Annotated in this window: 71 protein-coding genes and 2 tRNA genes; 47 read left to right on the top strand and 26 right to left on the bottom strand. The window is 48.7% G+C overall.

Going from position 1 to position 91,287, the window contains the following annotated elements; genetic code table 11:
- Nucleotides 1-1,359: sodium/proton-translocating pyrophosphatase (locus tag BGO59_RS18155; RefSeq protein ID WP_293685327.1), on the bottom strand; the 1,359-nt coding region annotated here is incomplete at its 3' end.
- 537 nt (nucleotides 1,360-1,896) lie between these two features.
- Here BGO59_RS18155 and BGO59_RS18150 point away from each other — a divergent pair.
- The 3 genes from BGO59_RS18150 (at nucleotide 1,897) to BGO59_RS18140 (ending at nucleotide 9,392) form a co-directional block, all read left to right on the top strand.
- Nucleotides 1,897-5,184 carry a SusC/RagA family TonB-linked outer membrane protein gene (locus BGO59_RS18150; RefSeq protein ID WP_293685326.1) on the top strand — a complete coding sequence of 1,096 codons (3,288 nt, stop codon included), beginning with the start codon at nucleotides 1,897-1,899 and terminating at the stop codon, nucleotides 5,182-5,184.
- 117 nt (nucleotides 5,185-5,301) lie between these two features.
- Nucleotides 5,302-6,732 carry a SusD/RagB family nutrient-binding outer membrane lipoprotein gene (locus BGO59_RS18145; RefSeq protein ID WP_293685325.1) on the top strand — a complete coding sequence of 477 codons (1,431 nt, stop codon included), beginning with the start codon at nucleotides 5,302-5,304 and terminating at the stop codon, nucleotides 6,730-6,732.
- A 110-nt stretch (nucleotides 6,733-6,842) separates the two neighbouring features.
- Nucleotides 6,843-9,392, top strand: coding sequence for a PIG-L family deacetylase (locus BGO59_RS18140; RefSeq protein WP_293685378.1), 2,550 nt, complete (start codon nucleotides 6,843-6,845; stop codon nucleotides 9,390-9,392).
- A 299-nt stretch (nucleotides 9,393-9,691) separates the two neighbouring features.
- Here the strand turns inward: BGO59_RS18140 and nudK are convergent, their stop codons facing one another.
- Nucleotides 9,692-10,279, bottom strand: coding sequence for a GDP-mannose pyrophosphatase NudK (gene nudK / locus BGO59_RS18135; RefSeq protein WP_293685323.1), 588 nt, complete (start codon nucleotides 10,277-10,279; stop codon nucleotides 9,692-9,694).
- A gap of 54 nt (nucleotides 10,280-10,333) precedes the next feature.
- Here nudK and BGO59_RS18130 point away from each other — a divergent pair, with 54 nt between their 5' ends.
- The 4 genes from BGO59_RS18130 (at nucleotide 10,334) to BGO59_RS18115 (ending at nucleotide 17,262) form a co-directional block, all read left to right on the top strand.
- On the top strand, nucleotides 10,334-11,086 hold the full coding sequence (locus BGO59_RS18130) for a DeoR/GlpR family DNA-binding transcription regulator (RefSeq protein ID WP_293685321.1): 753 nt from the start codon (nucleotides 10,334-10,336) through the stop codon (nucleotides 11,084-11,086).
- Nucleotides 11,087-11,262: 176 nt separating this feature from the next.
- Nucleotides 11,263-15,105: a hydantoinase B/oxoprolinase family protein gene (locus BGO59_RS18125; RefSeq protein ID WP_293685319.1), complete on the top strand. Its 3,843-nt coding sequence runs from the start codon at nucleotides 11,263-11,265 to the stop codon at nucleotides 15,103-15,105.
- A gap of 2 nt (nucleotides 15,106-15,107) precedes the next feature.
- Entirely contained in the window at nucleotides 15,108-15,851 is a 744-nt protein-coding gene (locus tag BGO59_RS18120; RefSeq protein WP_293685318.1) for a class I SAM-dependent methyltransferase, read from the top strand.
- A 178-nt stretch (nucleotides 15,852-16,029) separates the two neighbouring features.
- Nucleotides 16,030-17,262 carry an ROK family protein gene (locus tag BGO59_RS18115; RefSeq protein ID WP_293685316.1) on the top strand — a complete coding sequence of 411 codons (1,233 nt, stop codon included), beginning with the start codon at nucleotides 16,030-16,032 and terminating at the stop codon, nucleotides 17,260-17,262.
- A 69-nt stretch (nucleotides 17,263-17,331) separates the two neighbouring features.
- Here the strand turns inward: BGO59_RS18115 and BGO59_RS18110 are convergent, their stop codons facing one another.
- Entirely contained in the window at nucleotides 17,332-18,897 is a 1,566-nt protein-coding gene (locus BGO59_RS18110) for a bifunctional response regulator/alkaline phosphatase family protein (RefSeq protein ID WP_293685314.1), read from the bottom strand.
- 903 nt (nucleotides 18,898-19,800) lie between these two features.
- On the opposite strand from BGO59_RS18110, the gene BGO59_RS18105 reads away from it, so the two are divergent.
- The 5 genes from BGO59_RS18105 to BGO59_RS18085 all read left to right on the top strand — a co-directional run bounded on the left by BGO59_RS18105 (nucleotide 19,801) and on the right by BGO59_RS18085 (nucleotide 24,454).
- Nucleotides 19,801-20,862, top strand: a complete 1,062-nt coding sequence (locus BGO59_RS18105; protein WP_293685312.1) for a ScyD/ScyE family protein — start codon at nucleotides 19,801-19,803, stop codon at nucleotides 20,860-20,862.
- A gap of 249 nt (nucleotides 20,863-21,111) precedes the next feature.
- Nucleotides 21,112-22,275, top strand: a complete 1,164-nt coding sequence (locus BGO59_RS18100) for a LysM peptidoglycan-binding domain-containing protein (protein ID WP_293685310.1) — start codon at nucleotides 21,112-21,114, stop codon at nucleotides 22,273-22,275.
- A 3-nt stretch (nucleotides 22,276-22,278) separates the two neighbouring features.
- Nucleotides 22,279-22,491, top strand: coding sequence for a hypothetical protein (locus BGO59_RS18095; protein WP_293685308.1), 213 nt, complete (start codon nucleotides 22,279-22,281; stop codon nucleotides 22,489-22,491).
- Nucleotides 22,488-23,282, top strand: a complete 795-nt coding sequence (locus BGO59_RS18090; RefSeq protein WP_293685307.1) for a TIGR02757 family protein — start codon at nucleotides 22,488-22,490, stop codon at nucleotides 23,280-23,282. Before BGO59_RS18095 ends, BGO59_RS18090 begins: the two co-directional genes overlap by 4 nt.
- Before the next feature lie 122 nt (nucleotides 23,283-23,404).
- Nucleotides 23,405-24,454, top strand: a complete 1,050-nt coding sequence (locus BGO59_RS18085; protein ID WP_293685305.1) for an aldose 1-epimerase — start codon at nucleotides 23,405-23,407, stop codon at nucleotides 24,452-24,454.
- A gap of 126 nt (nucleotides 24,455-24,580) precedes the next feature.
- Here the strand turns inward: BGO59_RS18085 and BGO59_RS18080 are convergent, their stop codons facing one another.
- Complete coding sequence (locus BGO59_RS18080) at nucleotides 24,581-24,925, bottom strand: carboxymuconolactone decarboxylase family protein (protein ID WP_293685303.1); 345 nt, start codon at nucleotides 24,923-24,925, stop codon at nucleotides 24,581-24,583.
- 237 nt (nucleotides 24,926-25,162) lie between these two features.
- Between BGO59_RS18080 and deoC the strand changes: the two genes are divergently transcribed.
- From deoC to BGO59_RS18055, 5 genes are all read left to right on the top strand, one after another.
- A complete protein-coding gene (deoC, locus tag BGO59_RS18075) occupies nucleotides 25,163-25,930 on the top strand; it encodes a deoxyribose-phosphate aldolase (protein WP_293685302.1) in 768 nt (255 codons plus the stop codon).
- Between the two features lie 83 nt (nucleotides 25,931-26,013).
- Nucleotides 26,014-26,928: a sugar phosphate isomerase/epimerase gene (locus BGO59_RS18070; protein ID WP_293685300.1), complete on the top strand. Its 915-nt coding sequence runs from the start codon at nucleotides 26,014-26,016 to the stop codon at nucleotides 26,926-26,928.
- A 105-nt stretch (nucleotides 26,929-27,033) separates the two neighbouring features.
- On the top strand, nucleotides 27,034-27,699 hold the full coding sequence (locus BGO59_RS18065; RefSeq protein ID WP_293685298.1) for a Uma2 family endonuclease: 666 nt from the start codon (nucleotides 27,034-27,036) through the stop codon (nucleotides 27,697-27,699).
- Nucleotides 27,683-28,267, top strand: coding sequence for a phosphatase PAP2 family protein (locus BGO59_RS18060; RefSeq protein ID WP_293685296.1), 585 nt, complete (start codon nucleotides 27,683-27,685; stop codon nucleotides 28,265-28,267). Before BGO59_RS18065 ends, BGO59_RS18060 begins: the two co-directional genes overlap by 17 nt.
- 77 nt (nucleotides 28,268-28,344) lie before the next feature.
- Complete coding sequence (locus BGO59_RS18055; RefSeq protein WP_293685295.1) at nucleotides 28,345-29,334, top strand: helix-hairpin-helix domain-containing protein; 990 nt, start codon at nucleotides 28,345-28,347, stop codon at nucleotides 29,332-29,334.
- Nucleotides 29,335-29,593: 259 nt separating this feature from the next.
- Here BGO59_RS18055 and rlmD read toward each other — a convergent pair whose 3' ends face one another.
- On the bottom strand, nucleotides 29,594-31,039 hold the full coding sequence (rlmD, locus tag BGO59_RS18050; RefSeq protein ID WP_293685293.1) for a 23S rRNA (uracil(1939)-C(5))-methyltransferase RlmD: 1,446 nt from the start codon (nucleotides 31,037-31,039) through the stop codon (nucleotides 29,594-29,596).
- A gap of 69 nt (nucleotides 31,040-31,108) precedes the next feature.
- On the opposite strand from rlmD, the gene BGO59_RS18045 reads away from it, so the two are divergent.
- Both BGO59_RS18045 and BGO59_RS18040 read left to right on the top strand, forming a co-directional pair.
- Nucleotides 31,109-33,352 carry a gliding motility-associated C-terminal domain-containing protein gene (locus BGO59_RS18045; protein WP_293685291.1) on the top strand — a complete coding sequence of 748 codons (2,244 nt, stop codon included), beginning with the start codon at nucleotides 31,109-31,111 and terminating at the stop codon, nucleotides 33,350-33,352.
- 77 nt (nucleotides 33,353-33,429) lie between these two features.
- On the top strand, nucleotides 33,430-34,239 hold the full coding sequence (locus tag BGO59_RS18040; RefSeq protein WP_293685289.1) for an SDR family oxidoreductase: 810 nt from the start codon (nucleotides 33,430-33,432) through the stop codon (nucleotides 34,237-34,239).
- 72 nt (nucleotides 34,240-34,311) lie between these two features.
- Here BGO59_RS18040 and BGO59_RS18035 read toward each other — a convergent pair whose 3' ends face one another.
- Nucleotides 34,312-35,055, bottom strand: coding sequence for a hypothetical protein (locus BGO59_RS18035; RefSeq protein ID WP_080055574.1), 744 nt, complete (start codon nucleotides 35,053-35,055; stop codon nucleotides 34,312-34,314).
- 56 nt (nucleotides 35,056-35,111) lie between these two features.
- On the opposite strand from BGO59_RS18035, the gene BGO59_RS18030 reads away from it, so the two are divergent.
- Nucleotides 35,112-35,184 (top strand) — tRNA-Lys (locus BGO59_RS18030).
- A gap of 87 nt (nucleotides 35,185-35,271) precedes the next feature.
- Here BGO59_RS18030 and BGO59_RS18025 read toward each other — a convergent pair.
- A complete protein-coding gene (locus tag BGO59_RS18025; protein ID WP_293685286.1) occupies nucleotides 35,272-35,685 on the bottom strand; it encodes a DUF3127 domain-containing protein in 414 nt (137 codons plus the stop codon).
- A 152-nt stretch (nucleotides 35,686-35,837) separates the two neighbouring features.
- On the opposite strand from BGO59_RS18025, the gene BGO59_RS18020 reads away from it, so the two are divergent.
- The 3 genes from BGO59_RS18020 to BGO59_RS18010 all read left to right on the top strand — a co-directional run bounded on the left by BGO59_RS18020 (nucleotide 35,838) and on the right by BGO59_RS18010 (nucleotide 38,636).
- A tRNA-Leu gene (locus BGO59_RS18020) sits at nucleotides 35,838-35,919 on the top strand.
- Nucleotides 35,920-36,144: 225 nt separating this feature from the next.
- Complete coding sequence (locus tag BGO59_RS18015; RefSeq protein WP_293685284.1) at nucleotides 36,145-37,434, top strand: PKD domain-containing protein; 1,290 nt, start codon at nucleotides 36,145-36,147, stop codon at nucleotides 37,432-37,434.
- Between the two features lie 224 nt (nucleotides 37,435-37,658).
- Entirely contained in the window at nucleotides 37,659-38,636 is a 978-nt protein-coding gene (locus tag BGO59_RS18010) for a ThuA domain-containing protein (protein ID WP_293685282.1), read from the top strand.
- A 409-nt stretch (nucleotides 38,637-39,045) separates the two neighbouring features.
- On the opposite strand, the gene BGO59_RS18005 is transcribed toward BGO59_RS18010, so the two are convergent.
- The 3 genes from BGO59_RS18005 to BGO59_RS17995 all read right to left on the bottom strand — a co-directional run bounded on the left by BGO59_RS18005 (nucleotide 39,046) and on the right by BGO59_RS17995 (nucleotide 40,778).
- Nucleotides 39,046-39,393, bottom strand: coding sequence for a LytTR family DNA-binding domain-containing protein (locus BGO59_RS18005; RefSeq protein WP_293685281.1), 348 nt, complete (start codon nucleotides 39,391-39,393; stop codon nucleotides 39,046-39,048).
- Nucleotides 39,394-39,615: 222 nt separating this feature from the next.
- Nucleotides 39,616-39,885, bottom strand: a complete 270-nt coding sequence (locus tag BGO59_RS18000; protein WP_293685279.1) for a hypothetical protein — start codon at nucleotides 39,883-39,885, stop codon at nucleotides 39,616-39,618.
- A gap of 395 nt (nucleotides 39,886-40,280) precedes the next feature.
- Nucleotides 40,281-40,778 carry a LytTR family DNA-binding domain-containing protein gene (locus tag BGO59_RS17995; protein WP_293685277.1) on the bottom strand — a complete coding sequence of 166 codons (498 nt, stop codon included), beginning with the start codon at nucleotides 40,776-40,778 and terminating at the stop codon, nucleotides 40,281-40,283.
- A gap of 543 nt (nucleotides 40,779-41,321) precedes the next feature.
- Here BGO59_RS17995 and BGO59_RS17990 point away from each other — a divergent pair.
- Nucleotides 41,322-41,489: a hypothetical protein gene (locus BGO59_RS17990; RefSeq protein WP_293685275.1), complete on the top strand. Its 168-nt coding sequence runs from the start codon at nucleotides 41,322-41,324 to the stop codon at nucleotides 41,487-41,489.
- Between the two features lie 261 nt (nucleotides 41,490-41,750).
- Here BGO59_RS17990 and BGO59_RS17985 read toward each other — a convergent pair whose 3' ends face one another.
- Nucleotides 41,751-42,392, bottom strand: a complete 642-nt coding sequence (locus BGO59_RS17985) for a deoxynucleoside kinase (RefSeq protein WP_293685273.1) — start codon at nucleotides 42,390-42,392, stop codon at nucleotides 41,751-41,753.
- Nucleotides 42,393-42,551: 159 nt separating this feature from the next.
- Here BGO59_RS17985 and BGO59_RS17980 point away from each other — a divergent pair, with 159 nt between their 5' ends.
- The gene (locus BGO59_RS17980) at nucleotides 42,552-43,523 is read left to right on the top strand and encodes a rhodanese-related sulfurtransferase (RefSeq protein ID WP_293685271.1); all 972 of its coding nucleotides are present in this window, start codon (nucleotides 42,552-42,554) and stop codon (nucleotides 43,521-43,523) included.
- 68 nt (nucleotides 43,524-43,591) lie between these two features.
- On the opposite strand, the gene BGO59_RS17975 is transcribed toward BGO59_RS17980, so the two are convergent.
- Together BGO59_RS17975 and BGO59_RS17970 are read right to left on the bottom strand one after the other, a co-directional pair.
- Complete coding sequence (locus tag BGO59_RS17975; RefSeq protein ID WP_293685269.1) at nucleotides 43,592-44,791, bottom strand: threonine synthase; 1,200 nt, start codon at nucleotides 44,789-44,791, stop codon at nucleotides 43,592-43,594.
- 64 nt (nucleotides 44,792-44,855) lie between these two features.
- Nucleotides 44,856-45,761 (bottom strand): LysR substrate-binding domain-containing protein, encoded by a 906-nt coding sequence (locus BGO59_RS17970; protein WP_293685267.1) that lies wholly within the window; start codon nucleotides 45,759-45,761, stop codon nucleotides 44,856-44,858.
- A gap of 210 nt (nucleotides 45,762-45,971) precedes the next feature.
- Between BGO59_RS17970 and surE the strand changes: the two genes are divergently transcribed.
- A complete protein-coding gene (gene surE, locus BGO59_RS17965) occupies nucleotides 45,972-46,748 on the top strand; it encodes a 5'/3'-nucleotidase SurE (protein ID WP_293685265.1) in 777 nt (258 codons plus the stop codon).
- 71 nt (nucleotides 46,749-46,819) lie between these two features.
- Complete coding sequence (locus BGO59_RS17960; RefSeq protein WP_293685263.1) at nucleotides 46,820-48,367, top strand: GH3 auxin-responsive promoter family protein; 1,548 nt, start codon at nucleotides 46,820-46,822, stop codon at nucleotides 48,365-48,367.
- A 76-nt stretch (nucleotides 48,368-48,443) separates the two neighbouring features.
- Here the strand turns inward: BGO59_RS17960 and BGO59_RS17955 are convergent, their stop codons facing one another.
- Together BGO59_RS17955 and BGO59_RS17950 are read right to left on the bottom strand one after the other, a co-directional pair.
- Nucleotides 48,444-49,082, bottom strand: a complete 639-nt coding sequence (locus BGO59_RS17955; protein WP_293685261.1) for a LysE family transporter — start codon at nucleotides 49,080-49,082, stop codon at nucleotides 48,444-48,446.
- Between the two features lie 116 nt (nucleotides 49,083-49,198).
- The gene (locus BGO59_RS17950) at nucleotides 49,199-49,747 is read right to left on the bottom strand and encodes an NUDIX hydrolase (RefSeq protein WP_293685376.1); all 549 of its coding nucleotides are present in this window, start codon (nucleotides 49,745-49,747) and stop codon (nucleotides 49,199-49,201) included.
- 294 nt (nucleotides 49,748-50,041) lie between these two features.
- Here BGO59_RS17950 and BGO59_RS17945 point away from each other — a divergent pair, with 294 nt between their 5' ends.
- Together BGO59_RS17945 and BGO59_RS17940 are read left to right on the top strand one after the other, a co-directional pair.
- Entirely contained in the window at nucleotides 50,042-51,604 is a 1,563-nt protein-coding gene (locus BGO59_RS17945) for a M20/M25/M40 family metallo-hydrolase (protein WP_293685259.1), read from the top strand.
- Nucleotides 51,605-51,718: 114 nt separating this feature from the next.
- On the top strand, nucleotides 51,719-53,533 hold the full coding sequence (locus BGO59_RS17940) for a M61 family metallopeptidase (RefSeq protein ID WP_293685257.1): 1,815 nt from the start codon (nucleotides 51,719-51,721) through the stop codon (nucleotides 53,531-53,533).
- A 102-nt stretch (nucleotides 53,534-53,635) separates the two neighbouring features.
- Here the strand turns inward: BGO59_RS17940 and BGO59_RS17935 are convergent, their stop codons facing one another.
- Entirely contained in the window at nucleotides 53,636-54,628 is a 993-nt protein-coding gene (locus tag BGO59_RS17935) for an amidohydrolase family protein (RefSeq protein ID WP_293685255.1), read from the bottom strand.
- A gap of 230 nt (nucleotides 54,629-54,858) precedes the next feature.
- On the opposite strand from BGO59_RS17935, the gene BGO59_RS17930 reads away from it, so the two are divergent.
- Complete coding sequence (locus tag BGO59_RS17930) at nucleotides 54,859-57,009, top strand: TIM-barrel domain-containing protein (RefSeq protein ID WP_293685253.1); 2,151 nt, start codon at nucleotides 54,859-54,861, stop codon at nucleotides 57,007-57,009.
- A 107-nt stretch (nucleotides 57,010-57,116) separates the two neighbouring features.
- On the top strand, nucleotides 57,117-58,139 hold the full coding sequence (locus BGO59_RS17925; protein WP_293685251.1) for a cation diffusion facilitator family transporter: 1,023 nt from the start codon (nucleotides 57,117-57,119) through the stop codon (nucleotides 58,137-58,139).
- 23 nt (nucleotides 58,140-58,162) lie between these two features.
- Here the strand turns inward: BGO59_RS17925 and BGO59_RS17920 are convergent, their stop codons facing one another.
- The 4 genes from BGO59_RS17920 to BGO59_RS17905 all read right to left on the bottom strand — a co-directional run bounded on the left by BGO59_RS17920 (nucleotide 58,163) and on the right by BGO59_RS17905 (nucleotide 63,639).
- On the bottom strand, nucleotides 58,163-58,825 hold the full coding sequence (locus BGO59_RS17920; RefSeq protein ID WP_293685249.1) for a Uma2 family endonuclease: 663 nt from the start codon (nucleotides 58,823-58,825) through the stop codon (nucleotides 58,163-58,165).
- Between the two features lie 65 nt (nucleotides 58,826-58,890).
- A complete protein-coding gene (locus tag BGO59_RS17915) occupies nucleotides 58,891-61,272 on the bottom strand; it encodes a TonB-dependent receptor (protein WP_293685247.1) in 2,382 nt (793 codons plus the stop codon).
- Complete coding sequence (locus tag BGO59_RS17910) at nucleotides 61,266-62,306, bottom strand: DUF4249 domain-containing protein (RefSeq protein WP_293685245.1); 1,041 nt, start codon at nucleotides 62,304-62,306, stop codon at nucleotides 61,266-61,268. The genes BGO59_RS17915 and BGO59_RS17910 overlap by 7 nt, the downstream gene beginning before the upstream one ends.
- Nucleotides 62,307-62,358: 52 nt before the next feature.
- A complete protein-coding gene (locus BGO59_RS17905) occupies nucleotides 62,359-63,639 on the bottom strand; it encodes a hypothetical protein (protein WP_293685243.1) in 1,281 nt (426 codons plus the stop codon).
- A gap of 423 nt (nucleotides 63,640-64,062) precedes the next feature.
- Here BGO59_RS17905 and BGO59_RS17900 point away from each other — a divergent pair, with 423 nt between their 5' ends.
- From BGO59_RS17900 to BGO59_RS17875, 6 genes are all read left to right on the top strand, one after another.
- Complete coding sequence (locus BGO59_RS17900; RefSeq protein ID WP_293685241.1) at nucleotides 64,063-65,094, top strand: alpha/beta fold hydrolase; 1,032 nt, start codon at nucleotides 64,063-64,065, stop codon at nucleotides 65,092-65,094.
- 7 nt (nucleotides 65,095-65,101) lie between these two features.
- Nucleotides 65,102-65,392 (top strand): nucleotidyltransferase family protein, encoded by a 291-nt coding sequence (locus BGO59_RS17895; protein WP_293685239.1) that lies wholly within the window; start codon nucleotides 65,102-65,104, stop codon nucleotides 65,390-65,392.
- Complete coding sequence (locus tag BGO59_RS17890) at nucleotides 65,373-65,732, top strand: HepT-like ribonuclease domain-containing protein (RefSeq protein WP_293685237.1); 360 nt, start codon at nucleotides 65,373-65,375, stop codon at nucleotides 65,730-65,732. The genes BGO59_RS17895 and BGO59_RS17890 overlap by 20 nt, the downstream gene beginning before the upstream one ends.
- A 12-nt stretch (nucleotides 65,733-65,744) precedes the next feature.
- A complete protein-coding gene (serA, locus tag BGO59_RS17885) occupies nucleotides 65,745-67,649 on the top strand; it encodes a phosphoglycerate dehydrogenase (RefSeq protein ID WP_293685235.1) in 1,905 nt (634 codons plus the stop codon).
- Between the two features lie 91 nt (nucleotides 67,650-67,740).
- The gene (locus BGO59_RS17880) at nucleotides 67,741-69,672 is read left to right on the top strand and encodes a hypothetical protein (RefSeq protein WP_293685233.1); all 1,932 of its coding nucleotides are present in this window, start codon (nucleotides 67,741-67,743) and stop codon (nucleotides 69,670-69,672) included.
- A gap of 10 nt (nucleotides 69,673-69,682) precedes the next feature.
- Nucleotides 69,683-70,759: an aminotransferase class V-fold PLP-dependent enzyme gene (locus BGO59_RS17875; protein WP_293685232.1), complete on the top strand. Its 1,077-nt coding sequence runs from the start codon at nucleotides 69,683-69,685 to the stop codon at nucleotides 70,757-70,759.
- Between the two features lie 70 nt (nucleotides 70,760-70,829).
- Here the strand turns inward: BGO59_RS17875 and BGO59_RS17870 are convergent, their stop codons facing one another.
- Entirely contained in the window at nucleotides 70,830-71,330 is a 501-nt protein-coding gene (locus BGO59_RS17870; RefSeq protein ID WP_293685230.1) for a DinB family protein, read from the bottom strand.
- Between the two features lie 206 nt (nucleotides 71,331-71,536).
- Between BGO59_RS17870 and BGO59_RS17865 the strand changes: the two genes are divergently transcribed.
- The 4 genes from BGO59_RS17865 (at nucleotide 71,537) to BGO59_RS17850 (ending at nucleotide 74,277) form a co-directional block, all read left to right on the top strand.
- Nucleotides 71,537-71,986, top strand: a complete 450-nt coding sequence (locus BGO59_RS17865) for a DUF4920 domain-containing protein (protein WP_293685228.1) — start codon at nucleotides 71,537-71,539, stop codon at nucleotides 71,984-71,986.
- Nucleotides 71,987-72,043: 57 nt separating this feature from the next.
- Nucleotides 72,044-72,472 (top strand): hypothetical protein, encoded by a 429-nt coding sequence (locus tag BGO59_RS17860; protein ID WP_293685226.1) that lies wholly within the window; start codon nucleotides 72,044-72,046, stop codon nucleotides 72,470-72,472.
- A 40-nt stretch (nucleotides 72,473-72,512) separates the two neighbouring features.
- Nucleotides 72,513-72,920: a hypothetical protein gene (locus BGO59_RS17855; protein ID WP_293685224.1), complete on the top strand. Its 408-nt coding sequence runs from the start codon at nucleotides 72,513-72,515 to the stop codon at nucleotides 72,918-72,920.
- A 79-nt stretch (nucleotides 72,921-72,999) separates the two neighbouring features.
- Nucleotides 73,000-74,277 carry an amidohydrolase family protein gene (locus tag BGO59_RS17850; protein ID WP_293685222.1) on the top strand — a complete coding sequence of 426 codons (1,278 nt, stop codon included), beginning with the start codon at nucleotides 73,000-73,002 and terminating at the stop codon, nucleotides 74,275-74,277.
- 105 nt (nucleotides 74,278-74,382) lie between these two features.
- On the opposite strand, the gene BGO59_RS17845 is transcribed toward BGO59_RS17850, so the two are convergent.
- On the bottom strand, nucleotides 74,383-75,018 hold the full coding sequence (locus BGO59_RS17845) for a Uma2 family endonuclease (protein ID WP_293685220.1): 636 nt from the start codon (nucleotides 75,016-75,018) through the stop codon (nucleotides 74,383-74,385).
- A gap of 88 nt (nucleotides 75,019-75,106) precedes the next feature.
- On the bottom strand, nucleotides 75,107-76,285 hold the full coding sequence (gene uxuA / locus BGO59_RS17840; protein ID WP_293685218.1) for a mannonate dehydratase: 1,179 nt from the start codon (nucleotides 76,283-76,285) through the stop codon (nucleotides 75,107-75,109).
- Between the two features lie 205 nt (nucleotides 76,286-76,490).
- Here uxuA and BGO59_RS17835 point away from each other — a divergent pair, with 205 nt between their 5' ends.
- The 4 genes from BGO59_RS17835 to BGO59_RS17820 all read left to right on the top strand — a co-directional run bounded on the left by BGO59_RS17835 (nucleotide 76,491) and on the right by BGO59_RS17820 (nucleotide 81,448).
- Nucleotides 76,491-77,852 carry an MFS transporter gene (locus tag BGO59_RS17835; protein WP_293685216.1) on the top strand — a complete coding sequence of 454 codons (1,362 nt, stop codon included), beginning with the start codon at nucleotides 76,491-76,493 and terminating at the stop codon, nucleotides 77,850-77,852.
- Nucleotides 77,853-77,858: 6 nt separating this feature from the next.
- The gene (locus BGO59_RS17830; RefSeq protein WP_293685214.1) at nucleotides 77,859-78,851 is read left to right on the top strand and encodes a sugar kinase; all 993 of its coding nucleotides are present in this window, start codon (nucleotides 77,859-77,861) and stop codon (nucleotides 78,849-78,851) included.
- Between the two features lie 171 nt (nucleotides 78,852-79,022).
- Nucleotides 79,023-80,561 (top strand): tagaturonate reductase, encoded by a 1,539-nt coding sequence (locus BGO59_RS17825; protein ID WP_293685212.1) that lies wholly within the window; start codon nucleotides 79,023-79,025, stop codon nucleotides 80,559-80,561.
- 134 nt (nucleotides 80,562-80,695) lie between these two features.
- The gene (locus tag BGO59_RS17820; RefSeq protein ID WP_293685210.1) at nucleotides 80,696-81,448 is read left to right on the top strand and encodes a hypothetical protein; all 753 of its coding nucleotides are present in this window, start codon (nucleotides 80,696-80,698) and stop codon (nucleotides 81,446-81,448) included.
- An 87-nt stretch (nucleotides 81,449-81,535) separates the two neighbouring features.
- Here BGO59_RS17820 and BGO59_RS17815 read toward each other — a convergent pair whose 3' ends face one another.
- The 3 genes from BGO59_RS17815 to greA all read right to left on the bottom strand — a co-directional run bounded on the left by BGO59_RS17815 (nucleotide 81,536) and on the right by greA (nucleotide 86,359).
- Entirely contained in the window at nucleotides 81,536-85,240 is a 3,705-nt protein-coding gene (locus BGO59_RS17815) for a M12 family metallo-peptidase (protein WP_293685208.1), read from the bottom strand.
- Nucleotides 85,241-85,386: 146 nt separating this feature from the next.
- Nucleotides 85,387-85,776 carry an HIT family protein gene (locus BGO59_RS17810; RefSeq protein WP_293685206.1) on the bottom strand — a complete coding sequence of 130 codons (390 nt, stop codon included), beginning with the start codon at nucleotides 85,774-85,776 and terminating at the stop codon, nucleotides 85,387-85,389.
- A gap of 109 nt (nucleotides 85,777-85,885) precedes the next feature.
- Entirely contained in the window at nucleotides 85,886-86,359 is a 474-nt protein-coding gene (gene greA / locus BGO59_RS17805; RefSeq protein ID WP_020598809.1) for a transcription elongation factor GreA, read from the bottom strand.
- A 386-nt stretch (nucleotides 86,360-86,745) separates the two neighbouring features.
- Between greA and fmt the strand changes: the two genes are divergently transcribed.
- Nucleotides 86,746-87,669, top strand: coding sequence for a methionyl-tRNA formyltransferase (gene fmt, locus BGO59_RS17800; protein WP_293685203.1), 924 nt, complete (start codon nucleotides 86,746-86,748; stop codon nucleotides 87,667-87,669).
- 1,001 nt (nucleotides 87,670-88,670) lie between these two features.
- On the top strand, nucleotides 88,671-91,287 hold a 2,617-nt coding region (locus BGO59_RS17795; protein ID WP_293685201.1), incomplete at its 3' end, for an SdrD B-like domain-containing protein.

The following is a 91,287-nucleotide window of genomic DNA, read 5'->3' as shown; positions in this document are numbered from 1 at the left end:
ATCGGCGATTGGCCCAAAGGCATCGATTGCCAACTGCATTGCTGTTGTTGCCATCATACCAGCCGCAGAAATGGCCACACCATACAGGCCAGCAAAATGATAGGATGTATAAATACCAGCCGCCAATACCAGAATCGGCAACACCGTTGATTCCATACCAACTGACAATCCACCGATGATATTGGTCGCTGCCCCCGTCGCCGACTGGCGAATAATGGACAATACGGGGCGACGCCCCATGGCTGTATAATATTCGGTAATTGACGACATCAAAGCGCCGACAATCAAACCCGTTATAATCGCATAGAATACATCCATCCGGGAGAATTCTACACCGCGAATCTCCATCGTCACATCCGGCAGATAATTCGTGACCAGAAAATAGGACGCAATAATCGTGATAATAATCGAGGCCCAGTTACCCATATTTAAGGCTCCCTGAACACTACCATTGTCATTGCTGATCTTCACAAAATAGGTAGCGATAATCGAGAAGATCAGACCTAGCCCCGCAATCATCATCGGTAGTACAATGGGAGCGTGACCTACAATATTCATATCAGCCGGAATCTTGATTTCACGACCCAGTACCATTGTCGCCAGAATCGTTGCCACGTATGAGCCGAAGAGGTCAGCGCCCATACCAGCTACATCACCCACATTATCGCCTACGTTATCGGCAATGGTGGCCGGGTTACGTGGATCGTCTTCAGGAATACCCGCTTCTACTTTACCAACAAGGTCTGCACCTACATCGGCCGCTTTGGTATAAATACCACCACCTACCCGAGCAAACAAAGCGATCGACTCTGCTCCCAGCGAGAAACCAGCCAATACCTCAAGGGCCCGTTCCATCGGCAATCCGTTCATATCGCCCGTTGAGGCAACGTAGGTATTATATAGTACGAGAAAAAGACTACCAAGTCCTAATACGGCCAGACCTGCCACACCAATACCCATCACTGAACCACCCGTAAATGATACATCTAACGCGCGGGCCAGACTGGTACGGGCAGCATGAGCCGTCCGTACATTGGCTTTCGTAGCAATGTTCATCCCTATGTATCCCGCCAGAGCTGATAAAAAAGCACCCAGGATGAAGGAGAGGCCAATAACGGGGCTGGAATTTTCAACCAAGGTACCTGAATAAGCCAGCAGAAGGGCTACAACGATACCGAAATAGGTAAGAACTCGCCATTCCGCCTTCAAAAAAGCGATGGCACCATCGGCAATATACGACGAGATTTCCTGCATCCGGTCGTCGCCGGCTTCCTGTTTAGACACCCACAGGAATTTGGTGTACATAATCACCAACCCGACAAGACCCAATACGGGAACCAGATAAACACTGTAATTCATGCGAATAAGTATAGGTTTTAGAAATAAACTGCCCCAAAGATAGCTTTTGAGGGAAATAACCCAACGTCAAAAAAGTCGTTTTTTGACTTTTTTCGAGGTTAATTACGTTTTTTTTAGGAGCAAAAATCGCAAAAACATGTATTTAGACGGTCTTTTCTCCTGAAAAGCCAGCAATTATCCTCACTTCCCCTAACTACTTACCTATAATCCTGCAATAAACTATAGCTCCTAAGTAGTATCACGTAACTATAAGCTTGCGTTTATAGGTCTTGTGCTCATTATCACTGATTCTGTAACGACTATATATCCGCATAAATACTTATTTATTTCATCAGCATGGCATACTTACTCTCTGCTTATTGAGGCCCAAAAATTAAATCTTCATTAAATTATAATTTATATTATAAAAAATTTAAATAACAGAATATAATTCTAAAAATATTTTTATTATTAAAATATAATTTTCTTATAATTGACAAAACTTACCGAGTTAGTAAGCCCATTTTACACTTTCTTAACTTAACTAAGCTGATTGTCATGAAGAAGTATTTACTACTGAGTCTACTCATTATAGGCTTTAATTGCTCGTTGGCATGGGCACAGAGTCGCAAGATAAGCGGCACCGTTACTGCCGAAGAGGGCGTTGGTGGATTTGCGGGGGCTACTGTTGTTGTGAAAGGTACCACCATCGGTACAGTAACAGATGTGAAGGGAGAATACACGATAAACGTACCCACTTCTGGAGTTATTCTTGTGTTTTCAGCCGTAGGTATGCAAACCATCGAAGAAGCAATCGGAGGCCGAAGTCAGATTAACGTTACCCTGAAAACGGATACCAAACAACTAAATGAAGTCATCATCACAGCGCTTGGTATTAAAGAAGAGCGCGACAAATTTGCCTCTTCGGTCTCGACTGTAGACGGAAAAAACATTGCCAAGTCGGGCGAAACCAGTCTCCTGACCGGCTTAAGCGGAAAAGCATCCGGGGTATTAATTACCCGAAACGGGGGCGATCCAGGAGCGGGGGCTTATATCCAGATTCGGGGTCAGAATACCATCAACGGTAACGCCCAACCCCTGTTTATCGTGGACGGAATTCCGGTAAGCAACTCCAGTGATAATACAGGGTCAGCGGCTGGCAACTCCATCGTTCAGCAATCGCGTGTCAACGACATCAATCCCGAAGATATCGAAAGCATGGAGGTACTGAAAGGCGCTTCGGCGGCCGCTTTGTGGGGGACTCGTGCAGCCAATGGGGTCGTTATTATTACCACAAAAAAGGGAAAAGACTCTAAAGGAAAAGTCAATATTACGTTTAAATCGACCGTTTCCTTCGACAAGGTCAATAAGATGCACGAGTTGCAGCGAACCTACGGACAAGGTACTGGTGGGCGCTTTGTACAGGGAAACAAGACCAGTTTCGGTGACCTGATTGCCGACCGTACCGGCGGCCCGGACACATACATCACCGATCCTACGGCTGCGGGCTACCAGGGTTTTGTTACCTTTCCAGATGGCACGAAGCGCTACGCCATAGCGTCAGGAACCACGGCTAGTCCACATGGAGGGAAAAACGCAAAAGATACCTACGATCATACGAATGATGTATTCCAGACAGGGCATTTCACCGATAATAGCCTGAATATCAGCGGTGGCAATGCCCGATCAAACTTCATGATCAGCTATTCGAATCTGAACCAGGAAGGGGTGATCAAGGCGTATAGCAATTACCAGCGCAACACGGCCCGAGTCAATGTAGCCAGTCAGTTTACCGAATGGTTCCGGGCATCGGCTAACGTAGGGTACAGCAAGGTATATTCGTCTCGTACGCAACAGGGTGATAACCTGGATGGTATTCTGCTGGGCGGAACCCGTACTCCACCAGATTTCGACAATTCATACTATACCGGCACCTATACAAACGCGACAGGGCAGGTCTTCAACGACGTACACGTATCGTACCGGAACCCGCTTGGGATCGATCAGAACTCCATTTATTCAAACCCGGTCTGGAACATCAATAATAACAAAAACAGTACCGACGTCGACCGAATCACGGGGAATGTAGAGCTGAATATTACCCCAAAATCATGGCTGACCATTACAGGCCGTACCGGTATCGACAACTTTACCGATGCCCGTCTGGAACGTTTTGCCCGCAATTCATCGACTTATCTGGGAGGCTATCTGTCGAAAAACTGGATTACTGAAAAGCAGTTCAATACGGATATCTTTATCAATGCGACCAAAACCTTCAACAATGATTTTAACGGTTCGGTCCTGGTAGGGGTCAACTACAACAGTCGGCGAAAAGCGATCCTATCCGACGCCATCACCAATTTTATTGTCCCCACGGCTCCAGATATTCTGACGAATGCGTTGAATTCCAACCTGTCGGCCAGCAACTACAACTCGCTGATTCGTACCTACGCCTATTATGCTCAGGCAGAAGTACAGGCGTATAATATGGTGTTCCTGACGCTGACGGGCCGCAATGAGAGTGCCTCGACCTTTGGATCAAAAACGAACAGCAGTTTCTTTTTCCCTTCGGCTGCGCTGGCCTGGCAGTTTAGCAAGTTGAAAGGGCTGGAATCCAGTTCTGTGATTAGTTTCGGTAAACTCCGGGCTACCTGGGGTCAGGTAGGGATTCAGCCCCAACCCTATCAAAACTTTACCACCTTTTCGCCAGCCTCCTATGGCGATTCGTTTGCGGGTGGGTTGACCTCAGCCAGTTCGTTATACGGTGGGGGGTATGTTCGAAGTACAACGGCTGGGAATGACTTCCTGCGCCCTGAACGGAAAACCGAAACCGAATTGGGTGTCGATCTGCGATTTCTCAACAACCGCTTTACCTTCTCGGGAACAGCGTACAGCAATACAACGAAAGATGTAATTCTGTCGTTAAACGTACCTTACGAAACGGGCTATACCGTTCGGAATATCAACGCAGCGGAATTATCGAACAAGGGACTCGAATTTGAAGCCAGTGCCGACATGCTTCCGCAAAGCGATTTCAAATGGAACCTCTCGGCTAATTTCTCCCTGAACCGCAACAAAGTGATCTCGCTGGCTGGCTCCTCGGTCTATATCCTGCCCGACAGCTACCAGGAAAACTCCTCCCTGATTCCGGGGCAGCCATTCGGTGTCTTTTATTCAACCGACTTTCTAAAAGACGAATCGGGCAAGTATAAGCTGGATGCCAATGGGTTTCCGCAAGGTGGCACCGACAACGAAATCATTGGCAACCCAAATCCAAAATGGCGGGGTGGACTCGGTAGTACCTTCTCCTACAAAGGGGTATCGCTGTATGTTTTGTTTGATCGGGTGTCGGGCAATGACTTTTACAACGGTACACGCGGTGCGCTTTATAACATAGGTACGCATGCCGACCAGGGACACACAGCCGTTGCTCCGGCTGGTGGAATTAAAGATGTAAACGGAAACCTGATTGCAGCAGGCACAAAGTTCCAGGGCGAAATCAAAGACTTTGGCGCTGGCCCCGTAGCGCTCAATCAGGCCTGGTATCAGGGACGTGGTACGGCATTCAACTCCGCTTCATACAAGCAATTCATCGAAGACGGGAGTTCATCACGACTACGCGAAGTGACGCTGACGTATAGCCTGCGGAGCCCTAAATTCCGCCAGTTTACTCACCTGTCGTCTGTTGATTTTGCCCTTACCGGCCGAAACCTCGTCCTGTGGACTAAATACACCGGCACCGACCCCGAAGTAAATATTACCGGAGCTGGCTTATCGCGCGGGCAGGACTGGTTCACTAACCCGAATACCAAGTCCATTCTGTTCTCGGTAAAAATCAACTACTAACCTGTTTCCGGCATCCGGTTTACGGCAGGCCATTGGCTTAGTCAGTTGACACACGACCTGTTAACGCGGCCTTACCTCTATTACTGGCTCGTCGTAATCCCCAAACTTCTTCAAACCATGAAAAAATTAGTTTCGCATAAAATCTCCGTCGCTTTGGTATTGATTACCCTGCTCAGCAGTTGTAGCGATTTATTTAATGAGCCTAACATTAAAAGCAATCCGAACGCAGTTACCGATGTCGATGTAGCCACCTTACTATCAGGAACGCTGCTGGGAGTAGCCATGATCCATGAAGATACCGACGTACGAATTGGTGCCATCTGGGCTGGTCAGTTGAATGGTCTGGCTCGCCAGCATCAGGGCTATGCCGACTATATTGTGTCATCGCAGAACTTTAGCTGGAGTCCTTTATATCCTGCGGCCAGTCAGGCTCGTCTTATCCAGACCAAAGCCGATGCCGTTGGCGATAAGTGGACAAAAGGGATAGGTCAGGTATTGGAAGCGCTATTAATTGCCAAAGCCACTGATTTCTATGGTGATATCCCTTATAGCCAGGCCTTCGATGATGTAAAGTATCCGACACCCACATTCGACAAGCAGGCTGATGTATATGCAGCCCTTCAGACCACGTTAGACAATGCCATTCAAAATCTGTCGGCACCAGCAGGTTTGGCAATTGCTACTCAGGATTTCATTTATGGCGGCAATGTGGCGAAATGGAAAGCAGCAGCTTATACCCTGAAAGCACGACTGTATCTTCATGCTGGTGACTATGCCAAAGCCGTTACCAATGCCACATCGGGTATCAGCAGTACCGCCGGAGATGCGCTGATTCCACACGGTACCAGCCAAGGGGTCGATTATAATCAGAACTATGATTTTTTCCGGGTAAACCGGGCAGGCGATACAGGTTTCGATGGGGCTTATCTTCCCGTGTTGATGCAGTCACGCATTAAATCGGCCAATACAAAAACAGACGAAACATCGCTCTACAATCATTACTTCAAAGTCGGCATAACCGCAACGGGCAGTCTGGACCCGAATACGACCGATGGCGCTTTTACAGCCTCTTCTCCGCATCCGATCATTACGTATTATGAAAATCAGTTGATTCTTGCCGAAGCGCAGGCCCGTCTGGGTGTCACCGATAAAGCCCTTGATGCCCTTAACTCAGTTCGGAAAGGGCTGGCTAGTGGGTATATCAACGGGAAAACAATTTCAGCTACCGGCCTTAAATACGATGCCTATACGCTGAGTGACTTTGCACCCACTGGTCTGGCGAATCCAACAAAGCTAGCAACGGTACAAACGGCCCTGCTGTATGAAATCATCAGCCAACGGTATATTTTCCTGCTAATGCAATACGAGGCTTTTAACGATGTCCGTCGACTCGAAAAAGCGACACCTGTAGTCCAGTTGCCTATCCCCTTATACACAGGCACCAAAAAGCCTGAACGGTTTATTTACCCTCAGAATGAAGTAAATACCAATCCGAATGTGCCCAAGCCCCTGCCAGACCAGTTTACGAAAATTCCGATCTTTCAATAAATACGTTTAGTTGTTAGGTAATGCGGGTTAAAAGGCTATCCTTTTGGGATAGCCTTTTCTATGCTTTCGTTGTAAATTTGTCCATTCCATCTTAACTGCTTCCGACTGTGTTGCTTCAAAAACGCCTACCCATTCTGCTATCTGGTTTATTACTCTGCTTATCCTTATCCGCTCAGGTGCCTTACGGCCCAATTAAACTGGCTCCGGCTGGTGAAATTATATCGAATCTTAACAAGCTCAACGTCCTGGGAACGGTACTCTACGTAGCCGCTCACCCCGACGACGAAAACACCCTGTTTCTGGCCTATATGGCAAAAGGGCGGCTTGTCAGAACGGGTTATCTGGCCTTAACGCGGGGCGACGGCGGGCAAAACCTGATCGGAGCCGAACAGGGCGAAAACATTGGGGTAATTCGTACTCAGGAATTGCTGGCCGCCCGGCGCGTCGATGGGCCTGATCAGTTTTTCAGCCGGGCCTACGATTTTGGCTTTTCCAAATCGACCAACGAAGCCGTACGAACCTGGGGTCAGGACAAAGTACTGGCCGATGTGGTCTGGATCATCCGCAAGTACCAGCCTGATGTAATCATCACCCGCTTTCCACCCGACGCCCGCGCCGGACATGGGCACCACAGCGCATCGGGCTACCTGGGCGAAGAAGCGTTCAAAATCTCGAACGACCCGACCAAATTTCCGGAACAACTAGCCTATGTAAAACCCTGGCAGGCGAAGCGCATCCTCTGGAACGTTTTCATTCCGGGTGCTTTCATGAGCAATAAAAAACCCGACGAAGCTGGCAACCTGATCGGTATCGAAACGGGGCTCTATAATCCGCTACTGGGCAAATCGTACGGCGAAATAGCCTCTGAAAGCCGGAGCCAGCACAAGAGCCAGGGCTTTGGTGTAGCGCCTAACCGAAATGCCCGTATCGATTATCTGCTGTTGAAAGGCGGTGATCCAGTGGAAAAAGACCCATTCGACGGCATTGATGTAAGCTGGAAACGGATTAAAAATAGTGATGCTGTTCAGACACAGGTTACACAACTCATTTCGTCGTTCAAGCCCGACCAGCCTTCGGCTTCAGTTCCGGCGCTGGTGCAGCTATACGGGTCGCTCGGCAAGCTGGACACCACCAATAACTACGTAAAAATCAAGCGTCAGGAGGTGCAAACACTTATTCAGCAATGCCTGGGCCTATGGATCGAAACCAACCCAACCGATTTTGCCGCTACACCGGGTGAGACGGTCAAAGTGTCTACGAACGTGGTAAGTCGGGAAGACTTTCCCGTTAAACTGGTCAGTATTCACTACTCGACCGGAAAAGATACCACCCTCAACCTGGCCTTAAAACCTAACGAAGTCGTTCAATACCCGACCTCGCTCGCGATTCCCAAAACGCAGAAGATTTCGCAACCCTACTGGCTCGAAAAACCGATTGATAAAGGGCTGTTTCAGGTCGATAATCAGCAACTGATCGGTTTGCCCGAAAACCCAGCAGCCGTAGCTGCCAGCTACACAGTCGAAATCAATGGTCAACGCTTTATCTATACCCGACCCGTCGTTTATAAATCAACCGACCCAGTCGATGGCGAGATTTACCGGCCCTTTATCATCCAGCCTGACGTAACAGCCAACCTGACCGAGCGAGTGTTCACCTTCAGCGATAACACGCCAAAAAGCGCCGATCTGGTCCTGAAAGCGGGTCGTGCTAATGTATCGGGAACCCTCATCCTAACCGCCCCAACTGGCTGGCGTATTGAACCGGCATCGGTCCCATTCTCACTGACCTACAAAGGCGATGAGCAACGGGTTACGTTTACCGTAGTGCCAACGAATCAGGCTAAAGATGGCAAGTTACAAGCCAGCATGACAACGTCCAGTGGCACCTTCACGACCGGCCTGCGACAGATTGCCTACAAACATATTCCAACGCAAACGCTTTTCCCACCCGCCGAAGCCAAACTGGTAAAGCTGGACATCAAAGTGACAGCTAAGAACATCGGTTACATTGTGGGTGCGGGCGATGAAGTTCCAGCGGCCCTTCAGCAAATGGGTTGTAAAGTCACGATTCTTGGGCCTGCCGAACTCAACGGCAATCTATCAGGCTATGATGCGATTGTAGTGGGGGTTCGGGCATATAACACCAACCAGTGGCTGGCTCGCTACCAGCCAAAACTCCTGGATTATGTAAAAAATGGCGGTAACATGATCGTCCAGTACGTAACCCCCGGAAGTTCGTTTCTGCGTAATGACCCATCGTTGCCACAGCTTGGCCCCTACCCTTTCTCCGTTGGCGCTGAGCGGGTTACCGAAGAAGACGCCAAAATGACGTTCATCAATCCACAGCACCCGCTGCTTAACTACCCGAACAAAATTACCGATGCCGACTTCAACGGCTGGATTCAGGAACGCGGCATTTATTTCGCTAAAGAATGGGACAAAGCTTACGAGCCCATTTTCTCGGCCAACGATCAGAATGAAGCGCCTAAACAGGGAAGTTTACTCTACGCTACCTACGGCAAGGGTCATTTTATGTACACAGGGCTAGTCTTCTTCCGCGAGCTACCTGCCGGTGTACCGGGTGCCTACCGCCTGTTTGCCAATATGATTTCCGCAGCAAGTAGCCCAGCCGCATCGGTATCAGGCTCACAGCGTAAGTAGCTATCTTATTGTAACATAGGCTTTTTTGTGGCGTGTTAATATGGCATTTAATGTGGTATCAGGTTCTTCAACCTGACACCACAAGAAGGTATCAGCCTAAGTATTCTCTTATTGTAGGGTGTTGGTGTGGCGTCGGGTTCTTCAACCCGACGTGTGAGGTTTCTCAAAACCGAACGAATCATACACTCGGTTTTGAGAAACCTCGCGCAGTCAGGTTGAAGAACCTGACTGCACGAGACAAACAACTTACTGAACGTCTTCCAGATTTCTGGACAGGCTTTTATTCAATAACGGTTCGATCAGTTCAGCGAGTTAGTCAATTGTTGTAGGCGCAAGTATTGCAATAGCATGATGGTTTTACCATCCATTATTTCGCCCCGCATCACCATGTCTATTGCCTCACTGACAGGCAATTCCAGAATGTCGATTTCTTCTTCGTCAATACCGCCACCGGCTACCCGCTCGGTATCGGCTGTATAGTGAGCCAAATAAAAAAACAGTTTTTCTGTCACCGAGCCGGGGCTCATATAGGCTTCCATCACCTTTTGTACCGACTGAATCCGGTAGCCCGTTTCTTCTTCTGTTTCGCGTCGGATGGCATCGTCTGGGTGTTCATCATCCAGCAATCCAGCGCAGGCTTCAATGAGCATCCCGCCTGGGTTCCCATTGACGAAGGTTGGCAGCCGAAACTGACGTGTCAGAATAACCGTGTCGGCCTGAGAGTTATAGAGCAGAATGGTAGCCCCATTGCCTCGATCATATGCTTCCCGTTGCTGCGTTGTCCACTTACCGTTTTTACCAAGATAATTAAATGTAAATCGTTTCAGAATGTACCAATTATCTGAAAGCAGTTTCTCCTCCGTTATTTGTACGCGATCCGCATGCATTTGTTCAATTTTGTTATATTTTGTTTATTTTTGTTCAAATCAAATCAATTGCGAATGAATTTCCAAGAACGGAAAAGCCGAATTGTACAAACGGTCGAAGAACGGGGCTCGGTCGATGTGCGAGATCTGGCTGAATTACTGCAAACTTCCGAAATGACTGTTCGACGGGATTTGACCCAACTGGCCGCTTCAGGTCTAATTTATCGGACGCATGGTGGGGCTATGAAAGTAAGTCTGGCTACGGATAAGCACCGTTTTGCCAATAAAACGGCCGTCAATGCTGAGCGCAAAGACTACATCTGCCAGTTGGCCGCCAACGAAATTCAGGAGGGGGACGTTATTTTTATGGATTGTGGAAGTACAGTTTTCCGGCTCTGCCCATTTATTCGGAACAAACGAATTACCGTCATTACCAACTCCCTGCCCGTTATAGCCGAACTAATGAGTTCGGAAGTAACGGTTAACCTGATTGGGGGTGAGGTCGATAAGGAACGACAAGCGGTTCATGGACTGATTGCTGAAGAACACATGGCCCGATATCGGGCCAATCGGGCTTTTATTGGCGTCGATGGTATTTCGCTGGCAAATGGCCTGAGTGCCAATAGTGAAAAGGAAGCCAGTACGGCCGTAGCGATGGCCCGACAATCGGAACGGGTCTATTTGCTTTGCGATTCGTCAAAACTGGAAACGACCAAATATCTTCAGTTTGCTCCGTTGACTCTGTTCGATGTATTGGTTACCGACAACGAAGCATCATCCGACCTCTTGGCTGCTTACCATCAAGCTGGAGTCAAGTTGCTACATTGATGTAGGGCGACAACTAGTCAATGAGGTCGTTAGCATTATCTGCTTCACAGATACAAAGTTATTTTTCGTAAAAAAGCCCTGATTATTCAGGCTGGCTGGTTTACTTCGCCACAGTACAGTCTTAGTTTTGTCTTTTGACCTTCTTACGCGCTCCGCACAGAGGGCGTTAACGATATATGTACCAGATCTGGATCGACACGGGCGGCACGTTCACCGATGGTCTTGCGCTTGATCCCAACGGCGCCCTACACCGCACCAAAGTACTCAGCAGTAGCCGTTTACGTGGACAATTAATTCATGGCAAATTGGTTGCTCCCTGGCTGACAGCGGCTATTTTCAACGGGTATCAGCTCCGCATACTCGAAACTGATGAGGTATCTACCATTGACTCACTGGGCGTTGATGGAGCGTTAATACTAAGAAACGTAGTGCAGCATTCCGACATCTTGTCGGCGTTACATACAGTTGAGCTGTACACCGGTGAAGAGGCTCCCGTTTTAGCAGCCCGGCTCCTGACACAAACCCCTCTCAACCAGCCTTTTCCTGCATTGGAGATGCGACTTGGCACGACAAAAGGTACGAATGCACTGCTAGAGCGAAAAGGAGGACGGGTAGCCCTGCTGGTGACCAAAGGCTTTAAAGACCTACTTAAAATCGGAACCCAGCAACGACCTAACTTATTCCAGTTAGCGATTCCACCCGCCGAAGTTCTGTATGATACCGTTCTGGAAGTCGACGAACGGATAGCTGCCGATGGCCAGACGCTATTACCGCTAACGGAGCCGATTTGCACCAGTCTGATTAACGAACTTCAACAACTAAAACCTGATGCAATTGCCGTATCGCTTCTGAATGCGTACCGAAACCCAACCCATGAGCATCAACTCCAGAAGGCACTAACCCAAGCTGGTTTCAGGTACATAACGCTATCGACCGATACGTCTGTAACGCCCCAATATGTGTCACGTACGCAAACAGCCATTGTCGATGCCTACCTAACCCCTGTTATGCGGTCGTATCTGGATAATGTGCAGCAGCAACTGGGCGGTAATCCCGTACGCATCATGACAAGTTCGGGCGGGCTGGTTCGAGCCGACCTGTTTCAGCCGAAAGATAGTCTGCTGAGTGGACCGGCAGGGGGCGTTATTGGTGCTGCTGATATAGGCGACCAACTCCACACTACCCGATCAACCGTAGGAATGCTTACGCTCGACATGGGTGGTACAAGCACCGACGTCGCCCGTATCCAAAACGGATTAGACTATCGTTTTTCGACCAAAATCGGCCCGTTCGATTTGCAGCTTCCCGCACTGGCTATCGAAACGGTAGCGGCTGGAGGTGGGTCAATCTGCTGGTTCGAAAGTCACGGTGCTACATCGGGCCAGTTACGCGTTGGGCCTCACAGTGCCGGTGCCAACCCTGGCCCAGCCTGCTATGGCGCTGGTGGCCCACTGACCATTACCGACGTTAATCTGTTACTGGGCAAACTCCATCCGAAGCAATTTGGCATTCCGGTTTTCCCTGAAAAAGCGCAGGCTGCTCTGGAAGTGGTTTTGCACCAAGTGGAGCAAAAAACAGGAAGCCAGACAGACTCATTCAACTTACTGCGTGGTTTCGAACAAATCGCCAATGAAACAATGGCCGGGGCCATTCGGAAGATTTCGGTATCGCGCGGATTCGATCCAAAAGACTATAGTTTGCTGGTATTCGGTGGTGCTGGCGGACTACACGGTTGTGCGATTGCGCGGTTGCTGGGGATAGAGCAGCTCATTTTACCCTTCGACGGCGGCTTACTCAGTGCCTACGGGATTGGTCAGGCTCAAATTGAACGGTTGGCATCACGCTCTGTCTTACAACCACTTGCAACCGTGGAGCACGAGCTGCCAGCCATCGTTAGTAGTCTGACCGATACTGCTACCGAAACGCTACGGCAGGATGTCGGTCAGCAGGTAGCCGTCGAAACCAAAGCGATTACAGTATTTCTGCGTCTGCTAGGCCAGGAAGCCACCGTCGATGTTCCATTGAGTGACCATCTGGAAGCTGATTTTCGGGACAAATACCAGCATCTTTATGGCCACTTCCCCCAAAACCGATCCATTGAGGTAGAGAGTGTCCGCGTGATGGTCAGCACAACTTCTCCCCATCAGGTTATACATAGTGCCCTGGTTAGCCATCGGCATGCAGTGCCTACCTTTGCGACCGATGCGTATCCAGCCTACGACTGGACAAAGTTACAGGAGGGCGATACCTTCCGGGGCCCTGCCTTATTGCTCAATACTACCTCCTCGTCCTTCATCGAACCCGGCTGGCGAGTCATTGTTCAGGCTAATAAAAATGCCCTTGTCGATTATATCGCAGACTACGAAGAAGACATTTCGACTAATTTTCAGGAGCAAACCAATGTAGATTCGAAACAGGAGAAAGGTAAGCATGCCAGTGAAGTCATTCAGCTTGAGTTATTTACGCAGCGCTTCCGGGCTATCGCCGAAGAAATGGGCGCTCAATTGCAGCGAACAGCGTTTTCGGTAAATGTCAAAGAACGGCTTGATTTCTCCTGTGCGTTGCTCAACGAAAAAGCTGAACTGGTTGCCAACGCCCCACACATTCCGGTCCACCTGGGTAGTCTGGGTATCTGTGCCCGACTGGTTCTGAATGCCCTGCCTCCGCTCGAACCTGGCGATGTCGTGATCACGAATCATCCCAAGTATGGTGGCTCTCATCTGCCCGACTTAACGCTTCTGAGTGGCGTATTTACCGATGATCACCAACTGATCGGGTATGTAATCAACCGGGCTCACCATGCTGAAATTGGTGGAAAAGTACCGGGATCGATGCCCCCCGATGCCGTATCGCTGGTTGAAGAAGGCGTAGTGCTGGAGCCTACATACGTGGTGAAAAACGGTCAGTTTTTGTGGGATTCAGCACTAGCCGCCCGGTTTACCAACTGCCCCTACCCCACTCGTTCGCTAGCCGAAAACAAAGCCGACATCGAAGCGGCCCTGGCCTCGCTCCGAGCCGGTGAACAGGCGTTACAAACCCTTGTCCGACAACACGGATTGCCCACCATCCATCAGTACATGAGCCGTCTTCAGCAATCGGCAGCCGACGCGATTACGGCTGTTTTAAAACCACTAATTGGGCAAGTTTTCGAGGCCACCGAATCGCTGGACGACGGGCATCAGATTCGGTTAAAAATCACCATTTCGACCAGCAATGAAGCTGATCCGAATCTGGGACAATCGCGTATTTGCTTCGACTTTACGGGAACCTCTGACGTTCATCCGAACAACCTCAATGCTAATATATCGATTCTGTACAGTGCCGTTTTGTATGTACTACGGCTATGGTGCGGACGCGACATTCCCCTGAATGAAGGGCTAATGGCTCCCGTTGACCTCGTTCTGCCAGAATCCTCGTTTCTGAATCCCGTTTTTCCCGACAACCGTAAAGACGAATGTCCGGCTGTTGTTGGAGGCAATACCGAAGTCAGCCAGCGCCTGGTCGATACGTTACTGAAAGCGCTGGGGTTGGCAGCCTGTAGCCAGGGAACCATGAATAATTTCCTCTTTGGCAATGCCAATTTTGGTTATTACGAAACCATTGGCGGGGGTACCGGGGCTATCGATGGCGCTGATGGGCGCTCGGCCGTCCATCAGCATATGACCAATACCAAACTTACCGATCCGGAAGAACTGGAACGACGCTACCCCGTCCGATTGCATCAATTCAGCATTCGTACTGGCTCCGGTGGCGATGGTCAATGGCGAGGTGGCGATGGTATCATTCGCGAGATCGAATTTCTAGCACCTGTTCAGGCTACGCTCCTGAGTCAGCACCGCGTGGAAGCTCCGTATGGCCTCCATGGGGGCGATGCAGGGCAAACCGGCCGCCAGTGGGTGAGGTTGTTGAATGGTGACGAAGAAGCGCTACCGGGCATATTCACCCGAGCCATGCAACCCAGCGAACGCATCCGAATCGAAACACCGGGTGGCGGTGGTATTGGTAAACGAGGAAACTGAATATGGCCTTTCAAAAACCCACAGATACTCAATCAATTTACGAGCCTGAGTTTGTTGAGCAACTCTTCAACGAGATGAGCCTTACCTACGAGCGTATGAATACGATTACTTCGTTTGGCTTTTCGAATCGATGGCGTCGGCAATGCGTGGCTGAACTGGCCATTCAGCCGGGGCAGGTTGTGATTGACCTCATGACGGGTATGGGCGAAACCTGGGACTACATCTGTCAGCGAATAGGACCTGGTGGCACGTTGATCGGTGTTGATTTTTCGGAAGGGATGCTCCAGTACGCGGATCAGAAACGACAACGAAAACGATTTACTCAGCATACGATTCACCTCTACAAACAAAACGTATTGGCGGGAACGTTACCAGACCAATCGGCTGATCATGTGATCGTATCATTTGGATTAAAAACCTTCAATAGCGACCAGATCAGCCAGTTAGCCCAGGAAATAAACCGGATTCTTAAACCAGGCGGTCAGTTTTCATGCATCGAAGTGTCTGTCCCCAGGTCTACGCTGCTTCGGGCACTCTATCTCTTCTATCTGCGCCGGGTTATCCCTGTTCTCGGTGCCACATTTCTGGGTAATCCGGAAACGTATCGCATGCTGGGAATTTATTGTACCCAGTTTAAAGATACACAGCAGGCTCAGCAACTCTTTCAGAAAGCCGGTCTAACCTGCCACACCACACGTTATTTCTTCGGGTGCGCTTCAGGAATTGTAGGCAATAAGCCAGTTTAGTCAACTTCTTATTGCAATGAATGCGCTTTCTGAAAGAACTGATTTAAAACTTTACTATCTTTAGTGCCTTTGCTACCCACCAACCCGTTATCTGATTAAGCAACTCAACCCATTGATGGGTCCCAAGCGACGTATGGATTACTCTCTTATAGTCAAACGTCTCATCTGTCTGTAGTCAATGAATGCTGTCGTTATGTCCGACGATGACTCTCTGGGTCAACAGTCGGTGGTTGATTATAAAAAAAAACAAAAACAGCGTAAAGCCCTTGCGTATCTATATTCCGAAGGTAACAGCACACTGGCCCAACTCACAAAAATGTTGCATGGCAGCGTTCCTTCTGTAACAGGTCTGATCGAAGAACTTATTGACGATCAATGGGTATCGCCAATCGGCATAGCGATCGGCAGCAATGGTCGCCGTCCGGTGCTGTTTGGGCTGAACACCAAGCGGAATTATATCGCCATACTGGATGTGAGTACGCACGACACCAAAGTTCTGCTGATGGATGCCCGTCGGAATTTGGTTTTTCGCGAAGACTATGCCTTTCGAATCGTCGACAACCCAACCTTTTTGCCGTCGCTGGTCCAGTGTTTTACGAACGCCCTGGTTACCTCTGAACTCAGCAACAATGACATATTGGCCATTGGAATCTCTATGCCGGGGCTGATTGATGCACACCGAGGCTTAAATCTTACTTATAAAAGTCTTAACCCAGCCGATTCGTCATTAACCAACTGGTTTTCTAAACAGACTGGCAAGCCTGTTTATCTGATCAACGATACCAAAGCTACGGTGCTGGGAGAGAGCCGTTTTGGCCGGGCTAAAGGCAAGAAGCAAGTGCTCGCTATTAATATAGACTGGGGGGTCGGGTTGGGTATTGTTGTCAATGGCGAGGTTTTCCAGGGGGCCAGTGGCTTTGCGGGCGAGCTAGGTCATATTCAGGTTGATCCGGCTGGGGAGCTTTGCCATTGTGGGAAAATCGGCTGTCTGAACACCGTCACATCGGCTTCCGCGCTGGTTAGCCGGGCTAAACGCGATATTCTGGCCGGACACCCCTCCAAACTGGCAACTTTTCGTGAGCGAGTCGATGAGCTCGATATTGATGAACTGATTCTTGCGGCCCAACAGGATGATATGTATGCTATTCAGATCCTGAATGAAGCAGGCTTCCAACTAGGAAAAGGACTGTCGATAGCCATCAGCCTGCTCAACCCCGAAATGATTGTTGTGGATGGCCTATTAGCTAAAGCATCAACTTTCATCCTGACTTCTATCGAGCAGGCCATCCGGCAGTACTGCCTGGGTGATTTCCAGAATGACCTACGCATTGAAGTTACTCAACTCGACGGTGCTGCCAACTGGTTGGGCACCCATGCGTATGTTATGGAGAATATATTCGCTACCTTCTAATGACGTAAGTTGGAGTGAGTAATTCGCTATCGAAACGGACGCACTCACTCCACCAATCATTTACGTCTATTACTTAGCCCGTAAGTAGGCAAACGGAATAATCATTTCCTCCAGGGATACCCCACCGTGCTGGAACGTATTCCGGTAGTGATTCACGTAGTAATTATAATTGTTCGGATAGGCGAAGAAGTAATCTTCCAGGGTGAAAACATATGCCGTTGATACATGAGGCTTGGGTAGGAATAACCGTTCGGGTTTACGACCAACAAAGAGGTGATCTTCATCGAATCCGAGGTTTTTGCCCTGTTTGTAGCGCAAATTGGTATTTGTTTCGCGATAGCCCACAATTTTGGCCGGTTTCTGCACCCGAATCATACCGTGATCCGTTGTCACAATGAGTCGCCCTCCTTTGGCCGCAATCTTCTGAACAAACTCCAGCAGAGGAGAATGCAGGAACCACGAACGGGTGATCGACCGATAAGCCGACTCATCAGGAGCCAGTTCTTTAATCATGGCCATATCGGTGCGGGCATGCGACAACATATCCACAAAGTTGTAAACCACTACGTTCAACTGGTTCTGAAACAGGTTGTTGAAATTATCAACCAGCGCTTTCCCCTGATTTACGTTCAAAATCTTGTTATACGACATCTTTACGTTCAGGCGGCTCTGATCGAGCTGGCGTCGCAGAAACTCCTCTTCGTGGTTATTTAGCCCCTCGTCTTCACTATCATCGTTCACCCAAAGGTCGGGGTGTTTCCGTTCCATCTCGCTGGGCATCATGCCGGAGAAAATAGCATTTCGGGCAAAGCCGGTCGTTGTCGGCAGAATAGAGTAGTAGGAGGTTTCTTCTTCCACCGTAAAGTATTCGGCCAGGATCGGCTCAATAACTTTCCACTGATCGTAGCGTAGATTATCGATCAGGATAAAGAACAGCGGAGCCTGAGTGCCGCCCTGATTCAGTAAGGGAAACACCTTTTTTCGCATCAGTTGATGCGACATGATCGGGCTGCTCATTTTCGGATCGTTGAGCCAGTCTTCATAATTGTCGATCACGAACTTGCAGAATTCGGCATTGGCCTCACTTTTTTGCATGTTCATCACTTCCGACATACTCCGATCCTGCGATCCGTCTAGTTCCAACTCCCAATAAATCAGCTTTTTATAGACATCTGCCCACTCGTCAAAATCCATTCGGTCGTTGTACTGCATGGATATATTCCGAAAATCCTGCTGATACCCGATATTGGTTCGCTCGGTAACGAGCCGCTTATTGTCAAGAATCTTTTTGACCGACAGCAGAATCTGATTGGGATTCAGGGGTTTTATTAAATAATCGGCAATTTTCGAACCGATAGCTTCTTCCATAATATGCTCCTCTTCACTCTTCGTAATCATTACGACGGGTAAGTTTGGACGCATTTGCTTGATTTGGGAAAGCGTTTCCAGACCAGTCATCCCCGGCATCATCTCATCGAGGAAAACGACATCATAATTGCTGTTCTCTACTTCATCCAACGCATCAGCCCCGCTGTTTACAGACGTAACGTCGTACCCCTTATTTTTCAAAAACAGGATATGGGGTTTTAGCAGATCTATTTCGTCATCGGCCCAGAGTATCGAGTAATTTTGCATATGTTCAGTTGGTGGTTTATTCGTCGGGATTTCGTTCGACTTATATGGCAATACGAACGAAACTGTATCATTTAGTTTAACTGGAAACGTCCGGTTGTGTTTTAGCAGTTCATAATTAAGGTTTTTTAAGATATAAGCGTACTAAAGTCTGCTGAACAGACCAAATCTTATTTTAACCTTATGAATCGTAGCTTTTAAAATTGATTTGAGCATCCATTACCTTTCGTACAATTCAGCATCTAATTATTGCGATTGTCTTACTGTGAATCAAGTAAGCACAGTTACGGTGGATATTCAAACGCCCGATCAGTTGAATCGGGTGTTTTTTTTATGTATAAGTAGAACGAGTAGGATTATCGTTTTAATCTGTTTTTAATGCAACTACAGAAGGTTTTTGGAAAGCACTTAGGTTGAGAATAAAATGCCTGACTTCGTTTGAGGTCAGGCATTTTTCATAAATAGCTTCTTACGCTCAGCGTTATTCGTTTGAATTAAATTCTGATTATAATGATGTGTGGGCCAGAACATTTCCGTCAACAGCACGTACTTATTCAAGAGAAATAGTTTCGTGTGAATAATAGCGATGACTCGTAAGCTCGGATTCGCCATTGAAGTCCGGGCTTATTTTATTCCTTACATAAAATAGCTATGTCTTACTACTCGCCTTATCAGAGAGTAGCAGATTCAAATGCCAAGTTCAAGTCCCCTACCTGGTCGGTTGATTTACTCGTACTGGATCGGTTACGCCTGACGACCGTTCACTCAAAATCTGTTCGCTAAAGGCCCGTATAATCAACTCTTTAGCTAGATTTCCATATCCAAATCACATTCCTATTTACTTTGTATACTTTCCACAAAGTACTTATTGACCACTAATCTCAATCACTTTATTTTAACGTTGCTATGTTCCCGAAACGCTACTATTTCCCTTCCATGCTGACCCTTTTGGTTGTTAGCATTATTGTATTTGGCGTAGCCAGTTGCGTGATACAGGACCACCGAATTCCCAGTCCCGAAGGCCTGACAGCCGTTCAAGGGCCACCTTTTGCATCTGGACTGAAATCACCTATTGGCCTTACCGATGATCCTAAAGGCAATTTGTGGGTTACCGAAGCCGGTAGTGGTACAGTCAACAATGGTCAGGTAACAGTTATTACACCAGCTGGAGCCAAGTATCCCGCAATTACTGGCTTTGTCTCGGCTATTAGCCCCGAAAATTCGCCGGAGGGACTTAACCACCTTGCTTACAGAGATGGTAAACTATATATCCTGCACGGTGTCGAAGAAAAACTTTACATTGTCGATATTTCAAGCTTCGTACCCGGCGTTAGTGCACCTATTTCAGCCAGCACCCTCACAGGTTTTGATATAGGCACCTTTGTGCGTAAGGCTCATACGAACGCGCCTGATCCGGAAGACTCCAACCCGTATAACCTTACCTTTGGCCCCAACGGCGATCTATTCATAACTGATGCAGGTGGTAACGCCATTATCCGTCGGGATAAAACAACAGGAAATTTAAGTGTATATTCCATTTTACCTGATACCCCAAACCCAGGCTTCCCATCGGCTCCAGGCCCTCCAACGCTCGACCCTGTACCGACGGGCATTGTTTTTGATGGCTCAAATTTCTTCGTCACTTCGCTGGTTGGATTTCCGTTCCCGGCAGGACAGTCAAAAATCTACCAGGTGGCTGGTGCAGGCACGCCCCCGCTTTCACCATCAGTCTATAAATCAGGCTTTTCAGGCTTGACCGACTTAACGTTCACTTCGGGAGGTAAACTGCTGGTTACAGAGTTTGGCTTTTCGACCACGGCTCGGGTAGCCAGCGGTGACGATCCGAATAAGACACTCTTTACACCAGCCATCACCCCGGTCGATATTCTGTTAAGCTCGGCAGGTACAGATACGTATTATGTCCTGTATTATGGTCCTGGAATTATTGTGAAGCTGACGGCCAACTAAGATCGGCGTAGTTTCTCTTATACTCGTGCCCGCTACCTTAACCGTAGCGGGCATTTTTTATACTACATACTGATTTACAACAGTTTAATCTATTTTAAAAAAAATCTATAAATCCCTGCTTGATCGAATAACTACATGTACTGCACATTTCTGGCAATTTCAGGTGTACATTTACCTATATTTCACTAAATAAACCGTTTATATAGCTGACTACCGACTTGCCGGATAAGTCTGGCTGCGTATAAACCCATGAAAATAATTCCCCTCTATTCCACTCTGTTGTTTTTAAGTGGATTTATTTGCCTGAGTCTTCCTTCAGCACGGGCAACCACTGTAAACATCGTTCACATCGTTAGCACTGATTCCCTTCGTATTGAGAAAAAAGACGGAAAGCGGTTTATCGTACACCGGGTCGATGAAGGGCAAACACTTTACGCTATTTCCCGAAAATACAAGCGATCGGTAGCAGAGATTAAGGCCGCTAATCCCGATATGAAAGACGCTGTTCGCTATGACCAGCTTGTTCTGATTCCGGTTCCAGATGGCCTGCTAACGCGAAAAGAGGAAAAAGCCATTGATAAAGCAATAAAGAAGCAGGCAAAAGAAGCCAAACGAGAAGCCCGGGAGCGAGAGAAGGAAACGGAGAAAATTGCGGAAACCAAACCCGCTCCTAAAGCCGAAAAAGCCCCAGAAAAAGAAGTAAAGAAGTCAGACGATCCGGCTCAGTCGGGCATCCACGTGGTCGAAGCCGGTCAAACCCTTTACAGCCTCGCGAATCGGTATGGCGTATCGCAGGCCGATATTCGTAAATGGAACAACCTGCCCGGCAACAACGTACTGATCGGCCAGCCATTGATTGTTTCGGAAAGAGCGTATCTGGACCGTACCCCGTCCAATTCGATAGCCAGCACCAAATCGGCCGATGCACCGAGCCGACCAGCGCCCGCTCATACGGTCGATACAAATACCAGTGAACCACGCCCTCACGAGACCCGGCCAACTCCCCACACCGAACCCAAATCTGATCACCGGAACGAGGCAGACACCCCTACCCGTCCGTCGGCCTCTGGGACGAAACCTGCCGAACCGGAACCAGAACCACCCCGTCCAGGCAACGACGCCCCCATGCCAACCCAGGGACGCCGTATTTCGTCAAGTGGTGTTGCCGAAATGATTGAAGGAACTGATGGCTCAGGCAAATATTTGGCACTACACCGCACGGCCCCCATTGGAACGCTGGTACAGGTCCGAAATGAGTTCAATAATCAGAGCTTATGGGTAAAAGTTATTGGTCGGTTACCCAATACAGGCATCAACGACAAGATTCTGATTAAGCTATCAAGTCAGGCTTTCTCGAAACTTTCACCCGAGGATCGGCGTTTTCGGGCAGAGGTAAGTTATATTGTGCGATAAGTTATGGAAACCAAAGAAGAACGGATTGCCCGAAGACACCGGGAGCGTGATGAGGAAATGAAATCGTCGCCTGGTTACATTACCTTCAGTATAATGTTTACCCTGGCCTATCCGTTCATTGCCGTTTTTACCTTTATTATGTCTACCCTGCTGGCCATCTTCTCGGGCATTTCACGTGCTTTAGCCTGGATTGTTAGTGGAGGAAAAAGTAAATGAAACCCGTCGATTTTTCGTCCATAAAGAATTTTTTAGATGCGAAGGCCGATCAATACAATCGGCCTTCGTTCATTGAACGCGACCCGATCAGCATACCGCATCGATTCAGCCAGAAGCAGGATATTGAAATCATGGGATTCTGGGCAGCCGTGCTGGCCTGGGGGCAACGCCCTGTAATTCTGAAAAAATCGGCTGAGCTTGTCGACCTCATGGATGGCACCCCCTACGATTTCATTCGGAATCACCAGGAAAGTGATTTGAAGCGTTTTCTATCGTTCAAACACCGTACGTTCAACGCAACCGACGCCCTTTATTTCCTTCATTTTTTTCGCCAGTATTATCAGCATCATAATTCGCTGGAAGATGCTTTTTTGCCGGATAGCGCCGTTCGATCAGATACAACCCAAACCGTCGAGGCAGGTCTGATTGCCTTTCACGACCACTTTTGTGGCCTCACCGACTTTTTCCCCGAACGTACCCGAAAGCATATTGCCACGCCAGCCCGCAACTCATCCTGCAAGCGACTACTTATGTTTCTTCGCTGGATGGTTCGTCGCGATGATCGGGGAGTCGATTTTGGGTTATGGACCCGCATCCGGCCCGAGCAGCTAATAATTCCTATTGATGTACACGTCAACCGGGTAGCCCGGCAGTTAGCGTTACTTACCCGGCCACAAACCGACTGGAAAGCCGCTTTGGAACTGACTGAAACACTTCGCCTATTCGACCCATCAGACCCTGTTCGCTACGATTTTGCCCTATTTGGGCTCGGCGTTGAAGGCGAAATGTAAACCTCATACCCAATCTGTCTACCTTATCCTGATTCTCATTTTTTTATTGAGATTAACAAAGGTTAATAAACAAACATTGGCCAAAACGGATTACCCAAATACGAACTTGTCAAACGAACAGGATGCCATTTCAGATCACTACCCAACCATTTGGCCCTCTACCAACGGGCAGCGCTCCACTTACCGAATACGTGCTCGAACACACCGAAACGGGTGAATTCATTACGGTGATACCAGAATTTGGAGCAATTCTTCGTCGATTGGTCCTTCGAAAAGGGCGTCATCTGTTTGCGCTGATTCAGGCTCCTGAATCCCCCCAGGCACTACTGGCCGATGAGAGTTATGCCAGCGCATTCCTGTACCCATTTGTCAGCCGGATTCGGCATGGAGTGTACCAGTTTGACGGGACAGACTATGCCGTAAAAATGAACGAGGTTTACCGCGACAATGCCATACACGGTTTTGTTCATGGGCGCCCTTTCACAGTGGTCAATCAGGAAGTTACCTCAACGCATGCACAACTCGTACTCCGTTACTCATATGAAGGGGATACGTTCGGCTACCCATTCCCCTTCGTTCTGACTGTTACCTACCAACTGACCCAGGCAAATCGGCTCATGCACGGTAGCAACCCGGCTGACGACCGAATGTGTGCGCTGAAAATCAGCTATACAGCCCAGAATACGGGAACAACGCGGGCTCCCGCTGCTTTTGGATGGCACCCTTACTTTACGTTTACTGAAGACGCTGCACGAACGGCTGAGTTTGTTGACGGAATGACGTTGGCCTTGCCAGGCCGAACTGCTATTGTACTCGACGATCACATGATTCCTGTCAGTAAGTACCCGTTTCAACCTGCCGAAATCATTGAACTCCACAAACGACAGTTAGACACACCTTTTCTGGTCACACCAACCAGCCTACCAACCGACAATGAGTCTTTCGCCGAAACCATTCTGACATCAGGAGAAACGGGGGCACGCCTGATCGTTGGCCAGCAAACCGGCGAAGGGAAACTGAATTACCTGGTATGCTACACTCCACCCCGACGCGACAGCATCGCCATTGAGCCCCAAACTGCCAATGTAAATGCCTTCAACAATGGTGAAGGCTTAGCCATTTTAGCACCCGGCGATTCACTCTCCGGCATCATCTGGGTGCGACTGGATTAGCTTACAAGTTGAGTACTCCTATTACTCCACTCAACTTGTTACCAGAAATTTAACTGTTCCGATACCCGTGTCTCTATCCCGAAGGCAATGTGTCGATCAATACTAACCATTAAAAAGCATTGATTTTTAAACGGTTGGCGTGGTTGCCTCTTCGAAAATACGCATAGCCATTAAACCGGTGCCAACAGCACCACCAGCACGCAGCGCAGCCGCGATAAAAACGGTTTCAGCAATTTCTTCCCGAGTAGCACCTGCCTGGACTGCATTATTGATGTGGGATTCAATGCAGTAAGCGCATTGAGTGGTTAGCGCCACGGCTACGGACATCAGTTCACGATATTTGATCGGTATAACACCATCTTTGCGTTCGGCCGTATGCTTAAGGTTCAGGAATGCCGCAGCTTCTTTGGGAGCTGACTTGATAAGTGTATCGGTATACGCCCGGTCTTTAGGTGTTTGATATTCGGTCATGGCTTTAATGAGTAAAATAAATCGGTTGCTACTTAATCTGACTTCCTGTTAAGAAGCCTTGATTTGACAAAATATAACCGAAGCCATGATCTTTGTGCTTTGCTGTTTCCGTACCACAACGGCACGTGCTCTCTAAGCACTCGCTATTCGAGTCAAAAACAGCTTATGCAATCGCTCGTTTTCCCATTACTTTTCCAGTCAATCCCGTAACTTAGCCGACCATTTTCCGATACGGTTATGAACCCTACCCTAATCCGCGAGCTGGCCAAAATGATCGATCACTCGCTCCTCCACCCTACCCTGACTGATGCCGAACTCCGTGAGGGCTGCGAACTGGCTCTCAACTACGATGTTGCTTCCGTTTGCATAAAACCCTATGCCGTACGCATGGCGGCTGAATTACTCGCTGGTTCTGATGTGCTGGTGGGCACAGTCATCGGCTTTCCTCATGGGAATAGTGCCACAAGCATTAAGGTTGCCGAAACCGAACAGGCCTGCCAGGATGGAGCCGTGGAGATTGATATGGTCGTTAATATCGGTAAAGTGCTGGGCGAGGACTGGCAGTATGTAAGCGACGAGATCTGGGTTGTTCATAAGGCCTGTCAGGCACATGGCGCTATTCTGAAGGTCATTTTTGAAAACGATTACCTGCCCGACGACTCGTACAAAATCAAGCTCTGCGAAATCTGTACAGAAGTCGGCGCTGAATTTGTCAAGACATCAACCGGATACGGGTTTGTGAAGGGTGCCGATGGTAAGTACAGTTACCAAGGTGCTACTGAACACGACCTGCAACTCATGCTCGACCATGTTGGCCCCGATGTGCGAGTCAAAGCGGCTGGTGGCGTTCGCACGCTCGATGGGCTGTTGAAAGTCAAAGAGATGGGAGTTTCCCGGCTGGGCGCTTCGGCCACAGCAGCCATTATGGAAGAAGCTTACCGTCGCTTTGGTGCCGTTTCGGCCGATACGCCGACAGGCCCAATAGCTGAGTCGAAAGGATATTAGTAAAACGGGTGGGAACCCGTTACTCACGCTTCATACTTGCGGGTTTCCACCCGCTTTACTCCATCTAATCTGTAAACCCGTCTATGCTTCATCTTGGTTTTGTCTCGGCTATTATGGCCGATTATGATCTGAATAGTGTATTAAAATTTGCGTCGGAGCATCAGTTTTCCTGCGTTGAAGTCATGTGCTGGCCTACCAGTAATGCCGATACACGCCGATATGCCGGGGTAACGCATATTGATGTCGACAATCTGGATATTGATCAGATTCGGACGCTGACACGGCTCTATAAGGTTTCGATTTCGGGGCTGGGTTATTATCCAAATCCACTCGACCCAAACCCTGAACAGGCTGACTATTACCGGGAACATATTAAAAAAATAATCCGGGCGGCTGCCAAACTCGGCATCCCAGTCGTAAATACATTTATTGGTCGAAACCCTTCGTTGACCATCACCGAAAACCTGAAACTCTATGCCGAGCACTGGCCTGCCATTGTGAAAGAGGCCGAAGCCTGTAACGTAAAGATTGGCATAGAAAATTGCCCCATGTGGTTCACTGATGACGAATGGCCGGGCGGTAAGAACCTGGCAACAACGCCCGCCATCTGGGATCGTATGTTCGAGATTATTCCTTCGCGGGCGCTGGGTCTGAATTACGACCCTAGCCACCTGATCTGGCAAATGATGGACGAGATCCGACCAATCTATGACTATAAAGATCGGTTGCACCACATTCACCTGAAAGATGTGAAGCTGTATCCCGACAAGTTGAATCGTGTGGGTATCATGGCCAATCCACTCGAATACCATTCACCTAAATTACCGGGGCTGGGCGATGTACGCTGGCGTCATTTCTTTGCCGCACTCACCGACGTTCGCTACCGGGGCCCTGTTTGTATTGAAGTCGAAGACAAAGCCTTTGAAGGCAGCCCCGAAGATGTAAAAACCGCCATACTGACCGCCCGGAATTATTTGAAGCAATTTTTGGTGCTATAGCGTATCGTTGCCCTTGTTTACAGTAGGCTAACGCATCAGCGTATTTTGCATAAGCCTACTGTAAACTACAAATCGAAAATCGTATCTTTATCAAAAACTACGCCTATGGTTGCCACGGCCTCACTTGTAACGCAAATCACCGAGCGACTCAAACAGGAGCCAGAAGTTTTCATTTCGGCCACACTGGATGAGTATTGGGCCTTGCTGGATGAGTTGCGCGACGAATCGTTTCCTCTTGACTATGACATCGAATACATTAACGGACAGATCAGAGCACGAATCGGCATGGCCAGTGACAGACACGAAACGATTGTTTTAAATATTGGGGCAGCGTTACGAACAATTTATTATGACAAGCCCGATATACGGGTGATGGGTAGCAATAAACTGGTTTTTGTTTCAGCCTGTGAATTGGCTGTGAAACCCGATGTGCTGGTCATGAAAGGCGAAAGTCAGCTTATACTTCGGCAAGGGCAGGAAGCAGGCATCACTAATCCCTATCTGCTGGTCGAAGTACATTCCGATTCAACCTACCGCCAGGACTTATCGACCAAGTTACGTTGTTATAAGCAGCTCGAGTCGGTGCAGCATATTGTCTACATCGATCAGGCAGTACATTTCGTGTCGGTGTACACCAAACAACAGGATAGTCGTCACTGGCTTAACGAGGATTATGATTCTCTTGATATGGCTATCCAACTTGGCGATTTTACTATTCCGATGCAGGATATTTACCACAAAGTGGCCATTGACAGTGCTCCAAACGCTTAATCAACTCGATACTGATCTTTTTCTGTGGCTCAACGGCCATTATGCTTCCTGGCTCGATCCGATCATGATTTGGGTAACGGAGCGAAATAGCTGGTTTCCACTGTATGCCCTCCTGATAGGCTGGCTCATATACCGCTATCGAAAACAGGCCATTGGTCTATTAATTACCCTCATTGCCGCTGTAGCGATCAGCGACCAGACGGCTTCGTCGGTGTTAAAACCGCTCACCCATCGGTTACGTCCCTGCCATGTCTTTACACTCCAGAAACTGATTCACCCCGTTATGGAATGTGGAGGGCCGTATGGCTTTGCATCATCCCATGCTGCCAATACGTTCGCGCTGGCCACCTGTCTCTGGTTGTTGTTTGGAAAGCAGTATCCCTGGCTGATTTTAGGCTATGTATGGGCTATCGTTGTGTCGTACAGTCGGATTTATGTGGCCGCTCATTATCCGCTGGATGTACTGACAGGGGCTGGTATTGGGGTACTGGCGGCATGGCTCTGTGTATATGTATATCGTAAATGGCAGGCCCGTCGTCCTCAACACAACAGGCATTTAGTCAACTAAAACCCTCAAAAAGTTGCGTAGCATAATAATACGATTTAGTTTGCGGCAGTTACATAACACCGCAACAAATCGTTTTCATGCTGAATCGTTTTCAGGCGCTTATCCGCGACTATTTTGGCCTATCACATAAAGAAGCCCGAGGTTTTCTTGTTCTGCTTTTCCTATCCGTATTGCTTCTCCTGATTCCGTTCGTATATCGTTTTTTTGCGGATCGGAAACCCATCGACTCGTCACCAGCCGATCAACGAAAACTGGACAGTCTGGTAGCAATCATGCAGGCGGAAGAAGCAAAACAACCCCGGTATGGCAGTCGTTCCGAAAAAGAAAAAACCACTAGTGAACACTTCAGTGAACCTAAACTGTTTCCGTTCGATCCAAATACAGCAACCGTAGCTCAGTGGCAGCAACTCGGTTTACCCCGCTGGCTGGCCGAACGAATCGAGAAATTTCGGAGCAAAGGTGGGCAGTTTCGAAAGAAAGACGATTTGCTACGTATTTATGACTTCCCGCCGGAGCTTTACGATCAACTTGAGCCGTATATTACCCTGAAAGAAGCTCCGTCCAAGCAATCGTTTGGCTCTAAACCCTACTCTACAGAAGCGCCCACATCTACAGAGCGCCCAGCTTTGTCAAATCGGTCTAATGCCTTCGAACGCCCTGCCAAACCCGTACTGCAACCTTTTGATATTAACACGGCTGATACCTCGCAGTTGATAGCTCTGAAAGGCATTGGTGGCACACTAGCTGGTCGTATTGTCAAATTTCGGGATGCCCTCGGTGGTTTCGTTTCAACCGAGCAATACCGTGACATTTACGGGCTCGACTCGCTGGCTCTGGAGGAGTTGCTGAAATTCGGTAAAGTCCAGTCGGGCGTCCGTAAGATTCCCATTAATACAGCTACTGCCGACGAATTGGACCGTCACCCGTTTTTATCCCGTCGTCAGGCCCAGATTATTGTCAATTACCGCGAACAGCACGGTGCCTACACGTCTGCCGAATCGTTAAAACCCATTCGCGTTCTGGACGCCAAAACCATCGAAAAACTAGCGCCCTATCTGGAATTCTAACGTAATGGATAATGGATAATGTCTAATGAATAATGGGGAATAGCCAGGCTTTGCATTGTAAGCAATCTCGCAGGATTAAATTGAATGAAATTTTGTGTGACCCCGATGGGACGGTCGGCCGTTGCCGTCAAATGTTTATAGAAAGGCGCTATCTACTATAAACATCTGACGGCAACGGCCGACCGTCCCATCGGGGTCATACAGAAAAAGGTAATTCTGCGTGATTGCTTACATTATTCATTATTCATTATCCATTCGTTTACCGCTTCACCAAAAGCGCAATGTTCTCGACGTGGTGCGTATGCGGAAACATATCTACGGGCTGCACATCGGCCACGCGATAGCTTTCATCTAGAATACCTAAATCGCGGGCCTGGGTAGCGGTGTTGCAGCTTACATATACAATCCGTTCGGGAGCCGCTTTCAGCAGCTGCCGCGTCACGGCTTCGTCCATACCTGCACGAGGAGGGTCGGTAATAACCACTTCCGGCCGACCATGCTGATCGAAAAAGCCATCCGTCAGAATATCCCGCATATCACCGGCTACAAATGTGGTATTGGTAATGTTATTAACCTGGGCATTAATTCGCGCATCAGCTACCGAAGCCTCAACATATTCCACCCCAATTACCTGCTTTGCCCGACGGGCCACAAACAAGGCAATGGTGCCCGTTCCGGTATAGAGATCATACACACGCTCGCGCCCGGTAAGGCCAGCCCATTCACGCGTGATCTTATACAAATTATGCGCTTGCTGGGCGTTGGTCTGGTAAAAGGATTTAGGACCAATCCGAAACGTCAGTGGTGGCCCGTCGGCTTCATCCATTTGCTCCTCAATGTAGGGTTTGCCCGCCCAGTTGATTACCTCCTGATCCTGATAGCTATCGTTTTTCTTCGTGTTCAGGATATAATTCAATGATGTAATCTGAGGAAACTGCGTCTGAAGGTAACTAAGTAACTCATTGAGCATCTCGGGATTATCCTGGGCTACCTGCAACGTTACCATGACCTGCTGCGTAGTGGCAGCAGTACGGATGATCAGTGTCCGCAGAAAACCCGTGTGTGCTTTCAGGTTATACAACGTCAGGCCATGTGCAAATACGTAGTCATTCACCGCCTGTCGAATCGCATTGGACGGATCGGGCTGAAGGTAACAATGATGAATGGGAAGCACTTTATCGAACCGGCCCGGAACGTGAAAGCCAACCGCTCGCTGATCGATCAACTGATCGGTATTGACCTCACGCGTGGTCAGCCAACGCCCTTCGGCACAGGTAAATTCCAGTTTGTTCCGGTAGTATTGAGTGGGATGAGCAGGCAGGATAGGCCGTATTTCGGGCAGGGCCACCTTCCCGATGCGAGTCAGATGATCGATCACCTGCTGGTGTTTAAAGCCCAGTTGTTCACTGTATTGAATATGCTGCCACTTGCAGCCGCCACAGGTACCAAAATGCTCACAAAACGGCTCAGCACGCACCGGCGACCATTCATGAATGTGTTCGGCTACCGCTTCACGATACTGTTTTTTTCGATTTGTAATGCGCAGATCGACCAGATCACCCGGAGCCACACCAGGCCCTCCGGTTGGATTATCTACGAAAATTACGCCCTCGTCGGTACGTACAATACACTTTCCTTCGGCAGCCACCGCATCGATTCGGACGCTTGCCAACCGTTCGGGTGTTTTATGAATCCTTCTACGCATAAGTCCTAAAAAGTCGCTAATTTAAGCATCCATTTTCGGACACTCTCCATTCCGAACAATTTCTACCCTATGCTCAACTTGTACCGTCTGATAAGGCTGCCTTTTTTACTGACATCCTTCCTTCTGGTTATCAGCCACTTCAGCTCAGCAACGCACATCGTCGGGGGAGAACTTGAACTGCGGTACCTGGGTACTCAGTCAACTTATACCCACCGGGTCAACCTGAATCTGTACTTCGACCTTGTTAATGGCAGTCAGGGTGCTAGAGATGGGGTGATCCGGGTGGGTATTTTTTCCAAACGGACTAACCAGTTTATGGGTGCGCTCGCTCTTTCTTACGTTAGTGAACAACCTGTTGTATATACCAGACCTGCCTGTGCCACATCGAGTCTGAGTACGTTATTGATCAAATACAGTAACGACGTAACGTTCGACCCCAATATCTTCAACGATCCGGGCGGCTATTACATTTCGTGGGATCGTTGTTGTCGAAATGGAGTCATCAATAATATTGTCAATCCCAGCGGGGCAGGCTCGACCTTCTACCTGGAATTTCCAGCTTTATCGACCAAAAACTCGTCACCAAATTTTACAATTCCTAAAGGCGATTATGCCTGTATTGGGCAACCCTTCACACTTGATTTCAGCGCCAAAGATACCGATGGTGATAGTCTGAGCTATACGCTGGTTACTCCTTACAATGGCTTCAGCACGGCAGCAATACCCATTCCCAGTAATCCCAGCAATCCCTTTGATCAACCCGTCTTTTACTCAGGCCCGTATCCGACTATTCAATGGAATACCGGCATCTCTGTTGCGAATGAAATTCCGGGTTCGGCGCCCCTTCGCGTCAATGCCCGTACCGGTTTACTGAGCGTCACGCCCGACCGGGCAGGCTTATTCGTTTTTTCAGTCGAAGTAGCCGAATTTCGGGCGGGTAAACGGATCGGGGTAGTTCGGCGTGATTTTCAGGTGCTAGTGATCGACTGTCCCCGCAACAACGCTCCCCAACTCCTTTTCAGGCCCGACGGTCAGAAAACCTTTTATAAAGAAGGAACCGTGCTCACCATTGCCGAAAAGGACACGAACTGTTTAAGTCTGTATGTTACCGACATTGACCCGAACCAGCACATTACCATTATCAATATGAGTGGGTCACTGCCTGGCCTGACCATTGCCCCCGGCGATTTGTTCACGCGAAGCAGCAAGGATACGTTACAGGCGAAATTCTGCTTTGGCCGATGCGTTGGTGCCGATGGCAAACCCGTTACGCTTATGATTCGAGCCACCGACGATGGTTGTCCGCAAGGGCTTAGCGATACCATCAGCATCCAGCTATCAATAACTCCATCCCTAAACCATAAGCCAACAGCCAGTACCAACCTGCTGAACAATCTGGCCAAAATCAATGTAGGAACCTCGCTGACATTCACAGCTTTCGGCAATGATATTGACAACGACAATATTACCATTCAGGCTGTGGGGCGAGGCTTTGCGCTGACCCAGGCAGGTATGACTTTTGGATCAGCTTCGGGAGTGGGAAAGGTCTCCCAGCTCTTTACCTGGAAACCAACCTGTACGCAGGCAACCCAACCCAACTACATAGTCGACTTTATTGTTACGGATACCCGCTGTAATCAGAACCTGCGCGATACGGTTACGGTCAATCTGTCGGCAGTGGGCAAACCCAGTCAGCCACCTAGTGTTCAAACGACACTCCCCCAACCTGTGGTTGAACTTACCGTTAGCCCAAACGATTCGACAGGGCACACCGCTTTCGATGTGCTGGGCAATGACCCCGACCGGGATACGATTCAACTTTCGGGAACAGGACGTGGTTTCGATGTAAAAGATCTGGGAATGAACTTCACAAATAAATCAGGTTTGCCTACGCTCCGATCGGCTTTTGACTGGAAACCCACCTGCGAACTAATGGCAGGGAAAACCGAAGCAACGTTTGTGGTGGATTTTGTGGTCGATGATCGATCCTGCCAGCCCAATCATACCGCTACTACGACCGTCACCTTCCATGTTACCAACCCAACATTCGCGGCCGACATTAAAGTGCCAAATGTATTTACCCCCAATGGCGACGGGATCAACGACTATTTTGCCGTCAAAGACTTACCTGAAAACTCCTGTAGCGAGCAGTTCAGACGTGTTGACATTACTAATCGCTGGGGAGCTACCATTTTTTCGTCCACTGACCCTAAATTCCGATGGTACGGCACCAACTCCCCTACCGGCACCTATTACTACCTACTCCTTACCACCCAACGAACCCTAAAAGGAACGGTTACCTTGATTCGTTAATCGCCGTTGGCAGGCAGTGAGTCGATTCAATTCACCCCTGCTTACTATCGACGAATTGCTCTATCTTTGTTCCCTCTATGAAAAATAAAGTTGTATTGATTACCGGTGCTTCGTCGGGTATCGGCCGGGCGCTGGCTTTTGCGTTTGGGCGCGAAGGAGCTCATATTGTCATCTGCGGACGCAAGGCCGACGCGCTACAAGCCGTAACCAGTGAACTACAGCAGGCCAGTATAGATGTATTTTCCATAACAGCCGATGTCAGTGTGGAAGCCGATGTCAAACGGCTTATCGAACAGACTATCGCTCAATACGGCCGCCTGGATGTTCTGATCAATAACGCGGGGATTTCCATGCGTTCCATGCTGATTGATACCGATCCGTCGGTGATTCAGAAAGTAATGGACATCAACTTTATGGGAACCGTTTACGCTACCCGATACGCCCTACCCTACCTTATCGAATCAAAAGGCTCTATCGTCGGTATCTCCTCGATAGCTGGATATAGGGGACTTCCTGTACGGTCAGGCTATTCGGCCTCCAAGTTTGCGATGAACGGGTTTCTGGAAGCTGTTCGCACCGAACTATTGCATACGGGCGTTCACGTATTGACGGCCTGCCCTGGATTTACAGCCTCAAATATTCGTTACTCCGCTCTGGATGCCCACGGTAATGCCAAAGGTGAAACCATGCGCGACGAAAGCAATATGATGAGCGCCGAAGAATGCTCCGATCATATTCTAAAAGCGGTAAAATCCCGTAAGCGTGAACTTATTCTAACCACCCAGGGGAAGCTGACCGTATTCATCAATAAGTGGCTACCCAGCCTTGCCGACAAACTCGTCTACAACACGCTGGCCAAAGAAAAAGACTCGCCACTTAAGAAATGATCGAAAGAGTGAAAGAGTGAAGAATAGTTTGCGTCAGCATTTCGCTCTTTCACTCATTCACTCTTTCGCTCATTAAATTATCCAAACGTTGTCACGTCGGATGAAGTAGAGTTCATTATGCCAGAGGATACGCAGGTAGATATCTTTTTTGCCCAGGATATTGAGCTTGTGTCCACGACCAATCACCTCTACTACGGGTGCAGCCGCAGAAGGGTCGGTGCGAAGCAGCACCCGATCATGGCTGGTAATACCCGACTGAACCCCCTCAGGCAAATTGGTAAAGATGAGTAACAGGAACAGATACAGAAAGACAATCCACTTCTGGCGGGTTGGGATCTCTTCTTTGCGGATCACCTTCAGGATAAGAACACTAAAGACATAGCCTGCCGGAATTAGCAAAAAGAGGAGAAAATAAATTCCGTATTTTCGATAAAACAGGTAGAAATAATTCAGGTCATCGGTCTCATAGCCGCTGAGATTATTGGCTCGAGCGATTTCATTCATTCGGCGCAGCACAGCATCGTCCGGGTGTCTATCAAAATAGACATCCAGATAATAAAGCAGTCGGGGAATGTCATTTTGCTGCTCATAAATGCTGGCAAGTTTTAACAATATCGGGTCAGTAGCGGTATGCCCTTCAGCCAAAGCCATCTCAAATAAATAGGCAGCATGCGCGTAATTTCCTCTGGCAAATAGCGAGTCTGCTCGATGAAGAGAATCTGTTAAGGCCGTCTGTGCCAGCGCAGTAACTGACAGCAAACAAAAAAATAGGCTTATTTTAAGACGAATAGCTTGCAATGAACGAAATAAGGCCATAATTTTGCACCGCGATTAGGAACAAAGACGCTCTCAAAAGCGAAATCTGTTCAACTGATTCGGTAGCTCAGCTGGTAGAGCAATACACTTTTAATGTATGGGTCCTGGGTTCGAATCCCAGCCGAATCACAAAAAGAATCTTAAACGAAGAAGGGTAAGAACACGAGAAAATGGTATATCCATTCTCTTGTTCTTACCCTTCTTCGTTTGCTGTTGTTAAAATGGAAGATCGTTGCTTTCCTCGTCAAAGGCTGCGTTGAACGACATAGCCGACGATTGAGCTGGCTGCGTTGAACGCGCTTGTGGTTGTTGCATCGTAGCAGGTCTTGCCGGTGCGGCCGGGGCACTATCGCCATCGGTCAGTTCGATTCGAAACGCACGCAGTTCCGTATACCAACGATCGTTATACTCGCGAGACTCGGCGCTAAAGGTGGCTTTCAGCGTATCACCTTCGGCAAACTGCTTCAGATCATTCGCTTTTTCACCCCAGGCGGTCATGCAAACTTTCTTAGGATATTGACTATCCAGTGTTTCAATAACAAATTCCTGTTTATTCCAGGCTCCATTCCGACCCTGCCCCGTAACTTCGGGTAATACTTTTATGAGCTTTCCGACTAATTCAAGTGCCATACTATATGGGCTTTAATCTTTTAATTTAGAAAGATAAAAGTACGAAATTTTCGTCGGTTTCCCCCCTGGCGCAGGGAAAAAAGCAAAAGATTTACGGGCGTCTTTTGCAGAAAAAAGCTAAAACGCTATATTTGCACCTCGATAACCGAATCGGCCACGTGGTGAAACTGGTAGACACGCCATCTTGAGGGGGTGGTGCTTCACGGCATGGGAGTTCGAGTCTCCCCGTGGTCACATAACAAACTAAAAAACAAGCACTTACACTTACTAGTAAGTGCTTGTTTGTTTTTCGGTTTGTATAAATAGTAGATCAAGGCCAAAAGAGGTGGAACATTCTAGGTTTACAGAGTAATCAACCTACTAATTTTTGATGAGCTTCTTACCCATCAGTTGATTCCTATTGGCGGAGCTTACCTGGCAAATTTTTGCCTCACACTCAACTGTTAAATACAAACGTCGATGAAATCGATAATCCACAACATCGCGCCTATTGGAAAATGGCTCCCCATCTGCCTGGTGGCTATGAGTTCTCTGTTAATTTTTTGTTCAAGAGAGCTGCCCCCAGATAGCCCGGAAACAGCGCTTTTTACTGTTCACATAGTTCCCCAGCAGGATGGACTAGTTGTTTTTAAGGCGGATTCAAGTCAGCAGGGAGCCACCTATCGCTGGAATTTTGGCGATAGCACTGCGCAGGTGAGTACCCAGTCACCTCGAATTACCCATCAATTTACCCGTAACGCTACCTATCAGGTAAAACTGACTATCGACCGAAATACCCGACAGATCTTCGGCATTCAATCGGTAATAGTGGGTACCAGGCTAGCCCGCACGTTTGCAGACTTACCATCCAATAAGCGGGATACCATTCGATTACTTTACATACTCACTGATCCATCTTTCGTCAGCGCGTTTCCTACAATCAATGGTAATCATTACGATCCATATCAGAATCGAGTTTTTGTCGATTTTCTAAACCGTGCCCAACCAGAACATCCGCAGGAATTGAATAAACTCGTCTTTCAGCATATCATCTACCCATTGTCGGCCGATGAAATGGCTCGTTTCAAGGATAGTGGAGATCCGGAAGGCTTGATGAATAAACTATTTGCGGATTCAACCGATCCACTCACCCAGAAGCTGGTAGCCCTCAAACAAGCTAAAGCAGCTACCCGGATTGTCTTTTTCATGAAAGACCCAACCCTCCCAACGGGTTATCCCAAATACCCCTATGCAGGTTACTCCACCTATGAAGGTCCATTCCTGGTTTGCTTGAATGCCAATGCTGAATTGGCCGCTCATGAGTTAGGCCATTCCTTTGGACTAGCACACGATACACTCCGTGATTGTCAGACATTTCCACTTATGGTTGGTGGTGACCCTTTGAAGGTTCTTGGTACCTGCGGTAGCTATTGGAATCAGTATCGCGAGTTTCAGGTCAAAGGCTACGTGAATCAACTAGTTAGGTTGGAAGCTCAGCCCGCTCGGGGATATCAGTATGTCGTTCCCGAATACTGGCGCGATCAATTTCCACAGGATATACTGATCAGCCAGTTCAGCTATGTATCGCCAGCTACTACTCCCTATTACCGGCCGGGTGTCAGCATGATGCAGACACTTTCCGATGCACTGGTTATGCAGTACAATTACGAACTAGCACCCCGACTGATTACACGATTAAATTATAACCAGATACTGCCATCCGGTCGGCAAGCCGCTTCACCTGTTGGCCAACCCGTTTATTGTCCCTGATCTGTTAAGTTTGATCTTGACCATTTAGCAATAAGTCAATTGCCACGCCTACGATACGGTAGTTAGTTCAGTTCAGCTCAATGACTGGAGATCAGCCAAACATTACTGATAGTCGCTCACAAGAGTTTCCCAAACTGCTCAAGTAGATTCAATCCATTTCGCGTTTTTGCATCCAGCTACTACATTTTCCGAGTCCGTAAATCTATTATGGCCAAACAGTTCTTATGAAACCCCTATACACTCTGTTTCTGCTGCTTGTCATTACCAGCGCGGGATTAGCACAATCGCCCAATAAGACTAAAACGAAAGTCATTCGGACACTAATCGTTGATGGGCAGAACAACCATGATCAGTGGCCCAAAATCACGTTTATGATCAAGCGTTACCTGGAAGAGACAGGCAAATTTTCGGTCGACGTAAAACGAACGTATTATACCTGGAACGGAGCAGATTTAATTGACAAATACAAAATTCCGGGTGTTCAGACAACGAAAGCACTGCCAAAATCCCGAGCAGATTCCAGCTTTCACCCCGATTTTTCGAACTATGATCTTGTTGTCTGTAATTTTGGCTGGAATGCCGCTCCCTGGTCCGATGAAACGCAGACTGACTTCGAAAGCTTCATAAAAAAAGGGGGTGGCCTGGTTGTGGTCCATGCGGCTGATAATTCGTTTCCGTTGTGGCCTGCCTATAACAAAATGATTGGTTTGGGAGGCTGGGGTGATCGAACCGAGAAAGATGGTCCTTACGTATATTATGATAACGAAGGAAAGTTGATTAGAGACCAGCAACCTGGTCGGGCCGGATCGCATGGTGCACAACAGGAGTTTTTGATTACCGTACGCGACACGAATCATCCTATCACGAAAGGAATGCCCTTAACCTGGATGCATACGAAAGATGAGATGTACGATCGGTTGCGCGGACCAGCCGAGAATATGGCCGTATTGGCAACCGCCTTTTCGTCTACGGAGAACAAGGGTACGGGTCGCAATGAACCTATGCTGATGACCATCAACTACGGAAAGGGGCGGATTTTCCATACGCCCTTAGGCCACGTCGACTACTCTGTCGAATGTGTAGGCTTCATTACTTCGCTACAGCGAGGGGCCCAGTGGGCAGCTACCGGTAAAGTTGATATTCCCATTCCCCCTGATTTTCCAACACCAAATTCGACTAGTAAACGAAGTTTTACGGAATAAGGTCAGGTCCCATACAGTACACATAACTTGGGCGCTGCTATTACCTCTACAGAATAGTTACGTAAATACACGTAAGATTAACTTTTTATTTACCAGTCACCCAGATTAAACTCTATTCAATAGAATACTAATTATGAAAGCCTTTAGTTTGTCTAATTTATTTAAAAAGTAATTAAACAAACTAAAATAGTTTTGTTTTGTATAGACTATGGTATTAATATTGTTTACCAATAAGTAAGTAGTATAGCTGGCGGTTTACATATATGGTATTTAACTGTCTTTAAATGTCTACTTTACACCTTGCAATTAGACAGGCCATGCTAGTTAGCATGGCCTGTTTCTTTAAATCTAAAGTACGCTTAAACTAGATGATAAGAAAACCTAAAACTGCACAGGCCTGATTTGATTATCAGGATTTAGCAGTAACCGTTGAGAAAGCGGCCAGGGTTGGTCTTAACCTTCGAATCTGCCGACGTGATACGGTTAGCTGCCGTTCGCGCGAGAGTTCAACAAATGGATTCGATTCGTACCGAATTCGGTAAGTAACAATATGAGCAGGGTTTACCAGCATCCCTTTATGAATCCGCAGGAAGGAGGGCAATCGTTCTTCGAATCGTTTCAGCGTGATCGCTACAAGCATCGGTTTTTGTCCCATCAAATGAACCATCGTGTAATTACCCATGGCTTCCAGGTATTCGATGGTTTGTATAGGAATAGAGCGTTTCGATGTAAAGTGAGGCAGAAGCAATGTGTCCATTAGCAAGGGGGTGTTTAAGTCTTGTGTCGTTGTTTCGCAGACAAAAGTAAACGCCCCCTATGCCAGCCAAATACTCAGATGGATGAACTGGTAAAAACAGCTGCTGAACCGTAAAAAAGACCTAATTATTGCACATGCTCATCCTCTGCGGCTCTCTTTATATTCATTGGTAAACCGAATATTCATGAGCCCTGACGTGGCAAAACTCTTGGCACCGAACGATCAGCCGCCTATATGAGCCCCACGCAATTTATACAAACCTCCTCCGATCAGACCGTTCGCCAGATCGATCCCTTTGTAAAGACCAGTACTTTTGACGAATCCATTGCCAATAAACCCATCCGCCAAGCCGTTTCGACCAACACCGGACTCGGGTGCTGACGTTTTATGGGTTTTACTACGTTTGTTACTGATCAATTTATAAATCCCAAAACCAGCCAGCAACGATGCTCCTAATGCCAGTCCAACCAGAGTGGTTACTTTTTTGTCCATGATTATATAGGTTGTTTATGGAAATAACCGCTCTAGCGTTGAATAGTTTCAGTCGATTCCAGATATAATTGAGCCAGTGGATTAAACTTTTTTACCTTTTTTTAGTTGGGCACCAATCCACCTTTTACGATCTGACGTATGTAGAGGATAAAACTCATCAATTAGTTATAAAAAATACCCGACCGCCCTTGAGTCGGGTATTTTTGTTCGGATGCGCACAATTCTATTTCCTAGTAAGTACCCTTAAATCTGACAAGACGATAAGCCTAAAAGCCTGAATTCAGCAGTTGCTGTCAGGCTTTTTTTTAGGGTATATGGCATAAAATAACGGGGGCACGTCACCAACGAGAAATCGGCATGGACTCGATAGGTAACGAAATTAGTTCGCTAACGACCTAGTCGCGCATCAGAATAGACGCAAAAACGTTTTTCTCAGGCGGAAAAATGGTTAGTCTGGGGGCGACTGCCGGGCGAACAGAACGGGATTCAGGCCCAGCCATTTCCGCAGCCTCCACACCAGCCCATTCACGGCGTAGGAGTGACCATTTACGACGGGAAATCGGTAAAGCAGCCCCATTTGTCAGATGCAACATGGCACTGGCGTTGCCAAGCTCGATTCGTTCCATAAATCGCTGATTTACCACATAATGCCGATGCGTACGCGTAAACCAGGTTGAAGGCAACTTGGCTTCAACCCGTTTAAGCGTGTATGGGACTAATATGGGCGGATCGCTCCTCCAATGAAGCCATGTATAATTGGCCTCACCCCGCAAATACATTAAGTCGGCAACAGCTCGCCATTTTGCACCGCTATCGCTCGAATAAACCCGTAAGGGTGGCCAGGAAAGTAATTCAGCAGGATTACTGGCTGGTTGATGAATGTAGACAATCATTCGATAGGCAAACCGGTTGAGTAAATCATTTCAGTTCTCAACAAATCTGGTTGAGCTTCCATCGTAAAATCTAAGTTTCTGACTGGAAATTTCCTGGAATTATGCTATCAGCTCCCCATGCCATTACTTAGTTATTTTTACTTACCGAATCACGGTTACAAGAATTACGCCAAAGCCCAATACGGTAATTATTTTTTACGACAACTGTTTTTCCTTCGCTATTAAAGCATCTTAAGATCAGCATTTTGAGCGCTTAAATCACCTCAATAACTAAGCTCCGCCACAAAGAAGGCTGATGGTTAAAACCAATGTTTGTTCAGGAAAAGGCACTTGTGCAATTACTAAGCCAAACTTCACAACTACCCGCTAAACAGAGGAGTCTTTAACGATAAGCGATTGCCTTAAAACCTGTACACTTACTTGTTTAACGAAAAAATAACATTTATTCTACATATTATCATTTTTCCTGTAACCAAATTTTAACTTTCCCTTACAATCCTCGTAAGCAACCAAAAGGATCCTCATCAAGTAAACCTATCAATTATGAAAAACTATAGCCTAACAAGCAATGTATTGCTCACCATTCTGTACCTGGTAACAGATTCTCCTCTTTTTGCCGCCATCCCCCACTTACTGGACCCATCGGCGGCAGTCTTCCGAACAGCCTGGTATTTACCTTCTACCATAAAAGTTGTCGGTAGCAATAACTAAAATCTGGGAAACTGGGATTAGCTCAATAGTTATGATGCCTCAAACACGCTGGTCGATCGCCTTACTTTCCCGATTAGTGCCCTGGCGATCAATAAAGGGTAAATTGTTACCACCAATGCGACGGCGTTGCTGGGTTTTAGTGTTACCTGTACTACTGCTAATTCAGGGGGGGCCAACATTACGGTCAATGTGAGTAATGATGCTACGCAAACCTACGATGGGAACTCAGCCAATAATGTATACGCCCGAATTATTAGTGGATTATAAATCGGAGAGCGACGTATTGATCAGGCTCACTACTTCGTCGAAATCAGACGGGCGAGCTACATAATCCAGCCGATCGACATCCAGTACCAGTAGAGGTCCTAACTGATAGCCTGAAGCAAACTCTTCGTAGAGTTGATTCAGGCTATCAAGGTATTCATCGCTTATGGCCTGTTCGAAATCCCGCCCTCGCTTTCGAATGCGCTGGCGAAGTCGGGGCAGACTGGCTCGAAGGTAAATCATCAGATCGGGCGGCCGAACCAGACTCGTCATGTTTTCAAACACCTGTCGGTATGTCAGGTAATCGCGCTCGGTCATATCGCCACGCTGGTACAGATTACGGGCAAAAATAGCGGCATCCTCATAAATGGTCCGATCCTGAATCATTACCCCTGGCCGACCGGATATAGCTTCTATAGCCTGTTGACGATCCAGAATGCGTTTCATTTGCGCAAAGCGGCTATTCAGAAAAAAGATTTGCAGATTAAATGACCAGCGCGGCATATCCGCGTAGAAATCAGCCAGGTACGGATTCCCCTCGACTGCTTCATACAAAACTTCCCAGCCAAATTGAGTAGCCAGCATTTCGGCCAGCGTAGTTTTCCCCGCACCGATATTTCCAGTAATGGCGATATGCATACGCAAACAGATACCTTTATTCCTTCTATAACGAACTTTCGTGTTTTGAGTTTAATTTTGTATTTGAAAAGAGCCTTAATCAGGAGTCTGATTTGCCGTTGCGAATCCGCTCTTTCACTGGTGCGCCAGCCCGGTAATTCACTCTTTCACTTTTTGCCTATGAAACCGTATCGAGTGCTTTTGTATTACATCTATTCGCCCATTGAGAATCCGGAGCAATATCGGGAGGAACATCATATGCTGTGCCTCAACCTTAACTTGCTGGGGCGGATTATTGTCGCCCCCGAAGGTCTCAATGGAACCGTATCGGGCCTGACCGCCGATTGCGAAGCCTATATGGATACACTTCGCAACGATCCTCGTTTTGCTGGTATTGAATTCAAAGTCGATGAAGCCGACGGCCATACGTTCCAGAAGTTACACGTTCGGGTAAAACCCGAAATTGTTCACTCCGACCTCCCTGTCGATCCGCTCCGGCAAACGGGTATTTACGTTGAGCCCGACGAGTTTCTGAACCTGAAAAATGACCCGGATGTGGTGCTGGTCGATATGCGGTCCAATTATGAGCACTCGGTAGGCAAGTTCAAAGGAGCCATTACGTTCGACATGGAAAACCTGCGTGAGCTGCCTGAACACATAGCAGAAATCGAGCACCTGAAAGGCTCCGGCAAAAAGATTGTCACCTACTGTACGGGCGGCATTAAATGCGAAAAAGCGTCGGCTTATCTGCTTGCACAGGGATTCGACAATGTGTACCAGCTTCACGGCGGCATCATCAAATACGGTATGGAAGCGGGTGGTGAAGATTTTGACGGCGAATGCTATGTGTTCGACAATCGGGTTACGGTGCCCGTTAACCAGGTCAATCCGGCCGTTATATCGACCTGTCATCGCTGTGGCACGCCTACCAGCCGGATGGTCAACTGCGCGAGCCCTGCCTGCAACAATCATTTTACCCTCTGCGAATCCTGCGGCCTCGAGCACCAGGGGACCTGTTCTGACGCATGCAAGAACGATCCGCAACTCCGTGAATACGACGGTACGGGGTACTATGGAAAAACAACCGACAGTTACTCCCCTCTGCAAGGTTTCAAAAGCCGGAAAGGACAAACGCTGGCGGTTAATTTATAACTTGATTGAATGCTAAAGCGGTTGATTGACGCGTTGGAATCGCCTGCGTCAATCAACCGCTTTAGCATTCAATCGGTCAGCTTCCCCTTCAGATTATCCAGATAGCTCTGTCCCGATCCGGTATTCAGAAGCAGTACCCGTTCGTTGGGTTGAATCCAGCCTTGTTCCAGCAGTTTTTTGGTAGCTGCCCATACAGCCCCGCCTTCTGGCGCGCCAAAAATTCCTTCATACCGGGCAAGTTCGCGTACACCTTTCACCATCTCCTCGTCCGAAACGGCAATGGCGGTTCCACCCGATTCAAGCAACACACTCAGAATAAGTGGTTCGCCGATTGGGCGCGGAACCGCTAGTCCGTTGGCCAGAGTAGGTCGCCCGACATATTGCTTGCTATTCAGTTGTTTGCCCTGCCAGGTGGTCACAATGGGACAACACGATTCAGCCTGTACGGCTACCATGCGCGGCAGGGTTACCTCCTGCGGAAGCCACCCCAACGATTGCATCTCATCGAACGCTTTCCAGATGCCGATCAGGCCGGTTCCTCCTCCAGTCGGGTAAACAATCACGTCGGGTAGCTGCCAGGCCAACTGCTCAGCGATTTCAAAGCCCATAGTTTTCTTACCCTCCAGCCGATAAGGTTCCTTTAAGGTCGATACGTCGAAATACGCGCCAGACTGATTGATTTCCTGCACATTGGCCGCACAGTCGTTGATCAACCCATCTACTTCAATAAGGCGAGCATTATAGGCCCGGCAAGCTTCCTTAAAGGCATCAGGCGTGTGACGGGGCATCACGACTACGGCTTCCATACCAGCCCGTGCACAATAAGCGGCCATTGCCACCCCCGCGTTACCAGCCGTTGGAATAATACAGGCCTGTTCACCGTTTTCTTTCGCTTTCGAAATTGCCATACTTAACCCGCGCGCTTTGAACGAGCCCGTCGGATTTAGTCCTTCGTCTTTCAGGAGGAGGTGTTGCAGATTATTTTGGCTAGCCAGTCGATTCAGGGTCAGAATCGGTGTAAACCCTTCACCCAGGCTCACCCGATTCTCGGGCTGAATACCAGGTAGCAGCTCTTCATAACGCCAGAGCGATTTAGGCCGGGAGGCCAAATCACCGGGCAATACACTACCTACATCCAGTACATAGTCACAAAGCAAAGGAGCCTGACAGCATCGAGACACCGTCTGCCGACTAAACGGGTCGTAGGTTTTCCCACATTGCGAACAGTGTAAATCGCCTAATAGTGATGATGTAATAGCTACGTTCATGGTTGTATTTTTTCCGAAAAATCCCGGTTAACCAGCCACGAAGCAAATACCGTTTTGAGATGAGTTATTCCCGTTTGGAATAATAGCGGAGGGCAAATTGAATAAATCCGCTGACAAGTCGATTGTTTTCGGTGCCTTTCCGCTGAATGAAATAGAAGGTCCGCTGGAGTGTCAAATCCTGAATAGGTACTTCGACCAGTTCGCCCGCTACCAGTTCTTTCAGAATGGCCCGCTTTGGTAAAAACGCCAGACAGGTATCGGCCAGGACAAAGTTTTTCAGGGCTTCGGTTCCCCCCAATCGAATCAGGATTCGTAATGAAGCGGTGGCAAGGCCCTGCTTATTCAGTGCATCTTCAACAACGGCGAGGGTGCCTGATCCATTTTCGCGCAAGGCCAACGGAATAGTCGGTAAATCGGCCACGGTAAGGGTTCTGTTTCGCAACGGGCTCCGGGCCGAGCATACCGCCAGTACATCGTCGGTCATAAAGGGTGTGTACGTCAGCGTATTAATTCGGGTCATGACCTCTACAATGCCGACATCAATGTCGTGAGCCAGCAACGCATTCTGAATATTGTTCGAGTTGCGGTTCAAAACGTTGATCTGGATATTGGTATACCGCTTCAGATAGGCCGACAGCACGGGCGGCAGCACATAAAGGCTGATGGTGGTACTGGAGCCGACGGCCAGCTTGGTGGGCGGTAAAAAATGCTCGTTGATCTGCTGAAGCTCCTGGTGTAGTTCTTCTTGCAACTGCCCGGCTTCCAGGAGCTTGGCGTAGAGTGTTTGCCCGGCTGGGGTCAAGCTGATGCTGGTACCATGCCGCTCAAACAACCCTGTTTTGTAAAAATACTCCAGCGATTTAATGTGTTTGCTGATGGCCGACTGGCTCAAAAACAACGTCTGGCTGGCTTTGGTAAAGCTCAGCAGACGAGCCACTTCCATAAAAATTTTGTGCCTTGACGAAAGCATAAATCCAGTGATGAAAAATCGGATACTAATTTCGAGTTATTCGCTGTATTCGGAACGATACATGATTATTTAACGCGTCATTGACTGGTTTTTCGGCCCAAAGGTTGGGCTGATTTCCGTAGTATTGCATTTCAATCGTCAATAGTCGCCAGTCTGTAGCCTCAGCCGATAAGGCCTGGCGATGCATAAACCTATTGACTATGCCGTTTTATGTCTGAACAAAAACCACTGATATTAGTAACAAATGACGATGGGATCACTTCTCACGGCATTCGCACCTTGGTCGATTTAATGAAACAACTTGGCTCGGTGGTTGTGGTAGCCCCCAACAGCCCCCAATCGGGTATGGGGCACGCCATTACCATTGCCAATCCAATCCGGCTGTATCCGTCCGATATTTTTGGCGACGTACCTGCCTATGAATGTTCGGGCACTCCTGCCGATTGTGTGAAACTAGCCAAGCATCATGTGCTGAAAGATCGTTCGCCCGATCTGGTGGTCAGTGGGATCAATCACGGCAGCAATTCGTCGATCAGCATTTTGTATTCGGGAACGATGTCCGCAGCCATCGAAGCGGCCATTGAGGGGATACCCGCTATTGGTTTTTCGTTAAGCGATTTTACGCGGCAACCCGATTTTTCGCATACGCATGAGCACATCCTGACCATTGCCCGCAACGTGCTCCAGCAGGGTGTTCAGCGTGGTACGGCGTTGAATGTCAACTTCCCGGCCCGTGGACCTGAGCCGTTGAAAGGCATCCGTATCTGCCGACAGGCCAACGCTAAATGGCAGGAAGTATTCGACGAACGACGCGATCCACACGGACGTCGGTATTTCTGGCTGGCTGGCGACTTTGTCAACTTCGACACCCATGCTGAAGACACCGACGAATACGCGCTCGCCAACAATTATACGTCTGTTGTTCCCTGTCATTACGACCTGACAGCCTACAGCATGATGGACGAATTGAAGAACTGGAAACTCTGAGGATATATGATGTATGATGTAGAATGTATTTATTTCTATATCATACATTCTACATCATACATCAACAAACTATGGCTCTCTTAGGAAGTTTGCTTAAAAGTGGTATTCGGCTCACCAATGCCGTTCGACTACGAAAAACGAATCCGTTCAGTCAACAACGAAAAGCCTTTCGAAAACTCATTCAGAAAGCACAATTTACGCAATTTGGCACGACCTTTCATTTCGACGAATTGCTCCGGGCGGTCGAGTTTGGGGCCCACCATGAGTTCTACGAGAAATTCAAGAAGAACGTCCCCATACACGACTATAACAAAATGTTCGATGGCTGGTGGAATCGCACGCTGGCTGGCGAACGAAACATCACCTGGCCCGGTCGGGTCAAATATTTTGCTCTAAGCTCGGGAACCTCCGAAGCCTCTACCAAATACATTCCGGTAACGAAAGCCATGTCGAGGGCTATTCAGCGGGCTAGTATCCGGCAAATCCTGACATTGGGCAAATACCAGAACCTACCGGCTACACTCTACGAAAAAGGCTATCTGATGCTGGGAGGCAGTACTAATCTGAACGCGCGACAGGGGCATTTCGAGGGCGATCTGAGTGGGATTACAGCCAGTCAGATTCCGTTCTGGTTTCAGCGATTTTATAAGCCCGGTAAAGACATAGCTCAGGAACGCGACTGGGCGCTGAAGCTGGACGAAATCACCGAGCAGGCGGCCGACTGGGATATTGGCTATGTGGTGGGCGTTCCGGCCTGGATTCAACTGCTGATGGAGAAAATCATTGCCCGGTACAAGGTAAAAACCATCCACGATATCTGGCCCAACTTAATGGTATTTGGCCATGGTGGTGTTTCGTTTGAGCCCTATAAGGCAGGCTTTGAGAAACTGCTTGCGCACCCCATTACCTACATCGAAACCTACCTGGCCTCCGAAGGCTTCATTGCATTCCAGACGCACCCCAATGCCGAAGGGATGCAACTGGTACTAAACAACGGTCTGTTTTTTGAATTTATTCCCTTCAACGAAAAGAACTTCACGCCCGATGGTGAGCTAACCGACAATCCACAAACGCTTATGATCGATGAAGTGGAGGAAGGTAAAGAATATGCCCTGCTCCTCTCGACCTGTGCGGGTGCCTGGCGTTATCTCATCGGGGATACGATTCGGTTTGTCGACAAAAAGCAGGCTGAAATCGTGATTACAGGCCGAACGAAGCACTTCCTGAGCTTGTGTGGCGAACACCTTTCGGTCGATAACATGAATAAAGCGATTGAACTGGTGTCGCAGGAATTGGGGATTTCGGTGCGTGAATTTACCGTGGCCGGGGTTGCGCATGGTACACTCTTCGCCCACGACTGGTATATCGGCACCGACGATAAAGTGGATGCCAACCTTCTCCGCGACCGGATCGATGCCCGGCTCAAAGAACTCAACGACGATTATGCCGTTGAACGTGAGCATGCCCTGAAAGATATTTCGGTAACGGTACTGCCCGCCAAAACCTTCTACGACTGGATGGAATCGCGGGGCAAAATGGGCGGCCAGCACAAATTCCCGCGCGTGCTGAAGAAGGGACTCGTGAAGGAGTGGGAAAACTTTTTAAAGAGCGAAAGATAGAAAGATAGAAAGAGCGAAAAAAGCTTGCGACAGCCATTCGCTCTTTCACTCTTTCTATCTTTCGCTCTTTAACCTCCTACCAGTTCATCGCCTTCGATAGGGGCTCCAGCAGACGCGTGTAGGCGATGTTGGCGGCCCCAATCAGGAAAACTACGCCGGTGGTACGGTTGAAAATCTTGACGACACGGGGCGTAAACAACCGCTTGAGCCGGTTGGCGTAATAAGCCAGTGCTGTCTCAGTGCTAAAGACACCTACCAATGCGGCAGTCATAAAGGCATACTGCTGAGCATCGGAATAATGCAGGTGCGACCGGATATAGGCTACAATAGCCACCCAAGCCACAAAATTGACGGGATTGAGCGCATTCAGAAAAAAGCCTGTTGTGAAGTAATAGACAAAATTGCCTAAACGAGTTTTGGGGTAAGCCAGCCGGGGCGTCCCTTTCAGGATATTCACCAGCCCCAGAGCGACCAAAAAGACCACCCCAACGATGGCCATGATATTTTCGAAGCCTTGAACCTTAGGAATAAATGACGTTCCGATCAGGGCAGCAATGACGAAGATAATATCGCCCACAATAACGCCGAATACCATCTTAAGCCCCGACCGAAATCCATTATCGACGCTATTCTGAATCAGCGCAAAAAAGACAGTTCCGAAGGTCAGGCACAGCGCAACGCCCAATAAAAAACCAAAGAGAATGGGTAAGAACACAGGATGTGAAAAAGTTTACGATTTACAGTTTACGGCTCATCACTTACAGTGAGTTGACGCACGTTCCTGGCGCATCAAAGCCCTGTAAACTGTAAACCATAAACGATAAACTGTGTTTAAATTCCCCGCAATCGGGCTACAATCAGGAGGCCACTAACACTGAGCGAATCCGTAATCTGACTGGTCATAACCATATTGATAGCTTCGGCCAGCGGCAGTTTCCACACGCGCAGGTCTTCGGTTTCTTCAGGTTCATGTTCGCCCTGTACCAGTTCCTCGGCAATGTAGAGAAAACCTTCTTCGTCAGTCGCCGAGTTCGAGGTATGAATACGGGCTATTTTTGTCCATTTTGCGGCTTCCAGGCCCGTTTCTTCTTTTAGTTCACGCTTGGCCGAATCGAGCGGATCGGTGCCAAGTGGGCAACCGCCTTCGGGAATTTCCCAGGAATATTCATTCAGTGCATAGCGGTATTGGCCAACCAGATAAGTATTTCCTTCGCTGTCGATTGGAACGACCCCGATGGCTTTGTTTTTAAAACTGACCACGCCGTAAATACCAGGTGTTCCGGCGGGGGTGATCACCTCTTCATGACGAATCGCTAACCAGGGATTTTCATATTTGACCGACGAATTAAGTGTCTGCCAGGGGTTTTCGGTTGTTTCCATAGAAATAAAAGCGGCAGAAGAGTTCATCCTCTCCAGGCTTTTTCAGCTTGCCGATAGTCGAATTGTGCCGTAAAAAGTCGCTAAGTTAACCCCTTTCGGCCATTCGTAACGACTCCCTTCCTGTTTTCCCAGGCTTTTGATAAATCGATCTCTTTTCCGGTATGATCAACCAGGTGGCTCTTCGCGTCCATCAATGCCGTAGCCAGACGATTTCAGATGAAAGATTGTACGTGACTCACAGGTCGATTGTTTAAAAACGGTATCTTCGGGCTACTACTCAATTGACTCAATCATATGCACAACAAACTTCTGGTAGCCAGTTTATTTCTTGGTACATCGCTGCTAACGTATGGGCAGGACGAGAAACTGGATATGGCTACCATTCAGAAAATTCGCGAGGAGGGGCTGCAACACTCGCAGGTTATGGAAACGGCTTTTTACCTGACCGATGTGAATGGCCCCCGCTTACAGGGTCCCGGTTTCATGAAAGCGGCCAACTGGGCTAAAACAAAACTAGCCAGTTGGGGCCTGCAAAATCCCCGGCTGGAATCCTGGGGCGAATGGGGCAAAGGCTGGGCCGTTGAGCACAGCTATCTGGCCATGACCGCTCCGTATTACAAATCGATTATTGCCGTACCCAGAGCCTGGAGTGGCAGCACCAATAAACTACAGGCGGCCGATATTTTATACATCAGTGCCACCGATACGACAGCCCTGGAAAGCTACCGCAGTAAACTGAAAAATAAGGTTATTCTGATCGAACAGTCGTACAAGATTCCGCCCACGTACAAGGCCGATGCCAGTCGCTTTACCGACGAAGAACTCCAGAAAATGGCGAACGAAGCCGCTCCCAGCCCACGAGCGGGTGCCGACACTACGTTCCGTAGCCGGATGCTGGCGATGCGTACCCAAAACGCGTTCAACCAGAAAATGCGGAAACTAGCCAAGCAGGAAGGGGCACTGGGGATTCTCAACTCCACTCAGAACAGCATCGACGGCACCCTGTTTGTTAGTGGCGATTATGCCAATGCTGCCCTAGGGTCAACGCCCGACGATCTGGCTGACTTATCTATATCTGTGGAAGACTATCTGACGCTCTGCCGACTTATGAAAGCCGGTGTACCTGTCAAACTAGAAATCGACGTTAAAACAAAATTTTATACCGACGATACCAAAGGATATAATATACTGGCCGAAATTCCAGGGACTGATCCGAAACTTAAAGACGAAGTAGTGATACTGGGTGCCCACTTCGACTCCTGGCATGCGGCTACGGGGGCTACCGACAACGCTGCCGGAAGTTCGGTGATGATGGAGGCCGTTCGAATTCTGAAAACGATTGGCGTCAAACCCCGTCGTACCATCCGGCTGGCGCTCTGGAGTGGTGAGGAACAGGGTCTGCATGGCTCTAAAAATTACGTGGCCAATCACCTGGTCGAATCGGGCACCACTAAACTCAACAAAGAAGGCGACAACATAGCGGCTTACTTCAATGTCGATAATGGGACCGGTAAAATTCGAGGGGTGTATTTGCAGGGCAATCAGGAAGCAGGACCGATTTTTGCCCAGTGGCTCAAACCGTTCAACGACCTGGGGGCCACTACGATAACGCCTAAAAACACAGGCGGCACCGACCATCTCTCGTTCGACCGGGTTGGTTTGCCGGGTTTCCAGTTCATTCAGGACCCGATCGAATACAGCACCCGCACGCACCACACCAATATGGACACATACGATCACCTGCAACCCGACGACCTGAAACAGGCTGCCACCGTTGTAGCCGGTTTTGTCTATAACGCGGCCATGCGCGATCAAAAATTACCTCGCAAAGCGCCCGCTACTCAGGCCGCGCGCTAGTTATTTGCAAGGCCAACATCCTGCTCATAGGCTACTACCTATAGTTTAGCTACCCTGTGGGCAGGATGTATCGTAAGACCCTACGAACGAATTTAGTACTCTCCCCTATCATCAATGAAAATTGCCCCTTTCTTTTTTCTCCTGCTCGCCCACCTGAGCATGGCCCAGTCGATCCGGTACGCTGTTTCCTTTCCCAACGCCATTCACCACGAAGCCGAAATTAGCCTGACGGTTAATCAGTTACCAAAACATCCCGCCATTTTTCGCATGAGTCGATCTTCGCCGGGACGTTATGCCACCCACGAATTCGGTAAAAACGTATACAATGTGCGAGCGGTCGATGAACAGAACCAGCCTTTAACCGTCACCCGGATTGATGGCGATGTATACAGTGTAGCCAATCACAAGGGGACTGTTACGTTAAGCTACACGTTGTTTGGCAATTACCCGGATGGCACCTACATGGGCATTGATCCACAGAGCATTCACCTGAATATACCCGCTACGTTCATGTGGATCAAAGGCTTTGACCAACGCCCTATCGAGGTAAAGTTCAACCTCCCTGCCGACAATATGGGTGTAGTTGCCACCCAACTGGTTCCCACGGCAGACCGCTTCACGTACACCGCTCCGGGACTACAGTATTTTATGGATTCGCCGATAAAGATTGGTAAACTGGCGATCAAGGAATGGCAACGATCCAACACCGATGGGAAATCAATTACGTTCCGGGTAGCGCTGGAAGCGGCTGTACCCGACTCAACTGCCGATGGTTTCGCCAAAAAGATCAGCCGAATCGTCGATCAGGCGAAGGCAGTATATGGCGAGTTTCCCAACTATGATTACGGCACCTATACTTTTCTGGCCAGCCTGAACCCCTATGTGCGGGGCGATGGCATGGAACATCGGAACTCAACCATGATTGCTGTACCCATTGCCTTCACTGGCCCCGAACGCGTATTGGGCGTATTTGCACACGAGTTTTTTCATGGCTGGAATGTGGAACGGATACGGCCGAAAACCCTCGAACCGTTCAATTTCGAGAAAAGCAACATGAGTTACGAACTCTGGTTCGCTGAGGGATTCACCCAGTATTACGGCGAATTACTACTGGTTCGGGCAGGCTTTACACCGGTTGATAGTTATATGAATACCCTTACCGGCATCATATCGGGAAAACAGTTGACACCGGGTGGTACGTATTTTTCGCCCATTGATGCCAGTTGCCACGCCGTCTTTGTCGATGCCGGGGTTTCTATAGATCGTACGAATTACGCCAATATGTTTACGTCCTACTACACGTATGGAGCCGCTGTGGCCCTGGCGCTGGATCTGGAATTACGACAGCGGAATCTATCACTGGATGCGTATATGCAGGCGGTCTGGCAACGGTTCGGCAAAACGGAACAACCCTATACGGTCGATGGCCTGCAAAGCGAACTTGGCAAGCTCACCACACCCGATTTTGCCAGACAGTTTTTCAGTAAATACATCTACGGTCACGAAGCGGTCGACTATGCCTCGCTCCTGACCAAAGCCGGGGTCGCACTCAAGAAAGCGCAGGAAGGAAAAGCCTGGTTTGGTAATGTCCGCTATGGCGAGACGGATAAAGGGCTCACTTTGCTGACCAGTACCATTCGGGATACCCCTCTTTACAAATCGGGTCTGGATATCGATGATGTGATTACCAGCCTGGCAGGGCAGTCCGTTACCAAAACTGCCGATATATCGACTATTCTCAACCAGCACAAACCCGGCGAAACCCTTCAAATCGCCTACCTGCATCGGGGTGAACCTAAAACAGCATCGGTTACTCTGGCCGAAAATCCGGCTATTTCGGTTCAACTCTACGAAAATGCCAGCCTTTCGCTGACACCTGCGATGCAGACATTTCGTGACAGTTGGCTGGGAGCAAAGTCTGTGAAATAATTCCCCGCCCCACTAACGAGTTGGCGCCATTCCTGGCTGTTCGCATTGGCGAATATCAGACAGGAATGGCGACAACCGTTTCGAACGGACTCTGTATTCCGATTAGTTGAATTTGTTGGCGTCCAGCCGGAAGAAGCGAACGGCATTATTGAACAGAATATCACGCTTCTGATCGAACGAAAGGTAGTCAGCATTCTCGATCACACTAATCGACGCTTCGAATAGCTTGGGCCACATCATGAAATCGGTGCCGTACAGAATCCGTTTACCAAAACCAGCCTGCACCAATCGCTTCAGGTAGGCATGGATTTCGGCCTGCGGATAACTCCAGATGAAGCCCGCCAGATCGACATACACATAGGCATTGGCGCCCATGAGGGCAATCATTTCATCCAACATCGGGTAACCTGCGTGCATCACCCATATTTTCAATTTGGGATGCCGGGCCAGTACATCTTCGAGCAGGAACGGACGTCCCAGCGAAGCGCGGTATTTCGCCTGCGTTAAGTTGGCCATACCATTTCCTCCCGTACCCATATGAATACCAACGGGGATATTCAGTTTTTCAGCGGCTGCAAAGTAGCCATCCAATGACATATCGCTAGGTGAAAGTCCCTGATATTGTGGCGCAACTTCACCCATCACCTTATAAAAACCAGACGAAAGTGAATCGGTGAAGGCCTGTACACTCATTTCATTGGGCGAGCTAACTCCAATACCCGGAATAACCCGATCGGGGGCTGCTTTTTTCCATTTCCGTAAGATCTGTGGATCACCGTAAGCAACAATAGTCATGTTGAGCCGCTCCATCGTAGCGAGTACGGCCTTCTGCATTTCCTCGTCCGACTTGGCCGGTTGTAAGGGGTCTACGCAATCTGTATTCAGGAAGGCCCGCATCTGTAGATTCTGGGTTGGGTCTCCTCCGGGCATATCCCGCAGGAACCACGGGCACATTTCGACGGCAAACCCAGGGCTTACTTTCATCGCGTGCACATGGACGTCGATGATCGGCAGTGGTCGCTTTGGTGGAGTCGTTTGGGCCAAAGCACACCCTACAGTAAAAAAGGCAACAACGAACAGAACAATTTTTTTCATGAAGAACAGAACTATAACATCGTTAGGAACGGACTAATCAGGTGCTAAAGGAGAACAATAGAACCTTTACGTCAAAAGTACATAAAGACTTATTATGTAAAAACAACACAAAGACATTTAGTGAATTAAATTTTCATCGTCTCTCGTCCGCTATATATCGCGGATAAGCCAATTTGAGTAGCCGTAAACCCCAACTCGCTTATCATGATCAATACAATTCGTATACCCCTATGCCCCGACGATTACTTACCCTTTTGATTTTAATAAACCTGAATTTCGGCGCAGCCGTAACCGCTCAGTCAACAGACTTTCGATGGGAATCGGTTGCTCCCGGTGTCTGGAAAGCCGTTGTAGGGCAGTCGGACCGAATTACACCGTTGGCCGTAGCGGGTATTACACCTCGTATCGACCGATTGAAATCATTAGGCGAACCCGCATTCCCCGATGTACTGGCCGGAAGTAGCCATCAGTCGGTCGACGGAAAAACCTACCTGCGCTTTCCTTTACAGAAAGAGGAGCAACTGTTTGGTCTGGGCCTTAACTTCAAAACCGTTCAGCAACGGGGACAAATCAAAACCCTGCATGTCGATCATTACAATGGCAAAGACAATGGACGGACGCATGCTCCGGTTCCTTTCTATGTATCCAGTCTGGGTTATGGGGTATTGATCAACTCGGCGCGATACATCACCGTGTATGCCGGTACAGCCGTTCGAATCGACAGTCCGAACCTTCCACCCGAAAAAGATCGGAACACCCAACGCGATTGGAGCGCCCAGCCTTATTCCGATGCGGTCGACATTCTGGTTCCAGCTTCCGGCACCGAAGTATATATTTTTGCAGGCCGTTCGCCCATGGAAGTAGTCCAGCGGTATAATCTGTATAATGGCGGGGGGGTGTTACCACCGAAATGGGGCCTGGGCTTCACGCATCGAACGCCAACGCTGTTTTCCGACAAACAGATTCTAGCCGAAGTAGCCGATTTCGAAGCCAAAGGCTACCCATTGAGTTTTGTCGGGCTGGAACCTGGCTGGCAATCCCGCTCTTATCCGAATAGTTTTGTATGGGACAGTACCCGGTTTCCGAAGCCGCAGCAATTTCTGGACGCCCTAAGGCAAAAGGAGATTCGGGCCAATTTATGGATCAATCCGTACGTTTCGTCGCATTCACCAATTTTTAAGGACATCCTGCCGTACACGGGCTCGCATATGGTTTGGGTTGGGCGCGTGCCTGATTTTACCCTTCCGAAAGCGCAGGCGTTGTACAAGCAGTTATTTACCCAGCAACACCTGTCGATGGGCATTTCGGGATATAAAGTCGATGAGGTCGATGGATACGATCATTGGCTCTGGCCGGATGTGGCTACATTTCCGTCGGGGATTCCAGCCGAGCAGATGCGCCAGATTTACGGGTTACAATTCCAGAAAATGACCGACAGCTGGTTTCGGGAACGTAACCAGCGAACGTATGGACTGGTTCGAGGCTCCAATGCCGGGGCTTCGGCACTGCCTTATGTGATTTACAACGACTACTACGACCACCACGACTTCATTACGGCCCTATGTACCAGCAGCTTTATCGGTGTGTTATGGACACCCGAAGCACGCTCCTCCAAAACCTCGGAAGAATGGCTCCGGAGGATGCAGTCGGTTTGTTTTTCGCCAATGGCCATGCTAAATGCCTGGGCCGATGGGACTAAACCTTGGACATTTGCCGATGTAGCCCAGGACGTTAAAGAGGTCATGCAGCTTCGCATGCAACTACTCCCCTACCTATACACCACCTTCGCACAATACCATTTCGATGGAAAACCACCTATCCGAGCGATGCACCTGGTAGATGGGTTTTCGGCCGTTTCGCAAACGACGGAAGGACGGTTGAATTCGACCGATAACCCCTACGCGATGGCCGCTACCAAAGACCTGAATGATCAATTTATGGTTGGCGATTATGTGTTAGTAGCCCCCATGTTTGCCGGACAATCCAAACGGACTGTATGGCTGCCTGCGGGAAAATGGTACGATTTCTATACCGGGCAATTGGTGGGCGAGGCTCAGCTTATCGAAATTAGCCCCGGCCTTTCACACATCCCGTTGTTTGTAAAAGATGGTGGAATTATTCCCATGCTTCCACCCCGGCTGCATACTCCCAACAAGCAGGAAACACTTCCTCTGATCGTACGCCATTATGGGACGAAAGAAACGAGCTGGTCACTTTACGATGACGACGGCGAAACCTACGACTATGAACGAGGTCTTTTCTCCTGGACACCGTTAACCGTCAAGCGTAATCGCCAAGGCAAACTCGTCGGTAGCTGGACCCAACCCCGGACGCCCGGCTTTCATTATACGTCCATCAGTTGGCAATTTATGACGCCGTAGCAGACCACCTTTTCCGATAACCAAATCCTTCCCTGGTTGCTAAAATACCCTGCAATCCGCGTCAGAATCGTTATCTTTGTTGTTTCTAACAAGCTAAAAATGGCCGCATGAGTGCCAGTCAACAAACGAAATACCGCTGGATGGGCATCTCACTGGGGCTAAGTATAACCCTGCTGATTATCAAGTTCACGGCTTACTTTTTAACGTATTCGACGGCGATTCTGTCGGATGCGGTCGAATCGATTGTGAATGTAATTGCCAGTGGATTTGCCTTTTACAGCATCTATCTGGCCGGGCAACCGCGCGACCTGAACCACCCATACGGACACGGGAAAATCGAATTTTTGTCGTCTGGTTTCGAGGGAGCCATGATTCTATCGGCAGGGATCGTTATTGTCTGGCAGGCCATTCTGAGCTTTTTTGAACCCAAGGTGTTAAGCAACCTCGATTGGGGCTTTGCCCTGGTAGGCATTACAGCGGCTGCCAATGCGTTTGTCGGCTGGATGCTCATCCGGGCAGGTCGGCAAACCGATTCGGCGGCACTCACGGCCGATGGGAAACACCTGCTTACCGATACGTTTAGCAGCATTGTGGTCATGGTGGGCGTAGCCCTGGTGGCGCTCACAGGTCAGCATTGGATCGATAGTTCTTTATCACTGGGTTTATCGCTGGTAATCATTTACAATGGTTTCCAGATCACCCGCCAGTCGGTAGCCCGGCTTATGGACGAAACCGACATCCCGACCATGAACCGGGTCGTTGACTTGCTCAACACTAATCGGGATCGCCACTGGATCGACGTCCATAACTTACGCGTACAGAAATACGGAGCCGACCTCCATATCGACTGCCATCTGACTCTTCCATACTACTGGGAACTGACCAGGGTACACGATGAAGTTCACCATTTCGAAGATACGCTGAAGGATGGGTTTGACGCCGAAGTAGAAATTTTTGTACACACCGATCCATGTATACAGGACTGTTGCCATTACTGCCGGGTTGCCAACTGCCCGGTGCGAGGGTCAGCCTTTATCAGCGATGTGGAATGGACGGCCGAAAATCTGCAACTGAATCAGAAGCATTTTGTACCGCCAACGGTACTTACCAATCCAGGATTAGCCTCCTAAAGCCCCTGACTGTTAAGTTTCGCTCAGGACGTAAGCAGATTTCGCAGGGCAAGGATATTTGCCGTTTCATCGAACACAGCCCGAACCGGAATCGAAAAGCCTGGCAATGTTTGGCTGGTAATAGTCTCTTTCAACCCAAATGATCCCGTCAATGCGTATTCCAGCGTATCGGCATCAATGCCATACTGCGCAATAGTTCGGCGCAGCGGGTCAATGATCCAGTATTCAGCTACACGATGAGCCGCATAATCGGCAAACTTGATTTCACGGTCAATTTTTTCGGTACTCTTCGATAACACTTCAACCACCAGATCCGGGGCGGGATAATAAAGCTGATCGGGCGTAATCTGTGCAGCCTTGGCGGGTCCAAAATAGCAAATGTCTGGCTCGTAACTATTGCGCGTCAGTTCAACCAGCGCTTTTTCAGCCCGAACATACCCTAACTGGCGGTCATTTACATAAACAGTCAGCAACGTAGCCAATAGCAGCATTGCCGAGTTATGGCGATCCAGGGCTGGTGAATGCACCACGACTTCACCATTGATAAACTCGGCTTTTTTATCTTCGTCCAGCCATTCATAAAAAGCATACCGTTTCTGGCGCTCCTCATCCAGAATAGCCTGCACTTTCTGAAGTATAAGCGGGGCTTGGGGAGTATCTAAAATCTGCAATAGTAGTTCAGACATGGCTAAGTGGGCATTTACCAAAGGTAACGATTTATCGGCCAATTCTATACAACGATAACTCGCCATTACCAGTTAAAATTCCAGCTTACCGACGGAATGATCGTACCGAAAACGGATAGCTGATAGCTTTTCGTTGTGGTGTTTACACGTTGAAAATAAATGGAATACGGGTTCTTACGGGCGTAGACATTGTAAAACGAAAAGGCCCAGTTGCTGTATCGACGCTGCCCTGGCGTTCGTCGGCCATCTTTCGTAAACGATATATCCAGCCGATGGTAATCGGGAATCCGGTCAACGTTTCGCTGTGAGTAGTCCAGCACTTTTGTGCCGTTGAGCCGGTAAGTGCCATCGGGATAAGTAGTCGGTCGGCCACTGGTATACACGAAATTAGTACCGAACGTCCAGCCCCGACTCCATTTCCACTGGGTTGCGATGGTCAGGTTATGTGGTCGGTCGAAAGTGGATGGATACCAGTTTCCTCCGTTGATCTGTACGCTGGCATAGGGACTAGGCACCCGCGCCAGTGTACGCGAATAGGTGTAAGCAACCAAGCCAGTCAGTAGGCCACGCGTTTTCTGGATACTCACTTCCACTCCATAGGCACGTCCCTGCGCCCGTAGCAGATCGGCATCCAGCGTCGGATTGAGCAATAAAGTAGCCCCGTTACGGTACTCGACCAGATTTTCAAGGGTTTTATGGTATACCTCCACCGACGTTTCGTAGGCATTGTCCAGAACATTATGAAAGTACCCTATCGCAAACTGATCGGCTACCTGCGGAGGCACCAGTCCATCACTTACTTTCCAGAAATCGACGGGCGAAATAGCCGTTGTATTGGAAATCAGGTGCAGATACTGCCGGGTTCGGTTATAGCTGATTTTCAACGAACTATTCTTTGTTACGTTGGCTCGGATAGTTAACCGGGGCTCCCAGCCACCGTATTTTGCCAGTGACTGCCCACTCCCAAAATGCAGGGTATCGGTTATGCTCTCGCGGGTACGCGGTTGTCCTTCAGCATATGTATAGGCCACTCCTGGCCCCACATTCGTAAACTGCGCATACCGAATACCCGCCTGCACCGATACTACGCGGGTAGGCGTCCACTCTTCCGATACGTACCCCGCCCATTCACGCGCCTGTTCGGTTGGCAAGGTTATGTTGATAATCGTTGAATTAGTCCCCGTCGGGCTGATGGCTCCCGGGAGCAACTGATAGCCCGTCAATGAACTGCCAAACTCAATCCGATGCGCTGCCGTTGGGGTCCACAAACCATCGAAACGGGCATCGCGCTGGCGGATGGTTGACTGATAGCGGTAGGTATTGAAACTAGTCAGTCCATCCAGAAAAAACCGATAATCGCTTTGCGTAGCATTCAGATTAAACGAAAGATGTGGACTCAAACGTTGGCTCCATCGGGCTGTAAACAGTGTCGATTGCGTTGTATAGAGTGTGTCTTGCGGAAATTTAAAGGTGTCATAACTCCGATAGGCAGTAGCTGACACCTGACTATTTTCGTTAATCCGGTACGTCAGCCGGCCATTGATATCATAGAAAAACGCTCGATCTTTATTCGTTGGAGCCGGGAATAAACCAAGTATAAATGAAGGATATGCGATCCGCCCCCCCGCCAGAAACGTTAGCTTTTTATTCCGACTTGCGGGTCCTTGCACCAGCAATCGACTGGTTAATAAACCGATACCACCAGTTACACTGACCCGCTCGGTTTCGCCCGCTTTGGTGTTCATCAGCAATAAAGACGATAATCGTCCGCCATATGCCGCCGGGATGCCCCCTTTGTAGAGCGTTACATCCTGAATGGCATCGGCATTCAGGTTGCTCAGCAAACCCAGCATATGGCTCGTATTAAATAGCGGGGCCCCATCCAGCAGCACCAGATTCTGGTCGGTACGCCCTCCGCGCACATTGAAACCGCCTGCGCCCTCTCCTACGGTACTGACACCCGGTTGTAAGGTCAATGCTTTCAGAATATCGACTTCACCAAATACCACTGGAATGTTACGCAGGTTTTTCATGTCCAGCCGTACCACGCTCATCTGCGTAGCCGACACGTTGGCATCGGGGGTTCGGCCCGTAACGTTCACTTCGTCCAGTTGGCGTGTGTCGGGATTCAGGGCCACTTCCAGCCGTATGGTATTCCGCCCAGCTTCCAGAAACCGGCTCCGCGAATAATACCCAACCGCTGAGAAGGTCAGATTATACGGGCCTGGTAGCACCTGCATACTAAACGCTCCTGTACTATCGGTAGTGGTGCCTGCTCCCTGCTTTTTATCATAAACCGACACGTTCGTGATTGGCTTACCCGTCACCCCGTCGTTTACCTGCCCATAAATCCGAACCCGAATCTGGGCCTGCACGGTACAGGTATAGAAACAAAGCAACGTCAGTATTCCGTAGCGAATAGCCTTGCCTTTCGTTTGGTTTACCATCCTACCGGTACGTCTAGTTGAAACTGAGGGAAGTTCGACCCGCAGTCGCCGGGTGGAATAAAGGACTTGTTCAGACGATTGAGAAATTTATCATAGTTAATTGTATCACCTGGAATAACCAACCGTTGTTTACTGACGGCCGAAGCCCCAAAATACCCTAGTGCCAGTACGGTCGTATCGGCCTGTAGATGCACATTACCCTCAATAGAAGCCGGTTGAGGGTCGAACAAGGACCCCGTACGACTACGCTGCTCGTCAAAATGTGTCCAGTGTTGATAAGCTGCCCGGCTCAGTGAATATTGCCTGACCTCAACATATTGCCTGCCGACGGCATAGACTGGCGAATTGAACACAGAGCGATGACTGATGCGGTTGCCATTGATCAGTGCATCGGATAATACACTAGTCAACTGACTAAAGTAAGGCACCCAACAGGAACAGGTACTACAAAGTGTCATAGCACCCACTGGTGGATGCTTCGGGTCATAGCTCGCCCAACGAGGTACATAACTGTAGGTCGACCATCGGTAATAATCACCCGGTGTAGCCGGGTCCTGGGTATCTATCAGAATGTTGTACAGGTCTGGCTGACCAGAATATCCGTCCGACTGCCGATACTCAGCATAAACCCGTTCGATTGGCGCTATAGGAGCCAGCAGCTCCGGCGAGGAAACATAAGTACGGCCGTCGGGGAGAACGATCTTTAACGTGTACCGATGACCTGGCTGGCCCCGAAAAGCCGGATTACGCATCCAATAATAGGACGGTAACAAAGGGTCCTGTTCCAGGGCTACGGTTCGTTCGCCATTATCCGTAATCGTAACGATGGCCCCATTGATTATCAGTTCTTCCGGAAAAAGGTTTCCTGACGAATAGGTTCCTGAAAAAGTCAGTTTAATCGGATAGGGTGGCGCTTCATCCGTAATAAACCCATCCACCACCAATCGGGGTTCGACCTGCCGAATCGGCAATTGAACCTCATCGACACAGGCAATCAGTAAAATAAAAACACCAGCTAGTAGCAGATTTCGCATATATCAATAACAAGCAGACCAAGTTCAAAATACCACCCTCACGCCCAACTAATCAGGGAGCAAACTCCCAGAAATCGGTACAGCCCACCAGCCTATGACCCGACGATTCGACCTCCGTCTGGCTTTCGTATCCCCAACCTAGATACGCCCGCTTAGGCCCGCTCCACACCACCAGATAGCGATTACCCTGCCCCGGATAGTCGGTCAGATACTGCCATTTATCCGTAGCCGGGTCATACTGCCAGATGTCGCGCAGGCCACGCTGGTCAGAAGCTGTACCCAGGCCGAAGTATCCTTTTCCATTCACCGAAAACCCAATGCCTCTTGATCGCTGTGTACCTGGAAAATCCGCTTTACGGGTCCAGATATCCTTTTGCGAATCGTAGGCGAACAAATGGGGTTGGCTTCCTAACACCTGATTGACCACATAGCCCGTTTCACCCAGACTAAACGTGGCCATAATACCTGGTTTTTCGGGCAGGGGAGCGCGAGCTTCCTGATCAAACTGAGCATAAATACCACGCATGGCCGGTGAACCGTTGTTGGTCAGAAAAAACGCCCATTCGGTGGTGGTAAAATACACCACTTCGCCATCTTCGCCTTGATAATACGGAAATACCCGGCTGCCCCCAGCCGGAAAAATGGCGTATAAATCCCGTGAATAAATATACTTATCAGGAAACAGATCGTCGGTCTGGTAGCCCATCCCATAGAAATACGATCGGTCGACATTGTGGTAATACAGGACATACTCGATCAATCCCCGGCGCAGTGTCAGATAGGGCGGGTTATAGTCGTACCAGGTATTTAATTGATAGTTAAACAAGGCCCTCTGCCAGGTTTCGGCATCCACATACCGCGTGACCTGCACCGTACTGCCCGTCCGATCCAGATCCGAAACGAAGCTGACAATCGACCCGGTAAAATCACCACTATTGAACGGCAACTGAGCCAGTCGCTTCCACGGATTATAGGTCGTATGCGTATACGTTCGCTCAAGAGTAAGGGTATCTTTCTGATTGTAGCGAAAGCCCAGTCGTAGCGTATAGGCTTGCCCCGGATTTAAGGCTGACAACTGCAATATAGTCAGACTAAACGGATCATAAACCTGCTCCTCGACCGAGTTTAGGGCTAATACCGTGCCTGATGCGGTCTGAGCGGTCAATCGCCAATCGGTCGGTTTAATGGCCGAAGTTAGCTTAACGATCACCTCAGCGGTTGCCGGTCCGGTTGGCTGTACCGACACCAGAGCCGCCTGCGACGGCAACACCACATTTGTGTTTACAATTTTGGCCGGTTCAGGAGTTTTCGAACAGCCTGTTATTAAACACACGGTTAGCCCAAGCAGCCACCATCTTAACCGATTATTCACAGGAAGGTGTTAGATATATGATCGTCATGCAATATAGGGCCTCCAAAAGAATGATTAGTAATAAAATAATTTTTCTTTATCGAAATAGTTGTATTAAATCTTTTTATTTACCAATTTTGACTCACTTGCTGCTAACGCGGCATCCATCATTGCTTTTTTCAATTCAGGTTGTATTCAATGGGAAAGGCTGGCCGCACTACGACCAGCCTTTTTATTTTTATACGTTCACATTCATTCAGCAAATAGTTACTATCAATACCGAATTAGCAATAGAATCGGGCAACCACTAAAAGAAAACAAACCAATCGCCCTCTTTTTTTGAATTTACCAGGTTTCTAAGCAGTAGAACGCTTACCTTTGCGGCTTCAATCGCCCGCGTGTGCAATGCCGCTGATTGCCCCATCCAGCTATGAGCCGCCCGCCCGTTTATGGAACGGCCACCTACAAACCATTATTCCCTCGCTGTTTCGCAAGGTATCGGTTGCTTACGTCCGCGAACGTATCGAAACGCCCGATGATGATTTTCTGGATCTGGACTGGGGAAGGGCAATGGATAATGATCAATGGATAATGAATAATGAAAAAGCTGCGAGTGCTCATTATCCATTATCCATTGATCATTATCCATTAGTTATTCTCTCCCATGGTCTGGAAGGCAGTTCAACGAGTCCGTATCTGGCAGGTATGGTCAGGCAGCTGACTAATCATGGATTCGATTGCCTGGCCTGGCACTATCGGTCGTGCAGTGGTGAGATGAACCGCCAGCAACGTTTTTATCACGTTGGTGAAACCAGCGACCTGGACTTTGTAGTTAACTATGCCCTCACGAAAGGGTATACAACCCTGTATTTGATGGGGTTTAGCGCAGGTGGCAATGTAACCTTGAAATACCTCGGCGAACAAGGCAGAGCAATCCATCCAGCTATCAAAAAATCTGTTGTTTTTTCGGTCCCCCTCGATCTGATGGGCTCAGCCCGACGGCTGGAGCAATGGGATAGCTGGGTGTATAATTACCGATTTAATCGAACGCTTAAACGAAAGGTATTGCAGAAAGCCGAAGTGATGCCGGGTGTTTTTCCGACCGAAGCTGTTCGAAAAGTTCGGAGCGTTCGAGAGTTCGATAATACCTTTACGGCACCTATGAACGGCTTTCGGGATGCACTGGACTACTATACGCAAAGCAGCTCGCTTCAGTTTATTCCGAATATTGCGATACCCACGCTGATTATCAATGCGAAAAACGACCCGTTTCTTTCGCCCGAATGTTTCCCAGAATCGTTGGCCCGGGAACTACCCAACGTCTGGATGGAGTTTCCAGAGCAAGGTGGCCACTGTGGCTTCCCCGACAGGCACAGCAGCCTTCAGGGTACCTACTGGTCGGAAAAGCGAGCGCTCGAGTTTTTAACAAAATTATAGTCCTGGTATGATACCTTATCAAGTAGATATACAGCAATATTTTAACTCTCAACCAGTTAAGAGAGCTTATTTATTTGGCTCACACGCTCGAGGAGAAGCTACCCAGGAAAGTGATGTTGATATTTTGGTTGAATTGGAGCCAAAGGTATCTTTATTTGACTTCGTGCGAATGAAGATACAGTTAGAAGAACTTCTGCATGTATCCGTCGATCTGGTGTCTGCCAATGGCCTTTCGCCTTACATAAAGCCGTACATTGATCAGGACAAAAAGCTGATTTATGAAAAAACAGCTAAATGAACAGGTTCGCATCCAGCATATGTTAAGTGCGATTGCTGAGATTCAGGAGTTTGCAGCTACTACCAACTATGACGAATACTTAATAGACCGAAAGCTACAACTTGCCTTAACCCGACTGATTGAGATAATTGGCGAAGCATCAAATCATGTTACAGAGGAAACCAAAAATCGCTTTACAGATATAGAATGGCGAGTACTAACTGGAATCCGTAATGTAATTGTCCACGAATATTTTGGCATTGATTACGATATTATTTGGGCTGTTATTCAGCAAGACATCCCACCGCTTCGAGTAAAACTGGAATTCTTATTACAACAATTTAATAAAGAGTCGGAATAGATTCTCAAATTCATGCTCACCAAACCATTGGAACAGACGTACTACATCATTGATTTCGACAGTACCTTCACAAAGGTAGAGGCCCTCGACGTGCTGGGCGAAATCTCACTCATCGGCCGACCCGACCGGGAGGATGTACTCAACGAAATTAAAGCCATTACCGACCGGGGCATGTCGGGCGAGATTTCGTTTACCGAATCGCTCAATCTACGGCTGAACCTGCTCAAAGCACATCGCGATCATCTTCCGGCGCTCATCGACAATCTGATGGGCAAAATCTCCGACTCGTTTCAGCGCAACAAGAATTTTCTGACCGAGAATGCCGAGAACATTTACGTGGTATCGAACGGATTTAAAGAATTCATCGTACCGATTGTTACATCGCTGGGGGTTCTGGCCGACAATGTGTTTGCCAATACGTTTGTGTTCGATGACAGCGGTGCCATTATCGGTTTTGACCCAGAAAATCCGTTGTCGGCCAATGGGGGAAAATCGCAGGTAATTCGTAACCTGAATCTGGATGGCGAAGTGTACGTGCTGGGTGATGGCTATACGGATTATGAAATCCGGGCGTCGGGGCTGGCGAACCGTTTTTATGCCTTTACTGAAAATGTGATGCGTCCACGAGTGGTCGAAAAAGCGGATCACATTGCGCCTTCACTCGATGAATTTTTATACCATAACAATTTGAATCGCAGTCAATCCTATCCCAAGAGTCGGATCAAAGTACTACTGCTGGAGAACGTCCACCCGGTGGCGGTTCAGCTCTTCGAACAGGAAGGCTTTAACGTCGAAATCCGAAAAGGGGCGCTGGATGAAGATGAACTCATCGAAGCCATTCGCGACGTATCGATCCTGGGCATCCGTTCCAAAACCAACGTGACTGCCCGCGTCCTCGAACACGCCAACAAACTGATGACAGTCGGCGCATTCTGTATTGGCACCAATCAGATTGACCTGGACGCCTGCACCCGGAAAGGCATTGCGGTGTTCAATGCCCCTTACAGCAACACACGTTCGGTAGTCGAACTGGCGATTGGTGAGATCATTATGCTGATCCGGAGCATTGTTCCGAAAAGTAATCTTATGCACCAGGGCGGCTGGGATAAGTCGGCAAAGAACAGCTTCGAAGTGCGGGGTAAAAAACTGGGGCTGGTCGGTTATGGCAACATCGGCACCCAGTTATCGGTTGTGGCCGAAGCCCTGGGTATGGAAGTGTACTTCTACGACATCGTGGATAAGCTGGCGCTGGGCAATGCCCGTAAATGCAAATCGCTGGATGAACTGCTGGCTATTGCCGACATCATCAGCCTGCATACCGACGGCCGTAAGGAAAACAAAAACCTGATCAGCTACCGGGAGTTCTCGCTCATGAAAGCCGGGGTTATTTTCCTGAACCTGTCGCGGGGTCATATTGTAGATGTTCCGGCTCTGGTCGATGCCATTGAGCGGGGTAAAGTGGCAGGTGCGGGCGTCGATGTGTTCCCGCACGAACCCAAAACCAACAACGAAGAGTTTGTCAGTGCTCTTCGGAACTTACCAAACGTGATTCTGACTCCGCACATCGGTGGCAGCACCGAGGAAGCCCAGGAAAATATTGGCAATTTTGTACCAGGCAAACTGCTCGAATACATCAATAATGGCAGTACGTATGGCAGTGTCAATTTCCCGGAACTTCAGTTGCCACTGCTCAAAGGCGCACACCGACTGCTCCACATTCACGCCAACGTACCAGGTATTCTGGCAAAAATGAACTCGATTTTCGCCAAATATCACATCAACATTCACGGCCAATACCTCAAAACCAACGAGCAGATTGGCTATGTGATTACAGACGTGGCGAAAGAATATGCCGAGGAAGTTGTCGATGAGCTGAAGAAAATCGATAATACGATCAAGTTTAGGCTTCTCTATTAATAAGGGAGTAACGCAAAAAGGAGGAAGGGAAGAATGAAAAAACTACCGGCCTCCTTTTTGCGTTACTCCCTTTCTCTTTTCCTCCTCTTTTATGCCCAACCGCTACTTTCAACCTTCCTCATTCGAATCACGTTATGCGCAATGGATATCACCCGGTAGAGTAGCTATATGCTTCGCAGGATTAGCCCTGCTGTATGGCATCTTTTTTATCCGAAATTTCAGTGGCCCTCTGGCCAGTATGGTTCCCAGCGATACCGACCAATGGGATTATATTGGCTATTACTTCGCTAAGAATCTGTCGTTCAGCCCATTCCCCCATCTGGATCTGCTGAACGATAAAACCTTTTACCCCTACGGAACCAACCACGTTTTTCAGAGCTGGGCTTTTGAGCAGGATTACTGGTACGCAGGCTGGTACCTGTTTCTGGGCAACGGCCCCTGGCTGAACATCTATTACCTGATCAGTCTGTTTCTGCTCAGCTTTGGGCCCTATGTATTGCTTCGGCACGATTACGGGGAATTCCGGGCCGCATTGGCAGGTTTGTTTGTCTGCTTCTTCAACTTTTACGCGCTCAACAAATACCCCGGCCATTTCACCCATGCGGTCATCCACTGGACGGTGCTAAGTATCTTAACCGATTTCCTGCTAACCCGGCGGGTTGTGTTGCAGGAACGGGTAAGTCTCCGGTTTCTTCTCCTGAAAATTCTTCTAATCCTCTTATGCCTGGGCCACGACCTGACCTATATGGCTGGGTATGCCTTGAGTTCATTTACAGTCAATTCGTTGTTTGTAACCGGACTACTGGGCTGGCGATTGGTTCGAAGCCCACAAAAACCGGGTGAACAAATCAGGAATCTATTGGTCAGTTGGCGTGGTGAACGACAAAAGCCGCTCATTCCGATTGCATTGCTATTCGCTACGCTGCTGATTAGCTTTCTTTACCTGCCGCTGCTGCTCGAAATTGTACAACAAACGCAGTCATTTGTCTTTAAAGACCGTTTTGCCAATGGGCATGGCTGGGTACATCCGCTCCGGTTGCTGGCCCCTTACTTACCCGGATTTGATCCGATTATCGACCCGTTAGGAGGGTATCTTAAGGACATGCCCGAAGGCTATGGGGCAGGAAGTGCCGGCTGGTTTCTGCTTTTCCTGGGTCTGCTGGGTTTCTGGACCACCCGCAAACCCATTCGCTGGGCGTATGTCCCCCTCCTTATCTTTGGCCTGATACATGCCCTCTATCACCCGATTCGAATCCCTACGCTCCAAATTTTCCCCTGGGATCGATTCAACCGGATGCCTTCGCGGGTTACCATCACTTACCCGGTTATCTTGGTCATTTTTGCGCTGCATTGGAGTGGTCGTATTCGCCCTGCCTTTCTCGTTTTTTGGTTGGTGATTGGGCTTATCGAGGCTGTCAGCGTATATCAGTATCGCTATAGTCAGCAACCGTATTATTATTCCGACTCATTCAAGGCTTACATCGACCGAATCAAGCAACAACCCGGTGAAGCCATTTTAGACTGGCCTTTCTGCCTGATTGGGGGCAATTCGGTTGGTTTGCCGGAAGGACTTTGTCCGTTGTATAATCGAACGAATATGCTCTATGCGCTTCAGCGCTTTCACGATAAGAAAACAATCGGTCATTATTTCGGGCGGTTGCACGAGTCGCAGATCAAACCCTTTATTCGGGCGGGCTGGCCTGACCTGCTGAATCATCCAGACACGTCGAGTATCTGGGAGGCCAAGCAGTTGACCACCTGCCTGACTGATGACCAATGGCGTTTTTTTAAGGAATTCTATCAGGCCAATGACTTCGCCGGTATCAATCTTTGCATAGATTTGCTGCCTAAATCGTGCGTAGATTTGTTTTATAAACAGATGGGTCGGCCAGTGGCTGCTACTGAAGTGCCAGGGGCCGGTCATGTTGTGTTCATCCCCAAATCAGCTGCCATGCGGCAAAAAGTCAATCGCTTACTAGGCCAGTCGGTACGGTTTCCCTGCGGCTGCCCACTCAATCCCTAATTCAATTATTATGCCTCAAACGTACTTTACGCCCGGCCCTGCCGAACTCTATCCGACCTTTTACAAGCATTTGCAGACGGCTATGGATGAGCAAATTGGCTCGATTTCGCACCGTAGCCAACGGTTCCGGGACCTCTATAAGTTCACTGACGAGCAGCTTCGGACGTTATTGAGCATTCCGGCTACGCACGGTATTTTCTTTACGGGCTCAGCCTCCGAAGTGTGGGAACGCATGCTGTTGAACTGCGTTGAGTTTGAGAGTTTTCACCTCGTCAACGGTTCATTCTCGCAGAAGTTTTACGATTACGCCAATGCGCTTCACAAACACGCGCAAGTGTTCGAAAAGCCGTTTGGCGAGGGATTCGACGCAGCCGAAATTCAGGTCCCCGAGTATGCCGAGGTTGTCTGTCTGGCGCACAATGAAACCTCTTCGGGCGTGCAGATGAAAACCTCCGAAATCCATAAGCTCAAACGCAAATACCCGAAAAAGCTATTCTGCGTGGATATGGTTTCGTCGGCCCCCTACCCCGATCTTGACTTTAGTATCATTGATTCGGCTTTCTTCTCGGTACAAAAGGCATTTGGCATGCCTGCCGGTCTGGGTGTCTGGATTGCCAGTGAAGGCTGTCTGGCCAAAGCCGAGCGGTTGCAGAAGTCCGATTCGCTTACTATTGGCGCCCATCATACGCTGCCAACGCTCTGGAAACATTATAAAACGTTTGAAACACCAGCTACGCCGAACGTATTATTTATCTATTTGCTGGGCAAGATCGCCGAAGATTTCAACCGGATCGGTATCGATACCATTCGGAAGCAGACCGAAGAAAAGGCGAAAATGATTTATAAATTCATTGACAACTCCGATGCTTTTGAGGCTTTTGTTAAGCAGGAGCGCCACCGCTCGCAAACCGTCGTTGTAGCCACCACTCAAAAGCCATCTGCCGATGTCATTGCAGGCGCCAAAGCCGCGAATATGGTCGTAGGCAGCGGATACGGTAAGTTCAAGGAAAGCCAGATTCGGATTGCCAATTTCCCGGCCACTTCGGCCGATCAGGTAGCCGCTTTACTAGAGCAGTTGCAACGTTAGTTCATTTACTTACTCAGTGCGCATCACAAAGAGTTTTGTGATGCGCACTGGTTTATAGTAACGACTTAATTTATAGCCGGTTAAGGTGATGTTGCGTGTGAATGCTGATAAAATAAAGCATTTCCCGCACGGTCAGTTTGCCCAATGCAGGATGTGGCATACAATACGCATCCAATTCCTGTTCCGTCCAGCTTTCAAGTGCATTGTTTACAGCCGTATACATCGCTGTAAATCGATCAATGACAACCTGTTTCTCAACGTTCATATCCTCAGGCCGGGGAACAAAGGGCGTTGGCGCTTTCATGCCAGTAGAAAGCACGGCGCCATACTCCGCAGCAAGTTGGTCATACGTTTTGGGTAGATGATCAGCTTTTCCCCACTGCGTCAATACCTCACGCGGGCCTGCCATTACTTTAACAACGGGCCGGGCCGATAGGTACAGATGCTGCATCACATCAGCTACGGACCATTTATCGCCGGTATGACTCTGAAACTCCTCTTCCGATAATCGGTTAGCCACGTCAACAAATGCATGACAATCGGCGGTAATTCGTTCTGAAATCGTTTGCATAGCGTTTTCTTCACCCCTGGCCCCCTCCCGTTTTGGGAAGCGAGACCTACGCAGGCTTTCGCTTATTTTTCTAATTGATGGTCAAAGTAGTAAAGTCAACGATATAATTCACAAGGCTGTATTGTACGCTAAAAGTAGCACTAGCCAGCGGATACCGCAAAAAGTCGTATTTTTGACGAACACTCGTCCATCAAAATAACAAAGTAATGAAACACTTCCTGCTTACTGCGTTTTTGCTTACCGCTTCGGTCGGCGTCTTCGCACAAACCAGCTTCCACGGCAAAAAAATTACAGAGACCGGCGCCATTCCAGCGACTCAGCTCGCCAATAAAATGGGCGACAAACCACAAATGCCAGCTAAAGTAGAAGGAACGGTTGAGTCGGTCTGTAAAGTAAAAGGCTGCTGGATGAAACTGAAAACGGCCGATGGGCAAACTATGCGCGTCACGTTTAAAGATTACGGCTTCTTTGTCCCAAAAGATATTGAAGGCAAAACCGTGGTTGTTGAAGGACTGGCAGAAACTACCACTACACCTGTAGCCGACCTGCGTCACTACGCACAAGACGCTGGAAAGTCGAAGGAAGAAATCGAGAAAATTACCCAGCCCGAAAAAGCCCTGACGTTTGTGGCCGATGGCGTTATCGTAAAAAGATAGCTGACTGTTACAACCCTTTTTTTAGTTCTTGAGTCCTGCTAAAAAAAGGATTATAGTATGATACAGTTCAAGAAAAAGCTTTCTGGTTTACTCTTCGTTGGAACACTTGTTTTTGCCGCTTGTCAACATGCCAACACCGACCCTACTGATCAGGTGTCATTGGGGCTTCATCAATCAGCACGGATTGGTTCCGACGTAACCGTTCGGGTCGATTCTATTCAGGACAGTCGCTGTCCAGCCAATGCCACGTGTATCTGGGCAGGCCAGGCGAAGGTGAAGATGCAACTATCGGCTAATCAGGATTCAACCACGGTGCGGCTGTCTTTAGGCGCTGAACCCGGCAGTACAAACAAACGTCCCGATTCGACGAATGTAACGCTCAGTAGTCAAACGTATAAAGTGATTCTGCGTGAAGTAAACCCCTATCCGGATACGACACCGAGCAATCAGCCTCAAACGGCGGTTGTGCAGGTCACGAAGCTATAGGGTTCAGAACACGTACGATAAGTAAAGGAAAGTAGGCCCAATGAAGCGATTCCTGATTATCGGAACCATCGTCTTTTCGGCTTGTCAATCCAATGACACGCTACCGGCCAATCAGGTCTCGGTGAGGCTTCATCAATCAGCTCGACTGAGCTCTGACATTATAGTGCGTGTTGATTCTATCTGGGATGGCCGATGTCCGAACTCAACGTCCTTTTCCTGTTTAACAGCAGGGTCGGTTACGGTTAAACTGCTCCTGTCAAAGTCTGTCGACTCCAGCGCAGTCCGATTGACGCTAGGGTATTATGACAAGAACAATCGCCTGGATTCAACGAAGGTTACTCTGAGTAGCCAGGCCTACAAAGTAGTTCTGAAAGATGTGACACCCTATCCAACTTCGTTTATGCCAGATCCAACTCAAAAAGCGATCGTTGAGGTTGCCCGTTTATAGGCATTATTAGCGTCTTTTCCGTATTTTCAGGCCGTAACGAATTCGTTACGGCCTTTTTCGTACCCAACCACTATAGTCAATGAAAAAAATATACCTGCTGGCCGGTCTTTCGCTACTGGCGTTTCCCCTTTTTGCCCAACGTACGCTTATTCACTGCGGTAATCTGTTCGATGGGGTTGGCAACAGTGTCCAGCCGCAAATGACCATCGTTGTCGAAGGCAACAAAATTACGGCCGTTCAGAAAGGCTATACAGCAGCCTCGAGTCAGGACCAGGTCGTTGATCTCAAATCGAAAACTGTACTGCCCGGCCTGATCGATATGCACGTTCACCTCGAAACCCAGACCCGGCGTGGTGGGGCCATCGATGGCTTTACGAGCAATCCGGCCGATGTGGCGTTCCGGGCGGCCCGTTTTGCAAAAACAACCCTATTAGCTGGATTTACAACGGTTCGGGACCTGGGTGGCTCCGGCATCAACGTATCGCTCCGGAATGCCATCAATGCGGGTCTGGTGGAAGGGCCGCGTGTATTAACGGCAGGAAAATCCATCGCTACTACGGGTGGCCATGCCGATCCTACCAACGGCTATCGCAAAGATTTGATGGGAGACCCCGGCCCGGAAGATGGGGTCATCAACGGCCCGGATGATGCCCGCAAGGCCGTTCGGCAACGGTACAAAGACGGTTCTGACCTGATCAAAATTACGGCTACAGGTGGCGTTCTGAGCAATGCCAAGGATGGTTCAGGCCCACAGTTTACGGAAGAAGAAGCCAAAGCGATTGTGGATGCTGCCAAAGATTACGGTTTTTCGGTAGCTGCTCATGCCCACGGTGCCGAAGGCATGAAACGAGCCATTCGGGCGGGGGTTCAGACCATCGAACATGGCACTTTCATGGATGATGAAACCATCGAGCTATTCAAAAAACACGGCACCTATTTTGTACCCACCATCATCGCCGGAAAAACGGTAGCCGACTCAGCCAAGCATTTCGGCTATTACACCGCTCTGGTTACGCCTAAAGCCTTAGCTATCGGCCCTAAAATTCAGGCTACGTTTGCTAAAGCCTACAAAGCGGGGGTAAAGATTGCGTTCGGGACCGATGCGGGTGTATTCATTCACGGCTATAACGCTAAAGAGTTTGAGTACATGGTCGAAGCCGGAATGCCATCCGTTGAAGCCATCAAATCGGCGCTGCTAACCAATGCCAAACTACTCAATATGGACGCACAAATCGGGTCGATTGAATCGGGCAAATTTGCGGACATCATTGCCGTCGATGAAAATCCTCTTCAGAACATCAAGACCCTACAGGCCGTCAAGTTTGTTATGAAAGACGGCAAGGTGTATAAGCAGTAGATCTCCCTACTTACTTAAGCCGCGAGAATGCCGAGATGCAAGAAGTCTAAAAGCTACCCATCAAATCGTTGCGATCTCGCGGTTTAACTAAGTTCTATCTATTACTTATTTCTTTTTCACGACTAGTTCATCGGGAATAAACTGGCAGTCAGGCAACACCTCAACTACTTGGCTCCAGTCGCGAATGAGCCAGTCTTTTCCGGGTTCGGCAATCAGTACTTTATGTGATTTCGTGAATAACCAGATCACTTTTTCAACGCCAAACTGAAGAAGTTTTGTCGTTTTCTGCTCGTAGTAGTCAAATTCAGAGTCGAATTGGCTCAGGCTTGCTTTCGTATCTACTTCAATTGCGACTTTGGGGGGCACCCATGCATATTTTGTCTCATCCTGGCCTTCCAACGCACTTAGCTCGAAAATAGCTACATCACAAGCTCGCCAATCCCCCTTACCGAATTGAATACCAAGTTCATTTCCTAATACGGCATAAACATCCATATCAAGGACCGTCGATAGATGAACGATCAATCGACTCACCAGTAAACTCTGTAAAATACTTGAACTCATAACCTGCTCTACTGTTTTTACCCCTTTCAGGACGTCATCGTAACCAGCGTAATACACCGGCTTGCCAGCCCACATTTCGTAGACGAGCGATTTCAGCAAGCGGGCTCGTTCGACCCGGCGCTGTTTCTGTTCAGCAGTAAGAGGAGGACGTTTGGATTTATTGGCAGCTTCCATCATCAAACGATTTTACAGCACTAATATACGAAAAACAGTCGATAGGCACTCGCCGTCAATGATGGGCTTTGTACCTATCGACTGAGGAGTATTAACTCAGTAGTCCCAGCATCAGGCCACGCAATTCAGCCAGGCCGCGCAACCGGCCGATGGCTGTATAACCGGGATTGGTCCGTTTTCCTGATGTCAGGTCGTCGAGCATTCGGTGGCCGTGGTCAGGGCGGAACGGCATCCGTATATCCGATCGTCCTTCGTCCTGTCTGCGTTTTTGTTCGGTAAGTAGCGCCCGCATAACGGCTGGCATCGGCACATCACCTTCGAGGTGGTTAGCCTCCTGGAAGCTTCCGTCTGTATCGCGCTGAGTACTGCGCAGGTGAATAAAATGGATATTTGGCGCGAGTCGTTCGGCCATACCTGCCAGGTCGTTGTCGGCCCGGACCCCATAGGAGCCGGTACAGAAACACAGCCCATTCGACGGTGAATCGGCAGCCGCCAGCAAAGCACGGGCATCGGCTTCGGTACTGACTACCCGTGGAAGGCCCAGAATCGGGTATGGAGGATCGTCGGGGTGAATGGCCAGCCGGACGCCGACCGATTCAGCAACCGGGACAATTTCCCGAAGGAAAGCATACAGATTCTGTCGGAGTTCGCGGTCACTAATGTCCTTATACGCTGCCAGCGCATCGCGAAACTTCTCGACCGTATAACTTTCCTCCGAACCCGGCAATCCAGCAATGATAGTGCGCGTCAGCCGTTTGACCTGCGCATCGTTCATGCTATCGAGCTTGGTTCTGGCCAGCCGTTTCTGTTCGTCATTATACAGATACTCAGCCCCCGGACGCTGGAGAATATACAACTCAAAAGCCGCAAACTCCGTAGCGTCGAACCGAAGGCCGGTCGAACCGTCGGGCATTGGGTAATCGAGGTCGGTGCGCGTCCAGTCGAGAACCGGCATAAAATTATAGCAGACCGTATCGATACCGACCTCCGCCAGGTTTACAATCGACTCTTTGTAGTTGTCAATATACCGACGAAAATCGCCGGTTCGGGTTTTGATTCCTTCATGCACCGGAATACTTTCGACCACCGACCAGCTCAGGTGATTGGTTTCGATCAGGGCTTTACGGGTCTGAATTTCTTCAACGGTCCATACTTCGCCGTTCGGAATATGATGCAGGGCGGTTACAATACCCGTAGCGCCTGCCTGTCGGACATCATTGAGCGATACCGGATCGTTTGGACCGAACCATCGCCAGGTTTGTTCAAGCATAAAAACAGTTGTTAATCATCAATGGCTGTTTGTTCGTTACAGTTTATAGTATTCACGTTAGGGTTTCAATGAGTGTCAGACTCGCCTGATGTTTCCTGCGCCAGCCCACTACAAATAGAAAACCGAATACGATATACCGTGAACCACTTTTTTCGGGTAAATAAGCATTTTAATTTTCTTTTCTCCCCAACCTATTTTCATTGTTGTGCAAATTCCAACCCCTTCGGGCCGCTTTCGCTGGCGTATTGTCGCGTTGTTGTTTCTGGCAACGACCATAAATTACGTAGATCGGCAGGTGTTATCGTTTACGATGACTGACGACCTGTTCCGAAAGGAAATGCTCGATGTAGCGCCCGACACCGTTCTGACCAAAGAAGCCACCGACCGGTTTAAAGTGCTGTATGGTGACGTTGATGCGGCCTTTAAATTCGCCTATGCCATTGGCTTTCTGCTGGTTGGCTGGCTCATCGATCGGTTTGGTACAAAACGGGGGTTCTCATTGGGTATTCTTGTCTGGAGCATAGCCGCTGTAATGACCGGGTTTGTCCATAATATGGCTGGACTTCGATGGGCGCGGGCTTTTCTGGGTCTGGGTGAGTCGGCCAACTTTCCATCGGCTATTAAAACCGTATCTGAATGGTTTCCCAAAAGTGAGCGATCGTTTGCCAGTGGCCTTTTCAACGCCGGAACCAACGTTGGCATTATTCTGACGGCCTTTGTGACGCCTTATCTTATTCTTGAACTTGGCTGGCGTAGTTCATTCCTCATTACCGGAATGCTGGGTTTTGTCCTGCTAATTATCTGGTGGTTTACGTACACCAAGCCTGAGCGACAGGTCAATCTGTCGACCGAAGAACTGGCCTACATCCGCAGCGACAATGAGAAAACAATTCCGGTACATGTTTCGTGGGGTCAACTGCTGGGTTATAAACAAACGTGGGCGTTTGCTGTAGGTAAGTTCATGGCTGACCCGATCTGGTGGTTTTATATTTCGTGGCTTCCCGACTTCTTTAACTCCAACGATGCCTTTGAAGAAAAACTGGAACTCAAAACATTTGGGGTTCCCTTTTTGATTATCTACATCGTTTCGGATGCTGGCAGCATCTTTTTCGGCTGGCTCAGCACTCAATTCATGAGTTGGGGCTGGACTGCCAACCAGGCTCGAAAAACCACAATGATGATTTGTGCGGTCTGTGTAATCCCGATTTTCTTTGCGGCCCAGACCAGTAGCCTCACCGTCGCGATTGGTCTATTAGCCCTGGCAACAGCCGCTCACCAGGGCTGGGCTGCCAATATGTATACCTTTGCGTCGGATCTTTTCCCAAAAAATGTGGTAGCCTCTGTGACCGGCATTGGCGGCATGTTTGGCGCTGTAGGCGGTATTCTGTTAAGCTTGCTGGCTGGGCGGATTATTACCTCGTTCGGTTATTTACCTATGTTTATCATTGCCAGTTGCTCATATCTGATTGCCCTTGTACTTATTCATTTAATATTACCGAAATTGGAGCCGCTAAAGGCCGAAGATTTAGAAAGTAGTACCCATTGGCTGGCAGGCACTAGATTATAAAAACGGATGAAAATAGTCACTTTTGGAGAAGTTATGCTTCGGCTGAGTCCGCCGGGTGTTGAGCGGTTTGCCCAAACCGATTCCCTTGAGATGCATTTTGGTGGTACCGAAGCCAACGTAGCCGTATCATTGGCGCAGCTGGGCTTACAGGCGAACCATGTTACCCGATTCCCCGATCATGCGCTGGGTAGAGCCGCTGCCGGATACCTGCGTAAATACGATGTCAACACCCAATACATCCAATACGGAGATGGTCGATTAGGGCTATATTTTCTGGAAACAGGAGCCGGGAGCCGGGCCAGCCAGATTATTTATGATAGGGCCGACTCGGCCTTTGCCCGAATAAAAGCAGACGACATTGACTGGGAACCTATTCTGCAGGGGGCTAACTGGTTTCACTGGACGGGGATTACACCAGCTCTATCGCAAGGTGCTGCCGACTGCCTGCTCAAGGGAATTCAGACAGCAAATCGGCTGGGCGTACCTGTGTCGGCCGATATTGTGTACCGGAGCAATCTCTGGCAATACGGTCGCAGTCCTCAGGAGATTATGCCCGCCCTGACCGAAGGCTGCACATTAGTGCTCGGCAGCAAAGGGCTTTTCTCCGAATTATACGATGTAGTGGGTAGTACCTTTCAGGAAGCTGGCCGTGCCATGTTCAAGCGATTCCCTACTGTGCGGTACATTACCGATACCAAACGAAATTCGCTCAGTGCTTCGCATAATCAGTTTTCGGGAAAGCTTTTCGACGGACAAGCCGTCTATAAATCAAGGACCTACGACATTCGCCCCATCACCGACCGCATCGGCACAGGTGATGCCTACATAGCAGGCCTGATTTATGGTTTACTGACATTCAACGACCTGCAACGAGCCGTTGAGTTCGGGGCAGCAGCCTCCGCGCTGAAACATACCATTTCGGGCGATGTCAATCTGGCAACTGTAGCCGAAATAGAAACCCTGGCCAGTGGCGATAGCTCAGGCAAATTAAAACGCTGAGCCGAACAAGTTAAAGCGAAGTCGGTTGGCCTCTTAATCAACAAAACACAGCTAGCCGCACATTTACTAAAATGAAAGTACGGGTTATTGATGTAGTTCGTAATATTGCTGAATGATGACGACACCAGCTAGAAAAATCGATTTTTGATAACAGTAACGACTACTTAACTGATGACCGAAGAGCCGATTGCCGCCCCTCCAACCATGCCCAAACTAACGCGTTCAACGCATCCCGCTCCTGTTTATCCCGAAAAAATTCTCCAGTTCGGCACTGGCGTGCTACTCCGGGGCTTGCCAGATTATTTAGTCAATAAAGCAAATGCCAACGGCCGCTTTGGCGGCTCAATCGTCGTTGTCAAATCGACGGACAGCCAGACGGATGAATTTGCCGAACAGGATAATTTATATACAGTCGCTGTCCGTGGTGTACAACAAGGGCAGGACGTTTCGGAAACGACCATTGTTTCGGCCATCAGCCGGGTACTAGCCGCCCAAACCCAGTGGAAAGAGGTGCTGATGCTAGCCCGAAACCCTAAACTCCAGATCGTTATTTCCAATACGACCGAAGTTGGTCTGAACTATGTCGAGGAAAGCATTTTTCAACATCCTCCACAGTCGTTTCCGGCAAAACTGACAGCCTTTTTATATGAGCGATTCCGGAGTGTAGGTGGTTCCAAAGCCAAAGGGTTAATTGTCATTCCGACCGAACTGGTAACCGACAACGGGCTCAAACTCCGCGAAGCTGTCGAGAAACTGGCGCAGTTCAACGAATTGGGTAAGCTGTTCACCAAATGGCTCAAATTCCATGTTCGTTTCTGTAACTCACTGGTCGACCGAATTGTGACTCGTCCGACCGACGAAGCACAACAGGCTCTGCAACAGGAAGCCGGATACGAAGACGCCCTGCTCACCTTCACGGAACCATATCATCTGTGGGCCATCGAAGGCGACGACCGGGTCAAGGAAACACTTGGTTTTGCGGATGGGAATACCCCGCAAATCATTATTGACGAAGATATAAATTTCTACCGGGAGCGTAAACTGCGGGTATTGAACGGTACGCACACCCTCACCATGCCACTTGGGTATCTGCTCGGCCTGGAAACTGTTGCCGACGAGATGCGCCATCCGCTCATGAGCCAGTTCGTTGAGTCACTGATGCTGAACGAGATCGTCCCTACCGTGCCAGACTATGGTGTTTCGGGGATGGATAAAGAAGCCGTTCGTCAATTTGCTCACGACGTACTCGACCGCTTCCGCAATCCGCATCTGGACCATTTGCTGCTGAATATCTCGTTGCAGGAAACAGCGAAAATGCAGGCCCGTAACGTAGCCACCATTCAGCGCTACTTCGACCAGTTCAACGCCGTTCCGAAGATGACCACGTTAGGGTTTGCAGCCTACCTGCTTTTCATGAAAGCCATTCGCGAAGAAGGGGGCCAGTTTTTCGGTGAAATCGCGGTAAACGGCGGCATACTCACCTACCCGATCCGCGACGATAAAGCGGGCTATTTCTACGGCGACTGGAAAACCGTCAAACCTAAAGACAAATCGACCGTACAAGCGTTTGTAAAAAGTGTTCTTTCCGACCAAAAGCTCTGGCTGGCCGATCTAAGTACATTGCCGGGATTTGTTGAAGCAGTTGCCGACGATCTTAGTTCAATGCTTGCATCCGGCGTTGAAAAAACACTGGCGAAAGCGCTCGCTTAACATCCCGGGCTGTTCATCAACCCAAAATAACTCCTGCCAGATGCTCTCTGGCAGGAGTTATTTTTTTTACGGAGCGTTTCATTTCAGTAACACTTTCAGGTTTAGGTGGTTACAGGCAATAAACCCCTAACCATATGAAAACTCTTTCCGTGTGGGCCAGTCGGCATCCTATCCTGGCGATTGGACTTATTATTTTTGGTGAACTAGCCAATGGGTTCAATGCCATACTTTTAGGAGCGAGCCTATTTAATAAGCTACCTCCACTCTGGCTCTATATCAGCTCGTTATCGATTATCGGGCTGATTCTATCCGTCCACATACAGGCAACACATTCGGAAGCTAGCTATTCCTACTGGGCTGTACGCCGATGGGCTTTTATAGCTTTTACAGGAAGCTTACTGTTATTTAGTCTGTTAGGTGGCCTGTGGGCGCATCGCGTCCAGGCTTCAGATGCAACGAGCATTGTGCTGGGCAGTCGACGAATAGCGGTTGTTAACGATAGCCTCGCCCGGCCCGATACCATCCAGCAACCTGCTCATTCAACGACAAAAGCCAGGTTAACCCGTGCAGACAACACGGCTCCTCCACGCATCGTGTACATACTGCTGGGCATAGCCGGAATTGCCGTAGCCTATGTACTGGCAGGTTTGGCCTGTAATGTTCTCTGTGCCGGTTATGGTTTTGGAGCCTTGTTGACCTTTTACCTCGGCCTCGGCGGACTGGCGGGTTCTTTTTACTACTTCAGTAAAGCCTTTCAACGTTCACCCAAACGACGACGGGATATGACGGCCGATGAACGGAAGCGTGACAGTCGGCGCTTCTGGCTTTCCTGGCTGGCGCTGATTGTTGTTGCGACGGTAACTTTACTCATCTCCGCCGACAATTAACTGGTTACTGAGTCAAGCTAATTTCTTTCATAAATAATGCACTATTGACACATGAAAAAGCGGGTTTTGTGACCCGCTTTTTTTAGTTTATTGCTTGACCACTTTCCAGTTGGCCGCTCGGCCATCCTGCGTTTCAATGTGCAGAACATAGGATCCCGAAGGCAGGCCCCGCATATCCCACTGTTCCCTGAATGATCGCCCTGTAAGGTTTTTTTGACGAATGTCGCGCCCTTGTTCATCGCGTAATTGAAGTCGGGCCAATGGCGCAGTACCCGCCTTTAATTCAATCGTTATCTGGTCAGTTACTGGATTTGGGTATACGCTAATTCCTTCCAACAGAAGCGGCTCATTGGCCAATGCCAGCGCGCTGATCACTATGGAGTTTTTGATAGTACCCGTAGCACAGTTGGCATCGCTCAACCCAGTGATCGATAAGCTGTAGTTCGTTGGCTGATTGGCTTTAAGGCTCACTACATAAGGCGAATTATCGGCGCGTATAATCTGATTGTCCCAACGTGTAAACTGCCAGGGTGTTGATCCGGTTAATGTAATAGAAACACGTGCACTGTCGCCGAGTGGGAACGTAAGCTTATTACTACTGAGCTCAGCAGTAGGTAATGCCGACACAGTGATCTGAAGTGAGTCGCGTGTGCGCACAACGGGTTGGGAGGCTTCCAGAAAGAACACATACTGACCAGGGGTAAATGTATTCGATATGGGCATCGACACCGTACCTCCCCGAACCGTAGCAGGTAAGGTCGTGGTTTTACCAGCCGATTTCACCACAAACCAGTATTGATTTGGGTTGACTACCTTTCCTTGTACGCCATATCCGACCGTCAGTGAATCGCCGGGGCAATAAACCGTTTTGCCAGTTTGCATTAAGGAAAGTTTGGGTAAGACGGTCACTGACAGTGTCGTATCGGCTCCGGCACAACTTCCAGTATAGCACCGCGCCCGATAAGTGGTGTTGACTTCGGGTTTTACGAGCAGTTGATTATTTCCCCGAACCAGACGGTTCGTGACCGTTTCGGTTTCGCTGGCCCATGACCAGATCACGTCGGAGCAGCCAGCCGCCTGAAGTGTAGCACTCTCGCCAATTTCAATGGTCTGCTTAGAGACTGTCAGGGTTGGTGTAGCCACATTTGCGCAGGCGCTGTACCGTATTACCTGATAGGCACTGCCGCTAAACCACAGATTACCATTGATATCAGCGCTCATGGTACCTATGTCATTTAGCGGCATAGTCGTTATTTTCTTCCAGCTAAGTCCATCATATTTAAAGATTCTACGAGGAGACGCGTTATCGATTACATATAAATTTCCCAATGGATCGCTGGCCATATTATTGACATACGAGATAGGCATTGTGCTATTTTGGCTGAATGTCGTCCATGTTTGCCCATCATATCGGGCCAGTGGTGGAAATGAGAAGGTCAAATCTGACTGCGACACCCACAGATTACCTAATCCATCGATAACTATGCGATTGAGGTACTTTCTCAGTTGTGGTGTATTATCAGCATTAAATACCTGAGTGGTGCGGGTTAGGGTGTTCAATCGTACCAACTCATATGGCGCAGTAGCGCTGCTACCGTTATATTGTAGTATCCAAACTATGCCCGCCCTGGCCACCGTCTGATTTATACCCCGATTTTCGGGAGCGGTATAGAACTTCGCCAGTGTATCGGCTTTCTGCTCGTAAATAGCATTGTAGCTATGAAATAACTTAGGTGAAAGGCTAATCGATGAATAATTAGCGTTCGTGTTATATACCACTGCTTCAGTCAGGTCGACGGTTTGTTCGGCAATTTTCCCTAACTGATAGTACGGCACCGCAAAGGAGTTCTTAAAAACGTTAACTGATTTTCGATTTACCAGCCAAACATTGCCCTGATCTTCAGTCGTCAAGATGGCCCCCACATTACCGATTTTGCCATTGGTGTTTTTAGGTGTATAGGAGCGTACTGTTAAGCTATCCAGGCTAATTCGAGTAATACCATTGACTGTACTGATCCAGGCGGCCGTTGGCGACAGTACCAGCGACCTCATATTATTGCCCACTGGCCAGTCTGGATTATGTATGTTGTTTATAAACGACCAGCCATCCGGCATTTTGGCGCTACCTGTTTTGAACGGTATAACCGTCCTTGTAAGAAGCCCTGTTGGGTAATCCAGTATTTGCGTATTCCATTCTTCTACCTTAATATAATACTGCGTGTTGGGCTGTAAATTTTCGGCCATTCCAAGCGCATAATAATAGCTCATGGTATGGGTAGTCGTTCGGACTGATATCGGTTTGGCAAATGTCGTATCAGTTGCCAGCGTCATCTGAATCTCCGTGCGGTCGTGGGATTTGGTAAAAACATAGGGGAAGGTTAGGGGTGCAGATTCGTTTGTATTAAAAGGCAGATTGATATAATAAGATGCTGGGTTTACCACAAACCGACCTGTTGCCGACCAGGGGCCTTTTGTATTACCCACAATCGCTCTGGTTCTCCATAAAACTGTTCCTATACGGTTCAAACTGACCGTAAAGGAGGCCGTTGATGTTGAAATAGCCGATGAGTATTTAAAGAGCGGGTCCGTTGACTGTGTAAACTGCATCTCGTAACCCGTAGCACCTTCCACAGGTTGTACCGCCATCTGGCAAATACCGTTATTGTAAGGGATTAACCGCTGATCCTGCGTTGGTACCAGCAGAATAGGGGCAGCAACTCCAACCACTACACGCTGCAATTGACAACTAGTTGACCAGGCTGAAGTACCTAATCTGTTTACAGATCGAACCCGAACATAGTATGTTTGCCCCACTGCCAGTTTGCTCATGGCATAACCATTCACCTGAGTGGTGTCGCTGATGATTTTTTGCGCGAAATCAGCATCACTGGCTACTTCCACATCGTACCGTTCGGCCATCGCCTGGCCATTCCAGTACATAAACGGTATACCCGACAACGCCAATTGGGCGGGCAACACGGGTGCCTGGTTAGCGGCCGACAGTTTAGGCAGGCTCTTCACTGCGTAATCAGTCATTAACGCCTGACAAAGGGGGTGAAACGTTATGTTGAGTGCATTATTTACCACCTGACAATAGCTCATGATGGTACCCTGGATCGTTTGCAGAGCCCCCTTATAACAATCACCTTCAGCAGTTGAGCAATAATCGATAGGGCCACCGGGCCACGAACAGTTGTGCGTATGGGGTGAACCAAAACAATGGCCCAATTCATGAGAAAGTGTCGAAAGATCAGTTCCATTAGCCGATATAGCCTGATTACCACCACCCAAACCACCTGCTCCCGTTACGGATTTGGTTGGGAAATACACCCGCTTATCGTAGGGAATCTGATTGAACTGAGTCGCCCATTTATTCGAAAAAATTGTAGATAGCCTGAACATATCCAGTTCACCCCGATAGGGGTCAGGCTCGGTATCTTTCCAGATGTGGAAATAGACAACGACCAACTGGGTATTGATTTCACGCTCGAAAATCTTCGATGCCTGCTCAATCCGTTCCAGAAAATAGCTGCGTATCCGGTTGGTATCTTTCTCAAATTCCAGATACGTGTCAGAATCAATTTCTACGGCAATTCGGCATATATTCCGTTCACCAGCCGCTTTACGCGCGTTTTGTGCTGCCATCAGGCGAGGCAATTGCCCCATCAGCCGAATGGTACTATCAGGGAGATTTCGGTCGTCAACTCCGCAAGTGAGAGGTGTTTGTGCAGTAGCAAATGTAGTTAAGCAAATTAGCAGACCCGTAAAGACAATAATGTATATATTTTTCATTAAAGCACAATAAGTAAACTACTCTGTGCTTTGACGATAATTAAACAAAAACGTCATTATTACTTACTAAAAGAGTTAGTCTGAGACAAAAAAAATACGGCACCAGGTATTAGTTGGTACCGTATCTTACACGAGAAACAAATAGCTTACAGAAATGCCCGAATTTTCTCAGCTGTAGCGGCCAGCTCTTCCTGAGTCGGCTTCAGTTTATTGTGAAAATTCATGTCGGCCATCGAGTTGAGCGGAATCAAATGGACGTGAGCGTGTGGCACTTCCAGACCAACCACAGCTACACCAATGCGCTTACACGGAATCGCTTTCTCGATAGCTGGGGCAATTTTTTTGGCAAAAGCCATCAGTCCCATATACAACGCATCGTCCAGGTCGAACAGATAATCCACTTCTTTTTTCGGAATCACGAGCGTATGCCCCATAGCCGTAGGCATCACATCCAGAAAAGCCAGATACTCGTCGGTTTCAGCAATTTTATGCGCCGGAATTTCACCAGCCACAATTCGGGAGAAGATAGAAGCCATAGTTTCTTCTAGTCATTAGTAGTTAGGAGCGAGGAGTGAGAATGGCTGACGCATTTATTACTCTGGCGTCAGCCATTCTCACTCCTCGCTCCTAACTACTAGCTACTTTTTATCGTCCAATCTCAATTACTTCAAACTCCATAATACCGGCAGGCACCTTGATTTCGGCAACATCCCCGACCCGCTTGCCCAGCAGTCCTTTTCCAATCGGAGAACTCACCGAGATACGTCCCGCTTTCAAATCGGCTTCTTCTTCCGATACCAGCGTGTAGGTTACCACAGCGCCGTTTTTCTTGTTCTTTATTTTCACCTTCGACAGTACCGAAACCAGCGATGTATCGATGGTCGACTCGTCCAGAACACGCGCATTGGAAAGCACTTCTTCCAGCTTCGATATTTTCAGTTCGTGAAGACCCTGCGCGTCCTTAGCGGCATCATACTCAGCGTTTTCGCTAAGATCGCCTTTATCACGGGCTTCGGCAATCTGACGGGCAATAGCAGCCCGGCCTTTGGTTTTCAACTCATTTAATTCCGCCTTGAGCCGGTTGAGTCCTTCCTCGGTGTAGTATGAAATTTTTCCCATAATCCATTAATACTTACTCGTTATTCACATTGGTTTAGCCTGCTCCTTAAAACAAAAAGAACGGTACACCGACCGTTCTGCAACCAAATTGGTTTTCTTTGCAGACGCGTCAGAGTCGCCGTCGGATACCCGAAGCAAGCGATTCAGGAATATAAAAAATGGTTCGTCGCATAGGCTGTGCCAGTAAGCGGCTAATCATGTTCTACTGTCATGCGGTTGGAGCAGCGCATTGATGAGACAAAAATAGAAAGAGTTCTGCGCTATATCAACATATACTGTAGGCAATGAATAATGGATAATGTAAAATGACAATCCACAGACTGATTATCAACTAAAACCCATTATTCATTGTACATTATACATTGTTCATTTATCTAAATCGATTCATGCCAACACCCCTTCGCATTATATTCATGGGTACACCCGATTTTGCCGTTGCCAGCTTACAACGACTGCTCGGAGCGGGTTACCAGATTGTTGCCGTTGTGACGGCTCCCGACCGCCCATCGGGTCGGGGTTTGCAACTGGCCTCCTCTCCAGTTAAGAAAGCCGCTGAAGCTGCCAATTTACCGGTTCTACAACCCGAAAAACTCCGCGACCCCGCCTTTCTCGAACAACTCGCCAGCTACCAGGCCGATTTGCAGGTGGTAGTCGCCTTTCGGATGCTTCCCGAAGTGGTTTGGGCAATGCCTACCATAGGAACGTTCAACCTGCACGGATCATTGTTGCCGCAATACCGGGGAGCGGCCCCCATCAACTGGGCCGTTATCAATGGAGAAACTGAAACGGGGGTTACGACTTTCTTCATCGAAAAGGAAATCGATACCGGGCAAATGATTTTTCAGGACCACGAACCCATCTACCCCAGCGATACGGCCGGAACCTTGCATGACCGACTGATGGAACGAGGGGCTAATCTGGTCGTAAAAACGGTGAAAGCCATTGAAGCCGGAGACTACCCACGTATTTCTCAACCCGCAACCGACGACCTGAAACCGGCTCCTAAACTCAGTCGAGAAACCACCGAAATCAACTGGAATCAATCGGTTCACTCGATTCGAAATTTCGTACGGGGTTTATCACCCTATCCAGCAGCGTGGACGCTGATCAACGGTAAAGTGTTTAAACTCTATGAGGTTTCGGTAGCCAATGAATCCCCCTTTGCCGCTGACCCTGGACAGGCGTATTCCGACAACAAAAAAACGATTCTGGTACGAGCAGCCGATGGCTGGCTACAAATTGACTCGCTCCAGGCCGAAGGCAAACGACGCATGACCGCCGAGGAGTTTTTGCGCGGTAATAAGTTGTGAGCGGGATTAGAGCGTTAGCTACCAGCGCCTAATCAACCTTTACCATTGGCCTGTCAAGCAAGGCGTTATCATTAATTGACAGGCAATCAGTTGCCCTTCTCCCAAGCGTTAGGAACCCTCAAAAAACGGCTTAAATCGCCCAAAAACTAGCTTATCAAAGGGGGAAGGGCAGTGGTAGCCATCCGGCCAAACCAGACTCCTCTTTCTTGAGTACAGGCAGTACTTTACACCAAGATGGCACGGTGGAGCAATATATGTGCCGTAATAAAAAAACACAAAGCCCAACTAAGTAACACCATACAAACTGCCATGGTTTTGTTACGGCTTTACAACACTGACCTACCTTACACTGCTCCTATAACGTACCTGAGTTATAGTGTAAACCATACATAGGCGAGTAAACTTATTTTCCTGGCGTTTAGCACAAAGGATGCCAATCTTTTCCGTCGGTCCTGACCAGCTGCTGTGATTGCCCAGTCAACGACTAGATACAATCGTAGGCGGTAAAACTTATAGCAAAGAGCAAACTTACGTATTTAAGATTCTCAATCGTCGGCTAGTGTGCTGGGCATCCGTTTGTATTTCATTCGTAAAGGTGCGCGTGCACGTATCCCGCCCACCAGCCAACCAATTCACTACCAGCTACTTGATTCTTACCTTTTGGTTAATTAGCAACAGTCTCAAGTTATCTGTAGCCGTAAAATCTCCACGTACATAAAGAAGTAACTCCTGATCGATAAACCGACTGGCATAAAACTATCCAGACAGAGTAGTCACGCTTTTTTCGTAAAATCACTCAGATGAAAGACGTTGGCATATGATTTGCAGTGCGCTTTTTATGAAACTAGTTTAACGAATTAGGAAACTAATTGGTAGATCAATAATCCAACAAATAAACAATTTAGTAAACATATCAATCTTTTTTGATTTGTATTGAACTTAAAGCTACCTAAAATACACCTCTTCTTTTTTGCGTGAACAACCAACCACCATTTTGGCATATGTCAGATACTTGTACTCCACGAATAAGTAAATTTACCCACTACAATCAACCACCCCTTTCACCATATAAGACGTCACGACAGACCGGAGCCAAAGTCTGGTTTTGGATCGTGTCGATGGCCCTACTGGTTGTTAGTAATAGCCTAAGTGCTCAGGTGTCGGGTACAGTTTTCCGGGATTTCATAGGTAATGGCGTAAAAGATACTGGTGAGCCAGGGGTAGGCGGTATAACTGTAACCGCTTATTACAACAATACAAGCACCAGTGTGGTCAGCACCACTGCCGGATCGTACAGTTTTGCAGCCGCTACTATTCCATCAGGAACACCCGTTCGACTCGAATTCAGCGGCTTCCCAACCGGAAATTATAGTGGTCCTTTTTCGCCAGCAACAGCAGGTAATGGTACCTCTGTTCAATTTGTTACAGCTGGTAACACGGCCACCAACATAAATTTTGCAGTCAACCTACCGAATGACTACTGCCAGGATAACCCTAAACTGGTGACGGCCTGCTATGTGAATGGTGATGCCAACACCACTACTCCCGTCGATGCGCTGGTCAGCTGGAATTATAACGATTCGGGTACCACTACCACCAATGAAAAAACGCTGTCGACCAAAGCACAGATTGGGTCAGGATGGGGAATCGCCTACAGTCGGACCCGTAAGCTGGTGTATACAGCAGCTTTTCTGAAGCGGCACGTGGCCGTTGGGCCGGGGGGACTTGGGGCGATCTATGTATCGAATCCGAATTCGACGACGACGGGTGCTTCGGTATTTATTACCATTCCAAACGCGGGTACCATTGCCAGTAATAGTACGCGGGGGCTAGGAGCACCATCGGCCATTAATGCCGATCCAACTGCGTTTCCGCTGGTTGGTGCCATTGGGCTAGGCGACCTGGATATCTCCGATGATGAACAGTACCTGTACGTTACCAACCTGAACGATAAGAAGGTATATGTAGTTGACATCAGTTCGCAAACCGTGGTAACCAGCGTTAGCGTACCTGATCCTGGCTGTTCGGGTGGCACGTATCATCCATTTGCATTAGCCTATCGGGCAGGAAAAGTTTATGTAGGGGTTACCTGCGACGCATCGACTTCGAACAGCCGGGCCGATCTGATGGCTTATGTATATGTGATGGATGCGGCTACTAATGCCTTTTCAACCACGCCAGTACTGCAAACCAACCTGAACTACCGACGAACATCTGCCTGGAATGAATCCTACTACGCCAATAACGGGCAAACCGATATGGTTGAGCATTCGCGTTACTGGTATCCTTGGGTAAACACCTACACCTCATCAGCCTTTAGTGCCGTGCATGTTGTAGGCAACACTACGCAAGATCGGATTTCGCACCCAACACCTCTGTTTTCAGATATTGAGTTCGATCTCGATGGTAGCATGATTTTAGGTTTTATTGACCGGACTTCGCACCAGATTGGTAGCTCAAACTACCAACCAACGGGCAATTCTTCCAATAACCTGCAGGAAACAAATATCTCGGGGGGCGATATCCTGCGAGCAGCGCCATCGGGAAATACCTGGACCATTGAGTCCCTGAATTATACCACTACAGGTACCCCGTTGGAATTTTATAGTGGCGAATTATACGCATCTTCCCATTACGAAACAGCGCAGGGAGGGCTAGCGCTGGTGAAAGGGAAAGGCGAAGTCGTAACCATTGCTATGGACCCACTAGCTGTTAACACTGGGGGAACTATCAAGCTCAGTAATACCACTGGCCTGCAAACAAGCAATTTTCAGGTGTTTAATGGCGATGTACCGTTTTTTGCTAAAGCAACTGGCTTAGGCGATATTCAAGCCCTTTGTAACATAGCCCCCATTGAAATTGGCAACCGGGTCTGGAATGATGCCAACCGCAACGGCATTCAGGATCCGAACGAAGCGGGTATTTCGGGCGTAACCGTCACACTTTACAAAAGCAATACGCTGATTGCAACGGCCACTACCAATACCGATGGCGAGTATTATTTCTCATCGGATTTGACAGGTACCAACTCAGCCGCAGCTATTTATAGCTTAACGGCCCTCACACCGGGATCTACCGTTCAGTTGCGAATCGCTCAGACTCAGTCAGCCCTTACGGGCTTCTCCCTCTCGCCCTCAGATGTAGGAACGAATAATACCATAGACAGCGATTTTACACCTAGTGCCGTAGGGTCTACGACGGCCGTTACCGATGTTACGCTGGGCGTGAATGGTCAAAACGTCCATACGTTTGATGCGGGTGTATATACATGCCCAACAATTACTTTTACATCGCCAGCGGCCAACACTCAGTACTGCGGTAATGGTACAGCGACATTCACCGTATCGACTAATGCCGTTGCTGCCGACGGTATAAAACTGGTTGCCTTCACAACCGAAACGGACCCCTACTCTACCACCGCTGGGGCTGTCTTCTCAACGTCGGTCGTGTCCAGCACCGCAACGGGCACCAAAACACTGACATTCAGCAACGTACCATTACCCGACAACCTCACAGGAGCCAACATGGGGCTGTTCGTCTATGCTATACTGGTATCAGCCGATGGCACCTGTCGTCCTGTTGACGACCTGATTATTACGCTAAAACCCCGGCCCAATA

Origin of the sequence: Spirosoma sp. 48-14 (genome assembly GCF_001898575.1) — a bacterium.
In the GTDB taxonomy this organism is placed as follows: Bacteria; Bacteroidota; Bacteroidia; order Cytophagales; family Spirosomataceae; genus Spirosoma.
The sequence above is the reverse complement of the archived record's forward strand: the minus strand, read 5'-3'. Positions and strand labels throughout refer to the sequence as shown.

Bases quoted from the DNA above. Each gene is read 5' to 3' on its own strand.
- BGO59_RS18070 (WP_293685300.1), top strand. From the start codon at position 26,014: ATGCTTCATCTTGGTTTTGTCTCGGCTATTATGGCCGATTATGATCTG.
- BGO59_RS17855 (WP_293685224.1), top strand. From the start codon at position 72,513: ATGAAGCGATTCCTGATTATCGGAACCATCGTCTTTTCGGCTTGTCAA.
- BGO59_RS18065 (WP_293685298.1), top strand. From the start codon at position 27,034: ATGGTTGCCACGGCCTCACTTGTAACGCAAATCACCGAGCGACTCAAA.
- BGO59_RS17890 (WP_293685237.1), top strand. From the start codon at position 65,373: ATGAAAAAACAGCTAAATGAACAGGTTCGCATCCAGCATATGTTAAGT.
- rlmD (WP_293685293.1), bottom strand. From the start codon at position 31,039: ATGCGTAGAAGGATTCATAAAACACCCGAACGGTTGGCAAGCGTCCGA.
- BGO59_RS18085 (WP_293685305.1), top strand. From the start codon at position 23,405: ATGCCATTTCAGATCACTACCCAACCATTTGGCCCTCTACCAACGGGC.
- BGO59_RS17930 (WP_293685253.1), top strand. From the start codon at position 54,859: ATGCCCCGACGATTACTTACCCTTTTGATTTTAATAAACCTGAATTTC.
- BGO59_RS17895 (WP_293685239.1), top strand. From the start codon at position 65,102: ATGATACCTTATCAAGTAGATATACAGCAATATTTTAACTCTCAACCA.
- fmt (WP_293685203.1), top strand. From the start codon at position 86,746: ATGCCAACACCCCTTCGCATTATATTCATGGGTACACCCGATTTTGCC.
- BGO59_RS17910 (WP_293685245.1), bottom strand. From the start codon at position 62,306: ATGCGAAATCTGCTACTAGCTGGTGTTTTTATTTTACTGATTGCCTGT.
- BGO59_RS17845 (WP_293685220.1), bottom strand. From the start codon at position 75,018: ATGATGGAAGCTGCCAATAAATCCAAACGTCCTCCTCTTACTGCTGAA.
- BGO59_RS18150 (WP_293685326.1), top strand. From the start codon at position 1,897: ATGAAGAAGTATTTACTACTGAGTCTACTCATTATAGGCTTTAATTGC.
- BGO59_RS18145 (WP_293685325.1), top strand. From the start codon at position 5,302: ATGAAAAAATTAGTTTCGCATAAAATCTCCGTCGCTTTGGTATTGATT.
- BGO59_RS17970 (WP_293685267.1), bottom strand. From the start codon at position 45,761: ATGCTTTCGTCAAGGCACAAAATTTTTATGGAAGTGGCTCGTCTGCTG.
- BGO59_RS18100 (WP_293685310.1), top strand. From the start codon at position 21,112: ATGAAAATAATTCCCCTCTATTCCACTCTGTTGTTTTTAAGTGGATTT.
- BGO59_RS17865 (WP_293685228.1), top strand. From the start codon at position 71,537: ATGAAACACTTCCTGCTTACTGCGTTTTTGCTTACCGCTTCGGTCGGC.
- BGO59_RS18105 (WP_293685312.1), top strand. From the start codon at position 19,801: ATGTTCCCGAAACGCTACTATTTCCCTTCCATGCTGACCCTTTTGGTT.
- BGO59_RS18045 (WP_293685291.1), top strand. From the start codon at position 31,109: ATGCTCAACTTGTACCGTCTGATAAGGCTGCCTTTTTTACTGACATCC.
- BGO59_RS18035 (WP_080055574.1), bottom strand. From the start codon at position 35,055: ATGGCCTTATTTCGTTCATTGCAAGCTATTCGTCTTAAAATAAGCCTA.
- BGO59_RS18115 (WP_293685316.1), top strand. From the start codon at position 16,030: ATGAATGCTGTCGTTATGTCCGACGATGACTCTCTGGGTCAACAGTCG.
- BGO59_RS17935 (WP_293685255.1), bottom strand. From the start codon at position 54,628: ATGAAAAAAATTGTTCTGTTCGTTGTTGCCTTTTTTACTGTAGGGTGT.
- BGO59_RS18005 (WP_293685281.1), bottom strand. From the start codon at position 39,393: ATGGACACATTGCTTCTGCCTCACTTTACATCGAAACGCTCTATTCCT.
- BGO59_RS18040 (WP_293685289.1), top strand. From the start codon at position 33,430: ATGAAAAATAAAGTTGTATTGATTACCGGTGCTTCGTCGGGTATCGGC.
- greA (WP_020598809.1), bottom strand. From the start codon at position 86,359: ATGGGAAAAATTTCATACTACACCGAGGAAGGACTCAACCGGCTCAAG.
- BGO59_RS17830 (WP_293685214.1), top strand. From the start codon at position 77,859: ATGAAAATAGTCACTTTTGGAGAAGTTATGCTTCGGCTGAGTCCGCCG.
- BGO59_RS18125 (WP_293685319.1), top strand. From the start codon at position 11,263: ATGTACCAGATCTGGATCGACACGGGCGGCACGTTCACCGATGGTCTT.
- BGO59_RS17820 (WP_293685210.1), top strand. From the start codon at position 80,696: ATGAAAACTCTTTCCGTGTGGGCCAGTCGGCATCCTATCCTGGCGATT.
- BGO59_RS17975 (WP_293685269.1), bottom strand. From the start codon at position 44,791: ATGAACGTAGCTATTACATCATCACTATTAGGCGATTTACACTGTTCG.
- BGO59_RS17915 (WP_293685247.1), bottom strand. From the start codon at position 61,272: ATGGTAAACCAAACGAAAGGCAAGGCTATTCGCTACGGAATACTGACG.
- BGO59_RS18000 (WP_293685279.1), bottom strand. From the start codon at position 39,885: ATGGACAAAAAAGTAACCACTCTGGTTGGACTGGCATTAGGAGCATCG.
- BGO59_RS18055 (WP_293685295.1), top strand. From the start codon at position 28,345: ATGCTGAATCGTTTTCAGGCGCTTATCCGCGACTATTTTGGCCTATCA.
- BGO59_RS18025 (WP_293685286.1), bottom strand. From the start codon at position 35,685: ATGGCACTTGAATTAGTCGGAAAGCTCATAAAAGTATTACCCGAAGTT.
- BGO59_RS18010 (WP_293685282.1), top strand. From the start codon at position 37,659: ATGAAACCCCTATACACTCTGTTTCTGCTGCTTGTCATTACCAGCGCG.
- BGO59_RS17925 (WP_293685251.1), top strand. From the start codon at position 57,117: ATGAGTGCCAGTCAACAAACGAAATACCGCTGGATGGGCATCTCACTG.
- BGO59_RS18080 (WP_293685303.1), bottom strand. From the start codon at position 24,925: ATGACCGAATATCAAACACCTAAAGACCGGGCGTATACCGATACACTT.
- BGO59_RS17960 (WP_293685263.1), top strand. From the start codon at position 46,820: ATGGCTCTCTTAGGAAGTTTGCTTAAAAGTGGTATTCGGCTCACCAAT.
- uxuA (WP_293685218.1), bottom strand. From the start codon at position 76,285: ATGCTTGAACAAACCTGGCGATGGTTCGGTCCAAACGATCCGGTATCG.
- BGO59_RS18095 (WP_293685308.1), top strand. From the start codon at position 22,279: ATGGAAACCAAAGAAGAACGGATTGCCCGAAGACACCGGGAGCGTGAT.
- BGO59_RS17980 (WP_293685271.1), top strand. From the start codon at position 42,552: ATGAAACCGTATCGAGTGCTTTTGTATTACATCTATTCGCCCATTGAG.
- BGO59_RS17875 (WP_293685232.1), top strand. From the start codon at position 69,683: ATGCCTCAAACGTACTTTACGCCCGGCCCTGCCGAACTCTATCCGACC.
- BGO59_RS17860 (WP_293685226.1), top strand. From the start codon at position 72,044: ATGATACAGTTCAAGAAAAAGCTTTCTGGTTTACTCTTCGTTGGAACA.
- serA (WP_293685235.1), top strand. From the start codon at position 65,745: ATGCTCACCAAACCATTGGAACAGACGTACTACATCATTGATTTCGAC.
- BGO59_RS17940 (WP_293685257.1), top strand. From the start codon at position 51,719: ATGAAAATTGCCCCTTTCTTTTTTCTCCTGCTCGCCCACCTGAGCATG.
- BGO59_RS17985 (WP_293685273.1), bottom strand. From the start codon at position 42,392: ATGCATATCGCCATTACTGGAAATATCGGTGCGGGGAAAACTACGCTG.
- deoC (WP_293685302.1), top strand. From the start codon at position 25,163: ATGAACCCTACCCTAATCCGCGAGCTGGCCAAAATGATCGATCACTCG.
- BGO59_RS17900 (WP_293685241.1), top strand. From the start codon at position 64,063: ATGCCGCTGATTGCCCCATCCAGCTATGAGCCGCCCGCCCGTTTATGG.
- nudK (WP_293685323.1), bottom strand. From the start codon at position 10,279: ATGCATGCGGATCGCGTACAAATAACGGAGGAGAAACTGCTTTCAGAT.
- BGO59_RS18015 (WP_293685284.1), top strand. From the start codon at position 36,145: ATGAAATCGATAATCCACAACATCGCGCCTATTGGAAAATGGCTCCCC.
- BGO59_RS17850 (WP_293685222.1), top strand. From the start codon at position 73,000: ATGAAAAAAATATACCTGCTGGCCGGTCTTTCGCTACTGGCGTTTCCC.
- BGO59_RS18130 (WP_293685321.1), top strand. From the start codon at position 10,334: ATGAATTTCCAAGAACGGAAAAGCCGAATTGTACAAACGGTCGAAGAA.
- BGO59_RS17880 (WP_293685233.1), top strand. From the start codon at position 67,741: ATGCCCAACCGCTACTTTCAACCTTCCTCATTCGAATCACGTTATGCG.
- BGO59_RS17810 (WP_293685206.1), bottom strand. From the start codon at position 85,776: ATGGCTTCTATCTTCTCCCGAATTGTGGCTGGTGAAATTCCGGCGCAT.
- surE (WP_293685265.1), top strand. From the start codon at position 45,972: ATGTCTGAACAAAAACCACTGATATTAGTAACAAATGACGATGGGATC.
- BGO59_RS17990 (WP_293685275.1), top strand. From the start codon at position 41,322: ATGAAAAACTATAGCCTAACAAGCAATGTATTGCTCACCATTCTGTAC.
- BGO59_RS17945 (WP_293685259.1), top strand. From the start codon at position 50,042: ATGCACAACAAACTTCTGGTAGCCAGTTTATTTCTTGGTACATCGCTG.
- BGO59_RS17995 (WP_293685277.1), bottom strand. From the start codon at position 40,778: ATGATTGTCTACATTCATCAACCAGCCAGTAATCCTGCTGAATTACTT.
- BGO59_RS17815 (WP_293685208.1), bottom strand. From the start codon at position 85,240: ATGAAAAATATATACATTATTGTCTTTACGGGTCTGCTAATTTGCTTA.
- BGO59_RS17950 (WP_293685376.1), bottom strand. From the start codon at position 49,747: ATGGAAACAACCGAAAACCCCTGGCAGACACTTAATTCGTCGGTCAAA.
- BGO59_RS18110 (WP_293685314.1), bottom strand. From the start codon at position 18,897: ATGCAAAATTACTCGATACTCTGGGCCGATGACGAAATAGATCTGCTA.
- BGO59_RS17870 (WP_293685230.1), bottom strand. From the start codon at position 71,330: ATGCAAACGATTTCAGAACGAATTACCGCCGATTGTCATGCATTTGTT.
- BGO59_RS18120 (WP_293685318.1), top strand. From the start codon at position 15,108: ATGGCCTTTCAAAAACCCACAGATACTCAATCAATTTACGAGCCTGAG.
- BGO59_RS18090 (WP_293685307.1), top strand. From the start codon at position 22,488: ATGAAACCCGTCGATTTTTCGTCCATAAAGAATTTTTTAGATGCGAAG.
- BGO59_RS17920 (WP_293685249.1), bottom strand. From the start codon at position 58,825: ATGTCTGAACTACTATTGCAGATTTTAGATACTCCCCAAGCCCCGCTT.
- BGO59_RS17825 (WP_293685212.1), top strand. From the start codon at position 79,023: ATGACCGAAGAGCCGATTGCCGCCCCTCCAACCATGCCCAAACTAACG.